This window comes from Enterobacter cloacae complex sp. P13B, assembly GCF_014895915.1.
GTDB lineage: Bacteria > Pseudomonadota > Gammaproteobacteria > Enterobacterales > Enterobacteriaceae > Enterobacter > Enterobacter bugandensis.
In genome coordinates, this window is record NZ_JADBQN010000005.1 from 173015 (window position 1) to 288357 (window position 115343).

Sequence of the window (115343 nt, forward strand, 5' to 3'; positions counted from 1 at the left end):
CGCTGGTCGGTGTGTCACTGGTGGTTGCGTCCGGTTGTGTATTTAACAACTACATCGACATGGATATCGACAAGAAGATGGAAAGGACCAAGAATCGGGTGCTGGTTAAAGGCCTGATTGCCCCTTCCGTCTCGCTGGTGTACGCCACCTTGCTGGGTATTGCTGGCTTTATGCTGCTGTGGTTTGGTGCTAACCCGCTGGCCTGCTGGCTGGGGGTGATGGGGTTTGTGGTGTATGTAGGCGTCTACAGCCTGTATATGAAGCGTCACTCCGTCTACGGCACGCTGATTGGTTCTCTCTCCGGCGCTGCGCCGCCGGTGATTGGCTACTGCGCCGTCACGAACGAGTTCGACAGCGGTGCGCTCATCCTGCTGGCTATCTTTAGCCTGTGGCAGATGCCGCACTCCTATGCCATCGCGATTTTCCGCTTCAAGGATTATCAGGCGGCGAACATTCCGGTTCTGCCGGTCGTGAAGGGCATTTCAGTTGCCAAGAACCACATCACGCTCTACATCATCGCTTTTGCCGTGGCAACGCTGATGCTTTCTCTGGGCGGTTACGCCGGATATAAATATCTGGTGGTAGCAGCCGCGGTGAGCGTCTGGTGGCTCGGCATGGCCTTGCGCGGCTACAAGGTGGAAGATGACAAAGTCTGGGCACGCAAGCTGTTTGTGTTCTCGATTGTCGCCATCACCTCCCTGTCCGTGATGATGTCCGTAGACTTCATGGTGCCGGACTCGCAAAACCTGCTGACTTACGTCTGGTAAGTTTATGTGATGATGAAAAGGGTGCTTCGGCACCCTTTTTTATTCACGAAATCTATTAATTGCGCATGTAATATTTGTTAAATAAGCCTTTATTTACCCCGCCCCTTCCCCGCACTACACTATGGCCTGCTTTTGAACTGAGGTGGTAATGAACGATTATAAAATGACGCCGGGCGAGCTGCGTGCGACCTGGGGTTTAGGGACTGTTTTCTCGCTGCGGATGCTTGGCATGTTTATGGTCCTGCCCGTTCTGACCACGTACGGCATGGCGTTACAGGGTGCCAGCGAAGCGCTGATTGGTCTGGCGATCGGTATCTACGGTCTGGCGCAGGCGGTGTTCCAGATCCCCTTTGGCCTGCTCTCTGATCGGGTGGGCCGCAAGCCGCTGATTGTCGGCGGGCTGCTGGTCTTTGTGCTCGGGAGCGTTATTGCCGCCCTCTCCCACTCCATCTGGGGCATTATTTTGGGCCGCGCCCTGCAGGGCTCCGGTGCGATTGCCGCCGCGGTGATGGCGCTGCTGTCAGATTTAACCCGCGAGCAAAACCGCACCAAAGCGATGGCGTTCATCGGCGTGAGCTTTGGCGTAACGTTTGCGATTGCGATGGTGCTCGGTCCCATCATTACGCACAAACTGGGTCTGCATGCCCTGTTCTGGATGATTGCGGTGCTGGCGACTATCGGGATCGCACTCACCCTGTGGGTTGTGCCAGACAGTAAAAATCACGTCCTTAACCGTGAATCCGGGATGGTTAAAGGCTGCTTTAGCAAAGTCATCGCCGAGCCGCGTCTGCTGAAACTTAACTTCGGCATTATGTGCCTGCATATTCTGCTGATGTCCACCTTCGTCGCCCTGCCCGGCCAGCTTGCCGCAGCAGGTTTCCCGGCGGCCGAGCACTGGAAAATTTATCTGGTCACGATGCTGATTTCGTTTGTCTCTGTCGTGCCGTTCATCATCTACGCCGAAGTGAAGCGCAAAATGAAGCGCGTCTTCGTGGGCTGCGTGGCGTTACTGCTGATTGCCGAGATCGTGCTGTGGGGTGCCGGCCCGCACTTCTGGGAGCTGATCGCAGGCGTGCAGTTGTTCTTCCTGGCGTTTAATCTGATGGAAGCGCTGCTGCCGTCGCTGATCAGCAAAGAGTCCCCCGCCGGTTACAAAGGCACGGCAATGGGCATTTACTCCACCAGCCAGTTCCTCGGCGTGGCGATCGGCGGCTCGCTTGGCGGCTGGGTCGACGGCCTGTTTGATTCACAAACCGTGTTTCTCGCGGGCGCGCTGCTGGCAACAGTCTGGCTGCTGGTTGCCAGCACCATGAAAGAGCCACGCTACGTGAGCAGCCTGCGGGTAGAAATCCCGGATGACGTGGAGATTAGCGACGCGCTGAAGCAGCGTCTGGAAGGAAAAGAAGGGGTCACAGAGGTGCTGATTGTCCCCGAAGAGCGCAGCGCTTATGTCAAAATTGACAGCAAAGTGACGAACCGCTTTGAGGTGGAGCAGGCGCTGAAGGCCTGAAAAAAAGCCCGGTTGAACCGGGCTTTTTTGTCTTAATCGCGGAAGTTTTTAAACTGGAAAGGTTGACCCAAATCCCCGCCGCGCACCAGCGCCATCACGGACTGGAGGTCATCGCGAGATTTACCGGTCACGCGAATTTCTTCGCCCTGGATCTGCGCCTGCACCTTCAGCTTGCTGTCTTTAATAAGCTTAACGATCTTCTTCTGCACCGCGCTCTCGATGCCCTGCTTCAGTTTGGCTTCTACAAACCAGTTCTTACCGCTGTGGACAAACTCGTCCGGCACGTCCAGAGACGTTCCTTCGATGCCACGTTTTAACAGCTTGGCGCGCAGAATGTCGAGCAGCTGATTCACCTGGAAATCAGACTCGCTCAGCACCTTAATGGTCTTATTTGCGTCGTTCAGCTCAAACGACGCCTCAACGCCGCGAAAATCGAAACGTGACTCAACTTCGCGGGTTGCGTTCTCAACGCCGTTGCGAACTTCCTGGATATCAACTTCGGAAACAATATCGAAAGATGGCATCTTTTCTTCTCCCTTCACTTTTGTTGCGTTGCATAATACCCGCTACGAGGCATAACTCAACAGAAGCTTAGCTGTATAATTAAGCTGTAACACCTGGCGCAGTTGCAGGTGAGGAGGAACAATGAAAATTACGGTGCTCGGATGCGGAGCGCTCGGCCAGCTGTGGCTGACCGCGCTGTGCAAGCACGGACATGAGGTTCAAGGCTGGCTGCGCGTGCCCCAGCCCTATTGCAGTGTTAACCTGATTGGTGAAGACGGAAGCATTTTTAACGAATCCCTCACCGCGAACGATCCTGATTTCCTGGCGCAAAGCGACCTGTTGCTGGTGACGCTCAAGGCGTGGCAGGTCTCAGATGCGGTTAAGACTCTGGCCGCGCAGCTCCCCCCCACGTCCCCCATTCTGCTGCTGCATAACGGTATGGGAACCCTTGATGAGCTGAAAAGCGTCCCGCAGCCTCTGCTAATGGCGACCACCACCCACGCTGCGCGTCGCGACGGGACTATTATCGTGCATGTCGCCAGCGGCGTGACGCACATCGGCCCGGCCAGAACACAGGATGGCGACTACAGCTATCTGGCCGATGTTCTGCAAAAGGTCTTGCCGGACGTCGCCTGGCACAACAACATCCGCCCTCAGCTGTGGCGCAAGCTGGCCGTAAACTGCGTGATCAATCCGCTGACGGCGCTGTGGAACTGCCCGAACGGGGAGCTGAAAAACCATCCGCAGGAGGTGGCATCCCTGTGTGCAGAAGTCGCGTCGGTCATTGAGCGAGAAGGCCTGCACACCTCAGCAGAGGATTTACGCTGTTATGTCGAGCAGGTTATTGAGAGTACGGCTGAGAACATCTCCTCGATGCTGCAGGACGTTCGGGCATTACGCCATACAGAGATAGATTACATTACCGGCTATCTGCTAAAGCGCGCCCGCTCGCACGGCATCGCCGTGCCGGAAAACGCCCGTCTGTATGACCTGGTTAAACGTAAGGAGAGTGAATATGAGCGCGTCGGCACTGATTTGCCTCGCTCCTGGTAGCGAAGAGATGGAAGCGGTCACCACCATTGATTTAATGGTACGTGGCGGCATTAAGGTAACAACCGCCAGCGTAGCCAGCGACGGCAATCTGGCAATCACCTGTTCACGAGGGGTGAAAATCCTGGCAGACGCACCGCTTGTCCAGGTTGCTGACGGCGATTACGACATCATCGTCCTGCCCGGCGGCTTAAAAGGCGCGGAATGTTTCCGCGACAGCCCGCTGCTGGTTGAAACCGTGCGTCAGTTTCATCTGTCCGGCCGCATCGTCGCGGCAATCTGTGCCGCCGCTGGAACAGTTCTGATTCCGCACGATATCTTCCCCATCGGCAATATGACTGGCTTCCCGGGGCTTAAGGATACGATCCCGGAAGAGCATTGGGTGGATAAACGCGTCGTCTGGGATCCGCGCGTCAACCTGCTGACCAGCCAGGGGCCCGGCACCGCGATTGATTTTGGCTTAAAGATTATTGATCTGCTGGTCGGGCGGGAGAAGGCCTACGAAGTGGCGTCGTCGCTGGTGATGCCGGCGGGGATTTATAATTACTATGAAGAGTAGTGCATAAAAAAAGCCGGGTGGCGCGAGGTAAAAGCAAAACGGCAACCTTTGGTTGCCGTTTTTAATGTGAGGGCACCAGGCCGCACGCTACGGACGATACACCTTCACATTCGCGAATCCCTGCTCGCGCAGGTACAGCGCCTGCAGGCGGCTCATCACCCCGCGCTCACACCACAGCAGATACGTTTTGCTCTGATCGAGGTCGCCAAACTTAGTGCTCAGCTTGTAGAACGGCAGAGAAACCACCTCTACGCCTTCAACCTTCAGCGGCTTGTCATCCTGCTCGTCGATGGAGCGGATATCCAGAATCGCATCGTTCGCACCGAAACCGCTCACGGTTTCCACTTCAACCACTTCCTGCTCGGTCTGCTGGGCAATCTCGCGGATGTCGATGTTGGACGCTTCTGCCACCACTCTTTCCAGGATGCTGAAATCGAAGTTCTCTTCTTCCGCTTCGATCTTCGCCTTCACAGCCTTGACGGTCGGGCTTTTAGAGATCACACCGCAGTATTCCGGCATGGTGCGGGCAAAGTCTTCGGTGCCGATTTCGCGCGCCAGGTCGATGATGTGCTCTTTATCGTGGGAGATCAGCGGACGCAGGATCAGCGTATCTGATACGTTGTCGATCAGACGCAGGTTGGTCAGCGTCTGGCTGGAGACCTGGCCCAGCGCTTCGCCGGTGACCAGCGCCTGCACGCCGTAGCGCTCGGCGACTTTGGACGCCGCGCGCACCATCATACGTTTGAGGATCACGCCCATCTGGCCGTCATCCACTTTTTCAAGGATTTCGCCCACTACCGGCTCAAAGTTGATCGCCACAAAACGCACGCGGTGGGAACTGCCGAAGCGGTTCCACAGGTAATGCGCCACCTGACGAACGCCAATCTCATGCGCCGCGCCGCCCAGGTTGAAGAAGCAGTAGTGCACGCGGCAGCCGCGACGCATCAGCATATAGCTGGAGACGCCGGAGTCGAAGCCGCCGGAGATCAGCGACAGCACATCTTCCTGCGTGCCGATCGGGAAACCGCCAATACCTTCATAACGGCCCTTAACCAGCAGCAGACGATCGTTCTCGATCTCAAGGTTAACGGTGACGTCCGGGTTAGTCAGGCGCACGCGCGCCGTCTCAACGTGCTGGTTCAGACCACCGCCGACGTAGCGCTCAACTTCAATCGAGCTGAACTCGTGCTTACCGCGACGCTTCACGCGCACGCAGAAGGTTTTGCCTTCGATCTGGTCGCGGTACTGTACCAGCGCCTTTTCGAAGATATCGTGCATATCGCTGAACGGAACGTCTTCCACTTCCAGAATATGATGAATACCTGGAATACGGGTCAGCGCGTCGCGAATATCAAGGCGTTTGCTTTCGTCTTTCGCGCGGACTTCAACGTGGTCCCAGTGACGCACCACGGCGAGCGTTTCGTCGTAGTGTTTTAATACGTTACGAATGTTCCCGGTGAGAATTTTAATAAAGCGCAAACGCACAGATTGGCTTTTGATGGTGATTTCAGGGAACAATTTAATGATAAACTTCATGGCGGCAATGTTTCTTAGGCAAGCTTATAAAGGCTTGTAGTGGAAAATGATACAGCAGCCCACACCCGTGGCTGCATCCAGGCGCGCAAGTATACCACCATCGCGCCACTCGCGTTATTTGATAATTGCCCCGAGTCCGTTACCATGTTGGGGCGAAGAATATAAGAGTTAATTCACTATGCCGAAGAAGAACGACGCACCGGCCAGTTTTGAAACTGCGCTGAGTGAGCTTGAGCAGATTGTTACCCGCCTCGAGAGCGGCGATTTACCGCTGGAAGACGCCCTCAACGAATTTGAGCGCGGTGTGCAGCTTGCGCGCCAGGGGCAGGTAAAACTCCAGCAGGCCGAGCAGCGTGTGCAGATCCTGCTTTCCGACAGCGAAGACGCTAAAACCACGCCATTCACACCGGACGCCGAGTAAATGGATTTTACCAACGCGCTTCAGGCGCGCGTCGTTCGCGCCAACGACGCCCTACGCCGTTTTATTGAGCCGCAGCCTTTTCAGAACACTCCACTGGTTGAAGCCATGCACTATGGCGCACTCTTAGGGGGAAAACGCCTGCGTCCGTTCCTGGTGTATGCCACGGGCAACATGTTTGGCATCAGCGATAATACGCTGGACGCCCCGGCTGCCGCCGTGGAGTGCATCCATGCCTACTCGCTGATCCACGACGATCTCCCGGCGATGGACGACGACGATCTGCGCCGGGGTCAGCCAACCTGCCACATTAAGTTTGGCGAGGCGAATGCCATTCTGGCGGGCGATGCCTTGCAGACGCTGGCGTTCTCGATTCTCAGTGATGCGCCGATGGCGGAAGTGGCCGACCGCGACCGCCTGGCGATGATCTCCGAACTGGCAATGGCCAGCGGCGTGGCCGGCATGTGCGGCGGTCAGGCGCTGGATCTTGAAGCGGAAGGTCGTCAGGTTAATCTGGAACAGCTGGAGCGTATTCATCGCCATAAGACGGGCGCGCTTATTCGTTCCGCCGTTCGCCTGGGCGCGCTGAGCGCGGGTGAGCAAGGGCGCAAAGCCCTGCCGATTCTGGACAGATACGCAGAAAGTATCGGTCTGGCATTCCAGGTTCAGGATGACATTCTGGATGTGGTGGGCGATACTGCAACATTGGGTAAACGTCAGGGTGCGGATCAGCAGCTTGGCAAAAGTACCTATCCCGCCCTGCTGGGTCTTGAGCAAGCCCAACGTAAAGCCCGGGATCTGATTGACGATGCCCGCCAGTCGCTGAATGAGCTGGCCGCGCAATCGCTGGATACCTCGGCACTGGAAGCGCTAGCGGACTATATAATCCAGCGTGATAAATAAACTATATATCTCGATGAGCCTTTGATGAGTTTTGATATTGCCAAATACCCGACACTGGCGTTAGTTGACTCCACCCAGGAGTTACGTCTGTTGCCGAAAGAGAGTCTGCCGAAGCTGTGTGACGAGCTGCGTCGCTACCTGCTCGACAGCGTTAGCCGCTCCAGCGGCCACTTCGCCTCCGGGCTTGGCACGGTTGAGCTGACCGTGGCGTTGCATTACGTCTATAACACGCCGTTCGATCAGCTTATCTGGGACGTGGGCCACCAGGCTTATCCGCACAAAATTCTGACCGGACGTCGCGATAAAATTGGCACCATTCGTCAGAAGGGCGGCTTGCACCCGTTCCCGTGGCGCGGTGAGAGCGAGTATGACGTGCTGAGCGTCGGCCACTCCTCTACCTCCATTTCCGCGGGCATCGGTATTGCCGTTGCCGCCGAGAAAGAGAACAAGCAGCGCCGCACCGTCTGCGTGATTGGCGACGGGGCGATCACCGCCGGGATGGCTTTTGAAGCCATGAACCACGCGGGCGATATCAAGCCGGACATGCTGGTTATCCTCAACGATAACGAAATGTCGATCTCCGAGAACGTCGGCGCGCTGAACAACCATCTGGCGCAGCTGCTTTCCGGCAAGCTTTACTCGTCGCTGCGGGAAGGCGGGAAAAAAGTTTTCTCCGGCGTGCCGCCGATCAAAGAGCTGCTCAAGCGTACCGAAGAGCACATCAAAGGCATGGTCGTGCCGGGCACGCTGTTCGAAGAGCTGGGCTTTAACTATATCGGCCCGGTGGACGGGCACGATGTGCTGGGTCTGGTGACCACGCTTAAAAACATGCGCGACCTGAAAGGCCCGCAGTTCCTGCACATCATGACCAAAAAAGGGCGTGGCTACGAACCGGCGGAGAAAGATCCGATCACCTTCCACGCGGTGCCAAAGTTCGACCATACCAGCGGCTGCCTGCCGAAAAGCAGCGGCGGAATGCCAAGCTACTCAAAAATCTTTGGCGACTGGCTGTGCGAGACGGCGGCAAAAGATAACAAGCTGATGGCGGTCACGCCTGCTATGCGTGAAGGCTCCGGCATGGTCGAGTTCTCCAAAAAATACCCGGACCAGTATTTTGACGTCGCCATTGCCGAGCAGCACGCGGTCACCTTCGCGGCGGGCCTGGCGATTGGCGGCTACAAGCCGGTGGTGGCGATTTATTCCACCTTCCTGCAGCGCGCCTACGACCAGGTGATCCATGACGTTGCCATCCAGAAGCTGCCGGTGCTGTTTGCTATCGACCGCGCGGGCATCGTGGGGGCCGACGGCCAGACGCACCAGGGGGCGTTTGATCTCTCCTTCCTGCGCTGCATCCCGGACATGGTCATCATGACGCCAAGCGACGAAAACGAGTGTCGTCAGATGCTGTATACCGGCTACCACTATCAGGACGGCCCCTGCGCGGTACGTTATCCGCGCGGCAATGCCCTTGGCGTTGAACTTCAGCCGCTGGAAAAACTCGAGATCGGTAAAGGTCTGGTGAAACGTCGCGGCGAAAAAGTGGCGATCCTGAACTTTGGTACGCTGATGCCGGAAGCGGCAAAAGTCGCTGAAACCCTGAACGCGACGCTGGTGGATATGCGCTTTGTGAAGCCGCTCGATGAGTCTCTGATTCTGAGCATGGCGGAAAGCCATGACGTGCTGGTCACGCTGGAAGAGAACGCCATCATGGGTGGCGCGGGCAGCGGCGTTAACGAGGTACTGATGGCGAACCGTAAATTGGTTCAGGTGCTGAACCTCGGCCTGCCGGACCACTTCATCCCGCAAGGCACTCAGGACGAGGCGCGCGCCGATATCGGCCTGGACGCCGCCGGTATCGAAGCCAGAATCCGCAGCTGGCTGGCCTGATCCCTCCCCTTTTCCGCTCCTGCTATGCTTAAACGTATTGTTTAAACAGCAGGAGCGGAACCATGCAATACACGACATTAGGAAAAACGGACCTCAAGGTGTCCCGGCTTTGCCTGGGCTGCATGACCTTTGGCGAGCCTGACCGGGGAAATCACGCCTGGACGCTGCCGGAAGAGAGCAGCCGCCCTATCATCAAGCGCGCCATAGACGGCGGCATCAACTTCTTCGATACCGCCAACAGCTACTCTGACGGCAGCAGCGAAGAGATTGTGGGCCGCGCTCTACGTGATTTTGCCCGTCGGGATGAGATTGTGGTCGCCACCAAGGTGTATTACCCGTCAGGCGATCTGGCTGAAGGCCTCTCTCGCGCGCAGATCCTGCGCTCCATTGATGACAGCCTCAGACGCCTGAACATGGATTACGTCGACCTGCTGCAAATTCACCGCTGGGATTACAACACGCCAATTGAAGAAACCCTTGAAGCGCTGAACGATGTCGTGAAAGCGGGTAAAGCGCGCTATATCGGCGCGTCGTCAATGCACGCATCTCAGTTTGCTCAGGCGCTCGATCTCCAGGCGCAGCACGGCTGGGCACGCTTTGTCACCATGCAGGATCACTACAACCTGATTTACCGGGAAGAAGAACGCGAGATGTTGCCGCTCTGCTACCAGGAAGGCGTGGCGGTGATCCCGTGGAGCCCGCTGGCGCGCGGACGCTTAACCCGCCCGTGGGGAGAAACCACGGCGCGGCTGGTATCGGATGAAGTGGGTAAAAATCTTTATTCCGGTACCGAAGCCAGCGATGCGCTGATTGCCGAACGTTTAGCCGGGATCGCCGACGATATCGGCGCAACGCGCGCGCAGGTGGCGCTGGCGTGGCTGCTGGGCAAGCGGGGTGTCGCCGCACCGATTATTGGTACATCGCGGGAAGAACAGCTGGACGAGTTGTTAAGCGCGGTGGATTTATCGCTGACGCCGGAGCAGGTTGCCGAGCTGGAGACGCCGTATCAGCAGCATCCGGTGGTGGGGTTTAAGTAAACACTTGCCGGGTGGCGTACGCTTACCCGGCAATACTGAGTGCACAAACTTACCCGAAGTGATCGTACCCTTTCCAGTCCAGCGTAACGGGCGCACCGTCTTTCACAAACTTCAGCCCTTCACTCTCCGGCATGATCTGACCGATGCAGGTAAACTTTGCGCCAAGATGGGCCAATGCCACGTCCAGCGTTCCACGGTTCAGCTCTGGCACCGTGAAGCACAGCTCGTAGTCTTCCCCACCGGAGAGCGCCCAGCGCAGCGCCTGCTCAGGCTCCACATGGCGAAGCAGTTGCTCCGACAGCGGGAACAGATCCAGGTCAACGCGCGCGCCCACCCCGCTGGCCTTCAGGATATGGCCGAGGTCCGAGATGAGACCGTCAGAGAGATCGATAGCCGAACTGGCCCGCTCGCGCAGCGCCTGACCGTGCAGAATACGCGGTGTCGGGCGCAGGTGGCGCTTCACCAGATACGCCGCATCGTCAGCGTCCTTCACGTTTAAGCGATCCTGAAGGATCGCCAGCCCTGCCGCGCTGTCTCCCGGCGTACCGGTCACGTAGATCCAGTCGCCCGGTTTAGCGCCCGAGCGCTTCAGCGCGCGACCGAGCGGCACATAGCCGTGGATCGCCAGCGTCATCGACAGCGGCCCGGCAGTCGTATCGCCGCCAATCAGCTGCATATCGTAGTAGTTCAGCTGTTCAAACAGCGCATCGCTGAACGCTTCAAGCCAGGCTTCATCCACCTCCGGCAGCGTCAGGGCCAGCGTCAGCCAGGCCGGGTCGGCGCCCATTGCCGCCAGATCGCTGACGTTGACCGCCAGCGCTTTATACGCCAGATCGGCAGGATCGATATCAGGTAAGAAATGACGTCCGCACACTAAGGTGTCGGTGCTGATTGCCAGCGTCTGCTTTTCAGGAATATTGAGAAGTGCACAGTCATCGCCAATGCCGGTTTCAACATCAAGACGAGAGGTTCTGACACGGTCGAAATAACGGGCAATCAGGGAGAATTCGCCGCATGCCATACGTTATGCCTCAGCAAATAAAAGAAAAAACCGGAGCCGCACTGCCCGTCAGGCAATGCAGAACTCCGGTTTGCGGATCACTTTTTGTGGGGACGGATCGCAGGTGCGGCTTTATCAAGTACGCCGTTAACGAACTTGTGGCTGTCTTCAGCGCCGAAGGTTTTCGCCAGTTCGATCGCTTCGTTGATGGCCACTTTGTACGGCACATCATCACGTTTAGACAGCTCAAACAGCGCGATACGCAACACTGCTTTTTCCACCTGGCCCAGCTCTTCGAGCAGACGGGACAGGTATGGCTTCATCAGGCCATCGAGATACGCGCTATTAGTCGCCACTCCCGACAGCAGTTCACGGAAGTACAGAACGTCAACGTCTTTCACGTCCTGTTCTGACAGGAACTGGTATTCAACATCAGCGATGTCGTTCTGGGACAACTGCCAGGAGTAAAGTGCCTGGACGGCACATTCACGGGCGCGGCGACGAGCAGCAGGTTTCACGGAATTCCCCTTACAAAAAAATCAGGCCTTAATGGCTTTCAATACATTGATCATTTCAAGCGCGGTCAGTGCAGCTTCTGCACCTTTGTTACCGGCTTTGGTGCCAGCACGTTCGATGGCTTGTTCAATACTTTCGGTGGTCAGCACGCCGAACGCGACAGGAATTTCAGCATCCTGCGCAACGTGTGCCAGACCGTTGCTTGCACCGCCCGCAACGTATTCGAAGTGCGCAGTGCCGCCACGAATAACGGTACCCAGCGCAATCACCGCGTCATATTTACCGGTTTTCGCCAGCGCGCCCGCCGCCAGTGGCAGTTCATAAGCGCCTGGAACCCAAACGACGGTAATGTTGTCATCTTTAACCTGGCCGATACGTTTCAGGGCGTCAATCGCACCTTCCAGCAGGCTATCGTTGATGAAGTTGTTGAAACGCGCAATGGTGATGGCGACGCGAGCGTCCGGGGTAGCTACAGCAGCTTCAATAATGTTCATACTCTTCCTTTACGGGTTCATTTGGCCCCGCAGGGGGGCGGATTTTATCATAATACTTTGCGCACTGCTTCCCTATTTCGGGAGCAATTACGCTGTCTTTAAATGGAGGCAGACATCCGGACCCACCGGACGAATCTCGCTGAATGTGAGTTGCGGTGCATCGGCCAGTTTTTCAAGGCCAGGCAGCACAAACAGGCCGCGCGCATCGTGACCTAACAGTTTAGGCGCAACGTAGACGAGCAGTTCATCCACCAGCCCCGCCTGGAGCAGCGCGCCCGCGAGCGTCGGACCGGCTTCGACCCAGATGCTGTTCACCTGCTGCTTGCCGAGCAACATCATCAGCACCACGAGATCCAGATGTCCGTTATGCTCCGGCACCATAATGCTGCGCACGCCTTCCGGCCATTCGCGCGTATCTTCTTTGGTGCGCGCAATCCAGGTTTCACCCGGCTGCTGCACGATGCGGTGCGCCGGGGTCACGCGGTTCTGGCTATCAATAATGATACGCAGCGGCTGGCGCAGGTTCTCCTGCGGATAAAGCGCCTGGGTATCGGCATTCAGCTCATCCCAGCGCACGGTCATGGCCGGATCGTCAGCCAGAACGGTTTCACTGCTGGTGAGGATAGCATGGCTTTGCGCGCGCAGACGTTGCACATCGCGCCTTGCCTGCGGCGAGGTGATCCACTGGCTTTCACCGTTCGCCATTGCCGTACGCCCGTCCAGCGAGGCGCCCAGCTTGAGCTGAATAAACGGAAAACCGGTGCGCATGCGCTTCAGGAAGCCTTTGTTGATGGCTTCCGCATCTTGCATCATCAGGCCGTGGCTGACGTCGATCCCTTCCTGTTGCAGACGATACAGTCCGCGGCCCGCCACCTGCGGGTTAGGATCCTGCATAGCGGCGACCACGCGCGAAACCCCTGCCGCAATCAGCGCTTCACAGCACGGCGGCGTGCGTCCGTGGTGGCTGCATGGCTCCAGCGTCACGTAGGCCGTCGCGCCTCGCGCTTTCTCCCCCGCCATACGCAGGGCATGCACTTCAGCATGCGGCTCGCCTGCGCGATAGTGAAACCCTTCCCCCACGATCTCGCCATCTTTCACGATAACGCACCCGACGTTGGGGTTAGGATGGGTGGTAAAACGACCGCGCTGCGCCAGCTTCATGGCTCGCGCCATGTACTTCTCATCCTGCATGGGCTTAATCCTGTAAGCGGGCGATCTCTTCGCCAAACTCTTTGATATCTTCGAAACTACGGTAGACAGAGGCGAAGCGGATATAGGCGACCTTATCGAGCTTTTTCAGCTGCTCCATCACCAGGTTGCCGATCATTTTGCTCGGCACTTCACGCTCGCCCAGGCCACGCAGGTAAGATTTAATGTGGTTTAACGCCATTTCGACATCATCCGCGCTGACGGGCCGTTTTTCGAGGGCCTTCAGCATTCCGCTGCGCAGTTTCTCTTCGTTAAACGGCTCGCGCACGTCGTTACTTTTTACCACGCGCGGCATTACCAGCTCTGCAACCTCAAAGGTCGTGAAACGCTCGTTGCACACCAGACACTGCCGACGACGGCGCACAGAAGACCCTTCGCCCACAAGGCGAGAGTCGATGACTTTGGTATCCACAGCGGAGCAGAATGGGCAATGCATACGGTATCCCTGTTATCTGGTTAACTGATTTTCATTTTACCCTGATCTGGCCCGACAACAAAGGAGGAGCTTTTTTGAGATAAAGGATCTATGTCCGGCGGTACGTTGCTGGCTACCATTATGGGGATCCGTCATTTCAAGGAATAAACGCTATGACAAGACGTTACCTGAAAATTTTACTGGTGGGGAGCCTCTTCACCCTTAGTGCCTGTGCACAGCAAACCGAAGTCCGCCAGATGAAACAAAGCGTGAATACGCTCAACACGGCGATGGACAAACTGAACAAAGAAACGGTGAAGATCACCCAGCAAAACGCGCTGAACGCCAAATCCACCAGCGGGGTATATCTGCTGCCAGGAGCGAATACGCCTGCCCTGCTTAACAGCCAGATTGGCACGCTGAAGATGTCTCTGGTGAATGTGGCGGCGAATGCGGATGGTACGCGCGCAACATTACGTATTCACGGTGAGTCCAACGATCCGCTGCCCGCCTTCAGCGGCACCGTAGAGTGGGGCCAGATCCAGGGCACCACGGAGAGCTACCAGGAGGTGAACGTGAAGAACCAGCTGTTCACCGCTCCGGCCAGCGTGTTAGCGCCCAGCGATGTGGATATTCCACTTCAGCTAAGCGGACTTACGCCTGAGCAGTTAGGCTTTATCCGCATTCACGACATCCAACCTGCCGCGCAGTAATCCCTTCCTTTTGAGCGGAGTGAAATGTCACTCCGCTAACATTTACATTTCGTATGGATTGGCAACAGAAATGATTGCCGCTACAATCCCGGCCGTTTAAAGTACGCAAACGTGAACGCAATCGATTACGCGTGTGAGAGATATGTGAAACAACACATATTTTTGTGAGCAGGGATTCCTATAATAGGCACCGCAGAAACACGAAATATTTAGAAACGCAATTCGCGCATTTTTCACTCCCGGAAGGGAATTTCAATCAGTGGCATGATTATGAAAAAAACATTACTCGCAGCCGGTGCAGTTCTGGCACTGTCCTCCTCTTTCACTGTTAACGCAGCGGAAAACGAGAAACCACAATACCTCTCCGACTGGTGGCACCAGAGCGTTAACGTGGTAGGCAGCTACCACACCCGTTTCGGACCGCAGATCCGCAACGATACCTACCTGGAATATGAAGCGTTCGCCAAGAAAGACTGGTTTGATTTCTACGGCTATATGGATGCGCCTGTGTTCTTCGGTGGTAACACCGATGCGAAAGGTATCTGGAACCACGGTTCCCCACTGTTCATGGAGATTGAACCGCGCTTCTCCATCGACAAACTGACCGGTACCAGCCTGGCGTTTGGTCCGTTCAAAGAGTGGTACTTCGCGAACAACTACATCTACGACATGGGCCGCAATAAGTCCGGTCGTCAGAGCACCTGGTATATGGGTCTGGGTACTGACATTGACACCGGCCTGCCAATGAGCCTGTCCCTGAACGTGTATGCAAAATACCAGTGGCAGAACTACGGCGCAGCGAATGAAAACGAGTGGGACGGCTACCGTTTCAAAGTGAAATACTTCGTGCCAATTACCCAGCTGTGGGGCGGTAATCTGAGCTACATCGGTTTCACTAACTTTGACTGGGGCTCAGACCTGGGCGACGACGATTTCCGTGACCTGAACGGCAAGAAAGCGCGTACCAACGATTCCATCGCCTCCAGCCACATCCTGGCGCTGAACTACGATCACTGGCACTACTCTGTTGTTGCGCGTTACTGGCACAACGGTGGCCAGTGGAACGACGATGCGAGCCTGAACTTCGGTAACGGCGACTTTAGCGTCCGCTCTACCGGCTGGGGTGGTTACCTGGTCGTGGGTTACAACTTCTAATCAGTGCGGGATTGTGCGGGCTGGTGCCCTCACCCCTTCCCTCTCCCACGGGAGAGGGCGCAAACACAAAAAACGGCAACATCGTTGCCGTTTTGCTTTTACCTCGCCACCCGGCTTTTTATTGCTTCACCTTGCGCAAAAAATCCGCCAAAGACCTGTCCGCACTCTCACTGAACCGCCTCTCCGTCATTACAACTTTGAGACACCGGTCGAGCCGGAAACAGCGGTAGTCATCGCGCCGTTCACACCATGCCGCCAGCAGCCAGCGCTCCCCCCAGAAGAACAACCCCAGCGGCTGTACCTCACGTTTTGAGAGCAGCCCGGCTTCATCACGATAATGCAGCGCCAATACGCGCTGAGCGGAAATCGCCTGGTGAATCATGTCAAAATCGCTGCGGGAGTGGCTTTGCATGCAAAAATCCGGGGCGTAGATCCGCGTCTGCTCCGCCTTTCTGCGGCTCTCCTCGGGCAGAATAGCCAGCACCTTCTCCTGGGCCGACTCCAGCTCGCGCGACAGCGATTCACCTCCCCAAGTTTTGAGCAGGCGAATCGCGACCATCAGCGCTTCGGATTCCTTATTTGTCAGCATCAGCGGCGGCAGGTCAAAACCCGACATCAGCCGATATCCGCTTCCCGCCTCGCCTTCCACCGGCACGCCGGAAAGCGACAGGTCGCGGATATCGCGGTAGACCGTGCGCTCGGACACGCCAAGCCGGTCCGCCAGATGCGCTGCCGTTGTCAGACGCCTGCCCCGCAGGATCTGCACAATCTGAAACAAACGGTCAGCGCGTCGGGTCATAACGTCATTCGCTCTCAGGCAGGTTGATGAAGGCCGACGCGGTTACCCTCGCTGTCGGTAAACAGTGCGATAGTGCCGATACCATGCGGCAGCTCCAGCGGGCCAAACACGCACTCGCCGCCCGCAGAGGCGATGCGATCGAGCGTGGCCGCCAGATTGTCAGTATGCAGGTAAATAATAGCGCCCTGCAAAGAGGGCGTAACGCCGTCAAATTTTGCCAGCGCTCCTCCGGTGGCGGGATCCTCATGCGGGAAAACCGCCAGCTCGGCAATGTCCATTTTCTCGCGACGCAGCGCGAGCTGCATCACCGGCTCATAAAATTTGATGGCGCGATCCATATCCGAAACCGGAATTTCAAACCAGTTAATTACGCTTTTCATACATCCTCCTGCCTGTTGTTTGGGTTCAGAAGGAGTCTACGGCAGGGCTCCTGACAGCATACTGTCAGGAGTGTTTGTCAGGAGCAGATAAAAAAAATCCCGGTCAACAGACCGGGATTCCGATAACGCGCTAAACGTCGCCTTACGGCAGAATGGACGGCTGATCCGCCCCTTCTTTCTCGACCTTCTGCTGGAGCAGGTGCTCGCGCTTCATGCCAAGCTTCAGTGCCAGGGCGGACGCCACGTAGATAGACGACGCCGTACCGATGGAGACACCGATCAGCATGGTCAGCGAGAAGCCTTCCAGCACCGGGCCACCGAAGAGGAACAGCATCAGGATCACCATCAGGGTAGTACCGGAGGTGATCAAGGTACGATGCAGCGTCTGGGTCAACGACACGTTAAAGATTTCGTACGGCGTGCCGCGACGGATCTTACGGAAGTTTTCACGGATACGGTCAGATACCACGATACTGTCGTTCAGTGAGTAACCGATTACGGACATCAGGGATGCCACGATGGTCAGGTCAATCTCAATGTGGAACAGAGACAGTATGCCCATGGTGATCACCACGTCGTGCGCCAGGGCGATAACCACACCGGCCGCCAGTCGCCACTCGAAGCGGAAACCGACGTACACCAGGATGGAGATCAGCGCCACCAGCAGCGCCATGGCGCCGGTTTGCGCCAGGTCCGCACCCACGCTCGGGCCGACGAACTCAATACGCTTCACCGCCGCGCTCTGGCTGGTGGTTTCGTTAATGACCTGTACGACCTTGCTGCCCAGCTCCTGGCTGCCGTTGGCATCGTGCACCGGCGGCATACGCACCATGATGTCGCGGCTGCTGCCGAAGTTCTGCAGCAGCGGCTCTTCAAAGCCCGCTTTCTGCAGAGACAGGCGCATCTGGTCCATATCGACCGGTTTTTCCAGGGAGATCTCGATGACCGTACCACCGGTGAAATCGAGACCCCAGTTAAAGCCTTTCACGCCCATAATGACGATGGACAGAATCAGCAGGAAACCTGAAATGCCGAAGGCCCAGTAGTCCCAGCGCATAAAGTCCCAGACTTTACGGCCGTGGTTCAATTGTTCAACAGTATATTCCTGTGCCACAACGCACTCCTCAGATAGACAGCTTTTTGACGCGCTTGCCGCCGTACAGCAGGTTCACGATGGCACGGGTGCCGACAATAGCGGTAAACATTGACGTTGCGACACCGATACCGGTTGTAATCGCAAAGCCTTTGATCGCGCCAGTACCCACTGCATACAGGATAAGAACCTTAATCAGTGTTGTTACGTTCGCATCGAAGATAGAGCTGAACGCGCCTTTGTAACCTTCATCAATCGCCTGCTGAACAGAGCGACCATTGCTCAACTCTTCTTTGATACGTTCGTTAATCAGTACGTTGGCGTCGACCGCCACCGCAAGGGTCAGAACGATACCCGCAATACCCGGCATGGTCAGCGTCGCCCCCGGCAGCAGGGACATAATGCCGATGATCAGCACCAGGTTTGCGATCAGCGCGGAGGTCGCAATCAGACCGAACTTCTTATAGAAGAAGATCATGAAGAGGATAGAGACCGCCAGACCGGCCAGACACGCTTCCAGACCCTGCTGGATGTTTTGCATACCCAGGGTTGGACCAATGGTACGTTCTTCAACAATCTGAATTGGCGCAATCAGCGCACCGGCACGCAGCAGCAGCGAGAGCTGACGCGCTTCGTTCGGGTTACTAATACCGGTAATACGGAAGCTGTTACCCAGACGAGACTGGATGTTGGCGATGTTAATCACCTCTTCCTCTTTCACCAGCACCGCACGACCGTTTGCATCTTTCTTACCGCTGTCTTTGTACTCCACGAACAGGGTCGCCATCGGTTTGCCGATGTTGTCCTTGGTGAAGTTAGACATGATGTTACCACCCGCGCTATCCAGCGAGATGTTAACCTGCGGCTGGTTGTACTCATCCTGGCTTGAAGTGGAGTCGGTGATGTGGTCACCGGTCAGGATCACGCGCTTGTACAGCACAACCGGCTGACCTTCGCGGGTCTGTTTCACTTCGGAGTCACCCGGAATACGGCCAGACGCCGCGGCAGACTGATCGACATTGGAGTTCACCAGACGGAATTCCAGCGTCGCGGTCGCACCGAGGATCTCTTTCGCACGCGCGGTATCCTGGATACCCGGCAGTTCAACCACGATACGGTCAGCACCCTGGCGCTGTACCAGCGGCTCAGCCACACCCAGCTGGTTTACACGGTTACGCAGAATGTTGATGTTCTGCTGAACGGCATATTCACGCGCTTCTTTCAGACGCGCATCGGTCATCACCGCACGCAGCTGGTTGCTGCCCTGAGAGGTGATCACCAGGTCACGGTGACGTTGGGTCAGGTAATCTACAGCCTGATCGCGCGCCGCGCTGTCGCGGAACGTGATGCTCATGCCGTAGTTATCTTCCTTACGCACGGTAGTGTATGGGATGCCTTTGTCGCGCAGATCGCTGCGCAGGCTGTCGATATTCTGTTCCTGCAGCTTGCCGAGCGCGGTATCCATATCCACTTCCATCAGGAAGTGAACGCCGCCACGCAGGTCAAGACCCAGCTTCATTGGCTCTGCGTTCAGCGCAGCCAGCCAGCGAGGGGTTGCAGGAGCAAGGTTAAGCGCCACGACATATTTGTCACCCAGCACGCCCATCAGCGCTTCGCGAGCGCGGAGCTGCGTGTCGGTGGTGTCGAAGCGAGCAAGAATTGCACCCTCTTCCAGAGCCACAGACTTAGCGGTAATTTTTTCTTCTTGTAACGTTTTCTGGACCTGGATCAGCGTTTGCTCACTGGCGGCGACACCGCGCGCGCCAGTGATTTGAACGGCCGGATCCTCACCATACAGGTTGGGAAGCGCGTACAGCAGGCCGACGATAATCACGACGACCAGCATGATGTACTTCCACAAAGGATAACGGTTTAACACGGCAGTTCCCTTTGGGAAAAGTTGGGATTACAGCGCCTTCATGGTGCCTTTCGGCAGAACGGCAGCTACGAAGTCACGTTTGATAACCACTTCAGTGGTGTCGTTCAGGGCGATAGCAATGTAGCCGCTTTCAGCCACTTTGGTTACGCGGCCGACCAGACCACCGTTGGTCAGCACTTCATCGCCTTTCGCGATGGAGTCCATCAGCTTTTTGTGCTCTTTGGTACGCTTCTGCTGTGGGCGCAGGATCATGAAGTAGAAGATCAGACCGAACACAACCAGCATCAGGATCAGAGACATCGGGCTGCCCTGCGCCGGAGCACCTGTTGCCGCTACCGCATCAGAAATAAAAAAGCTCATTCAAATTCCCTCATTATTAATATTAATCAACGTTCAACGGTGGAACATCCCGCCCCTGACGTTGGTAAAAATCGGTCACGAAGCTCTCTAATTTACCCTCTTCGATAGCCTTGCGTAAACCAGACATTAAGCGCTGATAGTAGCGAAGATTATGAATCGTATTGAGACGCGCGCCCAAAATCTCATTACAACGATCGAGATGATGCAGATACGCGCGAGAATAATTGCGACAGGTATAGCAATCGCACTCGGAATCGAGCGGGCTGGTGTCACTCTTATGCTTCGCGTTACGGATTTTCACCACGCCATCGGTAACGAACAGATGACCGTTACGCGCGTTGCGGGTTGGCATCACGCAGTCGAACATATCAATGCCGCGACGTACGCCTTCCACCAGATCTTCGGGTTTACCCACACCCATCAGGTATCGTGGTTTATCCGCCGGGATTTGCGGGCAGACGTGCTCCAGAATGCGGTGCATGTCTTCCTTCGGCTCACCCACAGCCAAACCGCCGACAGCGTAGCCATCAAAACCTATCTCTACCAGACCTTTAACAGAGATATCGCGTAAATCTTCGTAAACGCTGCCCTGAATGATGCCGAACAGCGCATTTTTGTTCTGCAGGGAGTCAAAACGGTCGCGGCTGCGCTTCGCCCAGCGCAGAGACATCTCCATAGAGCGTTTCGCGTAGTCCCAGTCTGCCGGGTACGGCGTACATTCGTCGAAGATCATCACGATGTCGGAGCCGAGATCGTACTGAATCTCCATCGACTTTTCGGGATCGAGGAAAATCGGATCGCCGTTGATCGGGTTACGGAAGTGTACGCCCTGCTCGGTGATCTTGCGGATATCGCCCAGGCTGAAGACCTGGAAGCCGCCGGAGTCGGTCAGGATCGGGCCTTTCCACTGCATAAAATCGTGCAGATCGCCGTGGAGCTTCATGATCTCCTGACCCGGACGCAGCCACAGGTGGAAGGTATTGCCGAGGATAATCTGTGCGCCCGTGGCTTCAACTTCTTCCGGCGTCATCCCTTTTACGGTGCCGTACGTGCCCACAGGCATAAACGCGGGGGTTTCCACCACGCCGCGATCAAACACCAGGCGACCGCGACGCGCGCGGCCATCGGTGGTATCGAGTTCAAATTTCATTTTTTCTCCGACGTCAGAAAAACAGTCCAACGTTGTCATACGGTGCCGCGGACTTATTCCCCGACACGCTCATTCAAAGCCAGCGGATTGTACGTGATAAACATCGCGTCCCCGTAGCTAAAAAAGCGATATTTTTGTTCTACCGCAGACTTGTACGCATTCATCGTATGCTGATAACCCGCAAACGCAGAGACCAGCATAATCAGCGTCGATTCAGGCAGATGGAAGTTGGTCACCAGCGCGTCAATCACCTTGTACTGATAGCCCGGGTAGATAAAGATCTGCGTATCGCCAAAGAACGGCTCGATAAGATCGCGCTTTGCAGCCTGCGCAGCGCTTTCCAGTGAACGCACGGACGTCGTACCGACGGCCACGACGCGGCTACCGCGCGCTTTCGCCGCCAGCACCGCGTCCACCACATCCTGCGGCACTTCGGCATACTCGGAGTGCATGATGTGGTCTTCAATGCTGTCCACGCGCACCGGCTGGAAGGTGCCCGCGCCGACGTGCAGCGTCACAAACGCCATCTCAACGCCCTTCGCGCGCAGCTTTTCCAGCAGCGGTTCATCAAAGTGCAGACCTGCGGTTGGCGCCGCGACCGCGCCAGGCTTCTGGCTGTAGACGGTCTGGTATAGCTCGCGGTCGGCCTCTTCGTCCGGGCGCTCAATGTACGGCGGCAGCGGCATATGGCCGATGGCGTTCAGGATGTCGAGCACCGTGCGCTCGTCGTCGAACGCCACCTCGAACAGCGCGTCGTGGCGCGCGGTCATGGTCGCCTTGATGCTTTCGTCATCACCCAGCAGCAGCTCCGCGCCCGGCTTCGGCGCTTTGGAAGCGCGAATATGTGCCAGAATACGTTTATCATCGAGCATACGTTCGACCAGCACTTCAATCTTGCCGCCGCTGGCCTTACGGCCAAACAGGCGCGCCGGGATCACGCGGGTATTGTTAAAGACCAGCAGATCGCCAGGGTTGAGCTTGTCGAGCAAATCGGTGAAAGTACCGTGCGTCAGCTCGCCCGTTGGCCCATCCAGTGACAGTAAGCGACAGCTGCTGCGCTCAGGCATGGGATAGTGAGCAATCAGGGATTCAGGTAGTTCAAAGGAGAAATCGGCGACGCGCATGACGTATACTCGTGACTTAAAAACAGGCGGCATAGTCTAGTGCTCACACCCTTTTGCTGCAACAACTAGCCGCCACTGGACAAATAAAACGCATGAATTTTCTCGCTCACCTGCATCTCGCACACCTCGCTGACAGCTCCCTTTCCGGCAATTTGCTGGCCGATTTCGTGCGCGGCAACCCCGCTGAAGCGTATTCTCCCGAGGTTGTCGACGGGATTTTTATGCACCGCCGCATTGATGTCATCACTGATAATCTGCCCGAGGTGACGGAAGCGAAAGCGTGGTTTCGCCCTGAAACGCGCCGCGTTGCGCCGATCACGCTCGATGTGATGTGGGACCACTTCCTGTCTCGCCACTGGGAACAGCTCTCGCCGGAGATGCCGTTGTCGGCGTTTGTGCGCTACGCCCACCAGCAGGTGTCGATCATTCTGCCCGATTCGCCGCCGCGCTTTGTGAATCTGAATAACTACCTGTGGTCGGAACGCTGGTTGGAGCGCTATCGCGAGATGGACTTTATCCAGAATGTCTTGAATGGCATGGCGAGCCGTCGCCCGCGGCTGGATGCGCTGCGCGACTCCTGGTACGACCTGGATGAGCATTACGATGCGCTGGAGAGCCAATTCTGGCAGTTCTATCCGCGCATGATGGCGCAGGCGAAAAACAAGCAGCTCTGACAGCACGATCATTGATAGGTAAAAGCTGGCGGAACGATTGTCACCACCTCTTTGTCTTATCAACGAACACTCTCTATACTGGCTCGCGTTGCGTTCCAAATAACCTTAGTATCTACAGGAGAATCATATGGTTCTGGTAACTCGTCCGGCTCCGGATTTTACAGCTGCAGCAGTTCTGGGCAACGGTGAAATCGTTGAAAACTTCAACTTCAAACAGCACACCAACGGTAAAGCGACCGTTCTGTTCTTCTGGCCAATGGACTTCACTTTCGTTTGCCCGTCTGAGCTGATCGCGTTCGACAAACGTTATGAAGAATTCCAGAAGCGTGGCGTGGAAGTGGTTGGCGTCTCCTTCGACTCTGAATTTGTACACAACGCATGGCGTAACACCCCTGTCGAAAACGGCGGCATCGGTGCGGTGAAATACGCAATGGTTGCGGACATCAAACGCGAAATCCAGCAGGCTTACGGTATCGAACATCCGGACGCTGGCGTTGCGCTGCGCGGTTCCTTCCTGATCGACGCAAACGGCATCGTTCGTCACCAGGTTGTGAACGATCTGCCGCTGGGTCGTAACATCGACGAAATGCTGCGCATGGTTGACGCGCTGCAGTTCCACGAAGAGCACGGCGAAGTGTGCCCGGCTCAGTGGGAAAAAGGTAAAGAAGGTATGGCTGCGTCCCCAGACGGCGTTGCTAAATACCTGTCTGAGAACGTATCCAGCCTGTAATCGGCACGGTTTACGAAGAAGGCCCGCTTATGCGGGCCTTTTTTTATGCCTTACGCTGCGTCTCTCGCCAGATGCGCCAGGCCATTCCCGCCAGCAGAATTACGCCCGCAATTAGCACGCCCCACACCAGCAGCGCGTTCATCCGGCTCTCCCGCTCGGACGCAGAGGTAGCGGTCAGACGCCCCTCGCCGCCTAACGCGACATCATCCAGAATGTCGGCCTGCGGCAGGTGCTCCATATCATAGGTTTTGCGCAGGTCGGCGGGGATCAGCATGTCAGGTTCCACGCTGGCAGGCTTTGCAGCGCCATTGCCCCAGGCAAGCACGTACGGCGCTTTTCCCTGCGCGTTGAACACCAGATCATAGCGGTCACGATGCCCGGTGACGTCCGGCAGATATTCCGGCAGGCGCGCATTCAGCGTCGTGATTTTCACCGCCTGCACCAGGCCTCCGCTAAGCGAAACCGGTGGAGACGTTTTGCCCTCCAGACGGTAAAGCACCTCTTTTTTCAGGGAGTGCCATATGTCTTTTTCCGTACTCCGCCACGCTATCTCCACGGGAAGGACGCCGTCGCCATTCAGTAAAATGCTGATAGCACTCAGCGGCTGCGGCTGCGCCCAGTGCCACTGCGCTTCGCTTGTCGATAGCTGCTCCCCTACCCCCTCAAGATCGATCGCGTCCGGCGTCGCCCGCGCAGGGGCGCTAATCGCGTTAACGCCGGTTAAGGTCACCCCCTGGCTCTGAGCATTCAGCACAACCAGGAGATAGCGATTCGTATCGGGAGACAAAACGATATCGGTATCGATCCGATCGAGCTTAAGACGATCCTGCCCGCTCATCACGTCCAGCAGCGGCATATCCTCGCGCAGGGTATACCAGCGCTTAAGATCCTCGCTGTAATAGACAGACGCCGTTCCCTGCCACGGCGCCTGAGGGGTATTCCAGAGCAGCTGCAGCTGGGACAGGGCAATCTCACCCGTAGCCTGCTCCGGCAGGGTCACCAGATAATGCTGCCCGGCTGAGGCGGCTTTTTGCCCCTCCAGCACAATCTCTACGCCGTTTCCGGAACGGAGCAGGATCTTATCGCTGCCCTCATCCCCACGCGCAGGCGCAAGCGGTGAGGCGTCCAGAGGAAAGAGGCGCAGCGCCGTGGATTGCGCTGCCACCTGCGGACGCGTCGCGGTGACCAGGCTGAAAGGAACCGGCTCGCCCGACTGGTTAAAGACGCGGACATCATGCAGATCCGGCGACGTGCTCTGCGTATAGACGGCGAGCGGCAGCGTCACCCGATACCACTGGGAAGGAGCAGACGTATCCAGCGAGCGGCCAAAGGCATAGTCCCGGGGCGATTCCGTTTGTACCTCGTCGCAGAACGCCGGGCCTGCAAGCGCCAGCAGAGCGGTACAAGCTACCGCTTTCATCCATTTCATTTTTCATCTCCTGTTTTGGGCGGTAGCGGCGAGAAATACCCCACGATCAGCACCAGTATTGCCACGCCGATAAACGCCACCGCACGCGACAGACCGCCTCCACCCGCGCTGTCCACCAGCATCAGTTTAACCATCACCACGCCCAGCAGCGCGGCACCGCCAAGCCACTCCTGACGGGAAACCCTACGGGTGGCGTGGACCATGATCACCAGCGCGCTCAGCATCCAGAACAGGGCAAACGTGGTCTGGATCAGCCGCGAATCCCACAGCGACGCCATATTCCAGGCCACGTCGCCGTACCAGGCCAGGGCGCGCATCAGCGCACCGTTAAGCCACCAGAAGCCAAACGCCATAATCGCGACAGCAGGCCACGGACGGGCCTGCGAGAGCTGTGTCGGGTAGTAGCGATCCACCGCCCGGTAAAAGACCACCAGCCCCAGCAGCGCGAACGCCGCGCCTTCTTCAAGCGGGTTCACCAGCGGCAGCCAGGTCTGACGATAAACCACGCCGTCCTGGAAATTGGTCACCACCAGCAATACCAGCAGCGCCGCGAGCACGGGGATCGGTGCTATGCACGCGTAGAGCGCGGGCCACTCCCGGAACGGCCACCCGCGACGGCGCACCGCCGCAGAGAGCGCCATAATCACCCCGCCGCCTGCGGCCATCGCCAGCCCGCTGCCCCAGGCCGCCATGCCCCACGGCAGCGACCGGGCAAACCAGTAAAGCTCCGCCGCCAGCGCCAGTAATATCATCCAGAACAGCGCCAGATGCAGCCCCATAGAGATGCGCGGCGCTAAACGAGCGCCGTCGCGCCGCAGCAGCATCAGCGCGGCGGGAAGCGCAATACCCCAGGCCAAATTTGACCAGCCGGCGGCAAACATCTGCTGGTGCGAGAGCTGATAGCCCACCATCACCAGCATCAGCGGCCACAGCAGCCATTTGCTGGCATCCAGCTCCCGCCACGCCAGCCGCGCGGCAACGTATCGCCAGCCCCAGACCGAGACGGCGGCAAGCGCCAGCACGCCTGCCAGAACGGGCAATTCTTGTTTCAGCGCCAGCCGCGACGCGCCAAATAGCGCCACGAGCCAGAACAGCAGCCCGCCTGCCAGCAGCGCCCAGCTAACCGGCAGAAAGAGGTTCCGCCACAGCCAGGCCGCCGTCAGCCAGCAAAGGCTGAGGATGGAGAAGATCAGCAGCAGACTCAGCGCCGTCACGCCATTCGTTTGCGCCCACAGCGCGCTGCCGAGCGCCAGCACCAGCAGCGCCGTGCCGCTATAGCCCATGCGCCGCTGCTGCTGCTGCACGCCCAGCCAGAGGATACCCAGCCCTTCCAGCGCCCAGGCCATCGCCGTCCAGCGCGCGGAGAGCGCTAGCGGAATGGCGAGCGTGGCAAACCCGCCGCCGATGGCCAGCGCCGCAAGAACCAGCGGTCGTCCGAGGGAGGGATAGCGCCGCAGGGCGAGGAACGCGAGGGTGAGATAAAATGCGCCGTATCCCAGCGCGCTCAGCGCAGGGCCATATTCCCAGTGCTGCGTCATGCCGTACTGCATCCCAAAGCCTATCAGCGGCGGGGCAAACAGCAGCACGCCGTCAATAATCTGCTTTCCTTTCTCCTGCGCCCGCAGCGACAGCGCCACGCTCAGCACGCCGAATATCAGCGTATTGGCAATCAGGAACAGCTGGCAGATCCAATAGTCTTCAGGCTGGTACTCACTTAGCCCCCACAGGCCGCCCACGCCAAAGGTAAAGAGCAGCCCGAGCAGGTTGAGCTCGCGCCAGTGCTGCCAGATGCTGATGGCGAGAATGCCGATGGAAAGCAGGAGATAGAAGGAAAACAGCGCCACAAAGCTGCCGCCCCCGGTAGATAGCAGCAGCGGCGCAAGATACCCGCCGAGGCTCGCCAGCATGGCAAGGCTCAGCGCTTTCTGCAGCACGGCCAGCCCAACGCTCGCGGCGCAAATCACCACCAGTAGCGCAAAGGCCAGCGTCATCGGCAGCATCTGCCAGAGCCGGAAGGCGCCAAAGACCGTCAGGTAGAGAATGCCCGTCGCCCCGCCCTGTAAGATAAGCGCGTAGATCGGCTGCTTGTGCCGCAGCCGCCACCCAACCGCCAGCAGCACGATGGCAAACAGCGCCGTCGCCACCAGGCGTAGCTCAAGCGGGAACAGGGAGTGTTCAACGGTATAGCGCAGCAGGAAAGAGAGGCCGAGGAAGAGCAGCAGAATGCCAAGCTTCGCCAGGGGATTACCCTGCATAAACCAGCGCGTCAGCGACGTCACAATGCCGCCAAAGGCAGAAGGCTGTTTAGCCGCAGGCGCAGGGGCCGGAGCGGGTTTTGCCTCGGCTGCGGGAATGTCGGGACGCCAGGGATCGACAGGCGCGGGCGCGTCCTCAGCCACAGGCGCGGTCACGACAGCCGGAGTGACCGCTTGCACCTGTTCTGACTCCGGCGCTACCTGAGCTGCGCCGCGCTGCTCAAGCAACTCAATGCGCTGGCGTAGCCGGGCAATCTCCTGGCGCGCCGCCGTGCTGCGATTAAAGCCAATAACGGCCAGCACGGGCGCCACCAGCAGCGCAAAAACCAGGAATAAACAGCCAAGGATGTATAGCTCGTCCATGTTTCCACCTTCACCGTAAGCGATCCGTTAAGATTGACACAACTCATTGCATTGGCGCTATCCTAAAAGGTGGAAACAATAGCGCACTAGCTGCCGAACCAGATCGTCGCGGATACCGCAGGCAGCGCCAGCACGCCATCCTGTATCGTCGCCTTGCCCTCTTTGTTCGTCCACGTCGCCACCTTAAGCAGCGGCGAATCATCCAGCACCACTTCGCAGGCCTCGCCCCGGTTAATCGCCACCAGCACGCGCTGCTGATTATAGACGCGGACAAAGACCACCACATTATCGTGGGCGTACGCCACCTGACAGCCGCCGTAGCGCAGGGCGAGACTCTGTTTGCGCAGCTTCGCCAGCCGCTGATACAGGCTGAACAGCACCTTATCCTGTTTCTCTGCCTCCCACGGGAAGGTTTTGCGGCAGAACGGATCGTTGTTGCCGTCCAGCCCCACTTCGTCTCCGTAGTAAATGCACGGTACGCCCGGCCAGGTGAAGAGCCAGGTGACCGCCAGCGGCAGACGCGCCACATCCTTGCCGAGCAGGGATTTAAAGCGCGCGGTGTCGTGGCTATCGAGCTGGTTAAACATCCGCAGCTGCTGCTGATGCGACAGGCCAGCGCGATAGTTATCCATCCACGCGGCGCAGGTTTCGGCGTCGATATGGTTCGGATCGTAGGAGATATCGGTGTTAGCCAGGAATCCCCACAGCGGGAAGGTAAAGCCGCGATAGTTCATCGCCGCATCTTCGGCATCGTTTTGCAGCCACTGGCGCGCGTCGCCAAAGTGTTCGCCAAAGACAAACGCCTCCGGCTGGGCCGCTTTCGCCGAACGCGCGATCCCGGCCACGTGCTGAAGGTTATTTCGCGCCCCGCCCGCTTCACCGAGCATATGCACCACGTCCAGACGCCAGCCGTCCATATTCCACGGCGCCTTCAGCCAGTGACGCACGATGCTGTCTTCCCCGCCGTAAATCTCGTTCACCAGTGACGGCGACTGGAAGTCCAGCTTCGGCAGGCTCGCGTAGCCCAGCCAGTCCAGCGCGCGGCCCTCCTCGCTAAAGCTGTACCAGTCGCGCTGCGGCGAATCCGGGTTATGGCATGCTCCCCCCATCGACTGGTTATGCCGGTCAAACCACGCGTGCGAATCGCCGCTGTGGTTGAAGACACCGTCCAGAATGAGGCGCATGCCTTCTTTTTGGGTGTTCTTACGCAGGCGCAGCAGCGCCTCGTCACCGCCAAACTGCTCGTCAACGTGGCGATAATCTTCGGTATCGTATTTGTGTACGCTCGGGGCTTTAAACACCGGGTTGAGGTACAGCGCCGTCACGCCGAGTTTTTTCAGGTACGGCAGCTTTTCGCTGATGCCGTCGAGATCGCCGCCGTAGAACGTCGAGCCGCCCGCCTGCGCCGTCACCGGTTCATCCCATTTTTTCAGGATGATGTCGTGACCCGCGGCATGATGGTAATAGACCTTGTCCTGGCCGGCGGTGCGTTTTTCGCTGCGCGCAAAGCGGTCCGGGAAAATCTGATAAAAGACCTGATCGTTAACCCACTGCGGGCCGTTATCCGGGTAATCGACGGCGAACTGCTCCAGCCGGGCCGGTGGGAAACGGCTAAACCCCTGCGGGGTAAACCACAGCTGACGGTTGTTCCACAAAAGCTTAAAGCTATAGCGACGGCGCGGCTGCCCGCTGCGCAAATCGATATTCGCCCGCCACGCCGTAATCCCCGGCTGCGGCTGGCTGCGCAGCTTGTGCATTTTCAGCCCGGTCTCTTCGTTATCAATTTCGGCGCGGAGCGTCACGCGTTCCGGCTGATTTTCACCCGCCAGCCAGAGCGTAATCACAAGGTTGTCTTTGTTTTGCTTAACAAATGGGGCAACCGGAAGGTGCCAGGCGTTTAACATCACGAATCCCCTCTGATGAAATTGACGTCACCTTGCCACAGGGTGGTTAAGGATAGCTCACCATGACGAGATTTATTGGGGGAGGAGGACGGGGGAGGAGGCAAAAATCCCCTCTCCCGCGAGGGAGGGGGGATAAAAATATTACTGTGCTTCTGCCAATTGACGGTCACGGCGGCACTTAAACACCCAGCCGATCAGCAGCAGAACGATCCACGCACAGCCCACGTACAGGGAAATGCGGGTATCCGGATGGTAGCCAATCAGGCCAATGATAAACACCAGGAAGATCAGCCCGACCACGGTCGTCGCCACCCCGCCCGGCACCTTAAACTTAAGCGCTTTTGCCTCATCCAGCGACAGACGGCGGCGGAAGGCAATCTGCGACAGCAGGATCATGATCCACACCCACACGGTCGCGAAGGTCGCCAGGGACGCAATCACCAGGAAGACGTTCTCCGGCATGATGTAGTTCAGGTAAACCGAGAACAGCAGCGCTACGGTCATCACCACCACCGTCACCCACGGCGTGCCGCGGCGTGAAGTTTTGGCGAACACCTTCGGCGCGCTGCCCTGCTCCGCCATGCCGTGCAGCATGCGGCCCACGCCAAAGACGTCACTGTTGATGGCCGAAAGCGACGCGGTCAGCACCACAAAGTTGAGAATGCTGGCAGCAAAGGCAATGCCCATATGCTGGAAGGTCAGGACAAACGGGCTACCGTTAGTGCCCACCTGGTTCCACGGGTAGATGGACATAATCACGAACAGCGTACCCACGTAGAACACCAGAATACGCATCGGCACCGAGTTGATGGCGCGCGGAATGGATTTCTCCGGATCTTTCGCTTCCCCGGCGGTGATGCCGATAATCTCGATGCCCCCGTAGGCGAACATTACCATCTGTAGCGACATCACCATCCCGAGCCAGCCATTGCTGAAGAAGCCGCCGTTGCTCCAGAGGTTATGGATGCCGGTCGGCTGGCCGCCGTTGCCAATCCCCCAGATGATGATCCCGAAACCCGCCACAATCATGATGATGATGGTCGCGACCTTGAAGAAGGAGAACCAGAACTCCAGCTCGCCGAACACCTTCACGCTCATCAGATTGACGGCGCAAATGAGCAACACCACGCTCAGCACCCAGATCCAGTGCGGCACCGCCGGGAACCAGACGCCCATGTAGATGCCGAATGCGGTTACGTCGGCAATCGCCACAATCAAAATTTCGAAGCAGTAGGTCCAGCCGGTGATAAACCCGGCCAGCGGGCCGAGGTTTTCCTGCGCGTAGCGGGAGAAGGAGCTGGCAGACGGGTTGTGAACCGACATTTCGCCGAGGGCGCGCATGATGATATACGCCGCCACGCCGCCGATGATGTACGCCAGCAGCACGCTTGGACCGGCCATTTTGATGGCATCTGCCGAGCCATAAAAAAGACCGGTGCCGATAGCAGAGCCCAGCGCCATAAAGCGGATGTGGCGCGTGCTCAATCCACGTTTAAGTTTGTTAGTGCTTTCCATTTAAATCTTGCCATTCAACACGAAAAAAACAAAAAACCACGGGGCCTTAAGCCCCGTGGTTAAACAGTTTGTTGCCGTTGATTAATGAGCGTTCGATGTGACCTGACGCCCTGCAGCACGGTCCCAGATAACCGCCAGAACCAGTGCAACAACGGTAGGCATCAGCCAGGCCAGGCCCTGCTCGGACAGCGGCAGACGCTGTGTCCAGGCTGGCAGAATTTCAGCGAACGCTGATGCTTTAATCCCGTCAAGGATACCAAAAATCAGGCTGATAAACATGGCTGGCGCAATAATTCGTGAGGAGTTATGCCACCACGGACGGGTGAAGCTCAGCACCACCAGCACGATGCACGGCGGATAGATCGCCGTCAGCACCGGAATAGAGACCTGAATCAGGTGGCTCAGACCGAGGTTAGACACCGCCATGGAGAAGATACCGAGAATAAACACCAGGGTACGGTAAGAGAGCGGCAGATACTGCGCAAAGAACTCTGCGCAGGCGCAGGTCAGGCCAACCGCGGTTACCAGACACGCCAGGAAGATCAGCGCCGCCAGCAGCATGCTGCCCGCCCCACCGAAGGTGTGCTGAACGTAAGCGTGCAGGATAGCCGCACCGTTCGCGTTCTGATCAACCAGCATCGCGCTGTCAGAGCCCAGGCGGAACAGCGCCAGATACAGCAGCGTCAGGCCCACACCGGCCATCAGGCCAGCCCAGATGGTATAACGGGTCAGCAAACGCGCTTCGGTCACGCCGCGTGAACGCGCGGCGTTAACGATAACGATACCAAACACCATCGCGCCCAGCGTATCCATCGTCAGGTAGCCGTTCACAAAGCCGTTAGAGAACGCGGCGTTTTTATAGGCATCCATCGCGTCGCTAATCGGGCCGGCTGGCCAGATGATGGCCGCCACGGCCAGCACGATCAGCGCTACAATTTTCAGCGGCGCCAGGAAGTTACCTACCGTGTCCAGCAGCTTACCCGGATAGAGGGAAACCAGAATCACGATGGCGAAATAAATCAGGCTGTAGATGAACAGCGGCATCGCGCCGTCGCCGGTCAGCGGGGCGATGCCCACTTCGAAGGAAACGGTCGCGGTACGCGGGGTGGCAAACAGCGGACCAACGGCCAGATAGCAGACGGTTGCCAGCAGAACGCCAGCCACTTTGCCAATCGGGGTGCTAAGGCTATCCACGCCGCCACCGACTTTCGCCAGTGCGATAACGGTCAGTACCGGCAGGCCCACGGCAGTAATCAGGAAACCAAACGCGGCGGTCCAGACGTGTTCACCCGCCTGTAAGCCAACCATTGGAGGGAAAATGATGTTGCCTGCGCCAACGAACAGCGCAAATGTCATAAAGCCCAGCGCGATAATGTCACGCGATTTTAAGTGATGGGTCATAAAACCTTACTGCCTGTGGATGTGGTGTTGAAAACGTTGAGATTTTTCGATTTCCCTGACGGGACGATACAGCCGAAAATTTGCTCAATTTCAGCGGGAAATGCTCCCGTCCTGGCGTGGAGAAGAATAGTTTTTCGATTTACCACGCAAATACAGTCGGTCTGACAGTATCTGGGGGGCAATTTAAACGCTTATAACGTTTAAAGGCAAGGAGGGATCGCAAAACCAGAACAATATGCCAGTATGAAAACGCACACCAGAACAATGCGCTAATTATAGGAAAAACCCATGGCTAATCATGCGAACAAAAAACAGCCAACCGTATAAAATTCACACGCGTTTCGCTTGACTGCAAAGCAAACGGGCCAGCGATGGCTGACCCGTGGAAAGGTAAAATGACACGCCTGCCGTCAGGCGCTCTTTTTGGCAATTAATCGTTCCGGGATAACGAAACTAAAGCGGGTTCCCTTACCCAGGGTACTCTGGATATCAAGACGGCTTTCATGGTGATTCACCGCGTGTTTCACAATCGCCAGCCCCAGGCCGCTCCCCCCCGTCTGCCGCGATCGCGCTTTATCCACCCGGTAGAAGCGCTCGGTCAGGCGCGGAATATGCTCCGGGGCGATCCCCGGCCCGTTATCCTCAACGCTAAACTCGGCGCCTGCCGGCGTATGCTGCCAGCGCACCACGATATCCGTTCCTTCCGGCGTATGGTTTACCGCGTTGTACACCAGGTTGGAGATGGCGCTACGCAGTTCATCCTCGCTGCCCAGCACCTTCAGCGCGTTGTCGACGTCAAAGGTCAGCTGATGTTTTTTATGGCTTAACGTCTGCGCTTCACGCTCGACGACGCGCAGCATCATTGGCACATCAATGGTGTCATTCAGCGCAAGAGAAGGCGCCGCTTCAATCTTTGACAGCGTCAGCAGCTGCTTCACCAGCCCTTCCATACGGTGCGTTTGCTCGCGCATCGTATGCAGCGCTTTTTCACGCGGCGCACCTTCCAGGGTTTGCTCCTGCATCATCTCCAGGTAGCCCTGCAGCACGGTCAACGGGGTGCGTAGTTCGTGGCTGACGTTGGCGAAGAAGTTACGACGCGCCCCTTCCAGCTGGTGCATCTGGGTCACGTCGCGCGCCACCATCAGCCACTGGCGATCGCTGTAGGGCATCACGCGGATTTCCAGATGGCGGCCGTTATTCAGCTTCAGATTGTGGGGACGGGTGAAATCACGCTTTTTCAGGTACAGCGTGAACTCGGGATAACGCAGAAGGTTGAGGATGTTCTGACCATTGTCGTCCGGCCAGCGCAGGCCCAGCAGCTGTTGCGCAAGCCCGTTACACCAGAAAATAGTTCCTTCTTCAGTCGTCAGGATCACCGCATCCGGCAGCGACTCTGCGCCGCTGCGAAAGCGTTTGATCAGGCTTCCCAGCTCGCGGCGACGCTTTTTATTACGCATCTGCATCTGGTGCAGGCCGTACAGCAGCGGCTCCCAGCTGCCGCTTCCCGGCGGCGGGGTCATACTGCGGTCCACCCACAGCCACCAGGAGAGACGCAGCAGGTTCCAGAAATGCCAGGCTAACAGCCCGGTGACCGCCGCCAGCAGAAACCACGGCAGATGCCCAAGTAAGGCCCCCAGAAGAAGGGCCGGAATACAGCATAAGATCAGTTCAAAGACGAGCCTTTTCCATGACAGACGTTCCAGCACGCGTCACACTCCTGTCATTATTCAGAAACGGGTCGAGAAACGATAACCCGTACCGCGGACCGTCTGTACCATGCGATCGTGGCCGCTCAGTTCCAGCGCTTTTCGCAGGCGGCGAATATGTACGTCAACCGTCCGGTCTTCGACATACACGTTAGTTCCCCAGACGTTATTCAGCAACTGCTCGCGGCTGTAAACGCGTTCCGGATGGGTCATAAAGAAGTGCAGGAGTTTAAATTCGGTAGGCCCCATGTCGAGGGGATTTTCGCCGGTCATCACGCGGTGTGACGTTGGGTCAAGGCTGAGGCCCTGCATCTCGATCACCTCTTCGACCGCCATCGGGGAAATACGGCGCATGACGGCCTTAATGCGGGCAACCAGCTCTTTCGGGGAGAAAGGCTTGGTAATGTAATCGTCCGCGCCGGTCTCCAGACCGCGCACGCGATCCTCTTCCTCTCCGCGCGCCGTGAGCATCACCACCGGGATGTCGCGGGTCAGCGCTTCACGCTTCAGATGTTTGATAAACTGCAGTCCGGAGCCGCCGGGCAACATCCAGTCAAGCAGAATCAGATCGGGCCAGGGTTCATTCAGCTGGTTCACCGCGCTGTCATAATCTTCCGCTTCAACCGGCTGGAAGCCATTTTGTTCGAGCACGAAGCACACCATTTCACGAATTGGAGCTTCATCTTCTACGACCAGAATACGTCTCGCCATACTTTGCCCTGTCTTATCTTATTTAAGTTACAAGTTTGTAATGCGGCGCCATTATGCGTCAGATTTATGACAGATTTATGAAAAACAGTACCACTATAAATGGCAAACTGTTGTTTTATTACAGCGGTTATTTTCCTCACACTGACAGTTTATAATCGCCCGCATCGTTTTTCGCCACGGATCTCCTATGCGCATACTTCACACCTCGGACTGGCATCTGGGTCAAAATTTTTACAGCAAAAGCCGTGCGGCTGAACATGAAGCGTTCCTAAACTGGCTTCTGGAAACGGCCCAGGCGCACGAGGTGGATGCCATTATTGTGGCGGGTGACATTTTTGATACCGGTTCGCCGCCGAGCTATGCGCGTGAACTGTATAACCGCTTCGTGGTCAACCTGCAGCAGACCGGCTGTCATCTGGTGATTGTCGCCGGTAACCATGACTCCGTCGCCACGCTCAATGAATCCCGCGATATCCTGGCGTTTCTCAATACCACCGTGGTCGCCAGCGCCGGGCACGCGCCGCAGATCCTGAAAAAACGCGACGGGTCGCCGGGCGCGGTACTGTGCCCGATTCCCTTTTTACGTCCGCGCGACATCGTGCAAAGCCAGGCGGGACTGTCGGGAGCGGAAAAGCAGCAGCATTTATTGCAGGCCATCACCGACTATTATCACCAGCAGCACGCGGAAGCCTGTGCCCTGCGCGGTGAACAGGCCATTCCGGTCATTGCCACCGGGCACCTCACTACCGTCGGGGCCAGCAAAAGTGACGCAGTCCGCGAGATCTATATCGGTACGCTGGACGCCTTTCCGGCGCAAAACTTCCCGCCCGCGGACTACATCGCGCTCGGGCACATTCACCGCGCCCAGGTCATCGGCGGCTGCGAGCATATCCGCTACTGTGGCTCCCCTATTTCGCTCAGCTTCGATGAAACCGGAAAAGCCAAATCCGTGCATCTGGTGAGCTTTGATGAGGGCAAACTCAACGCCGTCGAGACGCTGGAAGTGCCGGTCACCCAGCCGCTGGCGGTGCTGAAGGGCGATCTGGCTGCCATCACCGCCCAGCTTGAGCAGTGGCGCGGCGCTGAGCTTAACCCGCCCGTCTGGCTGGATATTGAAATCACCACCGATGACTACCTGCACGATATGCAGCGGAAAATTCAGGCGCTGACCGAAGAGTTGCCGGTTGAGGTGCTGCTGGTGCGCCGCAGCCGCGAGCAGCGCGAGAAAATTCTGCTCGGCGCCCAGCGCGAAACGCTTAGCGAACTGCGCGTAGAAGAGGTGTTCGAGCGCCGACTGTCGCAGGAAGAGATCGATGATGCAAAGCGCGTCAGGCTCAACGAGCTGTTCAGCCATACTCTGCACGCCCTCAATGACGAGGAAGAAAACGCATGAAAATTCTGAGCCTGCGCCTGAAAAATCTCAACTCCCTCAAGGGCGAGTGGAAAATTGACTTCACTGCGGAGCCTTTTGCCAGCAACGGTCTGTTTGCCATCACTGGCGCAACCGGCGCGGGTAAAACCACCCTGCTCGATGCCATCTGCCTGGCGCTCTACCACGAAACCCCGCGCCTGAATAAGGTCTCTCAGGCGCAAAACGATCTGATGACGCGCGATACCGCCGAGTGCCTGGCGGAAGTGGAATTTGAGGTGAAAGGCGTTGCCTATCGCGCCTTCTGGAGCCAGAACCGGGCGCGCAACCAGCCGGACGGGAACTTGCAGGCACCGCGCGTGGAGCTGGCCCGCTGCGAGGATGGCAAGATTCTGGCCGATAAGGTGTCGGATAAACTGGAGCAAACCGCGGCGCTCACCGGGCTGGACTACGGCCGTTTTACCCGCTCAATGCTGCTCTCGCAGGGGCAATTTGCCGCCTTCCTGAATGCCAAACCTGCCGACCGCGCAGAACTGCTGGAAGAACTCACCGGCACCGAAATCTACGGCCAGATTTCCGCGATGGTGTTTGAGAAACACAAAGCCGCCCGCAGCGTGCTGGAAAAATGCGAGGCGCAGGCGGCGGGTGTCGTGCTGCTCAGCGAAGAACAACAGCAGCAGTTGCAGCAAAGTTTGCAGGCACTTACTGACGAAGAGAAAACCCTGCTGGCCCAGCAGCAAAGCCAACAGAGAGATTTTCAGTGGCTTACGCGTCATGACGAGCTCGTGCGGGAGCAGCAGCGCGTTGCCGCCCTGCAGCAGCAGGCGCAACAGGCGCAGGCGAACGCGGCGCCGGAACTGGCAAAACTCCAGCTTGCCCAGCCCGCCGCCCAGCTTCGTCCGCTCTGGGAGCATCAGCAGGAGCAAACCGCACGTCTGACGCAAACCCAGCAGCGAATTAACGAAGTAAATACTCGCTTACAGACCAAAACCGCACTGCGCGCGCGGATCCGCAATACCGCCCTGCGTACCCATGAGCGGCTACAGGCCGAACTGTCGGCGCTGGCGCAGTGGCTGACGGAGAATGAGCGTTATCGCCTGCTGGGCCAGGAAATTGCCGGCTGGCGCGCCCAGTTCTCACAGCTAAACCGTGACAAAAGTCAGCTCGTCGCGCTTGCTGCGCGGATGACTGAGCTACGTCAGAAGCTGGCTGAGATGCCGGAAAATACGCTGACGCTGACGGCGGATGAGGTCAGCGCGGCCATGGAGCAGCAGTCCCGGTCCCGCACGCTGCGCCAGCAGCTGACGTCGCTGCATGCCCGCTATCAGCCGCTGCAAAAGCGCCTTAGCCAGAACGGTGAAAGCGTGCAGAAAGCCCAGGCGGAGCAGAGAAAGCTCAATGAAACCCTGGCGCTGCGCCGCCAGCAGTACAAAGAGAAACACCAGCACTATCTGGACCTGAAAGCCCTTTGCGAACGTGAAGCGACGATTAAAAATCTGGAAAGCTATCGCTCACGGCTTGAGGCAGGCAAACCCTGCCCGCTGTGCGGCTCCCACGAGCATCCTGCCGTGGAGACCTACCGGTCGCTTGAGCTGACGGATAACCAGCGTCGCCGTGATGCACTCGAAAAAGAGGTCGCCGCGCTTAAAGAGGAAGGCCTGCTGGTGCTGGGACAGGTTAATGCTCTGGCTCAACAGATCCAGCGTGAGACAGACGAAGCGCAGACGCTTTCTCAGGAAGAGCAAGCACTTACTAAAGCGTGGCTGGAGGCGTGCGCGTCTTTGAATATCGCATTGAATATTCAGGAGGATATCGCGCCATGGCTGCACGAGCAGGAACACTACGAGCACCAGCTTTACCAGCTCAGCCAGCGTCTGAACCTGCAAAACCAGCTGAACGAGCAGGAGGCGCAGGAACGCCAGTATCAGCAGCAGCGCACGGCAACGCGCCAGGCGCTGGAACATACCCTTCTCGCGCTCTCGCTTAGCGTTCCCGAAGAGGGCAATGAAGCCGACTGGCTGCACGCCCGCGAAGCGGAATTTGCCCACTGGCAGGAGAAGCAAACGCAGCACGGCGTGCTTCAGGAACGCGTGAGCGCGCTGAAGCCGCTGCTCGACACGCTTCCGGCAACACACGGCGAAGAGGCTGAGCCGGCCATTCCTGATGACTGGCGCGACATCCATAATGAATGCGTGTCGCTGCAAAGCCAGCTCGCCGCCCTGCAGCAGCAGGAGGCGCTGGAGCGCGAGCGCCTGCAGCAATCGCAGACGCAGTTCACCGCGGCGCTCTTAGTAAGCTGTTTTGCCGATCGGGATGCGTTCCTTGCCGCGCTGCTGGATGACGATGCTGTTCGCCGCCTCGAACAGCTGAAACAGTCGCTTGAAAACCAGATACAGCAGGCCGCGGCCCTTTCCGGCCAGGCTAATCAGCAGCTGCAGGCGCACCTTGCGCTGCGCCCGGAAGAACTTGACGCGGATGCGTCTACCCTGCAAAGCCAGCTGCAGCAGCTGGCGCAACGGCTTCGTGAGAACACCACGCATCAGGGCGAGATCCGCCAGCAGCTTAAGCAGGACAGCGATAACCGCCAGCATCAGCAGGCGTTAATGCTGCAAATTGAAGAGGCCGCGCGCCAGGCCGACGACTGGGGCTATCTCAACGCGCTGATCGGCTCCAGCTCCGGCGACAAATTCCGCAAGTTCGCTCAGGGGCTGACGCTGGATAACCTGGTCTGGCTCGCAAACCAGCAGCTTAACCGCCTGCACGGCCGTTATCTCCTACAGCGTAAGGCCAGCGAGGCGCTGGAGCTGGAAGTGGTCGACACCTGGCAGGCCGATGCGGTGCGCGATACGCGCACGCTCTCCGGCGGCGAGAGCTTCCTGGTCAGCCTTGCGCTGGCGTTAGCGCTTTCTGACCTGGTCAGTCACAAAACGCGGATTGATTCCCTGTTCCTGGATGAGGGATTCGGCACGCTCGACAGTGAAACGCTGGATACCGCGCTGGATGCGCTCGACGCGCTGAACGCCACCGGGAAAACCATCGGGGTGATTAGCCACGTCGAGGCGATGAAAGAGCGCATTCCGGTGCAGATCAAGGTGAAGAAGATCAACGGACTGGGGTATAGCAGGCTGGACAGGGAGTTTGCGGTGGGGTGAGTGTTGGGTCGATTCGGTCTGGTGCCCTCTCCCTGGCCCTCTAAACATCAAAAACGGCAACGCAAGTTGCCGTTTTGCGTTTACTCCGGCCATAACCACGCCGCGCCGCGCACGCCGCTGGAGTCGCCGTGGACGGCTTTGCGGATCGGGGTTTCGCACTCGCCGCCGAAGACCCACTGTTTCACCAGATTTGGTACCGTGGCGTACAGCCGGTCAACGTTGCTCATGCCACCGCCGAGCACAATCACGTCCGGATCGAGAATGTTCACTACGTGCGCCAGCGATTTCGCCAGACGCATTTCGTAGCGGCTGAGCGCCAGTTCGGCCACCGGATCCTGTTCTTCCACCAAACGCATAATCTCGTTCCCCTTGAGCGGCTGGCCGCTCAGGCGGTGGTAGTCGGTTGCAAAACCGGTGCCGGAGATAAACGTCTCGATACAGCCCTGCTTGCCGCAGTAGCACGGTACCTCGGCGCGGTATTTGAGTTCATCTTCATCCATCCACGGCAGCGGGTTGTGCCCCCACTCACCCGCCGTGCCGTTGCCGCCGATATGTGAACGTCCACCAAAGGCCACGCCCGCGCCGCAGCCGGTACCGATAATCACCGCAAACACGGTCTGCGCTCCTGCGGCTGCACCATCAACGGCCTCAGAGACCGCCAGGCAGTTAGCGTCATTCGCCAGACGCACTTCCCGGTTCAGACGCTGGCTCAAATCTTTATCAAACGGCTGACCGTTGAGCCAGGTGGAGTTGGCATTTTTCACCACACCCGTATAAGGCGAAATGGAGCCGGGGATCCCCATCCCGACCGTGCCCCTCTCGCCCGTCGCCTGCTCGGCCATATCAACCAGCCGGGCAATCGTCTCGATCGTCTGGTGATAATCATCGCGCGGCGTCGGCAGACGGTGGCGGAACAGCTGTTCCCCCTGCTCGCTTAATGCGATGACTTCTGTTTTGGTGCCGCCCAAATCAATCCCAATACGCACAAGACTCTCCTCATTATTTTGATTATCAACAGAGTAGAAGCACGCTTCCCGATTAGCAATGCAAGCGATGCGACAATTCGTTATCATGCCCGCTGATTTAACGACAAGGCCGTGGAAATTATCATGCTGTGGTTCAAAAATTTGATGGTTTACCGTCTCAGCCGCGACGTTTCGCTGCGCGCAGAAGAGATGGAAAAACAGTTAGCCGCTTATAGCTTTTCCCCTTGCGGTAGCCAGGATATGGCGAAAACCGGTTGGGTTCCGCCAATGGGTTCGCAAAGCGATGCACTGACCCACGCCAGCAGCACGGGTCAAATCATCGTCTGCGCCCGCAAAGAAGAGAAAATTCTGCCCACGCCGGTGGTTAAGCAGGCGCTTGAAGCAAAAATTTTCAAGCTGGAAGCCGAGCAGGGCCGCAAGCTGAAAAAAACCGAAAAAGATTCGCTGAAGGATGAAGTGCTGCACTCTCTGCTGCCGCGCGCCTTCAGCCGCTTCAGCCAGACGATGATGTGGATCGATACCGTTAACGGGCTGATCATGGTGGACTGCGCCAGCGCCAAAAAAGCGGAAGATACGCTGGCCCTGCTGCGTAAAAGCATCGGCTCTTTACCGGTCGTACCGCTGGCGCTGGAAACGCCGATTGAGCTGACCCTGACCGAGTGGGTCCGCAGCGGTACCGCGGCGCAAGGTTTCCAGATTCTGGACGAAGCCGAGCTGAAAGCCCTGCTGGAAGATGGCGGCGTGATCCGCGCGAAAAAGCAGGATCTGGTGAGCGACGAGATCGCCGTACACATTGAAGCGGGCAAAGTGGTCACCAAACTGGCGCTCGACTGGCAGCAGCGCATTCAGTTCGTGATGTGCGACGACGGTTCCGTGAAGCGTCTGAAGTTCTGCGACGAGCTGCGCGATCAAAACGAAGATATCGACCGGGAAGATTACGCCCAGCGCTTTGACGCGGACTTTATCCTGATGACCGGCGAACTGGCCGCGTTAATTCAGAATCTGGTGGAAGGTCTCGGCGGCGAAGCGCAGAGATAATTTCCCCTCACCCTGATCCTCTCCCCAAAGGGGAGAGGAAAGAAGATTATTTCAGGTAGCGGCACAGATAAGAGGTCGGTTCAGCGACCTGCAAATGAAATTCGCTGTGGCCAGGGACGTTGAAAACTTGCCCGGCAGCGTAAACTTTCCATTCCGTTTCACCCGGCAGTAAGACGTTCAGCGCGCCGCTGACCACCGTCATCTCTTCCGCTTCCGCCGTGCCAAAGGTGTATTCCCCTTCAGCCATAACGCCCACACTGGCGCGGCCAGTGCTGCTGCTGGTAAAACCGATGGATTTCACTTTACCGGAAAAGTATTCGTTACTTTGAAGCATGAACTGGCCCTTATATTCAGAGATAAAAATTCACTATAGGGGCCATGCTCATCACCTGTCACGCAAAATCATTACGTCAGAAGTTCTGAAGCCAGGCGAGCCATCAGAACGTTGGATAACAGCACCGGCACGTCCAGCGCCTTTTGCAGTAAATCCCGGTGATGCTGGTGAAAACCAAGACAGTCCAGAATCAATACATCCGCCCCTCTCTCCAGCAGCTCCTTCCCGGCAGCAATGAGTTTAGCCTCGCTGTCCCAGAAGGGGTTTGCCAGCGCATACAGGGGCGTTTTTTCGAGCACGTGCCACTTTGCTTCCTGGTTGTCCATAAGCTCCTCGATGGGCACAATGACCCCCACCTGATGCCCGTCAACAATGGAGGCTACCAGCGGAGGAATAATGCGCATCGGCTCAAGCAAAATCGCATTGCGCGCGATGAGCCCCTTAATGGGGGCGGTGCTCATCAGCAAAATAACGTCATATTGCTGATTATCGAGTACTTCTATTACTGCCTGCAGCGAACGCTCAATTTTCTGCCGAGAAACATGCGCCAGTTTACCGTCGCTTAATAACGTCGCCAGGGGATCCTCCCCCGCCTCTACAGCGTAGTCTTCCATGACCTCTTCCCGGCTCATCTTACCCAGCAGGCTGAGATGCGTGATCTGTTGTTCAGATACATGCTCGGTTAAGAGCGGTAACACTTCGCTTACAGGGACCACACCAATGGTGAGGATCGCCAACGTTGCCTTCATCTTCTTCGCCTTCCATCACTACAAAAACGTATCCACAGGTACAGGCTCTCTACGCTGTACAGTTCGTTTTTTCAACAAAACAGCACCAAGCGTAGCAGGCGATCTCAGCCCTGAAATGTAAAGATCGCCTGCCGATAACGGAGCTACCTGTAATAACTAAATATTAACTCCTGCTTAACATTTGCGATGAGTAAAAAGTGTGATTCAGGCACGGTATTGGAGCGTTTAGGAAAACATTCACGACTTTTCGGGATCTTCGTAGCGCCGTTTGGCATCCAGCGCTTCCTGTTCAGTCTCATGTTCACTGATCAGCGAGTCCGGTTTGGGGTGATCGGCACGCAGCTGGTACCAAGTGACGGTCTGGTCGCCATTGCCTTTTTCAACGGTAACAATACGTGCTTCGCGCGGATAGGGAGGTCTGGTTGGCATAGCTCATCCTTTTTTTATGTCTGAGCTATCAGTATAGACGGCGGTTAGCTGGCACACGCCAGACGCAGGGCGGTAATAATCTGAATTACCACATCTTCCGGGGCCGCAGAGGCATCCACGACATGGTGTGCCGCTTCACGGTAGAGGGCATCACGCTCGGCCAGCACTTCGCTCACCTCTTCGCTGAGTGGTCGTGACGTCAGCGCCGGGCGTTGTCCCTCTTCAGGAAATGCTTCAAGTCGCCCTACCAGAGCCGCCACCGGCGCGCAGAGATAGATCACAATGCCTTTTTCGCGCATAAAGTGACGATTACATTCGGCCAGAACAATACCGCCTCCCGTCGCAATGACGGCTGACGGCGTGGTTACCGCTTTCAGCGCGGCCGTTTCGCGGGCGCGAAAGCTTTCCCATCCCTCTTGCTCCACGATGTCTGCGATGGTTTTGCCGGCCTCGGTCTGCAGCCAGTGGTCGGTATCAACAAACTGACGATGACACGCGCGTGCCAGTTCCACGCCAACGGTGGTTTTCCCACAGCCGCGGGGGCCAACTAAAAAGATGGGTTGGGTCATAGCCAGGTGTTCCCCTTGATGCCGAATGGCTGAAGAGTGTAAAGAAATAATTGCAGAAGATGTGTCGAATACTTTACTGCAAAGCGGTACGGGATGACAACCCTGTGGAGGCCACACTGTACCACATATTGACAATAATTATCATTACGCCGTACGGCGCTTCACTTCCAGCAGCCATTTATCCAGTTCAGCAGCAAACTGCTGGCGATCGCGCTGGGACAGGCTGTCCGGTCCACCGGTCTGCACGCCGCTGGCCCGCATCGTATCCATAAAATCACGCATAGTGAGTTTTTCCCGAATGGTTGAAGGCGAATAACGCTCGCCGCGCGGATTGAGCGCCGCCGCCCCTTTCTCCAGCACTTCCGCCGCCAGCGGAATATCGGCGGTGATGACCAGATCTTCCGCGCTGCACAGACGAACAATTTCATTATCTGCCACGTCGAACCCGGCCGGCACGCGGAGGGAGCGAATGAACCGCGAAGGCGGGACGCGAATATTCTGGTTCGCCACCAGCGTCAGCGGCATCTGCACGCGCTCGGCGGCGCGGAATAAAATCTCTTTAATCACATTCGGACACGCGTCCGCATCAACCCAAATCGCCATGTTGTCTCCCCATAATGACTCTGCCGACTATTGTCGCCTGCATTTCGTTGTTAAGCTATCAATCAGAGAAAACAACGCATAATGACGGAGAATCATGATGGACAAGAAAATCGGGTTTATCGGCTGCGGTAACATGGGCAAAGCCATCCTGGGCGGCCTGATCGCCAGCGGGCAGGTTCTGCCGGGTCAGATTTGGGTTTATACCCCGTCACCGGATAACGTCGCCGCATTGCGCGATCAATACGGGATCAACGCCGCCGAAAGCGCGCAGGAGGTGGCCCAGGTTGCCGATATCGTCTTTGGTGCCGTTAAGCCGAACATCATGATCAAAGTGTTAAGCGACATCACCTCCAGCCTGAATAAAGAGACGCTGGTCGTGTCGATTGCCGCAGGCGTGACGCTCGATCAGCTGGCGCGCGCGCTGGGCCACGATCGTAAAATCGTCCGCGCGATGCCGAATACCCCCTCACTGGTCAACGCCGGTATGACCTCCGTCACCCCTAACGCGCTGGTGACTTCAGAAGAGGTGGCGGACGTGCTGAACATTTTCCGCTGCTTCGGCGAGGCGGAAGTGATTGCGGAATCCATGATCCATCCGGTGGTCGGCGTGAGCGGTTCAGCCCCCGCGTACGTTTTCATGTTTTTAGAAGCGATGGCGGACGCCGCCGTGCTCGGCGGGATGCCGCGCGCGCAGGCGTATAAATTCGCCGCGCAGGCAGTGATGGGCTCCGCCAAAATGGTGCTGGAGACCGGTAAACACCCGGGTGAACTGAAGGATATGGTCTGCTCCCCGGCCGGTACCACCATCGAAGCGGTGCGGGTGCTGGAAGAACGCGGGTTCCGTTCTGCGGTTATCGAAGCGATGGCAAAATGCATGGAAAAGTCAGAGAAGCTGAGTAAATCCTGATGTCTGGCCGGGCGTCAGGCGGCCACTTCGGTGCGGCCGCGCCCGGCATTTTTCGCCTTATACAGCGCCACATCTGCCGCCTTCAACCATTCCCGATAGTGGACAAACTGCGGCCCCCAGGGGGCCACGCCCACGCTGATGCGCAGAGGCTCCTTCGGCGCACATGGTAACGACAGCGTTTCCAGCCGCGCGTGAACCCGCGACATGACGGCGATGGCGCTTTCAGCGGCCGTCTGGGACATAATCACCGCGAACTCATCCCCGCCAAACCGGCCTATCGCATCGCCTGACCGTACCGACATCTGAAGCTGGCGGGTAATGGCCACGATGGCCTTGTCGCCTGCGTCGTGCCCCCAGGTATCGTTGATGTTTTTAAAGTGGTCGATATCAATCAGCAATATCGTGGCGGTGCAGTGGCTCCGGCGACAGCGCTCAAATTCATTGCGCAGCAGCATTTCCCAATGTCGGCGGTTAAACACCCCGGTCATACCGTCACGGGTGCTCATCATTTCCAGCCGCCGCTTATGTTCCGCCAGCCTGACGGCCATTCGATGGCTAAGCCAGGCAAACAGCATGGGATAAAGCATAAGGACAGGAAGCGTTAAGCCCCACTCCAGCGCCCCCGGATTAAAGGGCTGCGCTCTGCCAGCAAGCGGTAACGTAAGCAGCGCAGTAAGCAGGGTGAGCACGATCCCCGCGATAAAAAGACGGCAGCCGCCAGAGCCCATCATGTTCATCCCCACCATCATCACCAGCGCCGCAGTGGGTAATACATATATCCCCATCACGCCGATCCAGACCCCGGCGATAACGGCATCCATCTTGAGGTTAAAAATTTCCTGCTGATGAGGTGAAGCGGCACGGCAGGATAACTGCCAGGCAAAGTGCGGCCAGATGAATGCCCACCCCACCAGCAACAACCACCAGCCGCCGGGTAAAAAATGGCTGACCAGAATTTCCGCCACCGGGACAAACATCGCCGCCAGCCCGACAACGCGCGCCAGCCGGGCTCGCCTGGCAAACTGGATGCCGGTACGGTGAGGGTCATCCTGAGAAAGGGTTAAACTCCACTCTTCCCGAATGCGCTTTTTGTAGTAATAAATGTCATCATTCATCATTTTTGGGAATATTCTGAAACATTTTCCCAAATTATAGAGAGGGGGTCTGCGGGGAAAGTATGAAATTTCGGGTGAGCCGCCGGAGCCGCTCACCCGTTAGAACTACACTTTTTTCTTCAGGCAGGCACTCATGAACTTGCTGCGATCGTCGCCCTTGAGGGACTGTTCGGTTGCTTTCGCATTACACTCGCGCATTTTTTGCTGCTGCGGCGTCAGGCTTTTTTCGCCGGGTTTCGCGGCGCCGTTTTTCAGGCAGTCGCTCATGTAGGTTTTACGTGCATCCCCCTTCAGACTCTGGGACGTCGCCTGTTGATTACAGATGGTCATGCGTTGCTGTTGCGGCGTTAATGTTTTTTCTTCCGCGTTCGCCGAGGAGATCAGGAACAGGCCGGAGAGCAGAGTAACCAGTAATGTTGTTTTCATTGCACCATCCTTTTGTGAACATTCCCTGTAAGTCTGGTTCGTGACAGGAAAAAAACCACCCGGCAGATGTGATTTCGGCCGGGAATTTATCATTTCAGTTCCAGCGCGCAGGAATTGACGGTATCAGCATAACTGGCAGGGGTAATTAACAGGGAATGTAACGCGCTAAAAAGCGCGCTCTGTTTCAATTTATTTTCTTCATGTACAAATACAAAAATAAAACAGAGCGACTCCAGGCATCCTGCATGACAATCCTATGACATGTCAGTAACGGCTTAACTGCGCGGATGCCTCAACAGCTTCTTTACGTATTGCTGCAGCAACTCGGCATCTTCTGGCGGAACCTGCGTATCGGGCCGCGCCTTATCCAGCGCTCCTTCAATGCTTTCAATTAACGCCTGCTGATCCGATGTTGCCATCTGCCGCAGCAGCGCGGTGACAACTATTTCCAGCGCTTCGACCTGGGCGACCAGCTCTTTCGACTCCTCTTCCTTTTGTGCAAGCTTAACCAGCAACTCAGCAATGAGATTTTTCATCGTGCTATTTCCTTATGGGATTTCCCCTGAAATTAACACCAGGAATGAAATATGCAAAGCGGAGAAAAGTATTATCTTATGCAAAAGTGACATTGCCGCCAAATTAGCGCAGCGATCTTTTCAGCGAAACGTTTTCCTATAAAAAAACGCCGCATTTTGTTATATAAAAATGCGGCTACCATAAGAATATATAATACATCTGCGAAAAGATTATTTCGCTGATTTCGCCTCCGCTAATTGCCTGCGGCGACGCAGGGCAATAGCCAGCTGGATAATATTGATTAAAACGACAATCGCCGTCGCGGCAAATACCCAGCGAAAACCCGCCATTGCAGAAACGGACGCACCAATAAGCGGACCGGCGACGTTGCCTAAATACATAAACGACTGGTTATAGCCAAAAATACGCCCCGTGACCTGGTCGCTGGAATATTTGACCAGCAATGTCTGTACGGCGGGCAACATAGCGCCATCCGCAAAGCCGAGTAAAAACCGCAGCACGCCCAGCTGAAGCGGAGAGGTAACAAACGACATGGCGAAAAAGAGCACCACCGCAAATATCAGCGTCGCCATCAGGATGCGAGCCGTGCCGATCCTGTCGCCCAGTTTTCCCAGACGCGGGGCAGAGATCAGCGCGGAGACGCCCGGCACGGCGGCAATCATGCCGCTGAGAAAGGCGATATTGTTGCTGTCCGGCTCCATCGACTTGATAAACAGCGCCAGAATCGGGCCGACCGAACCGTTGCAGAGCTGGATCACCATGGTGGTGACAAACAGGCTAATCACAAGTCCCGGGTATGGCAGCGAGGCGAAGACGGCCTTGCCGCTCAGGCGCTCAGATTTACTGATAACGGGGCGGCCCCCCTCTTTGATAAGAAAGAGCGTAACCAGAAAGCTGATCACCAGCAGGATTGCGGTGATGATGAATACCGCGCGCAGACCGACATGGTCAGCCAAAAAGCCTCCCAGCAGCGGGCCGCCGATAACGCCGCTGATCTGGGCAGTGGAGAGCGTACTCAGCGCCCAGCCGCTGCGCTCGCGCGGCACCTGAGAGGCAACCAGCGCCATGGCGTTGGGAATATACCCAGACGTCAGCCCCATCACCGCCCGCAGGAAAAACAGCTGCCAGACGTTGGTGGCGAAGGCCTGGAGCAGAATAGCAATCGCCATCCCGAGGGAGGCGCGCAGCAGCATCAGCTTGCGCCCTTTCCGATCCGCCAGGCTGCCCCACATCGGTGACACAATGGCGGAGACCAGAAACGTGACGCTGAACGTCAGCCCGGACCACATGGACAGCGCTTCGTGGGAGCTGACCCCCAGCTGTGACACGTACAGCGGCAGGAACGGCAGGATCTGGCTGATGGCAAGCCCGGTGAAGAAGCAGCCGAACCAGACCGAGATGAGATTAACTTTCCAGGATTCCATACAGAAATAGTCTTCATTTTTAGGCGAATTCGCCGTCAGATTAGCAAGTTACGCGTCTTAACGTCGCACCAGAGATGCGGCCTCGCTGACTTTGGTGTTTTATCTTCCCAGTCATCATATTTGTGAAATAAGTCACAATTCATCCATTTTCTGGCGGAAGATTATGCTTCAGCGGCAGAGACCAAAGCCGCGCATTCCCAGATGAAAATGGCTGGCGTGCGCCGCGTTATATTCCGGCCCAAGACCGTTTCCGTAGTAACCGCAGCTTGCCGCCAGCAGAGCCTTCAGCCAGGGCTGCGTTTTTGCCGATTTCCAGCCGTTAAGTACCGTAACGCGCTCTCCGTTCGCCAGCCGAAAAGCGGCGATATCCAGCGCCTCTGCCGTGGCATGCTCGCTGCGCCGCGCATCGGGCCGGTGGTAGATATTGCGGCAGGCAAAGCTGCCGAGGTGCTCAATGCGCGTCAGTTCACTGCCGGTAAAGCGTTTAGTCAGGGGCCGGGCCTGCTGGCTGACAAACAGGGCTGAGCTGAGCGCCAGCGGACAGCTGGCAAGAAAACTGCCGTTCAGGCTCACCGGGCCAAAGTTACGCACGCGCACGACGTTGTTCAGCGGGCATTCCCCGCCGCTGTCAGCTACCGCCTGGGTGCGGATCAGGTTTGTTTGATTAGCCTGCGCTAACAGGCTCGCGCAGGCTTCGGGCGTTAAGTGCCGCAGCTTATACTGGGTAATGCGGCCAGGCGGGTCGTCCAGGTTCAGCGGCGTGAAAGGGTTGTAGTAAGACGGCAGCCAGCGATAGCCCGCCGTTGCGATTGCCCCAAGGATGAAAATGGTCAGCAGCGTTTTTCCTTTCACTCTCCCCCCTCACTGTTCCCCAAAACATTATGGCAGAAGGCCGCGAAACCCGCAGGGCATCGTGGTATGTTATTGGCTTTTCGTCAGACTGGAAGAGAGTGAGATGGCAAAGCAGCGCGTAGGTATTGTCTTTGGGGGAAAATCAGCGGAGCACGAGGTGTCATTGCAATCGGCTAAAAATATCGTCGATGCGATCGATAAAAGCCGTTTCGACGTGGTGCTGTTGGGCATTGATAAACAGGGCCAGTGGCATGTTAACGATGCCAGCCAGTATCTGCTGAATTCCAACGATCCGGCACACATCGCCCTTAATCCTTCGGAAATTAGCGTCGCCACCGTACCCGGCGTCGTGAAGGGTCAGCTCATCGACGCCGGCAACGCGCAGGCTCTCGCCCAGATCGACGTGGTCTTCCCCATCGTGCACGGCACCCTCGGCGAAGACGGTTCCCTGCAGGGAATGTTACGCATGGCCAACCTGCCGTTCGTGGGCTCGGATGTGCTGGGCTCCGCCGCCTGCATGGACAAAGACGTCACCAAACGCCTGCTGCGCGATGCCGGGCTGAATATCGCGCCGTTCGTGACGCTCACCCGCGCCAACCGCGACAAGCACAGCTTCGCGCAAATTAGCGCTGAACTGGGTCTGCCGCTGTTTGTGAAGCCAGCCAACCAGGGCTCCTCCGTGGGCGTCAGCAAAGTCACCACCGAAGCAGAGTTCACGCAAGCCGTCCGTCTGGCGTTTGAGTTCGACCATAAAGTGGTGGTTGAGCAGGGGATCAAAGGCCGCGAAATTGAGTGCGCGGTGCTGGGCAACGATTTCCCACAGGCCAGCACCTGCGGTGAAGTGGTCTTAAACAGCGACTTCTACTCGTACGACACCAAATATATTGATGATAAAGGCGCCCAGGTTGTTGTTCCTGCGGATATCGATCCGGCCATCAACGATAAGATCCGGGCGATCGCCATTAAGGCCTATCAGACGCTCGGCTGCAGCGGCATGGCGCGCGTGGACGTGTTCCTGACGCCGGAGAACGAGGTGGTGATCAATGAAATCAACACGCTGCCGGGTTTCACCAATATCAGCATGTATCCTAAACTGTGGCAGGCCAGCGGGCTTGGCTACTCTGAGCTGATCACCCGCCTGATCGAGCTGGCGCTGGAGCGTCATGCAGCCGACAGCGCCCTGAAAAGTTCCGTTAACGGCTAATCGGCACCCTTAGCCGTCTCCTCCGCTGTCGTCTCTTCCGGACGGCGGCGGATTATCAGCCCTGCCAGCCAGAAACTGATAACCCAGGTCACCAGGCCCACGGCATAGGTTTGCCAGCCTTTTGCTTCAAATCCCAACAGCCCCACGACGCCGTTAAGAATAAAGATCAGCCCGATTGCAAAGGCGTAGTAGTGCCAGTCACGGCGAAGTTTGGACGTGAGCTTCATAACAACTCCGGCAGGAAAAAAAGACATCCTCTCACAGTTTCACCGCCAGGTCTGTGGCAGATGCGGAAATTCTGAAATGCGGTGCAGTTTCATTTAAGTTAACAAATTGTGACATGCAGCAGAAATCAACAATCCAGGAGAAATCCTGAGCGAAAATTACTACGATTCTGATATTGACAAATGCGATGACCTGTCAAACTCACCCCGTAAGACGCGTATTAAAACAGAGTGATATTTCGGGAGGTCAACATGGCTGACTTTACATTGTCGAAACCGATTTTTGGCGGCAAACCAAAAACCTCCACGGCGGGTAATATCGCGTATGCCCTGTTTGTCCTGTTCTGCTTCTGGGCTGGCTCCCAGCTGCTTAATATGCTGGTGCACGCGCCGGGCGTTTATGAACACCTGATGCAGGTGCAGGATAACGGACGCCCGCGGGTTGAAATCGGGTTTGGCGTGAGCACGCTGTTTGGCCTCGTTCCCTTCCTCGCGGGGTGTATGATTTTAGGCGTTGTCGCGCTCGTCCTGCGCTTTCGTCGTCGCCATTAAAGCCCCATACAGCGAGCCCGGCGATCGTCCACGCGTTTTGCGAACCATGCGGTGGTCAGGTTACGCGTGATCTTCGGGCTTTCCAGCTGAATCCCCGGCAGAATTGCCCTCGGCAACGTCTTCCCACTCTTCTTATCGGCAAGCGCAAACACTTTCTTGTAGAGATCCGTTTTCTCAAATGCCAGGCTGTCGCCTTTCTCAAGCTGACGGCGAATGTCGCTGTTGCTCATATCAAGCGTTGTCGATAATTTCCGGATCGCCCGCTCGGTGCTTCCCGCCTCGCTGCTGCCGTAGGCGATAAGATCGCCGTCCAGCGCCAGCTTGACGCCGCTTGCGCGGCTAACCGCGCTCTGAAACGCCGCGTTACGGCTGGCATACCAGCCCGCGTTAAAGTCTGCGAAGCGGTACAAGGGCTCGCTGTAGTTCGCCGGATAGTTCAGCAGATGATACGTGCCGAACCATAGCCCGCCGCGCAGGGAGAAGACCTCCTGACGCACCGTACCGTCAATTTCCCACGGGTAGCCGTCGGTATGCTTCTCGGCAAACGCAATGCTCACCTGCATCGGGCCGCCGGTGTGAACCGGGTTCAGTGAGCCAAACAGTTTCTGCCCCATCGGCACCATGTTAATGAAATCATCAAAGATGGCGCTGAGCTGTTTTTCGGTTTTCACCGTGTCCAGCCGCTCGCTGTAGCTTTTGCCGTTTGGCGAAGTGATTTTCAGCGCGGTATGCACGAGGAATACCGGGATATGCATCGATTCCGCGCGGCGGTCGATCTCTTTCCAGGCAATTTTGTTAAGACCCGGCACCACCGGGTCTGACTGGTACATCGACTCCTGCTGCGCCACCGCCAGCACCGAGCAGATATTCTCCTCGGTTGGGGCAATCTTCTGGCTTTCAAAGGTTTTTGCCAGCGCATCCGCCCACGCATTGCGATCCTTCACGCTGGCGGGCATTTTTTGCCGCACAACGCTTGCGACATCCACGGGCTTCTCGCCCTTTTTAAGCGGAGCAGCCCCTTTTTCGGCACAGCCCGCCAGAACGAGGGCAGCCAGCAAGGACAGCGGTAACGCACGCGGTACGGCAAAAGACATAGCAACTCCCTGTATTAGCTAAATGTGTTGGTGACTTCCTGCAGGTCCCGATCGTCCAGCTCATGTTCAAAGCTGCGCAGACGTTTGTAGATGGACATCAGCTCCACCAGCGTGGTCCAGGAGTTGATCAGATACTGGAACGAGTTTCTGACCTGATCGAACACGTTGGTAATCTGGGTCAGTAAGCCCAGCGTGATTGTTCCCGCAACAATAGACGGGAACAACAGGAATAGTCCAAAAACAGTATCGACCTGCAGATAGAAAATACGGGCAATATTGAAATACATGTAGTGGAAATAGAGCCGGAAATAGTTGAAACGGACGTTGCGGAACAGCTCTTTTATCGTCGGGGGCGCAGCGCGCGTTGGGTCGTCCTCTCCGTAGACCAGTTCCTTACGATAGGCCGCTTCCACACGCTGATTCTTAAACTCTAAGCCCGGCAGCTTAATCCCGACGACGGCAAGCAGGCCTGTGCCCATAAGCGACCAAATCAGCGCCGGGATGAGCAGGCCGTACGGTAAATGTCCGACAATCGGCAATGCTGAAATATGGGGAGAAAGGGCGACCAGAATCGGTAAGAACGCAAACAGTTTCAGGATGGCATTAAGCAGGCTGACGCCCATATCCTCAAGCGTTGACGCAAAACGCATGGTGTCTTCCTGAACACGCTGAGCAGCACCTTCAATATGGCGCAGACGCTCCCAGTGGGTCATGTAAAATTCGTTCATCGCCGTACGCCAGCGGAAGACGTAATGGCTAACGAAGAAATTATTCAGCACCGCCACGGTGACAGCGATCATCGCAATGCCCATAAAAATTTTTAACTGATTATAAAGCTCGCCAATTGGCACCCTGTTAGGGGCGCTCAGCGCTTTCTGGATGAGATCGTAGAACGGGGCATACCACGCGTTAATGGCTACGCTCACTTCGACCAGAAACCAGGTGACAAAAATAATCAGCGACGTTCCGAGAATGGACCACGTCTGCCAGCGATGAGGGGAATAATTAAACCAGAACAGCGCAAACAGCCCGACGCACAGCGCGTAATAGGCATAAAACAGCAGATAGCTGAACGACCAGAAGCGCGCCGCGCTAATCGGCACCTCGCCTGTCGCCCCCACGATGCGTGTCAGCCATGCACCGCCGCCCGCCAGCCAGAACACGACTGCGATCAGTGCCCAAATAAATGCCGACAGGAAAAAAGGCCCCGGCTTTGGGAAAAAAGACTTAAACATGATACTTCCTTCTTGTTGTTATGGTTGTTGCTGTGCTCAACACATTACCACACGAATACCTTGCCCGAGCCGGACCCCGGCTCGGGCAAAAAGGTCAGACCCGTGGGTTGATTATTAGTTCGCTTTCCAGTTTTCGAGAATTGTTTCGGTGCGTTTCACCGCGACAGGGTTCGCTGGCGCAATGAAGTTTCGCCAGACGTCGTTGTGGTGGTGAATCAGGATCTGTGCTTCAGCAGCCGGGCGGTTGGCGGTGGTGTGGGCATCTTCCGCCACGGTAATGTGGTAACCCCGGCTGACGCCATTCTTGACCGTGGCGTCAACGCAGTAATCGGTGGCGCAGCCGCAGATGACAAACTCGCGAATGCCCTGCTCGCGTAACAGCGCCTCAAGCCCGGTGTTATAGAAGGCATCGCAGGCGGTTTTGGTCACGTACAGCGCGCCAGCAGGTTGATGGAGTTCAGGCAGCAACGCAAACCCGTCACTTCCCTCTTCCAGCCCCCCGGCCTCGGCATGCTGAATAAAAATCACCGTGTCGGCAGCCTGCGTAAGCTGGTTGATCAGAGAGACACACGTCTCGCGCTGATGACGCGGGGTTTCAAACACCCCGTTCTGCATATCAACCACCATTACCACACGCTTTTCAGACATACCGTTCTCCGCAAGATTGAGTAACACTGGTGCCTATCATAAGCCCGATGTCACAAAATGGGAGAGCGCTCGCAGGGAAATTCTTCATATTTACCCATGGTTACGTTTTTCTCGCTATGGTTATGCTATTCGGGGCATTGCACGGTGCCGATTAGTAGTATAAATACCCATTACTTTCCTCATTCACTTCATGGATGCTTTTCGTTGAAACGTTGTCTGCTCTCTTTTGCCGCGCTGTGTGCGGTGAGCTTCTCCACCGCCCAGGCAGCCCAGCCGCTGACGGCGCCCGTTTTGGCTTCCGATATTGCCGATCGCTACGCGAACCTTATCTATTACGGCAGCGGCGCGACCGGGATGGCAATGGTGGTCATCGACGGCAACCAGCGCGTTTTCCGCAGCTTTGGTGAAACGCGTCCAGGTAATAACGTTCGTCCGCAGCTGGATTCCGTTGTGCGCGTCGCGTCCTTAACCAAGCTGATGACCAGCGAAATGCTGGTGAAGCTGCTCGACCAGGGCGTGGTAAAGCTCGACGATCCGCTCAGCAAATACGCCCCGCCGGGTGCCCGCGTGCCGACGTATCAGGGCACGCCAATTCGCCTGGTGAACCTCGCGACGCACACCAGCGCTCTGCCGCGCGAGCAGCCGGGCGGCGCGGCGCACCGCGACGTTTTTGTCTGGCCAACGCGCCAACAGCGCTGGAACTACCTGAGCACCGCCACGCTGAAATCCGCCCCGGGCTCGCAGGCCTCTTACTCGAACCTGGCGTTCGATCTGCTGGCGGATGCGCTTTCAACGGCGGCGGGCAAACCTTACCCGCAGCTTTTTGAAGAGCAGATCACGCGTCCGTTGGGCATGAAAGACACCACCTTTACCCCTTCCCCGGACCAGTGCAAACGCCTGATGGTGGCAGAGAAAGGCGCAAGCCCCTGTAACAACACGCTGGCGGCCGTGGGCAGCGGCGGGGTCTATTCCACCCCTGGCGACATGATGCGCTGGATGCAGCAGTTCCTTTCTTCGGATTTTTACTCCCGCAGCAGCCAGGCCGATCGTATGCAGACCCTTATCTATCAGCGTACTCAGCTGCATCGCGTCATCGGGATGGACGTGCCGGGTAAAGCCGATGCGCTCGGCCTGGGCTGGGTCTATATGGCGCCGAAAAATGGTCGTCCGGGCATCATTCAGAAAACCGGCGGCGGCGGCGGATTCATTACCTACATGGCAATGATTCCGCAGTCCAACGTGGGCGCGTTTGTGGTAGTCACCCGTTCTCCGAACACGCGCTTCGTTAATATGAGTGACGGCATCAATAACCTGGTGGCCGAACTGAGCGCCAATAAAGCCCAGGTGCTTACTGCGTCTAACTGATCTTAATATTCCGTGGGCAAGCGGTTGATGCTGACCAGCTTGCCCCGGCTCATATTGATGTAGTTCCCCTGACGCAGCGCAGCCAGGACTTCTGCAACGACCGAACGTGAAATACGTGTGCTACGCTGAATATGATTCATAACGCCAATTTTTGAGCGCAGCGAGTCATCCCACTCGGCCATATTGATCAACATCGCCCGGATCTGACTATAAGAGTTATTTCCCACCAGCTGCAGGTCACGCTTGCCCAGAATATGGTTAATCCATGACACCCAGCAGAAAGCATCCTGCCAGAGATGATTTTGCTGAATAAGTTGACGCGTGGCAGAGGCCGGTAAATAAAACCCAGAACAGGTTGTGTGTGTCATCATGGAATATTCCAGATAACTATCATTTATCCATGCATTCAAACCATAGATAAAAGGTGCCTGCGCAATGCCCATCAGAAGTTCATCAGATTTACGATGGATAGCGGTAAGACCAGACTGTATTACAAAAGTAAATGGCTCATCATCATTATTGCCGGTTGTTATTAATTGCTGTGGTTCGATCTTAAAGGGGGTACCGGCGACTTCCAGACATTTTGCGAGCCGGCTTAATTCAGAAAGTGGTTTCGCATTAACGTTCATGCATACCTCAAAGCATCTGTATCTGTCGGTTCTTTATTATTTTTAAACCATATAAAAAAGCGGGGGAAAATATCCCCCGCGATTTCTATTTACCAGGTATATTTCACACCCAGGTTTGCTCCCCAGTTCTGGTCAACGTCGCCGCCGCCCAGATAAGTCGCATCGGTGTAAGCGCTGAAGTTTTTGGTGAAGCTGAACTGGGTGCCCAGCCCAACGCGAACCGCAGAGCCTTCGACGCCGTTATCAATGCTGTCAGAGTTGATATCAGCATTATTGTCAGCATCGTCATAGACGTAAGCCAGCTTGAAGTACGGGGTCAGCGCCTGTTCGCCGCCGTAGTTGAAGGTATAACCCGCATCCAGGCCAAGTTCATAACGCATGCTGTCGTAAGACTGACCATCGATACGCATGTCGTTGCTCAGCTGGTAGTCGTCGCCTGACTGGAACAGGCCGGAAATCGCCGCATAAGGGGTGATATAGCCAGAGAGGTTTGGTTTCCAGTCATAGCCCAGCTTCATCCCGAAGCCGACAGCGTCAGAGGTTGTATCACCGTCAACATACTGACCGTTGCTCATCGTGGCTGAGAGTTCGTTGTTGAAGCGCGTGTAGCTCAGGGAACTGTCCAGGAAGAGATCGTTCATGAACTTCGCCGATGCGTAGATCATCGCCGTCTGACTGTCCTGATCGACCTGACCCGTACGATCGCTGATATCGCCTTTCGCAAAACCGGCTGCACCACCGACGATCCACTTCGCATTATTACCGTCAATCTGCGTGTCCAGACCGACCATAATGCCGCTTACGTCCTGATCGTAGCTGACGGTGCCGTTATCCGCGTCAAAGTTGCCGCCGAAATAGCTCACCCACGCTCCGCCGTTGTCTGCCAGGCCGTGACGGCTGTTGGTCAGACGCGTACCCACGGTATCCTGTTGCAGATTCCAGATGTTGGTATTAGCAGAAGGAATGCTCAGCGCCATGTTGGCGTAGTCAGTCAGCTCTTTCTGCTGGAGAACAACGGTGTCACCCTCCTGCTGCGCCTGATAGGTATAAGCACCTAAATCGGCTTTGTTTGCAGCAGTAAAGCTGGCTGCAGTATCCGCGTTATTGTCGTAGACGCGAATGATCTCTTTGTTTTTGTAGTCGGCAACTGAACCAGCGCCGGTTGCATCGTCGATGCGCACCTTGTAGTTACCGGCAACGTCACCGTTCACCGCCAGATGGCCGTCGGAGTTCAGCGCGACAACACCGTAGTCATACTCCGCGTTGTAGCGATCGTTGGTGATATAGCGTGCGTTGTTCAGATCACTGTTCAGCACATAATCGCGGCTGGCAACGTTGAGCACGCCGCCATCGGTCAGTACCATATTGTGCGTATCAACCTGACCCAGACCCAGCGCCAGCTCGGCACCGTTGTCTACGGTAATGGTGTTGGCATACAGCTCTGCTGTCTCTTCAGTCAGTGCCGCACGGCTATAGCTGTCCAGATACAGGCTGTCGGTTGCCACGGCTCCGCTGTCGCCAATATTCATGGTTGAAGCATTGGTCAGGGTGATTGAATCCGCCAGCAGGCCGGAGTTTTCAACATTGACCTGAGACTGGTTGTTCACCGTCAGCGCATCAATGTTGGAGACCTTGCGGGTATCCCACTCGGAACCGTTATCCAGCGCCACATTGAACAGGCCGCTTTGGTACACCTCTTCACCGGCAACGTGACCGTTGCTGTCGAAGGTAGAATCAGGCCAGATGCTGTTCGGGGACAGAGCATGCCAGTCAACGTTGCTGTAGCCCTGGCCATACATCTGCGCAGTGCCGATAGCTTCAACGCTGGACTGCGCTGCACCGACCCACTTGCTGCCGTTAGTCAGCGTAACATCCAGTGTATCAGTACCGTCCCAGCCGTTGGTGGTTGGGTTATAGACACCATCTTCATTGGTATCCGTTGCCGGATCGCCATTCTCGTAGAAGTTGTTATCAAAGGTGCTGGAGAAAAGAATGTCACCCGTTACGGTAGAGTGATCGAAGGTAGCGGTGGTCTGCATGGCGTTATCAGACGCGCCGGCCGCAACGATCAGCGCCGCATCATCCGCAGCCGAGGCGTTGGTTTCACCGTAGTCGCTCGGCTTCGCCGTTTGACCGTAGAACCCGTTGGTGCCCAGATCGCTGTACGCACCAGAGGTCAGCACGGAGTCTTTCACCACCAGCGTATCGGTAAAGACATTGCTGCTGTTAGCAACGCCTTCAACGCCGTCGTATGGTGTGTTATCCAGTTCCTGATAACCCTGCGTCAGCGTGATACCCGCGACGTGGGAGTTGTTCTGAATAACGATATCAGATTCAACGTCCAGGGTAATTGCGTTACCCAGACCATAGGTGTCCAGATAATGCGTTTCAGTATTCTCGCCATTGACGACATCATACGCGTAATGCTCGTAGGCATCGTTGATGGTGGAGTTATCAACGGTCAGGCTAAAACGATCGTACTGGGTATGACTGGTGCCGTCAGTATCCACGCCATCTGCACACGTCGTGGTCATACACTCTGACGTGATCATGCCGTTAATGGTGCTGTTAGAAATACTCAACGCGTTCGTACGGCCATTGACCCCATCATCCAGATAGTAAGTCGAAATAACACCGTTTACGGTTGATTTATTGATGACCGGATAAATGTCACCATCATGGGTGGCATCCGAGTAATCCCAATCTGCGTAGCCATAATACCACGGCGTAGATGCGGTATTATCATATCCAAAAGTATTATATGTCGTACCGGAAATATCTTTCGCATTAGCCTGAGAAGCGATAGCCAGCGTACAAGCTAATGCAAGTTGAGATACAACCAGTTTCTTTTTCCATGTTTGCATTGGGTCATCCCTCCTCAGGGACGTAAGCATGTTTGTCCGTAAATCAATTAGCAATGTTTAATTGCGGAGTGAATTATGCAGTTTCATTCAGAAAAGGTTCAATGAATGATTCATTTAAGTCCGTATACAGACAATCAGCAGATGTAAAACGAGAGAAAAAGAGCGCTAAATATAAATACTATAAAGAAAAAGTCAAAATAAACTAAACAAGCAAAGGTAATATAAGTTTTATAAACAGATCATTTTTATTTATACATTCCCTTCGTAATAGAATTAACATCAATAATTCGAACCGACATTCCGCAGGATTAGTTAATTATATATATTTCACTGGCAATCATAGACAGGCCGCATTAATCGGTATCAAAATGCCCACTTTTAGTAAAACACCTCACTTCACTTTGAGGTACACTAACCTTCTTTGTTCCACAAACATCAGGCATACCATGACCGATTTAATTGCACGTCCCCGCCGCCTGCGTAAGTCACCCGCACTGCGCGCTATGTTTGAAGAGACAACACTGACCTTAAACGATCTGGTGTTGCCGATTTTTGTTGAAGAAGAGATTGATGACTACAAAGCCATCGAAGCCATGCCGGGCGTGATGCGCATTCCTGAGAAGCATCTGGCCCGCGAGATTGAACGCATTGCCAACGCGGGGATCCGCTCGGTGATGACCTTCGGCATCTCCCACCATACCGACGCCACCGGCAGCGATGCATGGAAAGAGGATGGCCTCGTGGCCCGCATGTCCCGCATCTGCAAAGATACCGTGCCAGAAATGGTGGTCATGTCCGACACCTGCTTCTGCGAATACACCTCCCACGGGCACTGCGGCGTGCTGTGCGATCACGGCGTGGACAACGATGCCACCCTGCTGAACCTCGGCAAGCAGGCGGTCGTGGCTGCCGCTGCGGGTGCGGACTTCATCGCGCCGTCTGCGGCGATGGACGGACAGGTTCAGGCTATCCGTCAGGCGCTGGATGCGGCAGGCTTTACCGACACCGCCATCATGTCCTACTCCACCAAGTTTGCCTCCTCCTTCTACGGTCCGTTCCGTGAAGCAGCGGGTACGGCGCTGAAGGGCGATCGTAAGACCTACCAGATGAACCCGCTGAACCGCCGGGAAGCGATTCGTGAATCCCTGCTTGATGAAGCCCAGGGCGCAGACTGCCTGATGGTGAAACCTGCTGGCGCCTATCTCGATATTCTGCGCGACATTCGCGAGCGCACCGAACTGCCGCTGGGGGCATACCAGGTGAGCGGTGAATACGCGATGATCAAATTCGCCGCGCTGGCCGGTGCCATCGACGAAGAGAAAGTGATCCTCGAAAGCCTGGGCGCGATCAAACGCGCGGGCGCGGATCTGATCTTCAGCTACTTCGCGCTGGATCTGGCCGAGAAAAAAATCCTCCGCTAATCTTCACCAAACTGCAATACAACCGACATCTGCTCCTTCTACTGTCTTCGCAAGACGGCAGGAGGAGTAATCATGTTTAGCCTCGATAGCGTTCTCGACGATCTTTGGCCTCAGGCGAGGCCTGCACCCTGGCAAAAAAGTCTGTTAAAAAGGCTGTTTTACGAAGAAGAATTCCAGCAGTTTGCCGCCGCTCACCGCCACCTGAAAGGACTGGATATGGTGGAGCAAGTTCTGGAGCACCTTGATATTCTCTGCACCGTTTCCGCCCGCGATCTCGAACAAATCCCCGAACATGGCCCACTGGTTATTATTGCCAACCACCCGACAGGCACGCTGGACGGGCTGGCGCTGATGTACGCCGTCTCCCGCGTGCGGCGCGACGTTAAAGTCGTGACCAACCGGATGCTGACCCACCTTGAGCCTCTCAGTTCGCTGTTTATTCCGGTGGACAATATGGGCGGCAGGACGGCGAAATCGTCTCTGGTTCAGATGGAGCAGCATCTGCAAAACGCGGGCGTGCTGATCTTCTTCCCGGCGGGTGAAGTTTCACGCCCCACGCGCAAAGGCATTCGCGATAAAAAATGGCACTCCGGCTTTATCAAACTCGCCAGCAAGCTGCGCGCCCCGCTGCTGCCGGTGCATATTCAGGCGCATAACAGCCTGCTCTTTTATGCCAGCACGCTGGTGTCGCCGACATTGTCGATGCTGCTGCTAATGCAACAGATGTTCCGCCGCCGCCACAGCCAGCTGCCGATTAAAATCGGCCAGCAAATCGCCTGGCATCACTGGCATAGCACCACGCTTTCGTCACGTGAGATGGCCGAGCAGTGCCGTCAGCACGTGATGCGTCTTGGCAAGGGATTGCCTGGCGTCTTCAAAACCCAGTGTGCCATTGCCCGTCCGGAAGACCGGGCCACCCTGAAACGCGAGCTGGCGCAGGCGGAGAGTCTGGGTAAAACCAGCGACGGTAAAACCATCTACCTGTGGCAGCGCAACGGGCAGGAAGAGGCGCCTCTTCTGCGCGAACTGGGCCGCCTGCGCGAGATTGCGTTTCGCGCGGTGGAGGAAGGGAGCGGTAAACGCCGGGACACCGACAGCTACGATGACGATTATCTGCACCTGATCCTCTGGGATGAAGAGGATCTGGAGATCGTCGGGGCGTATCGCTTTATGCCGACGGCCATGCAGATCGAAAAACGCGGCGTTGAAGGTCTGTACAGCTACAGCCTGTTCCACTACGACGACAAAATGCAGGACGTGCTTGAGCACGGCATTGAGCTCGGGCGCAGCTTTATTCAGCCGCGCTACTGGGGGCGTCGCGGTCTGGACTATTTATGGTCCGGCATCGGGGCTTACCTGGCGCGTTACCCACATTATCGCTACCTGTTTGGCCCCGTCTCCATCTCCGGCGGCTTACCGCCTGCGGCACGGGATCTGCTGGTCGCCTTTTACCGCCTGTGGTTCCCCGCGACGCATCCGCTAGCCGCGTCACGTCAGCCGTATCCGGCGTCGTTACCGGACGTGCTGGCACAGTTTGGCGGCGTGGATTACGTGGACGATCTGACAAAGCTGAAATCCCTGCTCGGCAATCTGGGCTGCGGCATACCGCCGCTGTATAAACAGTATTCCGAGCTATGCGAGCCCGGCGGCGTGCAGTTTATTGATTTTGGCAGCGACCCGGCGTTCAACAATTGCGTAGACGGTCTGGTGCTGGTGGATTTGTGCTACCTGAAGGCGAACCGCTATCAGCGGTATATTGAGGCGCACCTTTAATTGGCCGGCAATTGTGCACCGTTTTCGCCGGGTAGCGCTGCGCTTACCCGGCCTACGGGTACTACAGGATCAGGGGCGGTAAAACGGCTTATCGCCCAAAATCGTCGCCCGCTGCATAATCCGGCGCTGCGGCAGATAGTCCGCGTTGGCGTAGTGCTGTGTCACGCGGTTATCCCAGATCGCCAGGTCGTTCTCCTGCCAGCGCCAGCGCACCTGAAACTCCGGTTTAGTGATATGTGCGAACAGGAAACCTAACAGCGCGTCGCTCTCTTTTTCCGTCACGTCCACAATGCGCGTCGTGAATCCTTCGTTCACGAACAGCGCCTGCTTGCCCGTGACCGGATGGGTGCGCACCACCGGGTGCAGCAGCGGCGGATGCTTCGCCACCGCTTCCAGCCAGCGCTGATGCTCCTCTTCGCTTTTACGGTACTTATATTCCGGGAACGATTTTTTGAAGTCGTGCTCCGCCCGCAGGCCGCTCAGCAGTGTCCGGAACGGCGCAGAGAGCGCCTCAAACGCCGCAATCCCGCTCGCCCACAGCGTATCGCCGCCGGTCTCTGGCAGTAATTTTGCTGCCAGAATTGCCCCGGCGGGCGGCGTCTCGATAAAGGTGACGTCCGTGTGCCAGTTGTCGTTGTCCGGCGGATTATCGTTGTGGGTATCCAGAACGATAATCTCCTCCACCCCTTCCGCATGCGGATAGACCGGGTGAATATGCAGGTCGCCAAAACGCAACGCCAGCGCGCGCTGCTGCTGCGGGGTGATCGCCTGCTCGCGAAGGAACACCACCTGATGGCGCAGCACCGCGTGGTACAGCTGCTCAAACTGGTTATCGCTCAGCGGGCGGGACACATCCAGGCCCGACACCTGCGCGCCAATGTACGGCCCCAGCGGGGTGATGGTCAGTCGTTCACTCATTGTATTTCTCCATGCCAGGGCGTCAGGCGGCGCTGTAGCGCGCGCAGCCCCAGTTCTAATCCGAAGGCGATCGCGGCAATCACCGCGATCCCTGCCAGCACCACGTCAGTCGCCAGGAACTCTCCCGCCGACTGAACCATAAACCCTAATCCTCGCGTGGCGGCAATCAGCTCTGCCGCCACCAGCGTGGACCAGCCCACGCCGAGGCCAATGCGCAGCCCGGTTAAAATCTCCGGCAGCGCGCCGGGTAGAATCACGAATAGCAGCACCTGCGTGCGGCTGGCGCCCAGCGACTGCGCCGCACGAATGCGCACCTGCTGGGCACTCTTCACGCCCGCCAGCGCCGACATGGCAACCGGCGCGAAAATCGCCAGATAAATCAGCAGAATTTTCGACGTTTCGCCGATACCGAACCAGATCACCATCAGCGGCAAATAGGCCAGCGGCGGCACCGGGCGGTAAAGCTCAATCAGCGGGTCAAGGATGCCACGCACCGTCGGGCTTAGGCCCATCGCGATCCCGACCGGGATACCGATAACCACCGCCGCCAGCAGCGCCACCAGAATGCGCGTCAGGCTTGCGCCGAGATGCTGCCAGAGCGTAGCGTCCATAAAGCCCTGCGGCCCGGCGATGGAGATGAGTTTCGCCAGCACCTGTCCCGGCGGCGGTAGAAACAGCGGGCTGACCCACTGCTGGGCCGCAACCGCCCACCACGCTGCCAGCAGCACCAGCAGCGTGCCGACACTCAACGTGAGTGGGCGCGAGAATGGCCAGCGCAGCGCCAGACGCGTGCGGCGCGTTTTTTCACTAAAGACGATGCTCATGAGAAGGCCTCCCGCTGTTCGAACACGCGGCTTAAGACGTATTCACGCTGCTCAATAAACCGCGGATCGGATTTGATGCTGCGCACGGGCTCCCCCGCGACGTAGCGGCGTGCGAAATCCAGCGGCAGCCGCTCCAGCACGCGCCCCGGCCCCGGCGAGAGCAGCACCAGCTCGGTCGCCATAAACACCGCCTCTTCGATATCGTGGGTAATCAACAGCACCTGCTTGCCCGTCTCATGCCACAGGCGCAGCAGCAGGGTTTGCATCTGCTCGCGGGTAAAGGCGTCCAGCGCCCCGAACGGCTCGTCCAGCAGCAACAGCTGCGGATTCGCCGCCAGAGCGCGAGCGATCCCGACGCGCTGACGCTGGCCGCCGGAAAGCTGCCAGATAAAGCGTTTTTCCGCCCCTTCCAGCCCCACTTTTTTCAGCATCGCCCGCGCGGTTGCCAGCCGCTGTTCACGGTTCACGCCCGCAAGCTGGAGCCCAAACGCCACGTTTTCCTGCACGTTGCGCCACGGAAGCAATCCTTCGTTCTGAAAAACCACGCCGCGCTCGGCGCAAGGGCCATCCACCTTTTTGCCTTCCAGCTGAATGGTACCGTGCTGATACGGTACAAACCCGGCAATCAGATTCAGCAGCGTGGTTTTTCCGCAGCCGGACGGGCCGAGCACCACCAGCAGTTCACCGCTGCCCAGCGTCAGGTTGATGTCCTCCAGCGCGGGTTTACCACCGTAATCGGCATACAGGTTCGTAATGTTCAGCATGGCGGACTCCTTATTTCACAAAGCGATCGGTGACGTACTGACTGTAATCCGCCGCGACCGCAGGCACTTTGCCCTGCTCTTTCAGGAAGGTGGCGGTATCCACAATCGCTTTGCTCACCGGCCCGTTTAGCTGCTGCACCTGCTGCGCGGGGGTCAGATAAGTATTGCCCCTCACCAGCCCCGGCACGTCCGCTTCCGGCACGCCGCTCAGGCGGGAGAGTTTTTCCAGATTGGCGGGCTGCTTCAGCCACTCATCCGGGTTGCTGATGTACGGCTGCTGGGCGGCAATTGCGCTTTTGGCGAAGGCTTTCACCACCTCAGGATGTTTCTCGGCAAAGTCTTTGCGCACCACCCACACGTCGAGGGTCGGCGCGCCCCACTGGCCCACTTTCTCGGAGTCGGTCAGCACGGTGCCGTCTTTTTCCAGCTCGTTTACTGCCGGTGCCCACACGTAGGCCCCGTCAATATCCCCGCGCTGCCAGGCGGCGATAATCGCCGGCGGCTGAAGATTGATGATTTGCACCTGCCCCGGCTTGATGCCCCAGTGTTTGAGCGCCGCCAGCAGGCTGTAGTGGGTGGTGGAGATAAACGGCACGGCGATGCGTTTGCCGATCAGGTCTTCCGGTTTGGTGATGTTTTTCTTCACCACCAGCGCTTCGGAATTACCGAGCTGAGAGGCGAGGAGGAAAACCTCAATCGGTACCTGCTGGGTGGCCGCGACCGCCAGCGGGCTGGAGCCGATATTGCCAATCTGCACGTCGCCGGACGCTAACGCACGCACGACGGACGCGCCGCTGTCGAACTTGCGCCAGTCGACTTTCGCGCCGCTCTCCTTCGCAAAGGTATTGTCCGCCTGCGCAACCTTCGCCGGCTCAGCCGAGGTTTGATATGCGACGGTAACGTCCACCGCCTGCGCCTGAAATGCCCACAGCGCCAGCGCGCCGAGAAGTGTGATTCGCGATGAAATTGCCATAGTGCCTGCTCCCCTGTTGTTATGAGGGCAGTATTTCCGGCGCGGGAATTTTGATAAAGGAATAAAAAAGAATCGCTAATGACGATTCGTTTTTAGAAAAAAAGCGGGAAAGGATAGTTGATTTTGTGCGGTTGGTTTGTGCCGGGTGGCGCCTGCGCCTTACCCGGCACAAACTCAGCGCTGCGCGTTCAGCTCTGCAATATCCTTTGGCGTGGTGCGACAACATCCGCCGATTAACTTCGCTCCCGCCGCCAGCCACTGCGGCAGATACCCCGCCAGCGTCTCGCACGCTTCTCCGTGGTGGTGCCAGGTTTTGGTTATCGCATCATAATGCTCGCCCGAGTTCGGGTAGACCACCAGCGGCAGCGGCGTCAGGCTTTGCAACTGCTTCAGCGCCGCCGTGGTGTTTTCCAGCGCGATACAGTTGATGCCCAGCGCGACGACCTGCGGATAGTCCTCCAGAGAAGAAACCACCTCCCGCAGCGGCGTGCCGTCGCTCAGGTGCTCGCTGTCGCGCAGGGTGAAGGAGAACCACGCCCGCGCGCGGGGATACGCCGTAAGCAACGCGGCCAGCGCCTTTATTTCCGTGAACGACGGCAGCGTTTCGCAGGCCAGCAGGTCTGCACCCGCGTCCAGCAGCGCTTCCACGCGCGGGCGATGGAATTCTGTGAATTCTTCGGCACTGCGCACGTAGTCGCCGCGATACTCTGAGCCATCCGCCAGATACGCGCCGTACGGCCCTACGGAGCCCGCTACCAGCAGCGTGCCCGCGTGCGGGTTTTCGGCCAGGTACGCTTCGCGCGCCTTACGCGCCAGCTCCACGCTTTTGCCAATCAGCGCGCGGGACTGCGCCTCATCCATACCGCGTGCCGCAAAGCCCGCAGGCGTGGCCTGGTAGCTGGCGGTGATCGCCACCTGCGCGCCCGCGCGGTAGTAATCAAGATGCACTTCACGGATAAGATCCGGGTTTTCCACCAGCACTTTGGCCGACCAGAGGCTGTCAGCAAGGTTACAGCCGCGCGCTTCCAGCTCCGTTGCCATTGCGCCATCCAGCACTACAAACGGCTGTTTTTCAAGGATGGCGGTAAGCGGATTATTCTGCGACATGTTCAGGCTCCTGCGATGTCATATTTCGGGTCAGGTAGTAGGCACCATAACACAGGGCGACGAACGGAAGCCCGCAATAAAGGGCAATGCGCTGGCTGGGGTCAAACCACAGGCCGACGCAGGCCACCACGCAGAGGATAAAACCGAGCACCGGCACCAGCGGATACCACGGCGCGCGGTACTGCAGCGCAGAGAGCGGCTGGCCGGACTGCAGATGACGGCGACGGAAAACGAAGTGCGACGCGCAGATGCTGATCCACACCGCCACCACCGCAAAGCCAGAAATGGCCGAGAGTGCGACAAACACCGTGTCCGGGGCCACCACGCTTGAGAACAGCGCCAGCACGCCGCCGAGCATGGAAACCGAGAGCGCCGTCAGCGGCACGCCGTTTTTGTTCACGCGGGCAAAGCAGCGCGGGAGCGTTTTCTCATTCGAGAGCGACCACAGCATGCGCCCGGACGCATATAAGCCAGAGTTCGCCGCCGAGAGGATCGCCGTCAGGATCACGAAGTTAAAAATATCAGCGGCATAAGGAATACCGACTTTTTCAAACACCAGCACGAACGGGCTTTTTTCCACGCCCGCCTGCTGCATCGGGATCAGCGCCGCCAGCACAAACACGGTGCCGATAAAGAAGATGATCAGCCGCGCTATGGTGGTGCGGATCGCAACCGGAATGACCTTGTGCGGATTTTCCGTTTCACCCGCCGCGATGCCGATAAGCTCGGTCCCGGAGAAGGCAAAATTCACCGCCACCATGGTCATCAGGATCGGCAGGCCGCCGTGCGGGAACCAGCCCTCGGCGGTGAGGTTGCTTAAGCCCGGCGCGGGTGAACCGTCCTGCATCGGGATGAAACCAAAGACCGCCGCCCCGCCGAGGATGATAAAGGCGATGATGGTGATGACCTTCACCAGCGAAAACCAAAATTCCCCTTCGGCAAAGAAGCGCGTGGAGATGACGTTAAGGCCGAAAATCACCACGCAAAAGACCACGCACCACGCCCAGACGGGCACCTGCGGGAACCAGTACTGCATGCAGAACCCGGCGGCGGTAAAGCTCGAGCCGAGCGCCACCGTCCAGGTGAGCCAGTAGAGCCACGCCACGGTATAGCCCGTCGCCGGGCCGAGATAGCGGGCGGCGTAGACGTGGAACGCGCCGGTTTCCGGCATCGCCACGGAGAGCTCGCCCAGACACTGCATCACCAGCCAGACCACCAGCGCGCCGATCAGGTAGGCCAGCAACGTGCCCGCCGCACCGGTGGTGGAAATGATGTATCCGGTATTAAAGAATAACCCTGTCCCAATCACGCCGCCCAGCGAGAGCATAATCAGGTGGCGTGTTTTCATGGTGCGCTTAAGCTGTCCATTTTCTTGTTGTGTTTGCATATTACCTTCTATACGTATGGACATCTAAACATCCAAAGAAGGTGTTATACCGCGATTGTTAATAAAAAGCTAGATGACCAGACGCAAACGGGCGCGCCGCGCGCTGAGTCTGGGGTGGGTTGTGAGGATCACATAAAGAATGGGACGCCAGGCCATAAGCACCTCCGCAAGCAGATACTAACAGCATGGTGCGGGAGCGTGCGATCTTCGGTCAGTCAAAAGTGCTATCCGTGAAGCGCAAATTCATACTGCGATATTGCTGAACTGGCCGCCGGGTTGGTAATTCTCGCAATCGGTTCTATAGTCGTCACAGTTTCTTAGTAACCAGGACTGACTGATGCGCTTTAACGGACTGACCAAAGGTTTCTTTATTTTCATTCTCGCCCTTGTGACCTGGGCCTTCTTCGACGTGCTGTCGCCCTACTTCTCCGCGATACTGTGGGCCGCTATTCTGACCGTCATTTTCAACCCGGTAAAAAACAAATTGCGCGCCGCGCTGGGGGATCGCAACGGGCTGGCCTCGCTGCTGACGATTGGCATTATCTGCCTGATCGTCTTTATCCCGCTGATGGTGATCCTCTCCTCGCTCGCCATCGAGCTGAACGTGGTTTACACGAAGCTTCAGGAGAACAACACCCAATTCCCGGAGGTAGTGGCGAGCATCTTCAACCACTTGCCGGACTGGGCCAGCGGCTTCCTGGCGGATCACAACCTGACCAACGCGGCGCAGATCCAGAAAAAACTCTCCGACGTTGCGCTGCAGGGCGGGCAGTATCTGGCAGGCAGCGCGTTCCTGATCGGCAAAGGCACGTTTGGCTTTGCGATTAGCTTCGGCATCATGCTGTATCTGTTGTTCTTCCTGCTAAAGGATGGACCGTATCTGGTACGCCAGATCCTCGACTCCCTGCCGCTGTCTGATTTTGTTAAACAGCACCTGTTCGCCAAGTTCGTCGGCGTCTCCCGGGCGACGGTGAAAGGGACGGCGGTGGTGGCCGTCGTTCAGGGGACGCTCGGCGGGATCGCGTTTGCCATCGTGGGCATCGACGGCAGCGTGCTCTGGGGCGCGCTGATGGCGTTCCTCTCGCTGGTCCCCGCCGTCGGCTCGGCGATTGTCTGGGTGCCAGCCGCCATTTACCTGTTCGCCACGCACCAGCTCTGGCAGGGGCTGTTTATTGTTGGCTTCTTCGTGATTATCGTCGGGCTGGTGGACAATATTCTGCGCCCGCTGCTGGTGGGGAAAGACACCAAAATGCCGGACTACCTGATTCTGATCTCCACCCTCGGCGGCATGGAGCTGTACGGCATTAACGGCTTTGTGATTGGGCCGCTCATCGCCGCGCTGTTTATCGCCTGCTGGAACCTCTTCTCCGGCCGCGATCACGCGGGGAATGCCGAAGAGCTGGACGCCGAGTTCATCGAAGAGGGAAAAAACTCTCCAGATTTGTAGGGACGTGACGATAACGACCACATCAGGCGGCGCTGTGCCGCCTTTTTTTTCGCCTTAAATCATACGTTTTCTATAATTTGAAGAACGCCATCCTCTTTATGCGGTAAAAGGATCTCCAGGTGCGAATCGCGACAATAACCAACTGGGCCTACGGTGCCACGGTCTGCCTGACTATCGCCTCCGGCATTATCATGCTGATGGCCTCCGGTGCTGACACCGCCGAACGTCAGGCCATTGAACAACGCCAGCGTTTTGATGAGCTTACAGAAAATATTGAAACCGACGCCTGGAAACAGTCCGATTTAGCGCGCCTGTATGTCATCAAAAAAAATCCGCAAATCCTGGATGAGTACAATGCGTCAGAGAAAAAACTGAAGAGCATCGAGCTGAAGCTGGAGAAACTGCAGGACACCGGCGCTTCAGATGACGAGCTGGCCCTGCTGCATGATGGTTTAAAAATCATTGATGCACTGCAGGATGAGCAGCAAGAGGCACTGACGAGCGCGGCCCGGGGTGAAGATGCGCAGGCCGTTGCCCTGCTCTATGGCATGCCCTACGAGCAGGAGCTTGAGCGCGCACAAACCCAAATCGATCGCTTTCGCCAGATACTCGACAAACGTGTCATCGCCTCCGTGCGGGAGGCGACGAAAAAATCGAAAGCGCTGCGCACGGCTTCTGAAGTGATGGTTGGCCTGACCGCCCTGCTGTTCTTGTTTGTGCTCGGCTTTATATTAAAACGCCGCGTGCTGCGCCCGGTGGTACGCCTGAGCGACGTGGTTCACCGTCTGGCCTCTCAGGACTTCGCCGTTGAAACGCCCAACTTTAACCAGATTGATGAGATTGGCGATATGGCCCAGGCCATCCGCATCTTTCGTGAAAACGGCCTTGCGCGACAACGTCTGGAAAAAGAGCGTGACGCCGACTGGGCCATCCGCGAGCTGCTGGCGCGCATGACGCAGCGGCTGCAGGGGTGTGAAAACTTTGACGATGTGATCAACGTGGCGGAGCTGTTTGCGCCCAATATCGCGCCGGGGATAGCAGGCCGGCTCTACGTTTTTGACCGCGATCCGTGGCAAATGCGCTGCGTCGCCCAGTGGCTTTCACCGGCAGATGATGCGGCCACGTTCCACCCCGATGCGTGCTGGGCCGTACGTCGCGGTCAGAGCCACCCGCCGGTTAACGGTGAACCGGATGTCGCCTGCTATCATCTCCCGGAATCACAGTCGGAAAGCGCGCTGTGCGTACCGCTTATCGCCCAGGGCGAGGCCATTGGGTTGCTCTCGTTCCAGAACATCACCCCGGAAAATGCTCCTGCACGCGCGTATCTGGAACTGATGGCCGAGGCGCTCGGACTGGCGCTGGCGAATCAGCGCCTGCGCGATGCGCTGCTGGAAAAAGCCTTGTTTGACCCGCTTACCGGCCTGCGTAATCGTCATCATCTGGAAGACACCCTGCACACGCAAATGACGCAGGCCATGCGCAACGGCGAGCCGTTAAGCTGCATGATGATCGACATCGATCACTTTAAAAGCATTAACGACCGCTTTGGTCACGAGGCCGGCGATCAGGTTATCAAAAACGTGGCGACGATTGTTCAGCGGGCCGCGCACGACGGCGGGCTGGCATTCCGCTACGGGGGCGAGGAGTTTCTGGTTCTGCTTCCCGGGGCCGGTGAAGCAGAAGCGCACGCCTGCGCGCAGAAGATTTACAACGGCGTGCATGCGCTATCGCTTCGCTACGGGCTGACCGAGATTGGGCCGGTGGATGTGTCAATTGGTATCGCCAGCTATCCAGAGCATGCTCAAAGTGACAACCTGCTGCGCGCCGCGGACGTGGCACTGTACCGGGCGAAAGAGCTGGGACGCTCGCGAATTGTGAGTTTTGGGATGCTGGAGGCGGGTTAAGAATAAGACACTTTTTTCATGACGGAGACACCCGCGTCATTGTTCCGTGGTCAGAAGATCGATCATGGCCCGGGTGGCTGCCGACTGACGCCGGTGAGGTGCATAAATCAGCGAGAAAGGCCGCGAACGTCCGCGCAGTTGCGGGAGCACCTCAACGAGCTGGCCGCGCTGTATCCGCTCACGAACGATAAATTCATAGCTCTGACAGATCCCCATCCCGCATTCAGCCAGCGATACCACGCCAAGAACATCATCTGACGTTTCGATGGTGGAAGCCGGCAGCCAGTCCACATCGCGTTCGCCCACGCGAAATACCCAGGGGGCAATACGGCCCGTACGCGGCATGATAAAAGGCAGACACGTATGCTGCTGCAGTTCATCCAGCGTTTGCGGCATTCCCATCCGCTGAAGGTAAGCGGGCGAGGCGACCAAAAGCAGGGCCGCATCCTGCAGTTTACGCGCGACGAATCCACTGTCAGGCATCTGACCCAGACGAATAGCGAGATCGAATCCTTCGGCGATCAGGTCTACGTTGCGATTGGTGATGTTCAGCTCGACCTTAACGCGCGGATATTGCTGGGAAAAGCGAGCGAGCAAGGGCGGCAGACAATAGTGTCCGAACGTGGTCGGGACGCTGATCCGTACCCGTCCGGTCAGATCGCCCTCCTGCCCCCGGCCATCACGTTCAGCCTCATCAAGCAGGGAAAATGCAGAACGCGCCTGCTCAAGATAAATCCGTCCGGCTTCCGTTAGCCCCACGCGACGTGTGGTGCGCTGTAATAGCTGCCGTCCAAGACGCACTTCAAGGCGGGACACCGCGCGGCTCAGGACTGAGGGGGTGGTTGAAAGGGCAACCGCAGCCGCGGTAAATGAGCCATGTTCAACGACAGTAATGAAGACTTCAACATCGCCGAGATAATCAAATTTTCTGCTCATTTTGCTCTTTCAGGAACAAATATTTTTCAATTTCGCTAATTTATCTCCGATTTGGCGATGAGTAAAGTGACCGCACTTATCCCCAAAAGGCAAAAATTATGGATCTTCAACTCACTGGTAAGACCGCACTTGTCACTGGAGCTACCGCAGGAATTGGGCTGGCTATCGCCAGCACGCTGGCGCGCGAAGGTGTTGCCGTTACGATTACCGGACGCGATCGTGAAAAATTGCAAAATGCAGTATCGAAAATAACCCACGCGGCTCCCCAGGCGCAGGTATCCGCCGTTGTCGCCGATCTGGCGAGCGCTGAGGGTACAGAAGCGCTGTTCGAGGCCTGCCCGGATACCGATATCCTTATCAATAACCTGGGCTTTTATGAAGCCAGAGCCTTCGCCGACATAACCGACGAGGAGTGGCTGCGTATGTTCGACATTAACGTGATGTCCGGGGTTCGTCTTTCCCGCCATTACTTCCCACACATGCTTGCCCGTAACTGGGGCCGGGTGATTTTTATGTCCAGCGAAGTGGGAGCTTTCACGCCGCCTGACATGGTGCATTACGGCGTCAGCAAATCGGCTCAACTGGCCGTATCGCGAGGAATGGCCGAGCTGACGAAGGGCACGGGCGTGACGGTCAACAGCGTACTTCCTTCCGCAACCCGCTCTGACGGCATCATCGATTACCTGCGCCAGACAGCCCCCAAACCGGGCATGACAGACCAGGAGATCGAAGCGCATTTCTTCCAGACCTACCGCCCCAGCTCGCTGATCGCACGAATGATCGAGGCTGACGAGATAGCCGCTATGGTCGCGCTGCTGGCAAGCCCACTCGGCGCAGCGTCTAACGGAGCTGCGGTACGCGTCGAGGGCGGCACGTTCCGCTCCATTCTTTGATACCGGATTAAGACGCCGTTTCTTACTCTTCACCGGAGCATGTATGTCCCACTGTACCCGTACTTTCTCCGCCATTGCGATGGCGGCATTGTTCTCTTTCGCAAGCTGCGCCAGCGCGGCGAATCAGGTGCCTCTTGAACGCTGGCGCAGCTACTCAGGCGTAAGCTGGGATACACCTGAGAGCGGGCAGCCAGCGCCTTTTTCCGGGTCGGTTAACGCCCCTGTCGCCGGTATTCACTTTGATGCAAAGGGCCGCGCCTTTGTCAGCACGCCGCGACTGGTTTCGGCCAGCGCGCCCGCCACGTTAAGCATTCTGGATACCCGCACACAGTCGGGCCCGGCGCGCCTGACGGCATTTCCGTCCCGCCAGGGTAATGCGATAGATTCTGCTCCCGACCGAAATCTGCGCAACGTGCTCGGCTTTTATGTTGATCGTAAGAACGGCTGGTTATGGGCGCTGGATATGGGGTTCGTCGCGGGAGAAGCGGAATCCCCCGTAGGTTCGCAGAAACTGGTCGTGCTGGATCTCGACTCGGGCCGCACGGTTAAGCGGATCCCCCTGGACGGCGTGGCTGACCGTAAGGCGAGCTTCCTCAATGATGTCGTTGTCGATGAGGATCGTCGTATCGCATACATTTCCGACAGCGGATCGCGAAGTGCGCCTGAAAACCGCGTTGGTCTGATCGTTGTGGATTTCAACACCGGTACAGCCCGACGCGTACTGGATCGACACCCTGCCCTGCAGATTGAACCCGGCGTAAAAGTCGTCTCCCACGGTGCGGAAGTGTGGCCGGGTAAACCGCTGCTGATTGGCATCAACGGCATTGCGCTTTCTCCCGATGCAGAGACCTTGTACTGGACGGTAACGACGGGAACACATGCGTACGCGCTCCCGACCGCCGTTCTGAAGCAGCACGGCTCAACCGATGCGCAGATTGCCGGGCAAATCCAGAATCTGGGTACGGTAGGAGGCAACACGGACGGCCTGGTGACCGATGCAAGGGGCAACCTCTACATTACGGACGTCACCCGCAACGGCATTGTCCGGTATGATCCGAAGACCCGTACAATGTCGCTTATTGCTTCAAATGAAGCCGTACGCTGGCCAGACACGCCGGCTATACGTCCGGACGGTGACCTGATCTTCACCTCAAGCAGCCTCAATGACCACTTTGCTGGCGCGGTCAAACCCGGTCATGAACGCTACGAGCTATGGCGTTTGCCGCTCAGCGCTTCACCGGGCGCAAAAAAGTAACGGAGCACCGTGCTGAACAATCGCTAAATATGACGACGCCGCCCATTGGGTGGCGTTTTTTACCTGTCCATCACAGGTACATTCTTTGAGGTGAGGAAATAACGCTCAATTAAAGCGATCGTTTTTTAAACGTAAGAGAGTTTATTCAAGTAAGCGTAGCGTGCCTCAAAAAAAAGAGGTGTTGCATGTGATTGAAATCACTCTTCCGCAACCTCGTAACCATTTGATTACATTGCAATTACCCCTCATTCGCGTACAGAAGTAATAGCGACGCAATAAAATACATAAACTACTGTGATAACTAAATTATAATTCATATACTTCTGTGCAAAAGTGGAGGCCATAATGCGATTAATCCTAATGCTGGTATGCTGTCTGGTTCAGAGTTTAGCCTGGGCGGGTGAACTGCCGAAACCCGCCGGAAAACCCATTTTGACGATTTACGGGAATATAGAAAATACTAACGAAGATGGAAAAGCAGTGTTTGATCTCGCAAGCCTTGAAAAACTCGGGATGGTGAGTTTCGAGACGACATCTCCCTGGTATACGGGCAGGACGAAGTTTGAGGGTGTTCCAATGAACAAACTCATGGATTATGTTGGAGCAAAGGGTTCTGTCGTTAATGTTATTGCCCTTAATGATTACGCAACCGCTATTCCTCTCAGCGATTTTAAGAAATATAACGCTATTCTTGCCTTAAAGATTAATGGCGAATATATGCGTATCCGCGATAAAGGCCCATCATTCATTGTATACCCTTATGACAGTCTTCCTGAGTTGAATAATCAAATTTATTACTCGCGTTCAGCATGGCAGGTTAGCAAAATGAAGATTGAATAGCAGTTCAGGAGAACATAATGAACAGGATACTGGTTGGTATCATTTTTTCTCTTTTTATCACGACGGGATATATTGCATTTCTTGTTTACGATCGTCAGCAAGAGCTGCAAAAACTGACTCATTACACTGAGTCCTGGTCCGTGGCTCAACTGGTATCAGAGTATTACCGATTTGAATCATGGCTTGGTCTATACGCAACCGATACCGATGACGTTACGATAGACCAGGCCCGCATGCGTCTCGAAATTATGCTCAGCCAGGGCGAGTTACTGAACGGGGGAGACTTAGGCCGCTATATTGAGAGCGATAAAACGCATCAAGAGATCGCTGCACGCCTGAAAGAAATACTGGCGTATCTGGACAGTAACCTGGAAAAAATGAGCCATGAAGAATTAAAAAAGTACCTGGCAAATATGCACCTGCTCGACGCGCCGCTCAGTCAACTGTCTTCAAGCGCATTAACCAAAGATATTAACACAATTAATGAATCTAACCATAAAATACAGATCCTATATTATATTTACTCCGTACTTTCGTTACTTCTGGTGATATTAAGCTTTATTCTGGGATTCTTAATGATCTATCAGAATAAAAATATTCTTAAAGCCCACATGCAGGTTAAAACCCTCGCTGACGAACTACAGCGGTCAAAAGAAACGCTGCAAATACAGAATTCGAAGCTGGAATATGATGTGTATCATGACTCCCTTACCGGCATGAAAAACCGTCTATTCTTCTGGGACGATCTCAATAAAATTACCCTTCAGGCAGATAAAAACCATACCCCTGTCACGGTGATGTTATTTGATTTAGACCGGTTCAAAGAGGTCAACGATACCTATGGCCATGACGCCGGCGATTTACTGTTGAATCAGGTATCCCGACGGCTTACCTCAATGAGTAACGCGACGGATACGTTTTACCGCCTGGGCGGTGACGAATTTGCACTTCTCTCCAGCGGCCTGACCGAGAACGCAGCGGTTTTGCGCGCCAAAGAGATCAGCGCTCACATCAGTCTGCCCTATACGATCAATAACCAGCTGATAAAAATTGCCACCTGTGTAGGTATCGTTTTATCTGATAATGAGCGGCGCTCGGATTATCTCTATAAATTTGCCGATCTGGCCCTCTACGAAGCCAAAAAAGAGGGCTCACAGCAGATAAAAGTCTTCCGTCAGTGGATGCTGCAGAAGCTGCAGGAAAGCAGAACCCTTGAGCATGATATGGCTCTCGCGATCAGCAACCATGAATTCGTTGTTTATTACCAGCCTATTGTCGATTCATTCAGCAATGAAATTTACGGCTATGAAGCGCTTATTCGCTGGATACACCCGGTAAAGGGGATTTTGTCGCCTGATTACTTTATTTCTGTTGCTGAAAAAACAGGGATGATCAATGAGATTGGCAAAAATGTGCTTGAACTTGCCTGCCGGGAGGCGGCTTCCTGGGCGGTTCCGGCCAGAATCTCGGTAAACGTCTCACCTGTTCAACTGGGGACTAAATCATTTACTGCAATGGTTCAGTCCATCCTGAAAGAGACAGGTCTGCCGGCCAGCCGCCTTGAGCTGGAAGTTACGGAGTCTTCGCTCTTCAGTGACAGCAACACGCCGCTCACTATTCTCAAAAAGCTCAGATCGCTGGGGGTAAAAATCTCCATTGATGATTTCGGTACGGGTTATTCCTCGCTATCAAGGCTGAGTGAACTCAATTTTGATAAAATTAAAATTGATAAATCCTTTGTGAATCCGATATCCACCCAAGACGATGCGCTTAATATCGTTAAACTGATTACCGGCATGGCGAAGAGCCTCAATATGCGGGTCATTGCAGAAGGTGTGGAAACCGAAGCGCAGCTTGAACGGCTTCAGGCGCTGGGCTGCGATCTCGTGCAGGGCTATCTGTTCGGAAAGCCACAGGCTGAAATCGATAAAAATATAAAAAACGGTACAGTGTGATCTTACTGGGATCACACTTTTCAACCCTGGGTATACACATACAATGACCGGGTGTTATCATTCACCCCGTAAATACCTTTCAACTCAATCCGAGGCTTTGATGCTGGAGAATGTAATCATCCGATAATCAGCTCCCCGACCTTTTCAGGCCGGACTGATTATCAATGCGCCGAAATCGAATGCGGACACCGCTGTGTGTTTGCACGTTTTGCACATGATGATTAAACAGGTTTTCCAGTATGAATTTATCCCGTCAGGAACAGCGTACCTTACACGTTCTCGCCAAAGGTGGCCGTATTGTGCACGTCCGCGATACGTCCGGCCGCGTCACCGCCGTTGAATGCTACACCCGCGAAGGGCTATTGCTCAGCGACTGCACGCTCGCCGTCTTCAAAAAGCTCAAAACCAAAAAGCTGATCAAATCCGTTAACGGTCAGCCCTACCGCATCAATACTACCGGGCTGAACAACGTCCGTGCCCAGCCTGATAATCGTTAAGGAGAGGACGATGGATATCCCACGCATATTTACTGTTAGCGAAAGCGAACACCGCATTCATAACCCCTTCACACCAGAAAAGTACGCCACGCTCGGGCGCGTGTTACGCATGAAGCCAGGCGCGCGCCTTCTCGATCTCGGCAGCGGTTCGGGAGAGATGCTTTGCACCTGGGCACGCGATCACGGGATTTCCGGTATTGGCATCGACATGAGCCCGCTCTTTACCACGCAGGCAACGCGGCGCGCAGAGGCGCTCGGCGTCAGTGAACGCGTCCATTTTGTGCATAACGACGCGGCTGGCTACGTGGCTGATGAACAATGCGACGTGGCGGCCTGTGTTGGCGCCACATGGATTGCTGGCGGCGTCGCCGGGACAATGGACCTGCTGGCACAAAGCCTTAAGCCCGGGGGAATCATGCTCATCGGTGAACCTTACTGGCGACAGATTCCCGCAACGGAGGAGACGGCTCGGGCTTGCGGCGTCTCGTCCACCGCAGACTTTCTCACCCTGCCCGACCTTGTCGCGTCTTTCGATCGCCAGGGCTATGACCTGGTCGAAATGGTGCTGGCAGATCAGGAAGGCTGGGACAGATACGAAGCCGCGAAATGGATGACCCTGCGCCGCTGGCTGGATCAAAACCCCGACGATGGTTTTGCACAGGAGGTGCGCACGGAGCTGACGGCAGCGCCTAAGCGCCACGTGGCTTACACAAGGGAATATATTGGCTGGGGCGTGTTTGCGTTAATTGCACGATAGGAGGGAGTGGCGGTATAGCCTTTTGGGGCTATACCGGCCTTAAGCATGAAGCGCTCAGCATTGTGAACGCTGCGCTACGCCTGGCATGAAAAAACTTCTATCATTGCTTTTTCCGTTACCGCATTCACAGGCGCTTTATGGACACCCCTTCTTTTCTCTATTTATTGCTTTTCCCGGCCAAAAAGATGATGAAAGTGGGTAAAGCCAATAATATCTATAACCGCATTCAGTCGCTAAAACGGGTCTGGGGCGATGTGGATTATGCCCATTCTTACCGCATTGCGTTACCGCAGTCCGAGGTCTTTAAGCTGGAAAAAATGCTGCATTTTCTTTTGGCCAAATATCAAACGGGCATTGATGCCGGCGACGGCTATACCGAGCTGTTTTCCATTGAGGCGCTGGAGCCCGCCATTAAGCATATTCATTACGTCATTGAGCATGGGGTCATTGATGCTCAGCTCCTTCAGGGAATCGAAAAGCCACAGCTTCGGCCCGGCAAAAGCGCGGCGCATCGCCACGCGAAAATGAAAAAGCGGTCAGATACTATGATTAACAATGTTGTCAGGGTGACGGAACAGTTCAGCAGGATAAATCGTTTACTGCTTATCTTGCTATTTAAGCAGCACCGCCTTCGTTATCAATATGACATTGAAGGTAATACCATACTGTTTCGGATAGCAGACAACCGTACTGACCAACGCGATGCTCACAAAATAATGCGCATGTTCAGCTTTTTTATTGAAGACTTCAGATACTTGGGAGGGACCAACTACTGCTCGGGGGTCTTTGGTGAAGGCACGGTCACGCAATACAACGTGGAGTTGATTTCAGGCGACCCTGACGCACATCCTCTGGTGGCCTATCTCGCCTCGCAAACAGAGCGCTTGTTTAATAAATTGCCATCGCGATCGGCGTTATTAATGGAAGATCTGCCGATACTGGAATCGAGCCGAATCCTGCGTAGGGTATTACAGAGTGATGACGAGGATTAAGTTGCTTATGCGGCGACACTTAATGCTATTCAAGGGCAAGACGACGTACTGTCATCAAGACAGATGCCCTCTGGTGAATCCTTTATCGCGCTGTGGGAAGTCATGGATTATTGGTACGCCAGTTATATCTGGTGCTAGAAATCGCCGCTGAGGGCTTCTGGTGAAGCGTAGAAGGGATTGATGGGACTTCATGCGCTGGTGTGGAAAAAGATATGCATCTATGACCGCCAGGACGGGAGAATTTCGCCAGGTGAGGGTAGACCTTCTACCCGTTGTGGTAACGTCGCCGTAGTGGCTTTGTATCTGCTGGTGAATAGAAAAATATGCTTTTATGGCGTTTAATGCTCTGGCAGGATCAAAGGCCTGAAACCTGGAGTTGTGGGGTGACCAGACAAACTCATCCAAAATCCTTGAACAAGTAAACTCACCTCAAATCCTCCCGAATGCTATCCTTCTGTTGATCAAATCGCTGTTGTATACCCCGCTTCACGCCAACGCGCCGAAAAGCAATACCTGACCAAAAAAGCCAATTTGGCGAAGAAAAGCGCTTTTCACCGAGGGCCTGGGCTGACGGCCTAGCAGCGGTCCAACAGAGGCGGGGATATTTTCAGCAGGAGAATGTAAACTGGAAGGATAAAACAACGGGACACCCACGGGGGCGGGTTGTGAAAGTATTTCCTGTTATCTTCGACCTTATTGCACGTAAAATGACCAGACACATTTTGGGAAGGAGTCTTTAATGGATATTGCGCTGCTCAACAGGGGCTGGAACAGAACATGGTCAGATACCATGGTAAATCTGGAAGCCCGGAAACTCGTCGAAACTGCAAATCGGCTATCAGCATTCTATTTGCAAGATGGGATAACACGTATCAAGTTTGTCGAAGAGATAAGGCAGGTCGTAGAGAAAGAATTTGAAACTGCACGACGGGCCAAAACCGATGAAGAATGCATTGCATGCATCAAAAATCTGCGTGCCGAAACAGATAATCTGCAAGAACAAGAACGCCTGTTAAGAACCAGAGCCGCCCAACTTTATGCAAAGGTCGAGTTTGTCAGGGAAAACAATAAAATTGTCGGATATGTTATTTCGGCAATCCATATAGTGGTATCTGGAGCAGCATTATTTGGTGGGATGGTTATGATGTCCACTATGACCCCTGTTGGAGTTCTTGCAGGAGCAGTTTTATTTGTTGATGGTATTAACGGTATAACAAAAGAAGCAAGCCATCTTCGCTATGGTGAACAATCCAAATCGGAAGGGATTTTTGCTGATGGCGCAATGGAGACCGCACAATTTATGGGGTTTAGCCCAAAAAGTGGATTAGCTCTTTATAATACGGTGACTCTAGGGGCGAGTGTCTATAGTATCTTCGGCTTAGCAAGGAAACCCGGAGCTTGGCGATTATTCCGTTGGCTGCCGCGTGATTACTACCGAAAAGTTGACACAATGAGCAAGCCTAAGCTAACGATGAAAATCGCTGGATATGGTGTCAAAGCGAAAGTCATTTTTGATCTTCTGGCTACTGATAACAGTACTAATTAAGATTTGTTCGCTCTACAGAATCGCCAGGATTTATAAGCAAGTACAGGCGGTTGTATAAAAATTGCAACCGCTGCGCCACAAGAAAGGCCAATAGCACCAGAGAAAACACTCTGCTCAGATGCGAACATCACAAGAAAAATGAATACAGCAAGGCAACCGGATACAACCCACACGGCTAGAATAAATCGCCTGGCCAGGTCCCTGATTGCATTCCCCAACGTTCCACCATAGCTTTCAACGTTGTTCTTTATCTTCTTCAAATCCGATGGTGTAAAGCCAGAACTCAACAAAGCCTCATCAGTAACATCCATATTGTCCTCTCCGCATTTCTTAACTGGCAATGGCACACATAATCATAATGATGAACTTTACAGTAATCCATATGATGTTTGTGCAATGTAGCAGATTTCAGACAATAGAAGCCATAAAGCCCCGTTAGTGGTAAGAAGACAAGCGGAGCGTAGCGATTTCATCTGGCCAACCTAGTTGGTTTCGCTTTGCGAAAGTCACCAGTGACCAAATCAGATTGTCAGAGGAATCACACCTTATCAGGGTGCTCATGTACCTTTCGGAGCGTGAGCGAAGCGCTGGCAGAGCCGGATCTGTAGCTACCGGAGCATTACCACTATTCACCTGTTTACGCAGCCACAAGGCCGCACATCGGGCTTAAATACGTGTGTTCAATCTGTTTCGGGAGGATTTAGAGACGTTGGCAGCGTCATCAGCTTCGAGTTGATAGCGGTTCGTGGGGACTGTTCACGCTTTGTGCCTGTTCGAGCTTTACAACTACAGGCCGCTACGTGCTAACATCCCTGAGTAGCCACTGTTAACCATAGCGGCAACTGTTGGTCATAGAATCCCTTAAAAAAAGATTGTATCTTGAGAGCGATAATCGCCTTAAGTTATTGTTTTTAAAGGATTTTATTGTGTGAGTGCCGATAATAGGAGTCGAACCTACGACCTTCGCATTACGAATGCGCTGCTCTACCAACTGAGCTATATCGGCCCTGAGAGGCCGGTTACGAGTGTAACCACGGAGCAAAAGGTTAGATCTAACCGGGTGATGCGTCAATGCCCTTTTGATTCAAACGGCTATTTTTGCATCACCCGTAACTATTTAGGCACGAATCGTATCGTCACCGAAGCCGATCCACTTATAGGTGGTCAGCGCTTCAAGGCCCATCGGACCACGCGCGTGCAGTTTCTGCGTGCTGACCGCCACTTCTGCGCCAAGTCCGAACTGGCCGCCGTCCGTGAAACGGGTGGAGGCGTTCACATATACCGCAGAGGAATCCACTTCATTCACAAAGCGATCGGCATTGCGCAGCGTACGCGTCAGGATCGCGTCAGAATGCTGCGTGCCGTGTTCACGAATGTGCGCAATAGCGTCGTCGAGATCCGCAACCACCTTCACGTTCAGATCCAGCGACAGGAACTCGTCGTCGTACTGCTCCGCTTTTACGGGAACCACGCTAGCCGGGCCACCCTGGAGCAGCGCGAGGGCATTGGTATCAGCGTGCAGCGTCACCCCGCTCTCCGCCATCTGTTTGCTCAGGGCTGGCAGGAAGGCGCTCGCAATCCCCTGATGCACCAGCAGCGTTTCTACGGTGTTACAGGTGCTTGGGCGCTGGGTTTTGGCGTTGACGATAATCTTCAGCGCTGGCTCAATTTCGGCGCTGTCGTCCACCACGATATGGCATACGCCGATGCCGCCCGTGATGACCGGAATGGTCGACTGCTCGCGGCACAGCTTGTGCAGGCCCGCGCCACCGCGTGGGATCAGCATGTCGATGTATTTGTCCATGCGCAGCATCTCGTTGACCAGCGCGCGGTCAGGGCTCTCAATCGCCTGCACGGCACCCGCCGGCAAACCGCACTCTTCCAGCGCCTGCTGGATGACTTTCACCGTCGCGGCGTTGGTGCGCCAGGTCTCTTTCCCACCGCGCAAAATGGCGGCATTACCGGTTTTCAGGCACAGGGAAGCGACGTCAACCGTCACGTTTGGACGGGCTTCATAAATCACGCCGATGACGCCGAGCGGCACGCGGCGACGCTCCAGACGCAAACCGCTGTCGAGCAGCCCACCGTCAATCACCTGTCCTACCGGGTCGGCCAGGTTACAAACCTGACGGACATCGTCGGCGATACTTTTAAGACGCGCCGGGTTCAGCGCCAGGCGGTCGAGCATCGCTTCGCTCAGGCCGTTTCGACGCGCTTCCAGCAGATCCTGCTCGTTGGCAAGCAAAATGTCCTGAGACTGTGCTTCCAGATAATCAGCGATTTTTTCCAGCACGCGGTTTTTCTCGCGGCTGGAAAGGAGCGCCAGTTTGTAAGAAGCGGCCTTCGCGGCTGCGCCCATTTGTTCCAGCATGTTCTGGCTCCTTAACGAATAATCATGTCATCGCGATGCACGGCAACCGGGCCATATTCATAGCCCAGAATAGCGTCGATCTGCTGCGAGTGGTGGCCCGCAATGCGGCGCAGGGCATCGCTGTTATAGCGGCTTACGCCATGCGCGATGTCGCGACCTTCCAGGTTACGGATGCGGATCACTTCACCACGGGAGAAGTTGCCTGTCACGCTTTTAATTCCTTTAGGAAGCAATGAACTCCCTCGTTCCAGAATCGCCGCAGTTGCCCCTTCATCAACGGTGAGTTCACCGGCAGGCGGCGCGCCAAAGATCCAGCGCTTGCGGTTCTCCAGCGGGGATTCCTGGGCGTGGAAGCGGGTGCCGACGGAAATGCCTTCCATCACGTCGCCAATCACGCCAGGGCGGCTGCCCGCGGCAATGATGGTGTCGATACCGGCGCGGCACGCCACGTCGGCGGCCTGCAGCTTGGTCCCCATCCCGCCCGTTCCGAGGCCGGACACGCTGTCACCGGCGATGGCGCGCAGCGCATCGTCGATACCATGAACATCGGTAATCAGCTCGGCTTCCGGGTTGGAGCGCGGGTCGGCGGTGAACAGCCCCTGCTGATCGGTCAGAAGCAGGAGTTTATCGGCCCCGGCCAGAATGGCGGCCAGCGCAGAGAGGTTATCGTTATCGCCCACTTTTATTTCAGCGGTGGCAACGGCATCGTTTTCGTTGATAACGGGAACAATATAGTTGTCCAGCAGCGCGCGCAGGGTATCGCGGGCGTTCAGGAAGCGCTCCCGGTCTTCCATATCCGCACGCGTCAGCAGCATCTGCCCGACGTGAATACCGTAGATAGAGAACAGCTGTTCCCAGAGTTGAATGAGTCGGCTTTGTCCCACGGCGGCCAGCAGCTGTTTAGAGGCGATCGTCGCGGGGAGTTCGGGATAACCCAGGTGTTCACGCCCGGCGGCAATCGCCCCGGAGGTCACAATCACAATACGGTGCCCTGCGGCATGCAGCTGAGCGCACTGGCGTACAAGCTCAACAATGTGGGCGCGATTTAGGCGGCGCGATCCGCCTGTTAACACACTGGTACCGAGTTTTACCACCAGCGTCTGGCTGTCACTCATGATTCTCTGCCGTTCAACGATAAGGGAAAGTAATGTCGAACGAACGTTTTAACAGGAGTCAGCCCGGTTGCCAACTGCCTTAGTGCATCACCAGGCACTTTGTTGCGCGGGATCAGGAAGCGTAGCGGCAGAATTTGACAAATTTATTACCGTAATAATAAATCACAGTTTTTTAAAATTATTCTTAGTTTGTCATAAAAGTTTCATTCCAGAACGATAAAACCCTTCCTGTTTTTTCACGGGACTTAAGCATCAGCTTATCGTCCAGCGAATTTTTAAAGCGCGTTTATAAGACAGGATCGAAAATGAAAAAGAGCACTCTGGCATTAGTGGTTATGGGCGTGGTGGCATCCGCATCTGTTCACGCAGCAGAAGTTTATAATAAAAACGGTAATAAACTGGACGTGTACGGCAAAGTGAAAGCTATGCACTATATCAGTGATGATGACACCAAAGATGGTGACCAGACTTACGTTCGTTTCGGTTTTAAAGGCGAAACCCAGATTAACGATCAGCTGACGGGCTACGGCCGTTGGGAAGCTGAATTCGCAGGTAACAAACCTGAAAGCGACTCCTCGCAGAAAACACGTCTGGCGTTCGCCGGTATTAAACTGAAAGACTTTGGTTCACTGGATTACGGTCGTAACCTGGGCGCGCTTTATGACGTCGCGGCATACACCGATATGTTCCCTGAGTTCGGCGGTGACGGCCTGGCACAGACCGACAACTTCATGACGAAACGTGCCTCCGGACTGGCCACCTACCGCAATACCGACTTCTTTGGCATGGTAGACGGTCTTGATATGACCCTGCAGTACCAGGGCAAAAACGAAAACCGCGACGTGAAAAAGCAGAACGGTGACGGCTTTGGTACGTCTCTGGCCTATGACTTCGGCGGCAGCGATTTCTCCGTCATTGGTGCTTATGCCAGCTCCGATCGCACCAACGCGCAGAACCTGCAGGCGCGCGGTGAAGGTAAAAAAGCCGAGGGCTGGGCAACCGGTCTGAAATACGACGCGAACGATATTTACCTGGCCACTATTTATTCTGAAACCCGCAATATGGCCCCTATCTCCGGTGGTTTTGCAAATAAAGCGCAAAACTTCGAAGTGGTTGCACAATATCAGTTTGACTTTGGTCTGCGCCCATCCGTGGGTTATGTACAGTCCAAAGGTAAAGATATCGAAGGCATTGGCGACGAAGATATCGTGAAATATATTGACGTGGGTGCCACGTATTACTTCAACAAAAACATGTCCGCGTTTGTTGATTATAAAATCAACCAGATTGACGACGATAATAAACTGGGCGTAAGCAGCGATGATATCGTTGCCCTGGGTATGACCTACCAGTTCTAAGATTATCCGAATAAGAAAATCCCGGCATATAAGCCGGGATTTTTTTGCCCTGTGGCGCTGTGACGCTATCAGGCAGTGAGCTTCACCGCTTCGCTGGAAAAGTTATCCGCTGGCTCGAACTTGAGATCCAGGCTCGCCAGCAGTGCGCTCGCTTTGTCGTGGAACTCTTTCAGGGTGTATTCCAGGCGGTCAATCACTTCCTGATCTTTAATGGTGGTGGCCTGCCAGTTGCCGTCTTTGTTAAACAGGCCAAACTGGTAGCTATACGTAAAACGTTTCTCCTCTGCTTCCATTTCCATCCACCAGCCCCAGAATTCACGTTTTTCGGGTGCAGGCTTCACGTTGACGCATACAGCCAGGCAGTCGAAAAAAAAGCGATTCTCTTCACACTGCTCTTCTCGAATATACGGGCCGAGAGCCATAAATTTCTTAATCAGCCTACTTTTCGGGTGTCCACTCGGTAACGTCATTGCGATCTCCTTTTGTGAAGCCACTGTTTTACCAAACCAGCGAAATTTAGCAATCTATTAACACACTCTCTGGGCGATCCAGCGCGTGATCTCTTTCAAGGCTTTGTCAAAATTCTGATACACCGGACTGAACGGCACCTCAAGCAATTTGCCATCCGCAGATGACGAAGTGATTAAGCGTGACTCTTCCTCCGGGCTGAACGGATCGTTTTTCCAGAAACCGGACAGCATCGGCGTCGGGCAGCGGCGTCCCAGCAACCCTTGCGTTTTTAACGAGTAGCGATTGAGCTCAACGCGCAGCGCTTCGTCTGAGGCATCATGCATGCCAAGTCGACTGGCAAGGACGTCCAGATACATCTCCGGCACGCTGCCCTGACGGGCAGGATCGCTGAGCAGGGCGTGAACCACCGGGCCCAGGCAGGCGACGGCCTTCAGACGTGAAGATTCAAGGTAAGCCAGACGCACCGCAACGTTGGCACCAAAACGGAAGCCGAACGCCGCGACGCGGGTGTGGTCAACCCACGGAACATTTTCCAGCGCTTTAAGCGCATGCTGGTGCAGCAGGCTCGAATCCTGCGTTAACTTCCACTTCGATGAGAATCCAATAGAAGGCATATCGAGCGTCAGCATCGCGATCCCTTTTGGTGCGAAGTAGCGCTCATACAGGCTGTAATAGTCGATTTGCAGAGAGTCCAGCCCGCCGCACATTAGCACGGTCGGGAACGGGCCGTCGCCTTCAGGCATGTGCAGGAACCCGGTGACGGGCGCACCGCCCGGAACGGCGAACTCAAGCTCGCGCATCTGACCCGGCAGGCGTTGAGCAGCTTCCTCATAGGCACGATTCGCCAGCGCCTGAGCCTGCTCGGCCAGCTCATCCCCTTTCAAATGCGGATAGGCGGCGATGGCGTAGAGGTTGGCCGCATGCAGCCAGTGCTTGCCGCTTCGCGTGGCATCCTCTTCCTGGCTGGCTTTTTGCTGCCAGAGCATCGCCTGTTTAGACCATTCGTAGATCCAGTTCCCGCCCCGGTAGCCCACCACCGTGTCGTAGAGCTCGCTGTCGGTACGCTCCGACTCGCTCATTACGATACGCGCCTGCACGTCGAGGATTTCACGGGGATCGATACCGCGCCAGATCCACATCAGGCGGTTAATCATGCGATACCAGTGGGGCACGTTTTTACCGTCTAACGCGGACTGGACGGCAGGCATGGTTCCCGGATTAAACCGACGGACCAGCGTCGACGTTTCAGGGTGTTTGAAACGGGGTTTGAAAAGCGTCTCGGTGAGATTTGCCTGCGTCATTGCGTTGCCTCCATGGATACGTCATATAGTGCCCATTGTAACGCGTGGCAGGCCAAAAAGAACAACGCCCGGCATAGCCGGGAGTGTAAAGTTACGTACTGGTATTAACGGCCTGAGATAGGCGGCACGAAGACCACGCCCATATCCCATGGCTGTTCAATCCAGGTATCCTGCGGGATATCAATGACGTAATCGTCAACCAGCGGACGGCCAGCAGGCTTCGCAAAGATAGTGACGAAGTGCGCTTTCGGGTACATTTCGCGAATTGCGACCGCTGTACCGCCGGTATCCACCAGATCGTCGATAACGATGAAGCCTTCACCGTCGCCTTCAGCGCGTTTCAGCACTTTCAGCTCACGCTGGTTATCATGGTCATAGCTGGAGATGCAGACGGTATCGACATGACGAATACCCAGCTCACGTGCCAGCAGCGCCCCCGGTACCAGACCGCCACGGCTGACGGCAATAATGCCTTTCCACTGTTCGGAAGGCATCAGACGCGCAGCCAGTTTGCGTGCGTGAATCTGCAACATGTCCCAGGTGACGACGTATTTTTCGCTCATGTGAAGTGTCCCAGCCTGTTTTTATACGGCTTAAAAAGTGTTCGAGGGGGAAATAGGTTGCGCGAGATTATAGAGTTCTGGCGCACTAAAAACCAGTGTTTAGCGCTCCCTGCCTGAGTTTTTACATGCTTTATGCTACCAGCCAGCAGAGAAAGTGGTATTCTCAGTTGCATCTCGCAAGCCTGTCTTGTGGTAACTATTAACCTGCTAACCCTGTGGCCTGCAACCCTGTTTGCAGCGCCTCGACAAGGAGACTTATCGTGTCTGAACTGTCTCAATTATCTCCGCAGCCGCTGTGGGATATTTTTGCCAAAATTTGCTCCATTCCACACCCTTCCTACCATGAAGAACAGCTTGCCGAACATATTATGGGTTGGGCGAAGGAAAAAGGTCTGCACGCAGAGCGCGACCAGGTTGGCAACATTCTGATCCGCAAACCGGCTACCGCAGGCATGGAAAACCGTAAACCGGTTGTACTGCAGGCGCACCTGGACATGGTGCCACAGAAAAACAACGACACCGTTCACGACTTCACTAAAGACCCAATCCAGCCGTACATCGACGGCGACTGGGTAAAAGCGCGCGGCACCACCCTGGGCGCGGACAACGGCATCGGTATGGCCTCTGCGCTGGCGGTGCTGGCTGACGACAGCGTTGAACACGGTCCGCTGGAAGTGCTGCTGACCATGACCGAAGAAGCGGGCATGGACGGCGCGTTCGGTCTGCAGGCGAACTGGCTGCAGGCAGATATCCTGATCAACACCGACTCCGAAGAAGAAGGCGAGATCTACATGGGCTGCGCGGGCGGGATTGATTTCATCTCTACCCTGCCGCTGTCACGCGAAGCGATCCCTGCTGGCTACCAGACCTTCAAGCTGACGCTGAAAGGGCTGAAAGGCGGCCACTCCGGCGGTGATATTCACCTGGGCCTGGGTAACGCCAACAAACTGCTGGCGCGCTTCCTGGCGGGCCACGCGGCCGAGCTGGACCTGCGTCTGGTGGACTTCAACGGCGGCACCCTGCGCAACGCGATCCCACGCGAAGCCTTTGCCACCGTGGCGGTGCCAGCGGCGAAAGCGGACGAGCTGAAAAAACTCTCCAGCGTCTACCTGGATATCCTGAAAAACGAACTGTCGGCGAAAGAGAAGAACCTGACCGTGGTGCTGGAATCCGTGTCTACGGATAAAGCCGCCCTGACCGCGCAGTCTCGCGACAGCTTCGTTCAGCTGCTGAACGCGACGCCAAACGGCGTGATTCGCAACTCTGACGTGGCGAAAGGCGTGGTGGAAACCTCTCTGAACGTGGGCGTGGTGACCATGAGCGACGACAGTGCGGAAATTATCTGCCTGATCCGCTCCCTGATCGACAGCGGTAAAGAGTATGTAGTAAGCATGCTGGAATCTCTGGGTGCGCTGGCGGGCGCGAAAACCTCCGCCAAAGGCAGCTACCCTGGCTGGCAGCCGGATGCAAGCTCTCCGGTGATGGCGCTGGTGCGTGAAACTTATCAGCGTCTGTTCAACAGCACCCCGAACATCCAGGTGATCCACGCGGGTCTGGAATGTGGTCTGTTTAAGAAGCCGTATCCGGACATGGACATGGTTTCCATCGGGCCAACCATTACCGGTCCACACTCGCCGGATGAGCAGGTTCATATTGAAAGCGTCGGCCATTACTGGACGCTGTTGACGGAACTGCTGAAGGCGATCCCTGCGAAGTAATTTGTCGTCTGTTGCCCGGCGGCGCTACGCTTGCCGGGCCTACGATGAGTGCAATCTACAATCCCAAAACCAGCTGACGCTCCAGCTGCGGATCCAGCAGCGTGACGTGCAGTCCCACCAGCCTCACCCCTCGTCCGCCTCGTCGTTCTTCCCACGCCTTTTTCGCCGTTGCGATAAGATCTTCTTTGTTCAGGCGCGGCCAGATGTGCTCCTGCGTCGTCTGCTGAAAGTCGTTAAATTTCAGCTTGATGCCCTGTCGGGCAATGAGTAAATCAGGCTTTACTTTGATCAGGCGTCGCTCCAGCTCCGGATAGAGCTGTTCCGTAATAATGGTTTCGCATTCCGACCAGTCATGGATGTCTTCGCTCAGCGTGCGCTCAACCCCGACCGATTTACGAAGCCGTTCGTTGTTTACATCGCGGTCGTCAATGCCCTGACTGCGCTCCCACAGCACGCGGCCAAACTTCCCAAAGCGCTTGAGCAGCATAGCCAGGTCGCTTCGCTGCACGTCTTCGCAGGTGCGTAACCCCATACTTTCCAGCTTCGCGGCGGAGACTTTGCCTACGCCGGGGATTTTGCCAAGCGGCAGCGTTTTTAAAAACGCCGGGACTTCTTCAGGGGTGATGACGTACTGACCGTTGGGTTTATTTAAATCGGAAGCAATTTTGGCGAGAAATTTTACCGGCGCGACGCCTGCCGACGCGGTGAGATTCAGCTCGTTGAAAATGGTCTGGCGGATCTCCTGCGCCATCAGGGTAGCGGAGCCGTGACAGTGCAGGCTGTCGGTGACGTCCAGATAGGCTTCGTCCAGCGAAAGCGGTTCAATCAGTGAGGTGTAGCGGGAGAAGATTTCGCGTATATGGTTTGAGGCTTCTTTATAGGCGTCAAAGCGCCCGGGCAAAAGAGTAAGGTGCGGACACAGTTTCAGCGCCATCGCCGTCGGCATGGCGCTGCGCACGCCAAATTTGCGTGCAGGATAGTTGGCGGTGCTGATCACACCGCGCTGAACGCGGCTGCCGCCAATGGCGATGGGAATATCCCGCAGCGCCGGGTTGTCACGCATCTCCACTGCGGCAAAAAAGCAGTCCATATCGACATGGATTATTTTGCGCATCGGTCATACCACACATGTATTTATATACAGTATAACAAAAGGCAAAAAATGCGTCAGCTATTTTCCTTACTCACGGTTGTCATATAAACGTGTTACAAACATTCGTAATAAAACCTTTATATACATACACTTATGTAATCAATGGAGCGTAATTATTCATGAAGAAAATTCTCCCGATTTCGTTACTGTTTCTGGCGAGTGCTGCATCTGCTAGCCCTGCGATCGTTGCCCACCGGGGCGGGACTGCGGATGCACCTGAAAATACCCTGCCAGCCATTAAGCTCGCCCTCGAAAACAAAGCAGATATCGTCTGGATTACCGTGCAGCTCAGTCGGGATGGCGTACCGGTTCTCTATCGACCTGCCGATCTGAAAGCGTTAACCAATTTGCAGGGAAAGGTGTCGCAGTATACCGCTGAAGAACTGGCAAAGGCGGATGCCAGCGTGAAGTGGAAAGATAAGGGCCTGCCGGAAAACCTGCTTAATTCCCCGATACCGACGCTGAAGTCGGTGCTGAGCGCCTGGCCAAATACGCGTTTTTTCATTGACATCAAATCGCCGGATGCCGATCCGGCGACCATGGGCAACGCGCTGCTTAACGTATTGAAAGAGACCAACAGCCTGAATCGCGTTCGCGTTTATTCAACCGAAGATCGCTATATGGAAGCATTGCCTGTCGAAATCCCCCGCTTTGTCACGCGCAGCGAAACCCGCACGCGTCTGGCCACGATTTCGTTGAGCCATGAATGTCTGCCTCCTTCACAAAAAATGGACGATTACTGGTATGGGCTTGAGTTAAACCGAAAAGTAGAAGTGGTCGAGAAATTCACCTTAGGCGAAGGTGTCTCTCCTGCAACATTAACGTGGGACAAAGAGGCCGTTGACTGCTTCCGCTCTCAGGGCAATGCCCATCTGATTTTTATCGGCGTGAACTCTGAAGAGGATTACCAGAAGGCGAAAACACTGGGTGCCGAAGGGGTTCTTGTAGACTCACCAGCCAAAGCCAAAAGCTGGGCAAAATAAATGATAAAGGCCGCACGAAGCGGCCTTTTCCTAGATGATCCTCTGCTGATCCCGGGCCATCCGTTTTTTACGGGCATCACAGGGCTCCGGGCAGTCGCACACCTTTTCCATTCCGATGGAAGAGATACCTCCACAGCTGCCCTGAATGCTTTTACGCTTGATGATCCAGCCTAAAGACATACCGAACACCACCAGCAAAAACACCGCAAAGGTTGCCAGAAAGGTCAACATAATCAGCCTCCGAAATCATCAAGGAGGATGTTTTCATTTTCCACGCCGAGATCTTTGAGCATCTTGATCACGGCGGCGTTCATCATTGGCGGACCACACATATAGAACTCGCAGTCTTCCGGTGCCGGGTGCTGTTTGAGGTAGTTTTCATACAGCACGTTGTGAATGAATCCCGTATAGCCCGTCCAGTTATCTTCCGGCTGCGGATCGGAGAGCGCCACGTGGAAGGTAAAGTTCGGATTCTCACGCGCCAGCTGTTCAAACTCATCGTCGTAGAACATTTCGCGCAGCGAGCGCGCACCGTACCAGAAGCTGATTTTACGCTTGCTGCCGAGACGCTTGAGCTGGTCAAAGATGTGCGAGCGCATAGGGGCCATACCCGCACCGCCGCCGATAAAGACCATTTCGGCGTCGGTATCTTTAGCAAAAAACTCGCCGAACGGACCGGAGATCGTCACCTTGTCGCCTGGCTTAAGGGACCAGATATACGACGACATCACGCCCGGCGGCGCGTCAGGCACGTTTGGCGGCGGCGTGGCGATACGCACGTTGAGCATGATAATGCCCTTCTCTTCCGGGTAGTTAGCCATGGAATAGGCGCGCAGCGCGGGTTCTTTTACCTCGGAAACAAAGCGGAAGAGATTAAATTTATCCCAGTCGGCCCGGTACTCATCGGGCACGTCGAAGTCCGCATAGGCCACGGTGTGCGCCGGACACTCAATCTGGATATACCCACCTGCACGGAACGGGACGCTCTCCCCTTCAGGGACACGCAGCTTGAGCTCTTTAATGAACGTGGCTTTGTTATCGTTCGAGATAACCTCGCACTCCCATTTTTTCACGCCGAAAATCTCTTCCGGCAGCTCAATCTTCATGTTCTGACGCACCGCGACCTGGCACGCCAGGCGGCACCCCTCTTTCGCTTCACGCTTCGTAATATGCGACAGTTCAGTAGGCAGAATATCACCGCCCCCCTCTTTCACCGTCACACGACACTGCCCGCATGAGCCGCCTCCACCGCAGGCTGACGAGACAAAAATCCCGTTGCCCGAGAGCGTATTAAGCAGCTTGTCCCCTGCCGGAGTGCGGATCTGGTTCTGCGGATCGTCATTGATATCAATGATCACATCCCCGGAATTAACCAGCTTTGCGCGCGCCGCCAGAATCAGCCCTGACAGCACCAGTACTATCAGCGTGAACATCACCACGCCAAGAATAATTTCCATCTGTTAGCCCTTATAGCTGCACACCGGAGAAGGACATAAAGCCCAACGCCATCAGGCCGGTGGTGATAAAGGTGATCCCTAAGCCACGCAGCCCCGCAGGCACGTTGGCATATTTCATTTTTTCACGGATCCCCGCCATAGTGACAATCGCCAGCATCCAGCCGATACCGGAACCGAAGCCGTACACCACCGATTCACTGAAGTTGTAATCGCGCTGAACCATAAACGAGACGCCACCGAAGATGGCGCAGTTCACCGCGATCAGCGGCAGGAAGATCCCCAGAGCGTTGTACAGCGACGGGAAATACTTATCGAGGATCATCTCCAGGATTTGTACCAGCGCCGCAATCACCCCGATGAAGGTGATGAAGTTCAGGAAGCTAAGATCGACGCCTTCCACCAGCGCGCCGTCCCGCAGCACGAAGTTGAACACCAGGTTGTTAATCGGAACCGAAAGCCCCAGCACAACGGTGACCGCCACGCCCAGGCCAAATGCCGTCGAGACCTTTTTAGAAACGGCAAGGAACGTACACATGCCCAGGAAGAAAGCGAGCGCCATGTTTTCAACAAACACCGCGCGCACAAATAAACTCAGGTAATGAGCCATTGTCGGTTACTCCTTTTCCTGCTGCTCAGGCTTCAGCGTACGAATCAGCCAGATCAGCAAACCGATAATGAAAAACGCGCTTGGGGCCAGCAGGAACAGGCCGTTCGGCAGATACCAGCCGCCGTTCTGTACCGTATCCAGCACCTGAACGCCAAACAGCTTGCCGCTGCCAATCAGCTCGCGCAGGAAACCGACCGTCAGGAGGATCACGCCGTAGCCCAGGCCGTTGCCGATACCGTCCATAAAGCTCGCCAGCGGCGGCATTTTCATGGCGTAGGCTTCAGCGCGCCCCATCACGATGCAGTTGGTGATAATCAGGCCGACAAACACCGAAAGCTGCTTCGAGGTTTCGTAGGCAAAAGCGCGCAGCAGCTGATCGACCACGATCACCAGCGAGGCGATGATCGCCATCTGCACGATGATCCTCACGCTGTTGGGGATGTGGTGGCGGATCATCGAGATAAACATGCTGGAAAACGCCGTCACCAGCGTTACCGCCAGCGTCATCACCACCGCCGTTTCCAGCTTGGTCGTTACCGCCAGAGCCGAGCACACACCCAGCACCTGCAGGGTTATCGGGTTATTGGCTAAAAGTGGGCCAATCAGCACTTTTTTAACTTCTTTCAGTTCACCCGTATCAGCCATTGTTCAGCGCTCCTTCACGTACGTTCTTCAGGAAGGGACCAAAGCCCAGTTCACCCATCCAGAAATCAAAACTGTGCTGCACCCCGTTAGAGGTGAGTGTGGCGCCGGAAAGACCGTCAACGGCGAATTCATCCCCAGGACGCGCGCCTCCTTTCACCACCTTCAGCGCAGGCTGACCGTTATCATTGAGCACTTTTTTACCGATAAACTGCGCACGCCAGTTAGGGTTTTCCACTTCGCCACCCAGCCCCGGCGTTTCGCCCTGATCGTAATAAGTTATACCTTTGACCGTGCGGCCATCGGTATCCAGTGCCACAAACGCATACATCATTGACCATAAGCCGTTGCCGTAGATGGGCAACACGATTTCCTGTATGCGCTTCTGCTCGTCACGGACGAGGTAAATTTCCGCGACATTGCTGCGGCGCTTAATGCCAGCCGGATCCTGCGAGGCCTCAAGCACGGTGCTCATCTGCGGATCCTTTAATGCCAGCGCCTGGTTATATTTCGCCGGGTCTTTATCCATCAGCTCGCCGGTTTTTAAATCCACCAGCCGTGCGGTAATGCGTTCAGCAAACACGTCGGCGACGTCGTCCTTCGTCATGCCTTCCTGCATCAGCCCGGCCACGGCCAGGATGTTGCGCTGTTTATCCAGCGCGCGCTGTTCCTGCTGCAGCGGTTTCAACCCTACGGCGGAACCGGCAACCACGATGGAACAGACCAGACACAGCACCAAAACCACCAGCAGCGTTTTGCTGATGCTGTCGTTATTTTTAACCTCAGCCACGCGCCTTCCTCCGCTTAATGTTGGCGCGCACGACCAGGTAGTCGAACAGCGGCGCAAACAGGTTGGCAAACAGAATGGCCAACATCATCCCTTCCGGATAGGCCGGGTTGACCACGCGAATAAGTACACACATCACGCCAATGAGCGCGCCGTAACACCATTTCCCCCTGTCGGTAAAGGAAGCCGAGACGGGATCGGTGGCCATGAACATCATGCCAAACGCAAAGCCTCCCAGCACCAGGTGCCAGTACCACGGCATGGAGAACATCGGGTTCGTGTCTGAACCAATGAGGTTGAACAGCGTGGCGGTAAGCACCATGCCGAGCATAACGCCCGCGACGATGCGCCAGGACGCCACGCGGCCAAAGAGGATGATGGCCCCGCCGATCAAAATCATCAGGGTAGATACTTCGCCAATGGAGCCCGGAATGTTGCCAAGAAACGCGTCAAACCAGGTCACGGGCTGGCCGGTAGCATTGTTGACCAGCGTTTCGCCGCCACCTGCCGCCCACTGAGAAAGCGGCGTCGCGCCGGAGAAACCGTCCGCAGCCGTCCACACCAGGTCGCCCGAAATCTGCGCCGGGTAAGCAAAGAACAGGAACGCACGCCCCGCCAGCGCCGGGTTGAGGAAGTTACGACCGGTGCCGCCGAAAATCTCTTTGGCAATCACCACGCCAAAGCTGATCCCCATCGCCGCCTGCCAGAGCGGTAGCGTGGGCGGAACAATCAGCGCAAACAGAATGGAGGTCACGAAGAAGCCTTCGTTGATCTCGTGTTTGCGGATGATGGCGAACAGCACTTCCCAGAAGCCGCCCACGATAAAGACGGTCATGTAGATCGGCAGGAAGAAGACGGCCCCCAGCGTCATCATGCTGACCCAGCCTGCATCAGCCGCAAAGCTGACGCCCAGCGACTGCGCCAGACGATAGTGCCAGTCAGACTGGATCACCTGCGCCAGCTGCTGAGCGTCGTGCATATGATGCAGCGCCGGAATGGTTTGCAGACCAACGTTGTACATGCCCCAGAACATGGCCGGGAAAACCGCAAACCACACCAGAATCATCATGCGTTTCAGATCGATGGCATCGCGAACGTGCGCTGCCCCTTTCGTCACCAGACCCGGAGTGTAGAAAATAGTCGTCGTCGCTTCATACAGCGGGTAGTACTTTTTGAGCTTCCCTTCGGTAAAGTGCGGCTCAATTTTTTCAAAGAGGTGTTTTAATCCCATGGTTATCCTTCCTGCTCAATGCGGGTTAACACCTCGCGCAATACGGGTCCATATTCGTATTTACCCGGACACACATAGGTACAGAGCGCCAGATCTTCTTCATCCAGTTCCAGACAACCGAGCGCCTGCGCGCCGTCGGTATCGCCTGCCAGAAGATCGCGCAGCAGCACGGTAGGCAGAATATCCAGCGGCATTACACGTTCGTAGTTGCCAATCGGAACCATCGCGCGCTCGCCGCCGTTTGTGCTGGTAGAGAAGTTAAAGAGCTTATGACGCAGGAAGTGGCCAAGCGTGGTGCGGGTGACAGAGTATTTTTCTGCGCCAGGCAGAACCCAGCCGAACAGCTCTTTCTCACGCCCTTCCACAACGACGCTCACCTGAAGATGGAAACGTCCCAGGTACGCGTGCGCATTGACAGCGCGGCGGCCGCTGAGTACCGAACCGGAAATGAGGCGGTTTTCACCCTCTTTCGTTTCCCCTACCAGCAGTTCATTAATGTCTGCACCCAGAAGCGTCTTAACCAGACGCGGGTTTGCGGCCTGCGGCCCGCCGATAGCGATAATCCGTTCAGCGCAGAGTTCACCCGTCGTAAAGAGCTTACCGATGGCAATGACATCCTGATAATTAAGGTGCCAGACCTGTTTTTTGAGGCTCACCGGCTCAAGGAAGTGGATATGGGTCCCGACCAGACCCGCCGGATGCGGGCCGGAAAATTCATTAAACGTAACCTGTCCCTGCGGATGGCCGCCAAGCTTGCCGCCGCTGGCCTGGCAAACGTGCACTTTTCCGGGCGTCAGGCGAGTCAGAACGGTCAGCCCGGCATCAAAGGCTTTACGCTGCGCCAGGATAATGGGCTGCGGGTCTGCGCTGAGCGGGTTGGTGTCGATGGCCGTCACGAAAATGGCAGCCGGGGCGGTATCAGGAACGGGTGATTTGCTGAAAGGACGCGTACGCAGCGCCGTCCACAGGCCGGACGCGAGCAGCTGAGCCTGCACATCTTCGCGGCTAAGCGTCGCGAGGTCTGCCGCATCATAACGAGCAAACTCACGCTGTTCATCGCCTTCAATGCGGATTACCACCGACTGCAGCACGCGACGCTCGCCGCGGTTGATTGCTACCACGGTGCCGCTGGCGGGGGCCGTGAACATGACGCCGGGATTTTTTTTGTCTTCAAAGAGCGCCTGCCCTTTGATCACGCGATCGCCCTCCTGCACCAGCATTGAAGGACGCATTCCCAGATAATCGTCACCTAAAATTGCGACATGACGGACGCTTGCGCCACACGAGACGTGCTGCTCAGGCACGCCTGCAATCGGCAAATTAAGTCCTTTTTTTATTTTAAACATGTGGTTAGCAGGTTTCCATAAACAACAATCCAGTGGGCGCAAAGTGTAACATTTTCCCCTTCTCTCGGGCAGGGGATCCACGGTCGGGCGCGCCAAAATGCGAGCTATTACGCAAAGTTCCTGGAGCCAGCGCGTTTTTGATGGTTTATAAAGTAAAACTAATTTGTAAACTCACCGCCCGGCTCTTGCGAAAATCTATAGCGGTGCTAATGTGAGCGCACCTAACAGAATAATCTGATTTCGGGTCTCTTTTGCCGTCCTGGCAAGTTAGTCCAGGTTTTATCAAGGAATTTGTAGTATGCGTAAAATCGCATTGTTCATTGCGATGCTTCTGATTCCGTGCATGTCGTTTGCCGGGCTGCTCAGCAGCAACAGCTCCACCACGCCGATCAGCAAAGAATATAAACAGCAGTTAATGGGATCCCCGGTTTATATTCAAATCTTCAAGGAAGAGCGCACGCTCGAACTGTTTGTAAAAATGGGCGAAACATATCAGCTGCTTGATAGCTACAAAATTTGTAACTATTCCGGCGGGCTGGGCCCGAAACAGCGTCAGGGCGATTTCAAAAGCCCGGAAGGTTTTTACAACGTTCAGCGTAACCAGTTAAAGCCGGATAGCCGCTTCTATAAAGCCATCAACATCGGTTTCCCGAATGCCTATGACCGTGCTCACGGTTATGAAGGGAAATACCTGATGATCCACGGTGCCTGCGTGTCTGTCGGCTGCTACGCGATGACCGACTCCGGCATTGATGAGATTTTCCAGTTCGTAACCGGCGCACTGGTCTTTGGGCAGCCTAACGTTCAGGTCAGCATCTATCCGTTCCGCATGACCGATGCCAATATGGCGCGCCATAAGTACTCTTACTACGCCGATTTCTGGAAACAGCTCAAGCCGGGTTATGACTACTTTGAGCAGACCCACAAGCCGCCGGTAGTCTCTATCGTTGATGGCCGTTACGTGGTCAGCAAACCGCTGAGCCACGAAGTCGTCCACCCGCAGCTGGCGTCAAATTACACGGTCCCCGAGACAAAATAGCACCCACTCGCCTGGCATAATCTTTTGCCAGGTTTCGTTGCCCGTCAGCGGCTGCGTTGCAATAACGGTGACCACATCGTTCGGTGTGGTCTCTTTCTGAAAATCTATCTCCACATCCTGATCGAGCAGCGTAGCAACGCCAAACGGCGCACGGCGCGTGATCCAGAAGAGATTCGTCGAGCAGAACGCCATCACGTAGCGCCCGTCAGACAACAGCATGTTAAACACGCCTTTTTCACGCAATTCAGCTGCCAGCGTCGCGATGTATTTGAATACGGCGGCCATATTGCCGGGCGTGCGCGGATAACGTTCCGTCAGCTTATGCAGCAGCCAGCAGAAGGCCTTCTCGCTGTCCGTTTCGCCCACCGGACGGAAGTTGCCCGTTTCCAGAGATTTATAGCCCGTAAGCTGCCCGTTGTGCGCGTAGGTCCAGTTACGGCCCCACAGCTCGCGGGTAAAGGGATGGGTATTTTCCAGCGCAACTTCGCCGCGGTTTGCCTGGCGAATATGCGCGATCACTGAACAGGATTTAATGGGATAGTCCTGCACCAGTTTGGCAATCGGTGAGTTAAAGCTGGGCTGTGGATCTTTGAACGTGCGACACCCTTTGCCTTCGTAGAAGGTGATGCCCCAGCCGTCTTTATGCGGCCCGGTTCCCCCACCGCGCTGAACCAGCCCGGTGAAGCTAAAGCAGATATCGGTTGGCACATTGGCGCTCATCCCGAGCAGTTCGCACATACATCACCTCCACAACAGCGGGGGGCACCGGCGCCCCCCAGCGAAGTCTTACTTAACCATCTCTTTTTCGATCAGCTGGATCAGGATGTGGATCACTTTGATGTGAATTTCCTGAACGCGATCAGCATAGCCGAAGTGCGGAACGCGAATTTCGATATCCGCCGTACCGTCCATCTTACCGCCATCTTTCCCGGTCAGGGTGATGACCTTCATCCCTTTTTCACGCGCGGCGGCGATCGCTTTGATCACGTTCGCGGAGTTACCGGAGGTAGAGATACCCAGCAGCACGTCGCCTTCACGGCCTACTGCCTCAACGTAGCGGGAAAAGATGTGGTCGTAACCGAAGTCGTTGCCTACGCAGGAGATGTGGCTCACGTCGGAAATCGCAATCGCCGGGTAGCCCGGACGGTTTTCGCGATAGCGTCCGGTCAGCTCTTCGGCGAAGTGCATGGCGTCACAGTGGGAACCGCCGTTACCGCAGGAGAGCACTTTGCCACCGGCCTTAAAACTGTCGGCCAGCAGGACCGCCGCGCGCTGAATAGCGTGAATATTGGCATCATCTTTCAGAAAGTTCGCCAGCGTTTCCGCCGCTTCGTTCAGTTCGTTACGAATAAGATCCTGGTACATGAGGATAATCCTTCAGTATTGATGAAATAACACAGTGGAGTGTACCGGATAGCGGGAAAAGCGAGAAGCTAAAGCCATGCGAATCGTCCGGCGTTTTGATTTTTTGTGCCGGCGAAAACGCGAACAATGTGAACCAGGTTGTAATTATTTTGTAAACACATTGCTAAAGGAATTCACATCAACTACAACCATATCATCACAAGTGGTCAGACCTCCTACAAGCAAGGGAGCTTTTCTTTATGATGATTTTGAGCATTCTCACAACCGTTGTACTGCTCGGTGTGTTGTTCTATCACCGCGTCAGTTTATTCCTGAGCAGCCTGATTCTTCTGGCCTGGACGGCTGCGCTTGGCGTCGCAGGTCTCTGGAATATCTGGATTTTGGTCCCTCTTGCCATCATTCTGCTGCCGTTTAACCTGGCCCCGATGCGTAAGTCGATGATCTCCGCGCCAGTATTTAAAGGCTTCCGCAAAGTGATGCCGCCGATGTCGCGCACCGAGAAAGAAGCGATTGATGCGGGCACCACCTGGTGGGAAGGCGACCTGTTCCAGGGTAACCCGGACTGGAAAAAGCTGCACAACTATCCGCAGCCGCGCCTGACCGCCGAAGAACAGGCCTTTATTGACGGCCCGGTGGAAGAAGCGTGCCGCATGGCGAACGACTTTGCTATCACCCACGAAATGGCCGACCTGCCGCCGGAGCTGTGGGCGTACCTGAAAGAGCATCGCTTCTTCGCGATGATCATCAAGAAAGAGTACGGCGGTCTTGAGTTCTCCGCTTACGCGCAGGCTCGCGTGCTGCAAAAGCTGGCAGGCGTCTCCGGGATCCTGGCGATTACCGTCGGCGTACCGAACTCCTTAGGCCCGGGCGAACTGCTGCAGCACTATGGTACGGAAGAGCAGAAAGATCACTATCTGCCGCGACTGGCGCGCGGTCAGGAAATCCCGTGCTTCGCGCTGACCAGCCCGGAAGCAGGCTCCGATGCAGGCGCAATCCCGGATACCGGCGTGGTCTGTATGGGCGAGTGGCAGGGCCAGCAGGTGCTGGGCATGCGCCTGACCTGGAACAAACGCTATATCACCCTGGCGCCTATCGCCACCGTGCTCGGCCTGGCCTTTAAGCTCTCCGACCCGGAAAAACTGCTGGGCGGTGAAGAAGATCTGGGCATTACCTGTGCGCTGATCCCAACCTCGACGCCGGGTGTGGAAATTGGCCGTCGTCACTTCCCGCTGAACGTGCCGTTCCAGAACGGCCCGACCCGCGGCCAGGATATCTTCGTGCCGATTGACTACATCATCGGCGGCCCGAAAATGGCCGGTCAGGGCTGGCGCATGCTGGTGGAATGTCTGTCGGTGGGTCGCGGTATTACCCTGCCGTCGAACTCAACCGGCGGCCTGAAGTCCGTCGCGATGGGAATTGGCGCTTATGCCCACATTCGCCGTCAGTTCAAAATCTCCATCGGCAAGATGGAAGGTATCGAAGAGCCGCTGGCGCGCATCGCGGGCAACGCTTACGTAATGGACGCCGCTGCATCCCTGATTACCTACGGCATCATGCTGGGCGAAAAACCGGCCGTGCTGTCCGCGATTGTGAAGTACCACTGTACCCACCGCGCGCAGCAGTCGATCATTGACGCGATGGATATTGCGGGCGGTAAAGGCATTATGCTCGGCGAAGGCAACTTCCTGGCGCGCGGCTATCAGGGCGCACCGATTGCCATCACCGTGGAAGGGGCCAACATCCTGACCCGCAGCATGATGATCTTCGGCCAGGGGGCGATTCGCTGCCATCCGTACGTGCTGGAAGAGATGGCCGCTGCGCAGAATAACGACGTGGACGCCTTCGACAAGCTGCTGTTCAAACATATCGGTCACGTGGGCAGCAACAAGGTGCGGAGCTTCTGGCTGGGCCTGACGCGCGGCCTGACCAGCGCGACGCCAACCGGCGATGCGACCAAACGTTACTACCAGCATCTGAACCGTCTGAGCGCCAACCTGGCTCTGCTGTCTGATGTTTCCATGGCGGTGCTGGGCGGTAGCCTGAAGCGTCGCGAGCGTATCTCCGCCCGTCTGGGCGACGTGCTGAGCCAGATCTTCCTGGCCTCTGCGGTGCTGAAACGCTACGACGACGAAGGCCGTCAGGAAGCGGATCTGCCGCTGGTGCACTGGGGCGTGCAGGATGCGATGTATCAGGCGGAACAGGCGATTGACGACCTGCTGGCGAACTTCCCGAACCGCTTCGTGGCAGGTGCCCTGCGCGTGGTGATCTTCCCGACCGGTCGTCATCATCTGGCGCCGTCAGACAAGCTGGACCACAAAGTGGCGAAGATCCTGCAGGTTCCGAGCGCAACCCGCTCCCGCATTGGCCGCGGGCAGTATCTGGCGCCAACGCCGCATAACCCGGTGGGCCTGCTGGAAGAGGCGCTGCAGGACGTGATGGCCGCCGACCCGATTCACCAGAAAATCTGCAAACAGCTGGGTAAAAACCTGCCGTTTACCCGTCTGGACGAACTGGCGAAACAGGCGCTGGCCGGTGGCATTATCAATAACGACGAAGCTGCGCTGCTGGTGAAAGCCGAAGAAAGCCGTCTGCGCAGTATTAACGTGGATGATTTCGAACCGGAAGAGCTGGCGACGCAGCCGGTAAAGCTGCCGGAGAAGCATCGCAAACCTGAAGCGGCATAACCCGCTTCGCTCTGACAAACCCCGCCCGGTGCGGGGTTTTTTATTGCCACATTTTCTCGTAATGACGTGCTACAGTGTCAAAAAGGGGTCGTTTGAGGAGTCTGTATCGTGCCTGGTTTGAAGATTTCGATTTTGCAGCAGCCTTTAGTGTGGATGGATGGCCCTGCCAACCTGCGCCACTTTGATCGTCAACTGGAAGAGATTACCGGGCGAGATGTGATTGTCCTGCCGGAGATGTTTACCACCGGCTTTGCGATGGAAGCGGCGAAACAGTCGATGCCCCAGGAAGAGGTGGTCGCCTGGATGCATGCCAAAGCGCAGCAAACCAACGCGCTGATCGCCGGGAGTGCCGCACTGCAGACGGAACGCGGCCCGGTGAACCGCTTCCTGCTGGTTGAGCCGGAAGGAAAGGTGCATTTTTACGATAAACGCCACCTGTTCCGCATGGCTGATGAACATCATCATTATGAAGCCGGTAACGAGCGCGTGGTGTTCGAGTGGCGCGGCTGGCGTATTCTGCCGCTGGTCTGCTATGACCTGCGCTTCCCGGTATGGTCGCGCAACCGCAACGATTACGACCTGGCGCTGTACGTCGCCAACTGGCCCGCGCCGCGCTCGCTGCACTGGCAGGCGCTGCTGGTGGCTCGCGCGATTGAGAACCAGGCGTACGTGGTGGGCTGTAACCGCGTGGGGACGGACGGCAACGGCCACCACTACCGCGGCGACAGCCGGGTGGTGAACCCTCAGGGCGAGATTATTGCCACCGCCGAACCGCATCAGGCGACGCGCATTGATGCTGAATTATCGTTAACGGCGCTGAAGGAGTATCGCGAGAAGTTCCCGGCGTGGCAGGATGCGGATCCGTTTAGCATCGGGTGAAAAAATGCCGGGTGGCGGCTACGCCTTACCCGGCCTACCAATGTTGCTTGCTTCTTTTAACTCACTAACGCCTGCCCGTCCTTGCGGCTTTCCGTCGCGGCCACGTAGTGCCCTTCCGGCATACGATAGATTACCTGCGCACCGCCGAAGTTGTAATCCTGGAGCGGATCTTCCACCACGATCTGATGCCCGCGCTCGCGCAGCGCGGCAATGGTGTTGCGATCAAACGTCGATTCAACGATCACCTCCCTGCCCTGCACCACGCGCCAGCGCGGCGCGTCGATGGCCGCCTGCGGGTTTTGCCCGTGCAGCATAACGCGCAGCGCCATCTGCATGTGCCCCTGCGCCTGCATCGGGCCGCCCATCACGCCGAAGGACATCAGCGGCTGGCCGTTGCCGTCCATCGCAAAGCCCGGAATGATGGTGTGGAAAGGACGCTTGCTGCCCGCCAGGGCGTTCGGGTGTTTGGGATCGAGCACAAAGCCGCAGCCGCGGTTTTGCAGGCTGATTCCGGTATCCGGCACCACAATGCCTGAACCGAAGCCCATAAAGTTGGACTGGATAAACGAAACCATCATCCCGCTGGCGTCCGCGGTGCTGATGTAGACCGTGCCGCTCTGCGTCGGTGAACCGTACACAAAGTCAGAGGCTTTATCGCGATCGATAAGCGCCGCACGCGACTTCAGATAATGGTCGCTCAGCAGCTCTTTTGCTGCGAACTCCATATGTTCTTCATCCGCCACGTAGCGGTCGAGATCCGCCAGCGCCAGCTTCATGGCTTCAATGGATAAGTGCAGAGACTGCACGGAGTCCGGATGATGTTTCTCAATGCCGCACTGCTCCAGAATACCGAGCGCAATCAGCGTGGCGATCCCCTGGCCGTTTGGCGGCAGCTCCTGTACCGAGCCGCCCGCGAAGTCGCGCGACAGCAGGTCAACCCAGTCCACGCGATGGTTTGCCAGATCTTCCGCTGACAGGTGCGCGCCGTGCTCCTGGGCGAAGGCGGCAATTTTTTGCGCCAGCTCGCCGCGGTAAAAGGCTTCACCGTTGGTTTTGGCAATCAGCTCCAGCGAATGTGCCTGCGCCGGGTTACGGAAGATCTCCCCCACGCGCGGGGCGCGGCCTTCCGGCGCAAAGCAGGCGCTAAAGCCCGGCTGATCTTTCAGCTTGCTATAGCCGCGCTGCCAGAGATGACCAATCAGCGGCGAGACCGGGAAGCCGTTGCGCGCGTAGTCAATCGCAGGCTGCGCCAGCGTGGTCAGCGGCAGCGTGCCGAAGCGTTCTGCCAGGGCCACCCAGCCCGACACCGCACCCGGCACCGTCACCGCGTCCCAGCCGATTTCCGGCACTGCGCTTTTACCGGCAAACAGATCCGCATGCCAGCTGGCCGGCGAGCGCCCGGACGCGTTCAGGCCGTGAAGTTTTTCACCGTCCCAGACGATGGCAAAGGCATCGCTGCCGATGCCGTTGCCGGTCGGCTCAACAACGGTCAGCGCCATGGCGGTGGCAATGGCCGCATCGACGGCATTACCACCCAGTTGCAGCATTTTCATTCCCGCCTGCGCCGCCAGCGGCTGCGAAGTGGCAACGGCGTTGTGGCCCATCATCGGCGGGCGGCGTGAAGCGTAACCGGACGTAAAATCAAGCGCTTTGGTCATCATGACTCCTTAGTCGTGGCGCGGATCGAGCGCATCGCGCAGCCCGTCGCCAAGTAAATTAAAGCCCTGCACGGCGAGGAAAATCGCCACGCCGGGGAAAACGGACATCCACGGCGCCTGCTCAAGGAAACCTTTCGCGGTATTGAGCATGGACCCCCAGGACGGATTGGGCGGCTGCTGCCCCAGCCCTAAAAACGACAGGCTGGCTTCGGCAATAATCGCCGAGGCAATGGCCAGCGTGGCCTGAACCAGGATCGGCGACATCACGTTTGGCAGAACGTATTTAATGATGATCCAGCGATCCGGCAGGCCAATCGCCCGCGCGCCGTCGATGTACTCTTCGTTGCGAATGGCGATCACCTGCCCGCGCGTCAGGCGGGCGAAGATCGGCATCGCCGAAAGACCGATGGCGATCATCGCATTGGTCAGGCTCGGGCCTAAAAATGCCCCCAGCGCGATCGCCATGATCAGGAACGGACAGGCCAGCAGCGCCTCGATAAAGCGCGAGATGACGCCGTCCCACATCTTCTGGAAGTAGCCCGCCACCAGCCCCAGCGGCACGCCGATGACCACCGCGATAACCACCGACATACAGCCCGCCATCAGCGAGGTTCGCGCTCCCCAGATAATGCGGGACAAAATGTCGCGCCCCAGCTCGTCGGTGCCGAACCAGTACATCGCTGACGGCGCTTTGCGCACCGCGAGGAAGTTGGCTTTAACCGGGTCAAACGGGGCGATCCACGGCGCCAGCAGCGCCACCAGCACAAAGAAACCCACCACAAGCGCGCCAATCACCGCGCTTTTATTGGCGAGGAATTTCTTCAGCACCCGGTTCTGCGCGCGCGGCAGCGCGGGGGCTACGGTTTGCGTCGTCAGTTCCGCCATCGTTAACCTCGCATTTTCGGGTTGATAAGGACGTAAAGCACGTCGGCCAGCAGGTTGAGCAGCAGGAAGCCGATTGCCACGATCAGCACCACGCCCTGCACCACCGCGTAGTCACGGTTGAACACCGAGTCGACGATCATCTTGCCAAAGCCCGGAATGGTGAACACCTGCTCGGTCAGCACCGCGCCGCCCAGCAGCTCGCCGAACAGCAGCGTGGTGAGGGTGATCACCGGTACCAGCGCGTTGCGAAACGCGTGCTTTAGAATGACCGCCTTCGGCAGCAGCCCCTTGGCGCGTGCGGTACGGATATAATCCGCTTTCAGCACCGCAATCATCGACGCGCGGGTATGGCGCATCAGCGTCGCCGCCAGCCCGGTTCCTAGCACGGACGCGGGCAGCAGCAGCGTGCGCAGGTTCTGAAGCGGATCTTCACTGAACGGCACGTAGCCGGACGCGGGCAGCCACTGCAGGTTCACCGAGAAGACCAGAATCAGCAGGATCCCCAGCCAGAAGTGGGGAATAGAGATCCCCGAGATCGCCACGAAGTTCGCCCCGTGATCGACCCAGCTGTTTTTGTTCACCGCCGCAAGGATCCCCATGCTGATGCCAAACACCAGCGCAATAATCATCGCCAGCAGCGACAGCTCCAGCGTAACCGGTAGCTTGCTGGCGATAAGCTCGGTCACCGGCTCGTGCGTGCGCAAGGAGACGCCAAGATCGCCCTGCAGCGCCCGCGTCAGCCAGTGGAAATACTGAACCGGGATCGGCGCATCCAGGTTCAGCTCCGCGCGCAGCTGGGCGATCACCGCCGGATCGCGTTCCTCACCGGCCATCGCAATCAGTGGGTCGCCGGGCAGCAGCTTTTGCAGCCCGAACACCATCATGCTTACCAGCAATAGCGTCGGGACGGCCAGCAGCAGACGTTTGCAAATCAGTTCCAGCATGGGTTCTCCTCAGGACGTTTATTTCGCCAGCGTCAAACCCGCCAGACGCACGATGCCGTCCGGGTAAGGCTTAAAGCCCTGCACGCGCTTGTTCAGGCCAAAAATGCGCGGCTCGAAGTAGAGGTAGGCAATCGGCATGTCGGTTTGCAGCTGCTTCACCACCTTGTCATACAGCGGCTGGCGTGCGGCCTGGTCGGTGCTCTGGCGCGCCTGCGTCAGCCACTCATCGACCTGCGCGTTGCTGTAACGGCCGTCGTTAAGCGTGCCGTTGCTGTGGATAAAGCCGTAGATGCTGCCGTCCGGATCCGGGCGACCCGACCAGCCGGAGAAGCTCAGCTGATAATCACCGCTCTGCTGGCGATCCAGCAGCGTGGCAAATTCGGTCATCTGCAGGTTCAGCGTGAAGCCGGCCTCGGCGACCATCGCCTGCAATACCTGTCCCACCTGCTGCGAGGTTGGGTTGTTCGGCACCAGCAGGTTGACGGTCAGCGGCGCGGTGACGCCTGCCGCTTTGAGCAGCGCTTTGGCTTTATCAACGTCGCGCGGCGGAACCGGCAGATTCACGTGATACGGGCTCACCGTCGAAAACGCCTGGTTTGCCGGAGTGTAGAGGCCTTCGAAAACCACCTGGTTTAACGCTTCACGGTCGATGGCCTGAGAAAACGCCTCGCGCACGCGGGCATCTTTGAACGGATCGTTCGCCGGGACCTTGCCGTTGTTAATATTGAAGGTGATCCCCTGATAGCCCAGGCCGGTAACCTTCGCCAGCGCCAGCTTGCTGTCGGCTTCGACGGTTTTGACGTCGCTGGCGGCGATGCCTTCGGTCAGATCAAGATCGCCCGCGCGCAGGTTCGCCAGACGCACGGAGGCATCCGGGATCGGCAGATAGATAATTTTGTCGAAGTGGTAGGCGCCTTTGTTCCAGTAGTTGTCGAAGCGGGTCAGAACGATGCGGTCCTGCGACACGCGGCTGTCGAACTTGTACGGGCCAGAACAGACCGGATGGGCGGCAAAGTCAGGCTTTTTCGCGGCCTCGGGCGCCATCATCGCTCCCGCGCGGTCGGTAAGCTGCATCAGCAGCGCGGCGTCCGGCGTTTTCAGGTGCAGCGCTATCTGCATCGGGCCGGTGACCTCTACCGATTCCACGGAGGAGATCTCGCTTTTCCGCAGGGAGCCTTTGAGGGTCAGGGCGCGGTCGAGGTTGTATTTCGCGGCGGCAGCATCGAATTTCTCTCCGTCATGGAAAGTCACGCCTTCGCGCAGATCCATGGTCAGCGTTTTGCCGTCGGCGCTCCAGGCCCACGATTTCGCGAGGCCTGGCACGACCTTCAGATGCTCGTCGACGTCCACCAGCCTGTCGCACAGAGAGGCAAACACGAAGCGGCCATAGTAGGTGCGCGCCAGGTGCGGGTCGAGCATGTCCGGGTCTGCTCCCAGGCCGATTCGCAGCACGCTTTCAGAATGGGCGGGCAGCGCCGCGCCAAGCAACATAACACTTCCCAGTACGGTCAAAAGAGAATTACGCATTGTCATTATCATGAGTTCCTTGAAGGAAGGGAGGAGTGAGTGGCCGCGTATTCAAACAGCGCGCGGCGGCGCAGAAAGGCTGCGGATGGCGGTGCGATCTGGATAACGCTGCGATCGCGGTTAATTTCCTGCCAGCGGTGGCAGGCAACCTGACGCCCGCCGTCGAGCACCTGATTAATTGGCTCGACCTGGCGGCATTCGTCAGTGACGTACGGGCAGCGGGTGTGGAAGCGACAGCCCGACGGCGGGTTAGCCGGGTTCGGCAGATCCCCCTGCAGCAGCGGCGCGTCGCGCTCAATACCCGGCTGCATCTGCGGCGCCGAGGCGATCAGCGCCTGGGTGTAAGGGTGCAGCGGTGCGTCAAAGATCTCGTCGACGGTGGCAAGCTCAACGATCTGCCCAAGGTACATCACCGCCACGCGGTCGCTCATGTGGCGGATCACCGCCAGACCGTGGGCGACGATCACCATCGTCAGCCCCAGCTGGTGCTTCAGGCTCTCCAGCAGATTAACCACCTGCGCCTGCACCGACACATCCAGCGCGGAAACCGGCTCGTCGCCCAGCAGCAGCTTTGGCCCCGAAGCCAGCGCGCGCGCAATGCCAATACGCTGGCGCTGCCCGCCGGAAAACTCGTGCGGATAGCGCCCGGCCCAGGCGGCAGGCAGGCCAACGGTCTTGAGCAGCTCCGCGACGCGGTACTGACGATCCGCTTTCTTCATGTTCTGGTGCAGCCACAGCGGCTCACCGACGATCTGCTCCACCGTCATGCGCGGGTTCAGTGAGGCAAAAGGATCCTGAAAAATAATCTGCAGCTCGCGCCGGAGCTGGTTCAGACGGGCGCCTGTGGCGTGGGTAATCTCCTCCCCCTGATAAAACACGCGTCCTTCGCTGGCGGCCAGCAGACGCAGCAGCAGTCGGCCAAGGGTGGATTTCCCGGAACCGGACTCGCCGACAATCGCCAGCGTTTCGCCCGGCATCACGGCAAGCGAAACGCGATCGACCGCCGTGACAAACCGGGCCGGGGAAAAGAGTTTTTTCGGGCCGGGGAAAAGCTTGCTAAGGTCCCGAGCCTCTAGTATGGGCGTGGTCATGCGGTCTCTCCCAGGGCAATGTGGTGTTCGAGCGGCACGCGGAAGCAGGCGACCTGATGGCCCGCGCCGAGCGTGGTGAGTCGCGGTTTTTCATCATGACAGCGCGACTGCGCAAACGGGCAGCGCGTCGCGAAACGGCAGCCTTTCGGCATGGACTCCGGGAGCGGGACCGTTCCGGGAATGGTGGAGAGCTGGCCTTTGCGTGCGCCCAGCGAAGGGATCGAGCCCATCAGGCCGATGGTGTACGGGTGCTGCGGGTCAGCGAATATTGCCTCAACGCTCCCCTGCTCCACCACCTGCCCGGCGTACATCACCGCCACCTGCTGGGCGACTTCGGCCACCACGCCCAAATCGTGGGTGATCATCAGCACCGCCGTGCCGGTTTCCTCTTTTAGGGTGTTCAGCAGGGTCAGGATTTGCGCCTGGATGGTGACGTCGAGCGCGGTGGTGGGTTCATCGGCAATCAGCAGTTTAGGGTGGTTGATCAGCGCCATGGCAATCATCACGCGCTGGCGCATGCCGCCGGAAAGCTGGTGCGGATACGCCTTGAGGCGCATCTCCGCCGCCGGGATCTGCACCTTTTCAAGGATCTGCAGCGCGACCTTCATCGCCTCCGGGCGCGTAACGTTCTGGTGACGCATGACCGCTTCACTGAGCTGATCGCCTAACGTGAAGGCCGGATTAAGCGAGGTCATCGGCTCCTGAAAAATCATCGCCAGCTCGCTCCCGCGCAGATCGGCATACTCCCGCGGCGAGAGCTTGCGCAGGTCGTGGCGGCGAAACTGCATCTCGCCGCTGACAATTTGCGCGCTGGCGGGCAGTAAACCCATCAGCGCCAGTGAGGTGATACTTTTCCCGCAGCCGGACTCCCCCACCAGCGCCAGCGTTTCGCCCGCTTTGACCGTCAGGGAAATGCCGTCCAGGACGCTGACCGGCGAGCCGGAAAACTTAACGTTGAGATTATTCAGCCGGAGTACAGGCGTGGAGTCCTTAAACGGGATCGTCGTCATAGCGTGAAATCGTCCTCAAGGTGGATCGCCTGAATCAGGGCGTTTTGCAGGCTGAGCAGGTGTTCGCGCATGGCGGCCGCTGCTACATTAGGCTGGCGATGGATAATCGCGGACATGATCTTGTGATGGTGGTCGTTGTAGCTGTCGACACGTTCGGGCGTGCGGGCTAATTCACGCAGATGCTGCCAGCCGGGTTCGCGCCGCACGGCGTCAATGGCGTCAAACAGGCCGAGCATCAGGCGATTGCCCGCCGCCTCGGCAATGGCGCGGTGAAAGGCGCTATCCCAGAGTTCATTGAGATCGCGGTCATCCGGGCTGACCTTGTCGATGCGTTCCAGCATGCGCTGCATGAGCGCGAGGTTTTCCCTGGTGGCACGCAGTGCCGCAAGCCGGGCTAAGCCGGGTTCGATCTGTATACGAGCTTCCATCACTTCCAGCAGATTGGTCTGCTGAACCAATCCCTGAAGGGCCAGCGGTTCAACAGGGGCAGCCGGACCAATAAAGGTGCCTTTGCCCTGTTTACGCCAGATCCGCCCTTCTTCTTCCAGCACGTCCAGCGCGCGACGCACTTCGCGTCGTCCTACGCCGAGTGTTTCCGACAGCTCACGTTCCGTGGGCAGCGGAGTGCCTGGTGTTGACTCATGCTGGTTGATTAGCCCGCGCAGTTGCTCAAGCGCGGTGCTGGAATTGGCCAGAAACCGTGACGGTTTTTCCATATTGGTTCGCTCACTATCATCGTTATTTTCTTTTTATGAACGATAAGTTATTGATATGGCGTGCTACTTATCGTGCTAATGATTAAGCAATAAACGAACCAATTTTTTAATGGTTCAAAAGAGATTTAAAAAAGCGGTAGTAAATGAAGGGGTTACAGCAACGTATTGTTACAGATGCAAGCGGCATCCTGAGACGATAAAGGCCGAAAAAGAACATGAAACGCACAAAAACAGTGCAAATATTGCACTACAATAGTGCCATTGTTAATTTTTTGCACTATAAATGATAACAATAAGTTAACAAAAAGTAATAAATAAGGCGTGCTTACGCCTGAAAATGGCCCCCTTGCGAGGGCCTCGAAAGATTAAGGAACAGGCTGCCAAAGCGTCGCAGCCGCAGTCGGCGCCCAGTCGGACTGAGACGTATGCCCCTGCACGCAGCGATACTGTGTGCCGTTATACGTGACAATTTCTCCAGTCTTATAGCGCGTACCGACTTTCCACTCGCCTTCCGGCTCAGGCGTCACAGACCCCTCTTTCGTCGTGGCTTTAAGCGGTGTACTGGCGAGAGACTGATGACCTTTGGCATTTTCGGCGATCACCTGGTAGCTGTAGGTTGTTCCCGCGCGCAGGCCGCTGTCGAAGATCTGCGTTCCGCTTACGGTGAGTAACTCCGCCCCATCGCGTAGTACGTGGTATTTCACCGCGTTGTCTACCGCATTCCATTTCACCGTCAGGCTGTTTTCCGTCGAAGAAACCAGTGCCAGGCCGCCTGGCGCGTCAGGACGTCCCTCTTCGACCTGTACGGTTTCTACCTTAACCACGTTGCTGCTTTCAGAGATATTGTTCGCTGCATCACGTGCTTTCACGCTGTAGTGGTACACCACACCGCCGGTCTCTACTGCATTATCGGTCCACTGGGTGTCCGTTGAAGACCCGACTTTGATGTCATTACGGTAGATGTCATATCCCACTACGCCACGGTCATCGGTGGAGGGCTGCCAGGCAAGGGTGATAGTCAAGCCATTGTTCAGCACCTTCAGTCCTGCTGGCGCAGTTGGCGCGACGGTGTCCTGCGGGCGTTCAGGCGACATCAGGTCCGCGCGCTCTTTCATTTCATTGAAATAGTCAACCTGCTGCGGGATGGACAGCTGCTGATCGTTTGAACCCAACGTCCAGATAAAGAACCCACCATAGCCGTTTTCCGCCTGCCAGCCCGCACGGTTTACGTTGTTCTGTCGGTTTTCAACAAAGCGACCTTCTGGCCCCCACTGGGAGTTGATGGTCTGACCGAGAACGATTTTGCTCTTATCTCCCACCGCCCGGGCGTAGTTAGCCATCGCCACGTCATACTTAAAGCGTGGGCCGGCGTCATAGGCCATGACGTTGAAGAAATCGAAAACGTTTTTCCCCTGCGTCAACAGCGGCAGAACTTCGCCATGGTGTGAAGAGCGAGCCGCCTCAACGAAGGAACAATTCTCGGTTACCGCGCTGTTGGTGCAGTTCTCCGGGTCAGCACCGACGTGATAGGTGGTCAGGCTCAGCAGCTTTTTGCTGCCAGACGCATTGAGCTTGCTACGAACCCGTTCAGCCAGATCCAGCAGGTTTGCATTTTCCTCTGGCGTGACGCGATCGGGCTTTTCAAAGTCAAAATCGATGCCGTCAAGCTGAACGGTACCCGCCTTCTGGTAGTTCGCCATGTTACATTTGCCTTGCCAGTCGGCACTCAGGCATTCGCCAACCATCTCTTCCGGCTTCAGGTTCTTTTTATATACCGGGAAGTTGGTATTCAGCAGATTCACCAGATTCTGCGCCAGCGTTTCTCGCGTTTGCGCGTTATTCAGATAAGACCACATCGCGGAGTACGTCTCGCCGCCGAGCGCCAGCATCATTTTTTTCTCCGGGTGCGCCAGCTTCAGCTGACTCCACACGACATAGGCTGGCGCATTAATGTACCAGGGATCATATTGTGGTACTGCAACAATATTATCGGAACTGGACAGCTTACCGCTTGCATCCCAGCCACCAAATGAAAGCAGGAACGTATCCGCTTTCACCTCTTTCATATCCTCAGCGGACTCGACCGGAACGCCCCAGGAGGTCAGATAGGTGACCGCTCGCGGTGCCTGCGCCGCGAAAGCCGACTGCGCCATTAATGCGCTACCAATTAACAGAGATAATGTAAGTTTTTTCATCAAAGTTCCTTATTGCTTTGTGATGATATTCCTGTGGATTACCTCGTAAATTGTCTTTTTTTTTAGCGCCGAGATCGTTGGGGATAATAGAGTGGTGAATCAGGAAACCCTCCGAGTTAAATAAGAAATATCTCTCGCATTTATAATAAATACTTCAACGACAGCACGGGAGAATTCTCGCATCCTGTAAGACGCTTCTTTATTTAATTTTCCCATCTTCACCAATTAAAAAAGATGGCATACCTGTGTTCCCACTCTTTTATCAGGGAAAATTCAGGAATTAATCACAACTATTATCCAACTAGGGACGCTCTCAATGAAATATGCAACAAACGTGATGCGAAAACAGGGTGGTTTCACCCTGCTTGAACTGCTGGTCGTGCTGATGATTATTGCGCTGCTGGCAGGATTTGTCGGGCCAAAAGTCTTCTCAAATGTCGACTCGGCTAAGGAGAAAACCGCCATGCGCCAGATGCGCTCGCTTGCTGAGGCGCTCGGGCAATATCGCCTCGATACCGGCAGTTATCCAACTGAAACACAAGGTCTGAAAGCGCTGACTGAAAAGCCTTCCAACGCGCAAAACTGGAATGGCCCTTATCTTAGCCAG

Annotated in this window: 107 protein-coding genes and 1 tRNA gene (2 of these 108 running past the window's edge); 38 read left to right on the forward strand and 70 right to left on the reverse strand. The window is 56.4% G+C overall.

The window, feature by feature from the left end; all coding sequences use genetic code 11:
• Together cyoE and IM273_RS02850 are read left to right on the forward strand one after the other, a co-directional pair.
• On the forward strand, positions 1-767 hold the 3' portion of the coding sequence (gene cyoE, locus IM273_RS02845) for a heme o synthase (protein WP_003859062.1). The gene continues 121 nt to the left of window position 1, outside the view; only the last 767 of its 888 coding nucleotides appear in the window; its start codon lies off the left edge, out of view; the stop codon is at positions 765-767.
• Positions 768-915: 148 nt separating this feature from the next.
• On the forward strand, positions 916-2277 hold the full coding sequence (locus IM273_RS02850; protein ID WP_045259898.1) for an MFS transporter: 1362 nt from the start codon (positions 916-918) through the stop codon (positions 2275-2277).
• Positions 2278-2309: 32 nt separating this feature from the next.
• On the opposite strand, the gene IM273_RS02855 is transcribed toward IM273_RS02850, so the two are convergent.
• Entirely contained in the window at positions 2310-2801 is a 492-nt protein-coding gene (locus tag IM273_RS02855; protein ID WP_023293165.1) for a YajQ family cyclic di-GMP-binding protein, read from the reverse strand.
• 121 nt (positions 2802-2922) lie between these two features.
• Here IM273_RS02855 and panE point away from each other — a divergent pair, with 121 nt between their 5' ends.
• Positions 2923-3834 carry a 2-dehydropantoate 2-reductase gene (panE, locus tag IM273_RS02860; protein ID WP_041911083.1) on the forward strand — a complete coding sequence of 304 codons (912 nt, stop codon included), beginning with the start codon at positions 2923-2925 and terminating at the stop codon, positions 3832-3834.
• Positions 3797-4390 (forward strand): protein deglycase YajL, encoded by a 594-nt coding sequence (gene yajL / locus IM273_RS02865; RefSeq protein ID WP_028012154.1) that lies wholly within the window; start codon positions 3797-3799, stop codon positions 4388-4390. The genes panE and yajL overlap by 38 nt, the downstream gene beginning before the upstream one ends.
• Positions 4391-4477: 87 nt before the next feature.
• On the opposite strand, the gene thiI is transcribed toward yajL, so the two are convergent.
• The gene (thiI, locus tag IM273_RS02870) at positions 4478-5926 is read right to left on the reverse strand and encodes a tRNA uracil 4-sulfurtransferase ThiI (RefSeq protein WP_045259896.1); all 1449 of its coding nucleotides are present in this window, start codon (positions 5924-5926) and stop codon (positions 4478-4480) included.
• Between the two features lie 178 nt (positions 5927-6104).
• Here thiI and xseB point away from each other — a divergent pair, with 178 nt between their 5' ends.
• The 4 genes from xseB to IM273_RS02890 all read left to right on the forward strand — a co-directional run bounded on the left by xseB (position 6105) and on the right by IM273_RS02890 (position 10171).
• Positions 6105-6347, forward strand: a complete 243-nt coding sequence (gene xseB, locus IM273_RS02875) for an exodeoxyribonuclease VII small subunit (RefSeq protein ID WP_003859094.1) — start codon at positions 6105-6107, stop codon at positions 6345-6347.
• Positions 6348-7247 (forward strand): (2E,6E)-farnesyl diphosphate synthase, encoded by a 900-nt coding sequence (gene ispA, locus IM273_RS02880; RefSeq protein ID WP_028012152.1) that lies wholly within the window; start codon positions 6348-6350, stop codon positions 7245-7247.
• A 24-nt stretch (positions 7248-7271) separates the two neighbouring features.
• Entirely contained in the window at positions 7272-9134 is a 1863-nt protein-coding gene (gene dxs, locus IM273_RS02885) for a 1-deoxy-D-xylulose-5-phosphate synthase (RefSeq protein WP_193050708.1), read from the forward strand.
• A gap of 62 nt (positions 9135-9196) precedes the next feature.
• Positions 9197-10171 carry an aldo/keto reductase gene (locus IM273_RS02890; RefSeq protein ID WP_126326907.1) on the forward strand — a complete coding sequence of 325 codons (975 nt, stop codon included), beginning with the start codon at positions 9197-9199 and terminating at the stop codon, positions 10169-10171.
• Between the two features lie 49 nt (positions 10172-10220).
• On the opposite strand, the gene thiL is transcribed toward IM273_RS02890, so the two are convergent.
• The 5 genes from thiL to nrdR all read right to left on the reverse strand — a co-directional run bounded on the left by thiL (position 10221) and on the right by nrdR (position 13826).
• On the reverse strand, positions 10221-11192 hold the full coding sequence (thiL, locus tag IM273_RS02895; RefSeq protein ID WP_041911088.1) for a thiamine-phosphate kinase: 972 nt from the start codon (positions 11190-11192) through the stop codon (positions 10221-10223).
• A gap of 77 nt (positions 11193-11269) precedes the next feature.
• On the reverse strand, positions 11270-11689 hold the full coding sequence (gene nusB / locus IM273_RS02900; protein WP_006809908.1) for a transcription antitermination factor NusB: 420 nt from the start codon (positions 11687-11689) through the stop codon (positions 11270-11272).
• Between the two features lie 21 nt (positions 11690-11710).
• A complete protein-coding gene (ribE, locus tag IM273_RS02905) occupies positions 11711-12181 on the reverse strand; it encodes a 6,7-dimethyl-8-ribityllumazine synthase (RefSeq protein WP_006176874.1) in 471 nt (156 codons plus the stop codon).
• Positions 12182-12268: 87 nt separating this feature from the next.
• On the reverse strand, positions 12269-13372 hold the full coding sequence (gene ribD, locus IM273_RS02910) for a bifunctional diaminohydroxyphosphoribosylaminopyrimidine deaminase/5-amino-6-(5-phosphoribosylamino)uracil reductase RibD (protein WP_045259892.1): 1104 nt from the start codon (positions 13370-13372) through the stop codon (positions 12269-12271).
• 4 nt (positions 13373-13376) lie between these two features.
• Positions 13377-13826 carry a transcriptional regulator NrdR gene (gene nrdR / locus IM273_RS02915; protein ID WP_008503337.1) on the reverse strand — a complete coding sequence of 150 codons (450 nt, stop codon included), beginning with the start codon at positions 13824-13826 and terminating at the stop codon, positions 13377-13379.
• 152 nt (positions 13827-13978) lie between these two features.
• On the opposite strand from nrdR, the gene IM273_RS02920 reads away from it, so the two are divergent.
• Positions 13979-14518: a DUF3251 domain-containing protein gene (locus IM273_RS02920; RefSeq protein ID WP_028012147.1), complete on the forward strand. Its 540-nt coding sequence runs from the start codon at positions 13979-13981 to the stop codon at positions 14516-14518.
• A gap of 270 nt (positions 14519-14788) precedes the next feature.
• Positions 14789-15673 carry a nucleoside-specific channel-forming protein Tsx gene (locus IM273_RS02925; RefSeq protein ID WP_028012146.1) on the forward strand — a complete coding sequence of 295 codons (885 nt, stop codon included), beginning with the start codon at positions 14789-14791 and terminating at the stop codon, positions 15671-15673.
• A 118-nt stretch (positions 15674-15791) separates the two neighbouring features.
• Here IM273_RS02925 and IM273_RS02930 read toward each other — a convergent pair whose 3' ends face one another.
• The 7 genes from IM273_RS02930 to queA form a co-directional block, all read right to left on the reverse strand.
• Positions 15792-16472, reverse strand: coding sequence for a YafY family protein (locus IM273_RS02930; RefSeq protein ID WP_049001886.1), 681 nt, complete (start codon positions 16470-16472; stop codon positions 15792-15794).
• Positions 16473-16486: 14 nt separating this feature from the next.
• Complete coding sequence (locus tag IM273_RS02935) at positions 16487-16852, reverse strand: VOC family protein (RefSeq protein WP_045259891.1); 366 nt, start codon at positions 16850-16852, stop codon at positions 16487-16489.
• 142 nt (positions 16853-16994) lie between these two features.
• Positions 16995-17966 (reverse strand): protein translocase subunit SecF, encoded by a 972-nt coding sequence (gene secF / locus IM273_RS02940; protein WP_045259890.1) that lies wholly within the window; start codon positions 17964-17966, stop codon positions 16995-16997.
• Between the two features lie 10 nt (positions 17967-17976).
• Positions 17977-19824, reverse strand: a complete 1848-nt coding sequence (secD, locus tag IM273_RS02945) for a protein translocase subunit SecD (RefSeq protein ID WP_072031998.1) — start codon at positions 19822-19824, stop codon at positions 17977-17979.
• A 27-nt stretch (positions 19825-19851) separates the two neighbouring features.
• Positions 19852-20184: a preprotein translocase subunit YajC gene (gene yajC, locus IM273_RS02950; protein WP_000007630.1), complete on the reverse strand. Its 333-nt coding sequence runs from the start codon at positions 20182-20184 to the stop codon at positions 19852-19854.
• A 22-nt stretch (positions 20185-20206) separates the two neighbouring features.
• Entirely contained in the window at positions 20207-21334 is a 1128-nt protein-coding gene (gene tgt / locus IM273_RS02955; protein WP_045259930.1) for a tRNA guanosine(34) transglycosylase Tgt, read from the reverse strand.
• 53 nt (positions 21335-21387) lie between these two features.
• Positions 21388-22458, reverse strand: a complete 1071-nt coding sequence (gene queA, locus IM273_RS02960; RefSeq protein ID WP_047367601.1) for a tRNA preQ1(34) S-adenosylmethionine ribosyltransferase-isomerase QueA — start codon at positions 22456-22458, stop codon at positions 21388-21390.
• A 92-nt stretch (positions 22459-22550) separates the two neighbouring features.
• Here queA and acpH point away from each other — a divergent pair, with 92 nt between their 5' ends.
• A complete protein-coding gene (acpH, locus tag IM273_RS02965) occupies positions 22551-23132 on the forward strand; it encodes an ACP phosphodiesterase (RefSeq protein WP_136486511.1) in 582 nt (193 codons plus the stop codon).
• A 127-nt stretch (positions 23133-23259) separates the two neighbouring features.
• Positions 23260-23862, forward strand: coding sequence for a peroxiredoxin C (locus IM273_RS02970; protein WP_003859113.1), 603 nt, complete (start codon positions 23260-23262; stop codon positions 23860-23862).
• A gap of 43 nt (positions 23863-23905) precedes the next feature.
• Here the strand turns inward: IM273_RS02970 and IM273_RS02975 are convergent, their stop codons facing one another.
• From IM273_RS02975 to phoB, 7 genes are all read right to left on the reverse strand, one after another.
• A complete protein-coding gene (locus IM273_RS02975; protein ID WP_193050710.1) occupies positions 23906-25291 on the reverse strand; it encodes a DUF3999 domain-containing protein in 1386 nt (461 codons plus the stop codon).
• Complete coding sequence (locus IM273_RS02980) at positions 25288-27909, reverse strand: DUF2339 domain-containing protein (RefSeq protein ID WP_193050712.1); 2622 nt, start codon at positions 27907-27909, stop codon at positions 25288-25290. Before IM273_RS02980 ends, IM273_RS02975 begins: the two co-directional genes overlap by 4 nt.
• A gap of 86 nt (positions 27910-27995) precedes the next feature.
• The gene (gene malZ / locus IM273_RS02985; protein WP_193050714.1) at positions 27996-29813 is read right to left on the reverse strand and encodes a maltodextrin glucosidase; all 1818 of its coding nucleotides are present in this window, start codon (positions 29811-29813) and stop codon (positions 27996-27998) included.
• Positions 29814-29954: 141 nt separating this feature from the next.
• On the reverse strand, positions 29955-31328 hold the full coding sequence (gene proY / locus IM273_RS02990) for a proline-specific permease ProY (protein ID WP_126300314.1): 1374 nt from the start codon (positions 31326-31328) through the stop codon (positions 29955-29957).
• Positions 31329-31409: 81 nt separating this feature from the next.
• Entirely contained in the window at positions 31410-32729 is a 1320-nt protein-coding gene (brnQ, locus tag IM273_RS02995) for a branched-chain amino acid transporter carrier protein BrnQ (RefSeq protein ID WP_028012134.1), read from the reverse strand.
• 410 nt (positions 32730-33139) lie between these two features.
• Positions 33140-34435 carry a phosphate regulon sensor histidine kinase PhoR gene (gene phoR / locus IM273_RS03000; RefSeq protein ID WP_193050716.1) on the reverse strand — a complete coding sequence of 432 codons (1296 nt, stop codon included), beginning with the start codon at positions 34433-34435 and terminating at the stop codon, positions 33140-33142.
• Positions 34436-34456: 21 nt separating this feature from the next.
• Complete coding sequence (phoB, locus tag IM273_RS03005; RefSeq protein ID WP_008503265.1) at positions 34457-35146, reverse strand: phosphate response regulator transcription factor PhoB; 690 nt, start codon at positions 35144-35146, stop codon at positions 34457-34459.
• Positions 35147-35333: 187 nt separating this feature from the next.
• On the opposite strand from phoB, the gene sbcD reads away from it, so the two are divergent.
• Positions 35334-36539: an exonuclease subunit SbcD gene (gene sbcD / locus IM273_RS03010; RefSeq protein ID WP_193050718.1), complete on the forward strand. Its 1206-nt coding sequence runs from the start codon at positions 35334-35336 to the stop codon at positions 36537-36539.
• On the forward strand, positions 36536-39667 hold the full coding sequence (gene sbcC / locus IM273_RS03015) for an exonuclease subunit SbcC (protein ID WP_193050720.1): 3132 nt from the start codon (positions 36536-36538) through the stop codon (positions 39665-39667). Before sbcD ends, sbcC begins: the two co-directional genes overlap by 4 nt.
• 80 nt (positions 39668-39747) lie before the next feature.
• On the opposite strand, the gene mak is transcribed toward sbcC, so the two are convergent.
• Positions 39748-40653, reverse strand: a complete 906-nt coding sequence (gene mak / locus IM273_RS03020) for a fructokinase (RefSeq protein WP_045259882.1) — start codon at positions 40651-40653, stop codon at positions 39748-39750.
• Positions 40654-40776: 123 nt separating this feature from the next.
• On the opposite strand from mak, the gene rdgC reads away from it, so the two are divergent.
• A complete protein-coding gene (rdgC, locus tag IM273_RS03025) occupies positions 40777-41691 on the forward strand; it encodes a recombination-associated protein RdgC (protein ID WP_014882739.1) in 915 nt (304 codons plus the stop codon).
• Between the two features lie 46 nt (positions 41692-41737).
• Here rdgC and ppnP read toward each other — a convergent pair whose 3' ends face one another.
• The 5 genes from ppnP to IM273_RS03050 form a co-directional block, all read right to left on the reverse strand.
• Complete coding sequence (gene ppnP, locus IM273_RS03030) at positions 41738-42025, reverse strand: pyrimidine/purine nucleoside phosphorylase (protein WP_008503270.1); 288 nt, start codon at positions 42023-42025, stop codon at positions 41738-41740.
• Between the two features lie 71 nt (positions 42026-42096).
• On the reverse strand, positions 42097-42774 hold the full coding sequence (locus tag IM273_RS03035) for an AroM family protein (RefSeq protein ID WP_028012129.1): 678 nt from the start codon (positions 42772-42774) through the stop codon (positions 42097-42099).
• 237 nt (positions 42775-43011) lie between these two features.
• Positions 43012-43203 (reverse strand): protein YaiA, encoded by a 192-nt coding sequence (gene yaiA, locus IM273_RS03040; RefSeq protein WP_003859135.1) that lies wholly within the window; start codon positions 43201-43203, stop codon positions 43012-43014.
• Between the two features lie 44 nt (positions 43204-43247).
• Positions 43248-43772: a shikimate kinase AroL gene (gene aroL / locus IM273_RS03045; RefSeq protein ID WP_028012127.1), complete on the reverse strand. Its 525-nt coding sequence runs from the start codon at positions 43770-43772 to the stop codon at positions 43248-43250.
• Between the two features lie 144 nt (positions 43773-43916).
• Positions 43917-44375 (reverse strand): YaiI/YqxD family protein, encoded by a 459-nt coding sequence (locus tag IM273_RS03050; protein WP_010428006.1) that lies wholly within the window; start codon positions 44373-44375, stop codon positions 43917-43919.
• 97 nt (positions 44376-44472) lie between these two features.
• On the opposite strand from IM273_RS03050, the gene proC reads away from it, so the two are divergent.
• Positions 44473-45282, forward strand: a complete 810-nt coding sequence (gene proC, locus IM273_RS03055) for a pyrroline-5-carboxylate reductase (RefSeq protein ID WP_041911103.1) — start codon at positions 44473-44475, stop codon at positions 45280-45282.
• Positions 45283-45296: 14 nt separating this feature from the next.
• On the opposite strand, the gene adrA is transcribed toward proC, so the two are convergent.
• The 5 genes from adrA to IM273_RS03080 form a co-directional block, all read right to left on the reverse strand.
• Positions 45297-46400, reverse strand: a complete 1104-nt coding sequence (gene adrA, locus IM273_RS03060) for a diguanylate cyclase AdrA (protein ID WP_126300311.1) — start codon at positions 46398-46400, stop codon at positions 45297-45299.
• Between the two features lie 102 nt (positions 46401-46502).
• Positions 46503-46823: a phosphate starvation-inducible protein PsiF gene (gene psiF / locus IM273_RS03065; protein ID WP_028012124.1), complete on the reverse strand. Its 321-nt coding sequence runs from the start codon at positions 46821-46823 to the stop codon at positions 46503-46505.
• A 275-nt stretch (positions 46824-47098) separates the two neighbouring features.
• Positions 47099-47359 carry an anti-adapter protein IraP gene (gene iraP, locus IM273_RS03070; protein WP_028012123.1) on the reverse strand — a complete coding sequence of 87 codons (261 nt, stop codon included), beginning with the start codon at positions 47357-47359 and terminating at the stop codon, positions 47099-47101.
• A gap of 210 nt (positions 47360-47569) precedes the next feature.
• The gene (locus IM273_RS03075; protein WP_028012122.1) at positions 47570-48784 is read right to left on the reverse strand and encodes a multidrug efflux MFS transporter; all 1215 of its coding nucleotides are present in this window, start codon (positions 48782-48784) and stop codon (positions 47570-47572) included.
• Between the two features lie 168 nt (positions 48785-48952).
• The gene (locus tag IM273_RS03080) at positions 48953-49636 is read right to left on the reverse strand and encodes an extensin family protein (protein ID WP_126300310.1); all 684 of its coding nucleotides are present in this window, start codon (positions 49634-49636) and stop codon (positions 48953-48955) included.
• 103 nt (positions 49637-49739) lie between these two features.
• On the opposite strand from IM273_RS03080, the gene ddlA reads away from it, so the two are divergent.
• Positions 49740-50840, forward strand: coding sequence for a D-alanine--D-alanine ligase (gene ddlA / locus IM273_RS03085; RefSeq protein WP_193050724.1), 1101 nt, complete (start codon positions 49740-49742; stop codon positions 50838-50840).
• Here ddlA and IM273_RS03090 read toward each other — a convergent pair.
• On the reverse strand, positions 50837-51067 hold the full coding sequence (locus IM273_RS03090; RefSeq protein WP_028012119.1) for a DUF2754 domain-containing protein: 231 nt from the start codon (positions 51065-51067) through the stop codon (positions 50837-50839). The two genes, ddlA and IM273_RS03090, sit on opposite strands and share 4 nt — an antisense overlap.
• Before the next feature lie 249 nt (positions 51068-51316).
• On the opposite strand from IM273_RS03090, the gene IM273_RS03095 reads away from it, so the two are divergent.
• Positions 51317-51616, forward strand: a complete 300-nt coding sequence (locus tag IM273_RS03095) for a DUF2755 family protein (RefSeq protein WP_014882725.1) — start codon at positions 51317-51319, stop codon at positions 51614-51616.
• Here the strand turns inward: IM273_RS03095 and IM273_RS03100 are convergent.
• From IM273_RS03100 to IM273_RS03110, 3 genes are all read right to left on the reverse strand, one after another.
• Entirely contained in the window at positions 51613-52710 is a 1098-nt protein-coding gene (locus IM273_RS03100; RefSeq protein ID WP_045259878.1) for a DUF1615 domain-containing protein, read from the reverse strand. The genes IM273_RS03095 and IM273_RS03100 overlap by 4 nt on opposite strands.
• A gap of 14 nt (positions 52711-52724) precedes the next feature.
• Entirely contained in the window at positions 52725-53945 is a 1221-nt protein-coding gene (gene sbmA / locus IM273_RS03105; RefSeq protein ID WP_028012117.1) for a peptide antibiotic transporter SbmA, read from the reverse strand.
• Between the two features lie 114 nt (positions 53946-54059).
• Positions 54060-54593, reverse strand: coding sequence for an isochorismatase family protein (locus IM273_RS03110; RefSeq protein ID WP_041911110.1), 534 nt, complete (start codon positions 54591-54593; stop codon positions 54060-54062).
• Between the two features lie 204 nt (positions 54594-54797).
• Here IM273_RS03110 and ampH point away from each other — a divergent pair, with 204 nt between their 5' ends.
• Positions 54798-55958, forward strand: coding sequence for a D-alanyl-D-alanine-carboxypeptidase/endopeptidase AmpH (gene ampH / locus IM273_RS03115; RefSeq protein WP_041911111.1), 1161 nt, complete (start codon positions 54798-54800; stop codon positions 55956-55958).
• 2 nt (positions 55959-55960) lie between these two features.
• Here ampH and IM273_RS03120 read toward each other — a convergent pair whose 3' ends face one another.
• Together IM273_RS03120 and IM273_RS03125 are read right to left on the reverse strand one after the other, a co-directional pair.
• Entirely contained in the window at positions 55961-56587 is a 627-nt protein-coding gene (locus tag IM273_RS03120) for a helix-turn-helix domain-containing protein (RefSeq protein WP_059357346.1), read from the reverse strand.
• Positions 56588-56676: 89 nt separating this feature from the next.
• Positions 56677-59451, reverse strand: a complete 2775-nt coding sequence (locus IM273_RS03125) for an autotransporter outer membrane beta-barrel domain-containing protein (RefSeq protein WP_193050726.1) — start codon at positions 59449-59451, stop codon at positions 56677-56679.
• 446 nt (positions 59452-59897) lie between these two features.
• On the opposite strand from IM273_RS03125, the gene hemB reads away from it, so the two are divergent.
• Positions 59898-60872 carry a porphobilinogen synthase gene (hemB, locus tag IM273_RS03130; RefSeq protein WP_028012112.1) on the forward strand — a complete coding sequence of 325 codons (975 nt, stop codon included), beginning with the start codon at positions 59898-59900 and terminating at the stop codon, positions 60870-60872.
• A gap of 72 nt (positions 60873-60944) precedes the next feature.
• Complete coding sequence (locus IM273_RS03135; protein ID WP_193050728.1) at positions 60945-62645, forward strand: lysophospholipid acyltransferase family protein; 1701 nt, start codon at positions 60945-60947, stop codon at positions 62643-62645.
• Between the two features lie 69 nt (positions 62646-62714).
• On the opposite strand, the gene tauD is transcribed toward IM273_RS03135, so the two are convergent.
• From tauD to mmuP, 6 genes are all read right to left on the reverse strand, one after another.
• Positions 62715-63563, reverse strand: coding sequence for a taurine dioxygenase (tauD, locus tag IM273_RS03140; RefSeq protein WP_041911116.1), 849 nt, complete (start codon positions 63561-63563; stop codon positions 62715-62717).
• Positions 63560-64387, reverse strand: coding sequence for a taurine ABC transporter permease TauC (gene tauC, locus IM273_RS03145; protein WP_193050730.1), 828 nt, complete (start codon positions 64385-64387; stop codon positions 63560-63562). Before tauC ends, tauD begins: the two co-directional genes overlap by 4 nt.
• Positions 64384-65151: a taurine ABC transporter ATP-binding subunit gene (gene tauB / locus IM273_RS03150; protein WP_193050732.1), complete on the reverse strand. Its 768-nt coding sequence runs from the start codon at positions 65149-65151 to the stop codon at positions 64384-64386. Before tauB ends, tauC begins: the two co-directional genes overlap by 4 nt.
• Before the next feature lie 10 nt (positions 65152-65161).
• On the reverse strand, positions 65162-66124 hold the full coding sequence (gene tauA, locus IM273_RS03155; RefSeq protein ID WP_193050734.1) for a taurine ABC transporter substrate-binding protein: 963 nt from the start codon (positions 66122-66124) through the stop codon (positions 65162-65164).
• 174 nt (positions 66125-66298) lie between these two features.
• Complete coding sequence (gene mmuM / locus IM273_RS03160; RefSeq protein ID WP_193050736.1) at positions 66299-67231, reverse strand: homocysteine S-methyltransferase; 933 nt, start codon at positions 67229-67231, stop codon at positions 66299-66301.
• A complete protein-coding gene (gene mmuP / locus IM273_RS03165) occupies positions 67218-68618 on the reverse strand; it encodes an S-methylmethionine permease (protein ID WP_041911121.1) in 1401 nt (466 codons plus the stop codon). The genes mmuM and mmuP overlap by 14 nt, the downstream gene beginning before the upstream one ends.
• 337 nt (positions 68619-68955) lie before the next feature.
• On the opposite strand from mmuP, the gene IM273_RS03170 reads away from it, so the two are divergent.
• Together IM273_RS03170 and IM273_RS03175 are read left to right on the forward strand one after the other, a co-directional pair.
• On the forward strand, positions 68956-70065 hold the full coding sequence (locus tag IM273_RS03170; RefSeq protein ID WP_028012104.1) for an AI-2E family transporter: 1110 nt from the start codon (positions 68956-68958) through the stop codon (positions 70063-70065).
• A gap of 119 nt (positions 70066-70184) precedes the next feature.
• Positions 70185-71969: a diguanylate cyclase gene (locus IM273_RS03175; protein WP_193050738.1), complete on the forward strand. Its 1785-nt coding sequence runs from the start codon at positions 70185-70187 to the stop codon at positions 71967-71969.
• Between the two features lie 36 nt (positions 71970-72005).
• Here IM273_RS03175 and IM273_RS03180 read toward each other — a convergent pair whose 3' ends face one another.
• Positions 72006-72905: a LysR family transcriptional regulator gene (locus tag IM273_RS03180; RefSeq protein ID WP_028012102.1), complete on the reverse strand. Its 900-nt coding sequence runs from the start codon at positions 72903-72905 to the stop codon at positions 72006-72008.
• A 98-nt stretch (positions 72906-73003) separates the two neighbouring features.
• Here IM273_RS03180 and IM273_RS03185 point away from each other — a divergent pair, with 98 nt between their 5' ends.
• The 8 genes from IM273_RS03185 to IM273_RS03220 all read left to right on the forward strand — a co-directional run bounded on the left by IM273_RS03185 (position 73004) and on the right by IM273_RS03220 (position 81640).
• On the forward strand, positions 73004-73798 hold the full coding sequence (locus tag IM273_RS03185) for an SDR family NAD(P)-dependent oxidoreductase (protein ID WP_193050740.1): 795 nt from the start codon (positions 73004-73006) through the stop codon (positions 73796-73798).
• 43 nt (positions 73799-73841) lie between these two features.
• Positions 73842-75053 (forward strand): L-dopachrome tautomerase-related protein, encoded by a 1212-nt coding sequence (locus tag IM273_RS03190; protein ID WP_193050742.1) that lies wholly within the window; start codon positions 73842-73844, stop codon positions 75051-75053.
• A 345-nt stretch (positions 75054-75398) separates the two neighbouring features.
• Positions 75399-75893, forward strand: a complete 495-nt coding sequence (locus tag IM273_RS03195) for a molybdopterin-dependent oxidoreductase (RefSeq protein WP_028012099.1) — start codon at positions 75399-75401, stop codon at positions 75891-75893.
• A gap of 17 nt (positions 75894-75910) precedes the next feature.
• A complete protein-coding gene (locus IM273_RS03200; RefSeq protein WP_048957578.1) occupies positions 75911-77848 on the forward strand; it encodes a bifunctional diguanylate cyclase/phosphodiesterase in 1938 nt (645 codons plus the stop codon).
• A gap of 239 nt (positions 77849-78087) precedes the next feature.
• A complete protein-coding gene (locus IM273_RS03205) occupies positions 78088-78345 on the forward strand; it encodes a YjhX family toxin (RefSeq protein WP_193050744.1) in 258 nt (85 codons plus the stop codon).
• Positions 78346-78355: 10 nt separating this feature from the next.
• Positions 78356-79102 (forward strand): cyclopropane-fatty-acyl-phospholipid synthase family protein, encoded by a 747-nt coding sequence (locus tag IM273_RS03210; protein ID WP_193050746.1) that lies wholly within the window; start codon positions 78356-78358, stop codon positions 79100-79102.
• Positions 79103-79239: 137 nt separating this feature from the next.
• A complete protein-coding gene (locus tag IM273_RS03215; RefSeq protein ID WP_193050748.1) occupies positions 79240-80094 on the forward strand; it encodes a GIY-YIG nuclease family protein in 855 nt (284 codons plus the stop codon).
• Between the two features lie 739 nt (positions 80095-80833).
• Positions 80834-81640 (forward strand): DUF4225 domain-containing protein, encoded by an 807-nt coding sequence (locus IM273_RS03220; protein WP_023306876.1) that lies wholly within the window; start codon positions 80834-80836, stop codon positions 81638-81640.
• On the opposite strand, the gene IM273_RS03225 is transcribed toward IM273_RS03220, so the two are convergent.
• The 4 genes from IM273_RS03225 to proB form a co-directional block, all read right to left on the reverse strand.
• Positions 81637-81951, reverse strand: a complete 315-nt coding sequence (locus IM273_RS03225) for a hypothetical protein (RefSeq protein ID WP_015673660.1) — start codon at positions 81949-81951, stop codon at positions 81637-81639. The two genes, IM273_RS03220 and IM273_RS03225, sit on opposite strands and share 4 nt — an antisense overlap.
• Before the next feature lie 622 nt (positions 81952-82573).
• Positions 82574-82646, reverse strand: a tRNA-Thr gene (locus IM273_RS03230).
• 111 nt (positions 82647-82757) lie between these two features.
• On the reverse strand, positions 82758-84011 hold the full coding sequence (proA, locus tag IM273_RS03235; protein ID WP_059357359.1) for a glutamate-5-semialdehyde dehydrogenase: 1254 nt from the start codon (positions 84009-84011) through the stop codon (positions 82758-82760).
• Positions 84012-84022: 11 nt separating this feature from the next.
• A complete protein-coding gene (gene proB, locus IM273_RS03240) occupies positions 84023-85126 on the reverse strand; it encodes a glutamate 5-kinase (protein ID WP_193050750.1) in 1104 nt (367 codons plus the stop codon).
• Positions 85127-85431: 305 nt separating this feature from the next.
• Here proB and phoE point away from each other — a divergent pair, with 305 nt between their 5' ends.
• On the forward strand, positions 85432-86484 hold the full coding sequence (phoE, locus tag IM273_RS03245; protein WP_193050752.1) for a phosphoporin PhoE: 1053 nt from the start codon (positions 85432-85434) through the stop codon (positions 86482-86484).
• A 68-nt stretch (positions 86485-86552) separates the two neighbouring features.
• On the opposite strand, the gene crl is transcribed toward phoE, so the two are convergent.
• From crl to gpt, 3 genes are all read right to left on the reverse strand, one after another.
• Positions 86553-86954, reverse strand: a complete 402-nt coding sequence (gene crl / locus IM273_RS03250) for a sigma factor-binding protein Crl (RefSeq protein ID WP_045259792.1) — start codon at positions 86952-86954, stop codon at positions 86553-86555.
• Between the two features lie 57 nt (positions 86955-87011).
• Entirely contained in the window at positions 87012-88256 is a 1245-nt protein-coding gene (frsA, locus tag IM273_RS03255) for an esterase FrsA (RefSeq protein ID WP_028012084.1), read from the reverse strand.
• 104 nt (positions 88257-88360) lie between these two features.
• Positions 88361-88819 (reverse strand): xanthine phosphoribosyltransferase, encoded by a 459-nt coding sequence (gene gpt / locus IM273_RS03260; RefSeq protein ID WP_003863205.1) that lies wholly within the window; start codon positions 88817-88819, stop codon positions 88361-88363.
• A gap of 260 nt (positions 88820-89079) precedes the next feature.
• On the opposite strand from gpt, the gene pepD reads away from it, so the two are divergent.
• On the forward strand, positions 89080-90537 hold the full coding sequence (gene pepD, locus IM273_RS03265) for a cytosol nonspecific dipeptidase (protein ID WP_088205254.1): 1458 nt from the start codon (positions 89080-89082) through the stop codon (positions 90535-90537).
• 55 nt (positions 90538-90592) lie between these two features.
• On the opposite strand, the gene dinB is transcribed toward pepD, so the two are convergent.
• Complete coding sequence (dinB, locus tag IM273_RS03270) at positions 90593-91651, reverse strand: DNA polymerase IV (RefSeq protein WP_193050753.1); 1059 nt, start codon at positions 91649-91651, stop codon at positions 90593-90595.
• A gap of 158 nt (positions 91652-91809) precedes the next feature.
• On the opposite strand from dinB, the gene IM273_RS03275 reads away from it, so the two are divergent.
• Entirely contained in the window at positions 91810-92673 is an 864-nt protein-coding gene (locus IM273_RS03275) for a glycerophosphodiester phosphodiesterase family protein (protein ID WP_193050754.1), read from the forward strand.
• Between the two features lie 30 nt (positions 92674-92703).
• On the opposite strand, the gene nqrM is transcribed toward IM273_RS03275, so the two are convergent.
• From nqrM to IM273_RS03310, 7 genes are read right to left on the reverse strand one after another with little or no spacing between them, the layout of a single operon-like run.
• Positions 92704-92904, reverse strand: a complete 201-nt coding sequence (gene nqrM / locus IM273_RS03280) for a (Na+)-NQR maturation NqrM (protein WP_041911135.1) — start codon at positions 92902-92904, stop codon at positions 92704-92706.
• 2 nt (positions 92905-92906) lie between these two features.
• Positions 92907-94130, reverse strand: a complete 1224-nt coding sequence (nqrF, locus tag IM273_RS03285; protein WP_193050755.1) for an NADH:ubiquinone reductase (Na(+)-transporting) subunit F — start codon at positions 94128-94130, stop codon at positions 92907-92909.
• 10 nt (positions 94131-94140) lie between these two features.
• Positions 94141-94737 carry an NADH:ubiquinone reductase (Na(+)-transporting) subunit E gene (nqrE, locus tag IM273_RS03290; RefSeq protein WP_003863217.1) on the reverse strand — a complete coding sequence of 199 codons (597 nt, stop codon included), beginning with the start codon at positions 94735-94737 and terminating at the stop codon, positions 94141-94143.
• Between the two features lie 6 nt (positions 94738-94743).
• Positions 94744-95382, reverse strand: coding sequence for an NADH:ubiquinone reductase (Na(+)-transporting) subunit D (locus IM273_RS03295; protein ID WP_028012078.1), 639 nt, complete (start codon positions 95380-95382; stop codon positions 94744-94746).
• Positions 95375-96169, reverse strand: coding sequence for a Na(+)-translocating NADH-quinone reductase subunit C (locus IM273_RS03300; RefSeq protein WP_059357367.1), 795 nt, complete (start codon positions 96167-96169; stop codon positions 95375-95377). Before IM273_RS03300 ends, IM273_RS03295 begins: the two co-directional genes overlap by 8 nt.
• Positions 96162-97397, reverse strand: coding sequence for an NADH:ubiquinone reductase (Na(+)-transporting) subunit B (locus IM273_RS03305; RefSeq protein WP_193050756.1), 1236 nt, complete (start codon positions 97395-97397; stop codon positions 96162-96164). Before IM273_RS03305 ends, IM273_RS03300 begins: the two co-directional genes overlap by 8 nt.
• Positions 97398-97399: 2 nt before the next feature.
• Positions 97400-98743, reverse strand: coding sequence for a Na(+)-translocating NADH-quinone reductase subunit A (locus IM273_RS03310; protein ID WP_193050757.1), 1344 nt, complete (start codon positions 98741-98743; stop codon positions 97400-97402).
• Positions 98744-99041: 298 nt separating this feature from the next.
• Here IM273_RS03310 and dpaA point away from each other — a divergent pair, with 298 nt between their 5' ends.
• Complete coding sequence (dpaA, locus tag IM273_RS03315; protein ID WP_028012074.1) at positions 99042-99782, forward strand: peptidoglycan meso-diaminopimelic acid protein amidase; 741 nt, start codon at positions 99042-99044, stop codon at positions 99780-99782.
• On the opposite strand, the gene IM273_RS03320 is transcribed toward dpaA, so the two are convergent.
• Together IM273_RS03320 and lpcA are read right to left on the reverse strand one after the other, a co-directional pair.
• Positions 99753-100520 carry a class II glutamine amidotransferase gene (locus IM273_RS03320; protein ID WP_028012073.1) on the reverse strand — a complete coding sequence of 256 codons (768 nt, stop codon included), beginning with the start codon at positions 100518-100520 and terminating at the stop codon, positions 99753-99755. The genes dpaA and IM273_RS03320 overlap by 30 nt on opposite strands.
• Positions 100521-100568: 48 nt before the next feature.
• Positions 100569-101147, reverse strand: a complete 579-nt coding sequence (lpcA, locus tag IM273_RS03325) for a D-sedoheptulose 7-phosphate isomerase (RefSeq protein ID WP_003863232.1) — start codon at positions 101145-101147, stop codon at positions 100569-100571.
• A gap of 239 nt (positions 101148-101386) precedes the next feature.
• Between lpcA and fadE the strand changes: the two genes are divergently transcribed.
• The gene (gene fadE, locus IM273_RS03330; protein WP_193050758.1) at positions 101387-103831 is read left to right on the forward strand and encodes an acyl-CoA dehydrogenase FadE; all 2445 of its coding nucleotides are present in this window, start codon (positions 101387-101389) and stop codon (positions 103829-103831) included.
• Positions 103832-103939: 108 nt separating this feature from the next.
• The gene (locus tag IM273_RS03335) at positions 103940-104710 is read left to right on the forward strand and encodes an amidohydrolase (RefSeq protein ID WP_041911141.1); all 771 of its coding nucleotides are present in this window, start codon (positions 103940-103942) and stop codon (positions 104708-104710) included.
• A 56-nt stretch (positions 104711-104766) separates the two neighbouring features.
• Here the strand turns inward: IM273_RS03335 and IM273_RS03340 are convergent, their stop codons facing one another.
• The 8 genes from IM273_RS03340 to IM273_RS03375 form a co-directional block, all read right to left on the reverse strand.
• Positions 104767-106368 (reverse strand): gamma-glutamyltransferase family protein, encoded by a 1602-nt coding sequence (locus IM273_RS03340; protein ID WP_193050776.1) that lies wholly within the window; start codon positions 106366-106368, stop codon positions 104767-104769.
• A 9-nt stretch (positions 106369-106377) separates the two neighbouring features.
• Positions 106378-107253 carry an ABC transporter permease gene (locus IM273_RS03345; protein WP_028012069.1) on the reverse strand — a complete coding sequence of 292 codons (876 nt, stop codon included), beginning with the start codon at positions 107251-107253 and terminating at the stop codon, positions 106378-106380.
• Positions 107254-107255: 2 nt separating this feature from the next.
• A complete protein-coding gene (locus IM273_RS03350; protein WP_028012068.1) occupies positions 107256-108197 on the reverse strand; it encodes an ABC transporter permease in 942 nt (313 codons plus the stop codon).
• A gap of 18 nt (positions 108198-108215) precedes the next feature.
• Entirely contained in the window at positions 108216-109730 is a 1515-nt protein-coding gene (locus IM273_RS03355) for an ABC transporter substrate-binding protein (protein WP_074171829.1), read from the reverse strand.
• Positions 109731-109732: 2 nt separating this feature from the next.
• Positions 109733-110815, reverse strand: a complete 1083-nt coding sequence (locus tag IM273_RS03360) for an ABC transporter ATP-binding protein (protein ID WP_028012066.1) — start codon at positions 110813-110815, stop codon at positions 109733-109735.
• Complete coding sequence (locus IM273_RS03365; protein ID WP_193050760.1) at positions 110812-111825, reverse strand: ABC transporter ATP-binding protein; 1014 nt, start codon at positions 111823-111825, stop codon at positions 110812-110814. Before IM273_RS03365 ends, IM273_RS03360 begins: the two co-directional genes overlap by 4 nt.
• Positions 111822-112541: a FadR/GntR family transcriptional regulator gene (locus IM273_RS03370; protein ID WP_193050762.1), complete on the reverse strand. Its 720-nt coding sequence runs from the start codon at positions 112539-112541 to the stop codon at positions 111822-111824. The genes IM273_RS03365 and IM273_RS03370 overlap by 4 nt, the downstream gene beginning before the upstream one ends.
• 365 nt (positions 112542-112906) lie before the next feature.
• On the reverse strand, positions 112907-114736 hold the full coding sequence (locus IM273_RS03375; protein ID WP_164551993.1) for a glycosyl hydrolase family 18 protein: 1830 nt from the start codon (positions 114734-114736) through the stop codon (positions 112907-112909).
• A 316-nt stretch (positions 114737-115052) separates the two neighbouring features.
• Between IM273_RS03375 and gspG the strand changes: the two genes are divergently transcribed.
• Positions 115053-115343: the 5' portion of a type II secretion system major pseudopilin GspG gene (gspG, locus tag IM273_RS03380; protein WP_045630682.1), read on the forward strand. It continues 129 nt past the right edge of the window; 291 of the gene's 420 nt are visible here — the first part of the coding sequence; its start codon is at positions 115053-115055; its stop codon lies beyond the right edge, outside the window.

What these genes read in the sequence shown, in the direction of transcription:
- IM273_RS02850 (WP_045259898.1), top strand. Translation starts at nt 916, where the DNA reads ATGAACGATTATAAAATGACGCCGGGCGAGCTGCGTGCGACCTGGGGT.
- IM273_RS02855 (WP_023293165.1), bottom strand. Translation starts at nt 2,801, where the DNA reads ATGCCATCTTTCGATATTGTTTCCGAAGTTGATATCCAGGAAGTTCGC.
- panE (WP_041911083.1), top strand. Translation starts at nt 2,923, where the DNA reads ATGAAAATTACGGTGCTCGGATGCGGAGCGCTCGGCCAGCTGTGGCTG.
- yajL (WP_028012154.1), top strand. Translation starts at nt 3,797, where the DNA reads ATGAGCGCGTCGGCACTGATTTGCCTCGCTCCTGGTAGCGAAGAGATG.
- thiI (WP_045259896.1), bottom strand. Translation starts at nt 5,926, where the DNA reads ATGAAGTTTATCATTAAATTGTTCCCTGAAATCACCATCAAAAGCCAA.
- xseB (WP_003859094.1), top strand. Translation starts at nt 6,105, where the DNA reads ATGCCGAAGAAGAACGACGCACCGGCCAGTTTTGAAACTGCGCTGAGT.
- ispA (WP_028012152.1), top strand. Translation starts at nt 6,348, where the DNA reads ATGGATTTTACCAACGCGCTTCAGGCGCGCGTCGTTCGCGCCAACGAC.
- dxs (WP_193050708.1), top strand. Translation starts at nt 7,272, where the DNA reads ATGAGTTTTGATATTGCCAAATACCCGACACTGGCGTTAGTTGACTCC.
- IM273_RS02890 (WP_126326907.1), top strand. Translation starts at nt 9,197, where the DNA reads ATGCAATACACGACATTAGGAAAAACGGACCTCAAGGTGTCCCGGCTT.
- thiL (WP_041911088.1), bottom strand. Translation starts at nt 11,192, where the DNA reads ATGGCATGCGGCGAATTCTCCCTGATTGCCCGTTATTTCGACCGTGTC.
- ribE (WP_006176874.1), bottom strand. Translation starts at nt 12,181, where the DNA reads ATGAACATTATTGAAGCTGCTGTAGCTACCCCGGACGCTCGCGTCGCC.
- ribD (WP_045259892.1), bottom strand. Translation starts at nt 13,372, where the DNA reads ATGCAGGATGAGAAGTACATGGCGCGAGCCATGAAGCTGGCGCAGCGC.
- nrdR (WP_008503337.1), bottom strand. Translation starts at nt 13,826, where the DNA reads ATGCATTGCCCATTCTGCTCCGCTGTGGATACCAAAGTCATCGACTCT.
- IM273_RS02920 (WP_028012147.1), top strand. Translation starts at nt 13,979, where the DNA reads ATGACAAGACGTTACCTGAAAATTTTACTGGTGGGGAGCCTCTTCACC.
- IM273_RS02925 (WP_028012146.1), top strand. Translation starts at nt 14,789, where the DNA reads ATGAAAAAAACATTACTCGCAGCCGGTGCAGTTCTGGCACTGTCCTCC.
- IM273_RS02930 (WP_049001886.1), bottom strand. Translation starts at nt 16,472, where the DNA reads ATGACCCGACGCGCTGACCGTTTGTTTCAGATTGTGCAGATCCTGCGG.
- IM273_RS02935 (WP_045259891.1), bottom strand. Translation starts at nt 16,852, where the DNA reads ATGAAAAGCGTAATTAACTGGTTTGAAATTCCGGTTTCGGATATGGAT.
- yajC (WP_000007630.1), bottom strand. Translation starts at nt 20,184, where the DNA reads ATGAGCTTTTTTATTTCTGATGCGGTAGCGGCAACAGGTGCTCCGGCG.
- tgt (WP_045259930.1), bottom strand. Translation starts at nt 21,334, where the DNA reads ATGAAATTTGAACTCGATACCACCGATGGCCGCGCGCGTCGCGGTCGC.
- queA (WP_047367601.1), bottom strand. Translation starts at nt 22,458, where the DNA reads ATGCGCGTCGCCGATTTCTCCTTTGAACTACCTGAATCCCTGATTGCT.
- acpH (WP_136486511.1), top strand. Translation starts at nt 22,551, where the DNA reads ATGAATTTTCTCGCTCACCTGCATCTCGCACACCTCGCTGACAGCTCC.
- IM273_RS02970 (WP_003859113.1), top strand. Translation starts at nt 23,260, where the DNA reads ATGGTTCTGGTAACTCGTCCGGCTCCGGATTTTACAGCTGCAGCAGTT.
- IM273_RS02975 (WP_193050710.1), bottom strand. Translation starts at nt 25,291, where the DNA reads ATGAAATGGATGAAAGCGGTAGCTTGTACCGCTCTGCTGGCGCTTGCA.
- IM273_RS02980 (WP_193050712.1), bottom strand. Translation starts at nt 27,909, where the DNA reads ATGGACGAGCTATACATCCTTGGCTGTTTATTCCTGGTTTTTGCGCTG.
- malZ (WP_193050714.1), bottom strand. Translation starts at nt 29,813, where the DNA reads ATGTTAAACGCCTGGCACCTTCCGGTTGCCCCATTTGTTAAGCAAAAC.
- proY (WP_126300314.1), bottom strand. Translation starts at nt 31,328, where the DNA reads ATGGAAAGCACTAACAAACTTAAACGTGGATTGAGCACGCGCCACATC.
- brnQ (WP_028012134.1), bottom strand. Translation starts at nt 32,729, where the DNA reads ATGACCCATCACTTAAAATCGCGTGACATTATCGCGCTGGGCTTTATG.
- phoB (WP_008503265.1), bottom strand. Translation starts at nt 35,146, where the DNA reads ATGGCGAGACGTATTCTGGTCGTAGAAGATGAAGCTCCAATTCGTGAA.
- sbcD (WP_193050718.1), top strand. Translation starts at nt 35,334, where the DNA reads ATGCGCATACTTCACACCTCGGACTGGCATCTGGGTCAAAATTTTTAC.
- sbcC (WP_193050720.1), top strand. Translation starts at nt 36,536, where the DNA reads ATGAAAATTCTGAGCCTGCGCCTGAAAAATCTCAACTCCCTCAAGGGC.
- rdgC (WP_014882739.1), top strand. Translation starts at nt 40,777, where the DNA reads ATGCTGTGGTTCAAAAATTTGATGGTTTACCGTCTCAGCCGCGACGTT.
- ppnP (WP_008503270.1), bottom strand. Translation starts at nt 42,025, where the DNA reads ATGCTTCAAAGTAACGAATACTTTTCCGGTAAAGTGAAATCCATCGGT.
- IM273_RS03035 (WP_028012129.1), bottom strand. Translation starts at nt 42,774, where the DNA reads ATGAAGGCAACGTTGGCGATCCTCACCATTGGTGTGGTCCCTGTAAGC.
- yaiA (WP_003859135.1), bottom strand. Translation starts at nt 43,203, where the DNA reads ATGCCAACCAGACCTCCCTATCCGCGCGAAGCACGTATTGTTACCGTT.
- aroL (WP_028012127.1), bottom strand. Translation starts at nt 43,772, where the DNA reads ATGACCCAACCCATCTTTTTAGTTGGCCCCCGCGGCTGTGGGAAAACC.
- IM273_RS03050 (WP_010428006.1), bottom strand. Translation starts at nt 44,375, where the DNA reads ATGGCGATTTGGGTTGATGCGGACGCGTGTCCGAATGTGATTAAAGAG.
- proC (WP_041911103.1), top strand. Translation starts at nt 44,473, where the DNA reads ATGGACAAGAAAATCGGGTTTATCGGCTGCGGTAACATGGGCAAAGCC.
- adrA (WP_126300311.1), bottom strand. Translation starts at nt 46,400, where the DNA reads ATGATGAATGATGACATTTATTACTACAAAAAGCGCATTCGGGAAGAG.
- psiF (WP_028012124.1), bottom strand. Translation starts at nt 46,823, where the DNA reads ATGAAAACAACATTACTGGTTACTCTGCTCTCCGGCCTGTTCCTGATC.
- iraP (WP_028012123.1), bottom strand. Translation starts at nt 47,359, where the DNA reads ATGAAAAATCTCATTGCTGAGTTGCTGGTTAAGCTTGCACAAAAGGAA.
- IM273_RS03075 (WP_028012122.1), bottom strand. Translation starts at nt 48,784, where the DNA reads ATGGAATCCTGGAAAGTTAATCTCATCTCGGTCTGGTTCGGCTGCTTC.
- ddlA (WP_193050724.1), top strand. Translation starts at nt 49,740, where the DNA reads ATGGCAAAGCAGCGCGTAGGTATTGTCTTTGGGGGAAAATCAGCGGAG.
- IM273_RS03090 (WP_028012119.1), bottom strand. Translation starts at nt 51,067, where the DNA reads ATGAAGCTCACGTCCAAACTTCGCCGTGACTGGCACTACTACGCCTTT.
- IM273_RS03095 (WP_014882725.1), top strand. Translation starts at nt 51,317, where the DNA reads ATGGCTGACTTTACATTGTCGAAACCGATTTTTGGCGGCAAACCAAAA.
- IM273_RS03100 (WP_045259878.1), bottom strand. Translation starts at nt 52,710, where the DNA reads ATGTCTTTTGCCGTACCGCGTGCGTTACCGCTGTCCTTGCTGGCTGCC.
- sbmA (WP_028012117.1), bottom strand. Translation starts at nt 53,945, where the DNA reads ATGTTTAAGTCTTTTTTCCCAAAGCCGGGGCCTTTTTTCCTGTCGGCA.
- IM273_RS03110 (WP_041911110.1), bottom strand. Translation starts at nt 54,593, where the DNA reads ATGTCTGAAAAGCGTGTGGTAATGGTGGTTGATATGCAGAACGGGGTG.
- IM273_RS03120 (WP_059357346.1), bottom strand. Translation starts at nt 56,587, where the DNA reads ATGAACGTTAATGCGAAACCACTTTCTGAATTAAGCCGGCTCGCAAAA.
- IM273_RS03125 (WP_193050726.1), bottom strand. Translation starts at nt 59,451, where the DNA reads ATGCAAACATGGAAAAAGAAACTGGTTGTATCTCAACTTGCATTAGCT.
- hemB (WP_028012112.1), top strand. Translation starts at nt 59,898, where the DNA reads ATGACCGATTTAATTGCACGTCCCCGCCGCCTGCGTAAGTCACCCGCA.
- IM273_RS03135 (WP_193050728.1), top strand. Translation starts at nt 60,945, where the DNA reads ATGTTTAGCCTCGATAGCGTTCTCGACGATCTTTGGCCTCAGGCGAGG.
- tauD (WP_041911116.1), bottom strand. Translation starts at nt 63,563, where the DNA reads ATGAGTGAACGACTGACCATCACCCCGCTGGGGCCGTACATTGGCGCG.
- tauC (WP_193050730.1), bottom strand. Translation starts at nt 64,387, where the DNA reads ATGAGCATCGTCTTTAGTGAAAAAACGCGCCGCACGCGTCTGGCGCTG.
- tauB (WP_193050732.1), bottom strand. Translation starts at nt 65,151, where the DNA reads ATGCTGAACATTACGAACCTGTATGCCGATTACGGTGGTAAACCCGCG.
- tauA (WP_193050734.1), bottom strand. Translation starts at nt 66,124, where the DNA reads ATGGCAATTTCATCGCGAATCACACTTCTCGGCGCGCTGGCGCTGTGG.
- mmuM (WP_193050736.1), bottom strand. Translation starts at nt 67,231, where the DNA reads ATGTCGCAGAATAATCCGCTTACCGCCATCCTTGAAAAACAGCCGTTT.
- mmuP (WP_041911121.1), bottom strand. Translation starts at nt 68,618, where the DNA reads ATGCAAACACAACAAGAAAATGGACAGCTTAAGCGCACCATGAAAACA.
- IM273_RS03170 (WP_028012104.1), top strand. Translation starts at nt 68,956, where the DNA reads ATGCGCTTTAACGGACTGACCAAAGGTTTCTTTATTTTCATTCTCGCC.
- IM273_RS03180 (WP_028012102.1), bottom strand. Translation starts at nt 72,905, where the DNA reads ATGAGCAGAAAATTTGATTATCTCGGCGATGTTGAAGTCTTCATTACT.
- IM273_RS03185 (WP_193050740.1), top strand. Translation starts at nt 73,004, where the DNA reads ATGGATCTTCAACTCACTGGTAAGACCGCACTTGTCACTGGAGCTACC.
- IM273_RS03190 (WP_193050742.1), top strand. Translation starts at nt 73,842, where the DNA reads ATGTCCCACTGTACCCGTACTTTCTCCGCCATTGCGATGGCGGCATTG.
- IM273_RS03195 (WP_028012099.1), top strand. Translation starts at nt 75,399, where the DNA reads ATGCGATTAATCCTAATGCTGGTATGCTGTCTGGTTCAGAGTTTAGCC.
- IM273_RS03200 (WP_048957578.1), top strand. Translation starts at nt 75,911, where the DNA reads ATGAACAGGATACTGGTTGGTATCATTTTTTCTCTTTTTATCACGACG.
- IM273_RS03205 (WP_193050744.1), top strand. Translation starts at nt 78,088, where the DNA reads ATGAATTTATCCCGTCAGGAACAGCGTACCTTACACGTTCTCGCCAAA.
- IM273_RS03210 (WP_193050746.1), top strand. Translation starts at nt 78,356, where the DNA reads ATGGATATCCCACGCATATTTACTGTTAGCGAAAGCGAACACCGCATT.
- IM273_RS03215 (WP_193050748.1), top strand. Translation starts at nt 79,240, where the DNA reads ATGGACACCCCTTCTTTTCTCTATTTATTGCTTTTCCCGGCCAAAAAG.
- IM273_RS03220 (WP_023306876.1), top strand. Translation starts at nt 80,834, where the DNA reads ATGGATATTGCGCTGCTCAACAGGGGCTGGAACAGAACATGGTCAGAT.
- IM273_RS03225 (WP_015673660.1), bottom strand. Translation starts at nt 81,951, where the DNA reads ATGGATGTTACTGATGAGGCTTTGTTGAGTTCTGGCTTTACACCATCG.
- proA (WP_059357359.1), bottom strand. Translation starts at nt 84,011, where the DNA reads ATGCTGGAACAAATGGGCGCAGCCGCGAAGGCCGCTTCTTACAAACTG.
- proB (WP_193050750.1), bottom strand. Translation starts at nt 85,126, where the DNA reads ATGAGTGACAGCCAGACGCTGGTGGTAAAACTCGGTACCAGTGTGTTA.
- phoE (WP_193050752.1), top strand. Translation starts at nt 85,432, where the DNA reads ATGAAAAAGAGCACTCTGGCATTAGTGGTTATGGGCGTGGTGGCATCC.
- crl (WP_045259792.1), bottom strand. Translation starts at nt 86,954, where the DNA reads ATGACGTTACCGAGTGGACACCCGAAAAGTAGGCTGATTAAGAAATTT.
- frsA (WP_028012084.1), bottom strand. Translation starts at nt 88,256, where the DNA reads ATGACGCAGGCAAATCTCACCGAGACGCTTTTCAAACCCCGTTTCAAA.
- gpt (WP_003863205.1), bottom strand. Translation starts at nt 88,819, where the DNA reads ATGAGCGAAAAATACGTCGTCACCTGGGACATGTTGCAGATTCACGCA.
- dinB (WP_193050753.1), bottom strand. Translation starts at nt 91,651, where the DNA reads ATGCGCAAAATAATCCATGTCGATATGGACTGCTTTTTTGCCGCAGTG.
- IM273_RS03275 (WP_193050754.1), top strand. Translation starts at nt 91,810, where the DNA reads ATGAAGAAAATTCTCCCGATTTCGTTACTGTTTCTGGCGAGTGCTGCA.
- nqrM (WP_041911135.1), bottom strand. Translation starts at nt 92,904, where the DNA reads ATGTTGACCTTTCTGGCAACCTTTGCGGTGTTTTTGCTGGTGGTGTTC.
- nqrF (WP_193050755.1), bottom strand. Translation starts at nt 94,130, where the DNA reads ATGGAAATTATTCTTGGCGTGGTGATGTTCACGCTGATAGTACTGGTG.
- nqrE (WP_003863217.1), bottom strand. Translation starts at nt 94,737, where the DNA reads ATGGCTCATTACCTGAGTTTATTTGTGCGCGCGGTGTTTGTTGAAAAC.
- IM273_RS03295 (WP_028012078.1), bottom strand. Translation starts at nt 95,382, where the DNA reads ATGGCTGATACGGGTGAACTGAAAGAAGTTAAAAAAGTGCTGATTGGC.
- IM273_RS03305 (WP_193050756.1), bottom strand. Translation starts at nt 97,397, where the DNA reads ATGGGATTAAAACACCTCTTTGAAAAAATTGAGCCGCACTTTACCGAA.
- IM273_RS03310 (WP_193050757.1), bottom strand. Translation starts at nt 98,743, where the DNA reads ATGTTTAAAATAAAAAAAGGACTTAATTTGCCGATTGCAGGCGTGCCT.
- dpaA (WP_028012074.1), top strand. Translation starts at nt 99,042, where the DNA reads ATGCGTAAAATCGCATTGTTCATTGCGATGCTTCTGATTCCGTGCATG.
- IM273_RS03320 (WP_028012073.1), bottom strand. Translation starts at nt 100,520, where the DNA reads ATGTGCGAACTGCTCGGGATGAGCGCCAATGTGCCAACCGATATCTGC.
- lpcA (WP_003863232.1), bottom strand. Translation starts at nt 101,147, where the DNA reads ATGTACCAGGATCTTATTCGTAACGAACTGAACGAAGCGGCGGAAACG.
- fadE (WP_193050758.1), top strand. Translation starts at nt 101,387, where the DNA reads ATGATGATTTTGAGCATTCTCACAACCGTTGTACTGCTCGGTGTGTTG.
- IM273_RS03340 (WP_193050776.1), bottom strand. Translation starts at nt 106,368, where the DNA reads ATGACCAAAGCGCTTGATTTTACGTCCGGTTACGCTTCACGCCGCCCG.
- IM273_RS03345 (WP_028012069.1), bottom strand. Translation starts at nt 107,253, where the DNA reads ATGGCGGAACTGACGACGCAAACCGTAGCCCCCGCGCTGCCGCGCGCG.
- IM273_RS03350 (WP_028012068.1), bottom strand. Translation starts at nt 108,197, where the DNA reads ATGCTGGAACTGATTTGCAAACGTCTGCTGCTGGCCGTCCCGACGCTA.
- IM273_RS03355 (WP_074171829.1), bottom strand. Translation starts at nt 109,730, where the DNA reads ATGACAATGCGTAATTCTCTTTTGACCGTACTGGGAAGTGTTATGTTG.
- IM273_RS03360 (WP_028012066.1), bottom strand. Translation starts at nt 110,815, where the DNA reads ATGACCACGCCCATACTAGAGGCTCGGGACCTTAGCAAGCTTTTCCCC.
- IM273_RS03365 (WP_193050760.1), bottom strand. Translation starts at nt 111,825, where the DNA reads ATGACGACGATCCCGTTTAAGGACTCCACGCCTGTACTCCGGCTGAAT.
- IM273_RS03370 (WP_193050762.1), bottom strand. Translation starts at nt 112,541, where the DNA reads ATGGAAAAACCGTCACGGTTTCTGGCCAATTCCAGCACCGCGCTTGAG.
- IM273_RS03375 (WP_164551993.1), bottom strand. Translation starts at nt 114,736, where the DNA reads ATGAAAAAACTTACATTATCTCTGTTAATTGGTAGCGCATTAATGGCG.